Genomic DNA, 115,343 nt, shown 5'->3' on the forward strand with positions numbered 1-115,343 from the left:
TTTTCTGACCATTGACTATATAAATTTAGGAACCCTGCTGTTTGATTTGGGCCATCAGACGGTCCACGTCTTCCAGCAATTTTTCGGCTTTTTCACGGGCATCGTTCACCACCCGCTGGCCTTCGGTTTTGGCCACGCTGGCGGGCAACTGATCGGTTTTTAAGATATCATCCAGCAGGGAGCGAAGTTGCTCGCGGTATTTCGACAGGCGGTAAGTCAGCCGGTCACGGGTGACGGCTCCTTTATCAGGTGCATACAATAGGCCCAGTGCGGCTCCGGTGATACAACCCGTCATGAAAGCAGTCAGTATTTGGCTTGTTCTGTTCATAATTGTACTTGATTGTCAGTGGTTTGTTGTGTAATTGACAGTCAGACCAGAGCGAATAGAAGCGTTTAAAGCGACGAGTCGTTTAGCTCTTCTCTTTGTTCTTTTGTCTTCCTCTATAAACGCAAAACCACCGGAAAGATAAACTTATTTATTATCCAGTAAACCCCGGCCACTCTTGCGGAGTTGGCCCGACGTTTTTAATTTCTCCGACAAACTATCCAGGATACCGTTGACAAATTTGCCACTTTTCGGCGTACTGTACACTTTTGCCAGTTCGATAAATTCATTAATCGTTACCTTAACCGGAATGTTTGGGAAATTCAGCAATTCGGCCAATGCCAGTTTCAGAATGATTTTATCCAGTTGCGCCACCCGTTCGACATCCCAGTTGGTCAGTTGATCGGCCAGCAAACTTTCATATTCGTCGTCGTTTTCCAGGGCTTTTTTGTACAGCGTTTCCAGAAAAAACCGGTCTTCTTCCCAATCGTCGGTCAAAGCCAGCAACTTCAAACCGTCCGCCGTCTGAACGGATTTCAGCGTTTTTATGGCCATGCTCCGCACCACTTCGCCGTTTTCGGACCAGCTCAGGTCCCACTCCTCAAAATAGCTTTTGGCGGGCTCCTGTTTCAGCAATACGTTGCGCAGTATGTGCTGAACCAGTTGCTGGTCCTCGTCAGCGGTGTGTTGGGTGGTTTCACAATACGCGCGGTACGTGTCGTCTTCTTTCAGGATGTCGTTGTAGATTGTCCGCACCATCTGAAAATCTTCCCCCCACTCGACTTTTCGCCGAATCTGCTCCACTTCCAGCGGTTTGAACTCCCGGAGGGCTTTGATCATCCGGTTTTTATCCAGACCCGATTCCTTCGCAATCGGGCGGGCGTCCACGTCTTCGTACAGCCGTTCACGGTCAATCTGGGCCACGTGGGCCAATTCGAGGAGCAAGGTCAGCAGCCGGATGTAAGAGTTGTCCAGTGTCCGAACATCGTCGATCAAAGCCTGCAATACCCGCTGACGTTCTTTCGTGGTGCTATTTCGGTATTCGACCAGGGCCTGATTGGCGGCAACGAGCACTTTCCGTGGAATGTCCTCCTCTTCCGACGGTTTGCCTGCTTTCAATCCTTCTTCAAACAAAACCGTTGCCAGTCGGCGGTAGCCTTCCAACTGCTGAAGGTTCTGCACCTCCATCGAATTCAGGTCACGCTGAAAAGTTTCGGTAATGGCGTCGACAGCCAACTGCCGACTTGATAATTCGGATTGGCGCAGCGCGTAAAAAGCCTGCATCACTTTAATCCGCAATAAACGTCTGTTTAGCATTCTGGTCCGGCAAGAAACAAAGAACTCGGTTCGATATTTCGAAGATTGGTAATTGGGTACAAAAGTACGGAAAATGTCTGAAATTGTCTTGAACTCGGATTACACAGATTAAAGGATTAAGAGTCTTGAACTGGGATTCCGCAGATTAAAGGATTAACTAGGATTGTCATTGGTGTTTTTTAGCCGGAGGCTATCCTCTTAATCCCTTAATCTGTGCAATCCGGGTTCAAGACAACAAACTATTCCCACCGGTTTTCTGTTACCGACCCAGCAGCTCTTTTTGTTCCATTGAAAGCCGTCGCCTGAAGTGAAAGCACTTTCCCACCTCAACAAATACTTACTCAAATACAAATGGTACCTGATCTGGGGAACCGCTTTTACCATTATTTCCAACCTGTTTGGGATCATTCCGGCGCAGTTGGTGCGGTATTCGCTCGATCTGGTGAAGGAGACGCTCGATATTTATTTTCTCTACAATGGCAGTCGGCTGCAAAGTAACTTATACGATGTCTTTGCGTTCAGTATCCTGTTTTATGGATTGCTGATTCTGGCAATGGCCCTGTTAAAAGGCTTCTTTCTCTTTCTGGTCCGGCAAACGTTGATCGTAATGTCGCGGCACATCGAATACGATCTGAAAAACGAGATTTACATTCACTACCAAACCCTTCCGCTGAGTTTTTTCCGCCAGCACAATACCGGCGACCTGATGGCCCGGATCTCGGAGGACGTCAGCAAGGTGCGGATGTATATCGGCCCGTCGATCATGTACGGTTTGAACCTCATTACCTTATTTGTGCTGGTAATCAGCTACATGGTTTCGATCAACGTTCGGCTGAGTCTGTACGTGCTGCTGCCCTTGCCGGTTCTTTCGGTCGCGATTTATGTTGTCAATACCATTATCATTAAACGTTCGGAAGAAATTCAACGGAGCCTTTCGCGGCTTTCTACGTTTGTGCAGGAAGCATTTTCGGGGATTCGGGTGTTGAAAGCGTTTGTACGTGAAGACAATTCGGCGGCCAATTTTACGACTGAAAGCGATGTTTACAAGCAAAAATCATTGCAGCTGACCCGCGTCGATTCGCTGTTTTTTCCGCTGATTATGTTACTAGTCGGTTTTAGCAATGTACTTGTTGTTTACGTGGGCGGGCAGGAAATTCTGACCGGGCGACTGACACCGGGCAACATCATGGAGTTTATTCTGTACGTCAATATGCTGACCTGGCCGGTAATGGCGCTCGGCTGGACGACCAGCCAGACGCAACGGGCTGCGGCTTCCCAGCAACGGATCAACGAGTTTTTGAACGCCAAAACCGACATTGTTTCGGAAAAATCGCTGGAACGCGAGGTTGTGGGGGAAGTTGAATTTCGGAATGTGCGGTTTGTTTACCCGGATTCGGGAATCGTCGCCATCAAGGATTTTAACCTGAACGTCAAAGCGGGCGAAACCGTGGCGATTTTGGGCACAACCGGTTCGGGGAAGAGCACACTGGCGAACCTGCTCACGCGCATGTACGACCCCACCGAAGGCCAGATACTGATCGATGGGATTCCGCTGAAGGATTACAGCCTGACGAGCATTCGCCGGCAGATGGGGTATGTGCCGCAGGAAGTGTTTCTGTTTTCCGAAACGATCAGCAACAACGTCAAATTCGGGATGCCGGACATGCCGCAGGAAAAAGCCGAACAGGCCATTAAAGACGCTGATTTATACCAGAACATCATTGATTTTCCGGAGAAGTTCGACACCCGGATCGGCGAGCGGGGTGTTACGTTATCGGGTGGTCAGAAGCAACGGCTTTCCATTGCCCGCGCGATTGCCCGCGATCCCAAAATCCTGATTCTGGACGATTGCCTGTCGGCGGTCGATACCAATACGGAGAATATTATCCTGAACAACCTCCACCGGATTATGGAAAACCGCACCTCCGTGGTGATTTCCCACCGGGTTTCGTCGGCCAAACTGGCGGATAAAATCATCGTGCTCGACGAGGGCGAAGTGGTCGAACACGGTTCGCATGAGGAACTGCTGGCGGCCAACGGCGTCTACCGCGAACTGTATGAAAAGCAGTTGCAGACCGAGGAAGCTTGAGAATTTCCGGTTAATTCAACGCGTTCCAATTAGGTGAAAACCAAACGAAAGTCCTGAAACAGACCGAGTTTATTAAACGTTTGAGACGTTTTCAGAGTAAAGATCGACGCGACAAAGCCAGAAAATTACAGGTCCGGGCACTTGATGACCTCTTCGAAGAGCTTGATGCTGAAATGCCTGGTGTTGAAATGTCAACAGAAGAAATTCAAGCGGAAATTAATGCTCGTCGGGGTGAAAAAAGGCAAAAGACTCAAAGTCATTCAGTTCACAAAAATCAGGTATTCGTTCCGGTGATTCATAGGCAACAGCTGCCGCATAGCCTTCCGTCATCGCAAAGCTACTGATGATCCAGCGGTTCGAATTTCCAATTCGTTGACTTTCTACTTCGTATGAGCCGTCCTGTGTCGGAATCTGCTGGAAATGCTCGTCGATGCCCTGGCCGGTCGCTTTCACGAGGGCTTCTTTCCGGGTCCATAACTGGTAAAACCGGGTGCGTGGATCGGGACTTTTTTCAATGAAAGCCTGTTCTTGTGGGCTGAAACTTTCGGGAAGTATATCCTGGTACCGGAAATCCCGGTCTATTTTTTCAATGTCAACTCCGACGGCGGTTTTGCTCAGGGCGATCAATGCCCAGTCGCCGGAATGGGATACATTATACTGCCAGTTGCTCCCCCGAACCGACGGTTTTTTGTGACTAGTTTGGACAAATTGAATGGCACCCGGTTTTTGACCGGTGTAATGACCCAGCAGACTGCGTAACAAACCCCGCGTAATGATGAACCGATGCCGGTCTTTTTCGTGGAAATACCGCTGGGCCCGCACTTCCTCATCCGGTGATAACAAAGCAAAAAGCTGCGAAATCAATGCCGAAAACCGTGCCAGCTCGATTCGAATAACAAGCAGTTCGGAAACCGGAAACGGCTCGGCCAGCGGTGACCATTTTACGGCCGGAAGTGTGTTGTAAACCAGAAAAGCGGAACGCATCGCCAAAGATAACAGCCGCTTAGCTGTTGTCCAGCACTTTTTGTAATACACGGGCAAATCCCTTGTTATGGGGCGGATACAACATCGTTTTATGATCGCCCTGAACATCGTGCGCCCGAACGCCCTTCAACGCAAACCGGCTCCAGCCCAGAAACTTGAAATCGTCGATGTAATACGGTCGTTCCGTAGCCCGGAATAAATGGATGACGCCATCGTACGGTTCCATGATGTATTTTTGAAAAACGGCTTCATTTTTGTCAATAATCGCCATGATCGCATCCGAAAGCCCTTCCGGTTTGGGCCGCTCGGCCAGGCCCAGCGCAACCAATACGGTGGTCAGCTGGCGTTTTACGTAGCCTTTCTGGTAGCGCAAAGTAGCCCCCGGTTTTTGCAGCAGTGATTTGGTGAACCACACTAATTTGGGAATCTGCCGGTGCAGCTTCTTGCCCAATTTGTAGAGGGCCGATTTGTGCGCCATGACCTGATGCGCCGAGTATTCGTCGGCATTGGTATCAAAAACTCCTACCAGTTTTACTTCTTTGCCCATTGCCTGTAATTGCCGGGCCATTTCAACGGCAATGTAACCGCCTGACGAATAGCCCGCTATGGCGTAAGGGCCGACCGGATTTTGCTCTATAATCTCACTGATGTAGAACGTCGCCGTGTCTTCGAGCGTTTCCATTGGCTGCGCATTGCCGTCGACTCCCAGCGCCTGTAGGCCATAAATAGGCTGTTCTTCGTCCATGTGTTCAACCAGATTCTTGAAATAGAGCAGATTCAGGTCGTAGCCGTGGATGATGTAAATCGGCATTTTTGAACCCGTTGGCTTAATCGGTACCAGTGATTTCCAGATGGTTGATTTTCGCGATTTCTGAAGCAGGGCGGCCAGTTTCTGGATCGTCGGATATTCAAACAGCGTGGCCAGCGGCAAGCGCTTGCCGGTTTCTTTTTCGAGCTGCGTCATGACCTGAATGGCGATCAGCGAATGGCCTCCCAGCGCAAAAAAATCGTCGGTGATGCTGAGGTGATCAATCCCCAGCAGACTTTGCCAGATGTGTCGGATTAGTTCTTCCTCGGCCGATACCATCTCGGAAATTTCCTGCTTCTGATGAGCCGAAGTCAAGGGCTTGGGCAGTGCCTTCCGGTCAATTTTTCCGTTTGGAGTGAGCGGCAGCGATGGCAACACCACAAACTCCGCCGGAACCATATACGGGGGTAATTCCACCGCAATGGCCTGTTTCCATTGTTGAATCTGATCGGCAGAAACGGCCAAAGTCGGTGTGTAGGCATGACTGGCAAATGCTTCGATGGGCTGGTTGAGCCGAATCTGGCCCGGTTTTTCGGGAATGGTATTTTTGAGGAAATTCGGGATGAAAATCACCTCAAAAGTTCCGTCCGATCCGTTCGTAGTCCAGCGGATGTGGGGTTGGAAACCCAAGCGGGGCCCCAGCTCAAAAAATAGTTCCGGGTCCGACCCTTTCGGAGCCGCATCCAGTTCCGGTTTCAGGTCTTTCAGGAAAGAAGTTGGTGCTGCGTCCGCAAGAATTTTTAGGAATGTATGATCGCTGGTAGTGCGGTTATTAACAATAGCGGATAACCGAACGACTTTGTGCGGGTGGGTGAGCAAATCTTTTTCCAACTGCTCAGCCGTATAAGCTGCGGTCCATTGAATCTGTTTGGCAGCCGTAACGGTTTGGGGAGGAGTCCCGACGTACAACCAGACATCGTAGTGGTATTTGGTGGTTTCGTTCCGGAAAGTACCCCGCCGGAGCTGAATGTCAACCGCCGAAACACCGGGAATTAGGGACGGAAGCAAATAGAAAAAAGCCGGGTCTGCGGTAAAATTATCTTCCAGTCGAACCCGCCGATCAACGATTTTAGTGAATTCGGCAACCGTAATTTCGGACGTCGATCGTTGAAACTGATCATAGGCATGATGCATGCGCAGCGTATCCTTGCCGTGAACATCCCCAATGAAAATGCAACCGCCCGATTGAACCGCTTTGGACGCCTGTCCGATGACCGTGATCAGGTAATTAGTGTCTGGCAAATACTGAGTAACACTGTGGATCAAAACCAGATCGAGCGATGAATCTTCAATCTGCGAGAAATCGTCGGCCATCGCACTTTTTACCGAAACGTGCCGCCATTTTTCGGGTTGAAGGGCCAGTTTCCTGTTCAGTATAGTCAGAGCGGTTTCGGCGTAATCCGTTGCAATATACGATTGCGTATCCGGTGCAATTTCGAAAACCAGTTGGCCCGCTCCGCACCCGATTTCCAGCACCTTTTTCGGTTTCAGGGCTTTAATCCGTCGAATGGATTGCTGCAGCCACTCATCGACTTCCGGCCGGATGTCTTTTCGGGAACTGATCAACTCCACAATGGCAACGTCCAGATTCTGATCCGATAGGTGCATGTCGCTTTCGTGCAAAATACCCTGATCGTAAATGACCCGCCATTTTTCTCGCCAGTCGGGGCTGGTACGCCGGTTTTTTTCCTGTTTCGTAACCACGTACGCAACCAGACGCTGATCACCAGGGCGGTCTTCGCGGGCTACTACGACGGCTTCCTGAATCGTATCGAGTTTCGTCAGCGTGTGTTCGACTTCGCCCAGTTCAATGCGATGTCCACGGATTTTGACCTGTTGGTCGATGCGCCCCAAACAGACAATTTCACCGTCGGATGTAAATTGACCGAGATCGCCCGTTCGGTATAAAACCGCTTCTTCGCTCGGATCAAACGGGTTTTGAATGAATTTCTCGGCGGTTAATTCGGGGCGGTTCAGGTAACCAGGTGCCACGCCATCGCCACCAATGTAAATTTCTCCCGGAAAACCCACGGGCAGCGGATTCCGTTTTTCGTCCAGAATATAAACCACCGTGTTGGCAATGGGCCGACCAATAGAAATAAGTTCACCGGTCTCGTTGTGGATTTTTTTCAGCGTCGACCAGATGGTGGTTTCGGTTGGCCCGTACATATTCCACAACTCGTTACCGGCAGCGTTCAGTTGAGTCGCCAGATCTTTCGGCAGCGCTTCTCCTCCGCAGAGAACTTTCAACGGAGGCACGTCGTTCCAGCCCACCGCCAGCATCATGCGCCAGGTCGATGGTGTGGCCTGCATCATTGTAATCTGTTCCGACCGGATCAGATCGAGTAAAACCCGGCCATCCTTGCTGGATTCCGCATCCGTCAACACCAGTTCGGCCCCACTCATCAGCGGCAGATACAGTTCCAGTCCCGAAATGTCGAACGAAATCGTGGTTACGCCCAGCAGTTTGTCTTCAGATCGAATGCCGGGAGCGGTTTGCATGCTGAGCAGGAAATTGACCAGATTCCGGTGCGTAATCTGAACACCCTTGGGCTTCCCGGTCGAACCGGAGGTATACAAAATGTACACCCGATCCGTCGCCAAAACCGTCACCTTCGGTTCAACCGTGGAAAAAGTTGCCGATTCCGCCAATGCCTGTTCAATCGAAAGTTCGGTGGCCGTTGTCGGAAACCGGTTCCGGTATTTGTCGGAAACGATGAGCATTTTGGCCGCCGAGTCGGTCAGCATAAAAGCGATCCGCTCAGCCGGGTACTCCGGATCGGTCGGCACATAAACCGCTCCGGCTTTCATGACTGCGAGCAAGGTAATGAGCATTTCCGGGGATCGATCGACGGCAACACCGATGATATCGCCGACCCGAATTCCCTTCCCGATCAAATAATGCGCCAGCCGGTTTACGGCGGTATTTAACGCTTCATACGTTCGTTTCTGATTTTGAAAAGTCAGGGCGGTTTTGTCGGAAAACCGGTGAGCAGCCTCCGCAATCAGGTGATGAAGCGGGGTGTTGCGCGGATAATCTACCCCGGTTGCATTCCACCGCTTAAGCTGCTCAAGTAAATGGTTGGGATTTGAAAACTGGATGGCATCCAGCCGAATCGTTGGTTCGGCCACCACGGCTTTGATCAACGACTCGAATTCGGCCATCATCCGGTCGATCGTTTCGGCTTTGAACAACTGCGTGTTGTATGACCATTCCAGCGTCAGGGTTTTGTTGGAGTCGCTGACATTCAGGAAGATCTCAAAACTTTCGAACGCTCGCGGGTTGTTGAAAAGCCGGTAGGTCAGCCCCTGAAAATGGACACCTTCGGTCATTCCCATGTCGATGTTGAACACCACCGGCACCATCGGAATCCGGGACGGATCGCGCGGTATTTTTAGCTTTTTCAGCAAACTGCCAAACGTCAACTGCTGATGATCAAAAGCATCCAGAACGGCTTTTCGGCGCTGTTTCAGGAAATCCAGAAACGACAGTTCGCCTTTCGGAAAACTCCGCAACGGCAATAGATTAACGCAATGGCCCATCAGCCGGTTGTAATCCAGCAGCGTTTGCCCGGCTGCGGGCAGTCCAATGGCAATATCTTCCTGTCCGGTAACCCGGCTGAGGAACACTTCAAACGTGGCCATCAGCGTAGTTACAAAACTGCAGCCGGCCTGTAAGCCCCGTTTTTTCAGAGCCGAAACCAGGTTGGAATCGAGCGTGTAATCCTGCCGGTTACTTTTGAACGTTCGCGCAACGGGCCGGGGAAAATCCGTCGGTAAATTCAATACCGGAACGTCCTCCTGGTATTGATCGATCCAGAATTGCTCGATTTGGCGGTATTCTGTGCTTTTTGTAAATGCAAACTGCTCGTGGGCATACTGACTGAACTTCGGCGATCGGGGCAGATCGGGTTGCGTATTCAGCACGTAGGCCGAATAGATTTTTCCCAGATCCTGCAACATCGTGCCGGTCGACCAGCCATCGCAAATGATGTGGTGAGCCGTGATGACGAAGTGGTGTTCGTTGTCGGTTAATTTGATCAGGCTGGCTTTCAGGAGTGGGCCATTCAACAGGTCGAATACGTAAAGAACTTCCTGTTTCAGGTAATTACGAATCCACTGCTCCCGCTCCGTAACTGACTTCGTCGAACAATCCTCGTAAAAAAGAGTAATCGGAAAATCCCGGAAAACCAGAATCTGGCGACCATCGGCACTGAACGCCAGCCGCAACGCTTCGTGACGCCGGATTAACGTCCCTAAGGCTTCTTCCAACGCATTTCGGTCGAGATGACCCTGAAACCGCAGCGAACTTGATTCGTTATAAGCCCGGTTGGCATCGTCACCGCCCAGTAAGCAGGCCGACCAGATTTCTACCTGCGGTTCGGTTGCAGGAGCCAGCCGAATGAGCTCCGGACCCGCAAACGGATCGAAATCGACAGGGGTGAGGTGTGGAGAAATAGCGTGATCAACCATGCAAAATCATTTTAACTCAATGCTCATGTACTTTCCAGGTTGGTCTGGATTTTCAATGAACCAGCCGGGGTTCCCATTGCGATCTCTTCCTAATTTTGCACCGGGAACGGGGAATATATCAGACGAAAGGTGAGCGGAATTATCTTCGTTTTCTTCAGTATCTAACGATTTTTTTACAAAAAAACCGGCTTCAATTAGTTCATTGACACTTTCGAGACAAGCCTTGATGATCAGGTCAATTTCTTTATCAGAATGTGCAGCGGTAATAAAACACGGAAAACCGTCCCAGATGTGAATGCCTTTTTCCCGCATCAGGGTAAAGAGCAGCTCGCTGTACGGGATTTCTTCGTTGAATTTCAGCTTCCAGAGTGAGCCAAATTGCGCCACGAAAAAGGGGAGTTGCTGCCGCCGAAAATCGGCATTCAATGTTTCGGCAATCCGTTCGGCTTTGCGGGTTAATCCTCTTTGCAAATCCGGCCCCAGCTCTTTCATGCGGGTGAGCGAGGCTTTGGCGGCTGCCAGCGCCAGCGGGTGTCGGACAAAGGTTCCGGCAAAGTATGTAACGCCAATTTCCGGAAAAGACGCATCGCCGTATTGCCAGAAACCGCCATCGAGGGCATCCATGAACGCCTTTTTGCCGGCAATGACGCCGATGGGTAAGCCGCCACCCACCACTTTTCCGTAGGACGCCAGGTCGGCTTTGATGCCAAACAGGGCCTGGGCACCGCCCGGATGCATGCGAAAACCGCTGATGACTTCGTCAAAAATCAAGGCCGTTCCCGATGCAGCCGTAATGGCCCGAACTTCTTTTAAAAAGGCAACCGGTTGAAATTCAGGACGGCGGCTTTGCACCGGCTCGACCAGTACGGCCGCCAGTTCGTGCGCACGTTCCCGAATGATGTTCAGCGATTCGTCGGTGCCATAGTCCAGAATCAGCATGTTCTGCACCGCTTCCGGCATGATGCCCGAAGCCGCCGGAAACGACTTCAGTTTTCGTGTTCCGCGCACGATCACCTCGTCCACAATACCGTGGTAGGAGCCCGTAAAAGCAACAATCAGTGAGCGACCCGTAACCGTTCGGGCAATGCGCATCGTTCCTAAAACCGCTTCGGAACCGGTGCTGCACAAGGCGATCCGATCCATGCCCGTAAACTCGGCAATCAGATCACAGACCTCTCCGGCCAGCTCGTGCTGCGGCCCGATTTCGAAGCCCAGTTCAATCTGTTCGTGGAGCGTTTCTTTGATTGCATCGGGTTGATAACCAAAGAGATTGGAGCCAAAACCGTTTAGGGCATCGATGTATTCATTGCCGTCGATGTCCCACAACCGGCTGCCTTTTGACTTGTTGACCACCAGCGGATAAACGATTTCCTTGGTCAGTGGCTTAAAACCCGAAACCACCCGTGGATCGGCCATCGCAGCCCGGTGTTTTTGCGAGTAGGCTTTACTACCACCGGTTTTCTGGTTGTACCGGGCCGTCAACTCCTGTAAAAACCGCTGTTGGCGCGGAGTCAGTTCGGTCACCTGACGGTCGATACGGGCTGTTGCGCCGAACGGTTTTTTGATCTCGATCGCTTCTTCGGGTGTCAGATCCGCCAGTTTGGTCGAAGCTGGTTTTCCGTTGGAAGAAACCGAAACCGGGGCAGCGGACGGAACCGCTGGCAATGTCGATTGGCTTCCTTCAAGCAACGCAACCTGCTTCGCCAGAATCTGTAACTGCTGGGCAATCAAGCCAATGGCTGAATCGTTGGCTGTTAAAACCGGTGATGCTCCGTTTTGGGCGACGGTCATTGGAACTTGAAACTCGGGTTGAGTCGGCGCAGGCTGGTAAGCATCGGCGGGCAACTGCTGGTCCAGATAGGTCGCTAACTGATCGAGGTTCGTGAATTCATCGTTCAGTTGCCGAAATGTGATGGGCAACCCAAACTCTTTTTTCAGAATGATCGCAACCTGCGTGAGCAGGAGAGAGTCCAGGCCAATCTCCAGAAAACTTTGGTCGGGCGAAACCTCCCCCATTTCGATCCCCGAAGCTTCCTCCAGCAGTTCTTTTACCTTTTCAATGAAGGTTGTTTTTCTCATGATTGGATGTGGTACGGAGGAATTATCCGGACGGGTAACCAGCTCGGTTTGAGCCGGACGAGTTGATGCTGGTTGAATCGTTTTCGGCGGATCAAGCCAGCAATGTTTTCGGTCAAAAGCATACGTCGGCAAGGGCAGTCTGACCCGATGCTGTTGAGCATAAAAAGCGTTCCAGTTTGGTTGTAAACCGTTGAGCCAGAGTTGCCCCAGCGCCTGGAGCAGGGTCTGGCTTTCGATTTCTACGCCTTTGCAGTTTCCCAGACTTGTCACCACCGGATGCTTGCCGACTGCCGGATGTTGTCGCGCCAGTGTCGCCGTGACATTGCCCGGTCCGACTTCCAGACAAAGCGGATTGTCCAGTTCCGAAACCACCTGCAGGGCGTCGGCGAAGCGGACGGTTTGTCGCAAATGATTGGCCCAATAGGTTGGGTCGGCGGCCTGTTCGTCGGTCAGCCAGGTGCCGCTCACGGTCGAAATAAGCGGTTTTCGGGGACGATTCAGCGAAATTGTCGCGACGCCCTCCCGGAACGTACCGACAATCGGATCCATCATGGCCGAGTGAAATGCGTGACTCGTCACCAGTAACCGGTTTGGAATTTCTTGTTGGTCCAGCAGATTAATAAAGTCGGCGATGTTCGGCTGAGGGCCAGCTACGACACAATGTTTCGGGCTGTTGATGGCGGCAATGGACAAGGTTTTCGGTAAAATTGCCCGCAACGCGTCGGCTTCGAGACGCACGGAGAGCATATCGCCGGTCGGGAGTTCACTCACAAGCTGCCCGCGCATCGCGATGAGTTTCAGAGCGTCGGCCAGCGTGAAAATACCGGCCAGATGAGCGCCCACAAATTCGCCGATGCTGTGACCGCAGAAAATACTGGGTTCAATGCCCCAACTCATCCACAACCGGGCCAATGCATATTCGGTAACGAAAAGTGCGGGCTGCGTATAACGGGTATCTCGCAGCCGTTCATTGGCTTTAGAATCAGGGATTTGGGCGTAAATAATGGCGCGGATGTCGATTTGCAGGTGAGGCTGCAACAGCTCCGCACAGCTATCGACAGCTTGCCGAAACACGGTTTCGGTTTCGTACAACTGGCGACCCATATTGAGGTACTGCGCGCCCTGTCCCGGAAATAGAAAAACGACCTCCCCCGGTTTTTGGGTAACATTTTTTTGGTTCGACAAATCCGGACGAATCAGCAACCGGTTTTCGGTTATTGGGCCATCTTTGGGTAAAACCAGAAACCGCCGATGGCTGAAATCGGGCCGGGTCGTTTGGAGGGTAAAAGCCACGTCGGCCAGATTCGTAGTGCGGTTTTTCTCAAGATAGTCGAACAATCGAGTGCCATACGCTTCCCGGCTGGCGGGTGTTTTCGCCGACCAGGTAAGTAATTGGAAATCACGGCCTGGTGAAGAAAGTTGCGGCCTGTTTTCAAATTCTTCGAGCACTACGTGGACATTCGTGCCCCCTACGCCAAATGAACTGACGCCCGCCCGACGCGGACCGTCCGACTCCCATTCACGGAGTGCGGTATTGACAAAAAAGGGACTATCCGCAAAGTTGATGTGCGGATTTGGTCTCGAAAAACCGAGGGACGCCGGAATCTGGCGGTGATGGAGCGCGAGGGCGGTTTTGATAAAACCAGCTACTCCGGCGGCCGCCGTTAAGTGTCCCATGTTACTCTTGATGGACCCAATGGCACACGACTGAAGAGGAACTGACGGCCCGAAGGCCAGTTTAAGTCCCTCCATTTCAATGGGGTCACCCAGCGGAGTCGCAGTTCCGTGGGCTTCCACGTACTGAATTGTGGCGGGGTCGATGCGGGCGTCGGCCATGGCCGTGGCGATGGCTCCGGCCTGTCCTTCGGTGTTGGGGGCGGTAAAACTACCCTTTCCGGCGCCGTCGTTGTTGACTCCCACGCCTTTTATGACGGCATAAATCAAATCACCGTCCTGTCGGGCGGCTTCCAGGTTTTTGAGGAGAACAACGCCCGCGCCATCGCTGAAAACCGTACCACTGGCGTTGGCATCGAACGACCGGCAGTGGCCGTCCCGACTCAGCATTGCCCCTTCTTCGTACAGATGACCGCTGTTGATGGGTGCGGTAATGCTGGCACCACCGGCCAGGGCCAGCTCGCATTGACCGTTTCGGATGCTTTCGACAGCCAGCGAAATGGCCAGCAGTGAGGTGGAACAGGCCGAATAAACACTGACGGCAGGTCCTTTCAGGTTAAGCTGGTAAGCCGTCCGGGAAGCGATGTAATCTTTTTCATTAACCGTCATGGCCTGAAAACCACCGATTTGAGTCATTACCTGCTGGTTGCCGTGCACATTGTTCAGGTAATATGTGTTGTTACCGCATCCGGCAAATACGCCAATTAAATCCGCAAATTTGGAGGGGAGATAACCGGTTTGTTCGAGAACCTCCCAGGCGATTTCCAGGAAAATGCGCTGCTGCGGGTCCATTACTTCGGCCAGTCGGGGGCTCAGTCCAAAAAACGCCGGATCAAATTGATCGGCATCAGAGAGGACTCCCCGCGCTTTTACGTAATTGGGTGCGTTTTTGAGGGCATCCGGAATGGAGGCATCCAGCTCAGCTTCAGAAAAAAACCGGGTGGTTTCTTTTCCCTGTTTCAGCAGTTCCCAAAGTTCCGGAATGGTGTTGGCTCCCGGAAAACGGCCCGACATGCCAATAACGGCCACATCCTCCCGATTCTGTCTGGTAACCCCTTTGTTTTTAGTCGCTTTTGGTAAATTGATGGGTTCACCGTCGATGAAAAGACTCAGTGCCCGAACGGTCGGATATTGGTATACTTTGGTTACGGATACGTCGCGCTCAAATTGCTGTTTTAGAAGGCTAATGCATTTAACGCTCAGGATAGAAGTGCCGCCCAGCTCGAAGAAATTGTCTTCCAGACCTACTTTATCCAACTGTAGGAGAGAAGCCCAGAGCGTGGCAATTTTCTTTTCAGTTGGTGAAACGGGTGCTACGTATAGAGCATTTAATTCGGATCGTTTTGTTTCCGGTTTTGGTAATAACTTTCGGTCTACTTTACCGTTGGGTGAAAGCGGTATTGAATCGATTTTTATCAATAACGCCGGAATCATAAATTCCGGTAAGCGGTTTTTTAAAAAAGCAAAAACCGCACTTTTTTCGAGCTTATCTTCGTTGCTGACGTAATAGGCAACCAATCGTTTTTCGCCCAAACTTCCCTCAACTGCGTGAGCAACACACCGGATAATTCCGGGATATAGCATCAAGGCATTTTCAACTTCGCCGAGCTCAATACGGAATCCCTGAATTTTAACCTGCTCATCGATTCGGCCCAGATATTCGATATTTCCATCGGGATGCCAGCGGCCTAAATCACCGGATTTATACATCCGCGCCTTCGGCTCATTCGAGAAGGGATCAGTCCGGAATTTTTCGTTGGTTAATGCCACATTATTCAGATAACCGCGGGCTACCTGCACACCGCCGATATAAATTTCACCCTCCGTTCCGACCGGGACAGGTTGCAGCGATTCGTCCAGCAAATAAATGGACACATTGGGCATCGGCTTGCCAATCAACAGCCCATTCTGAAAAACCGGAACACGATTCTGAACAGAAAATCGGTACGAAATGCAGCCCACGGTGGCTTCTGTAGGGCCGTATTCGTTGATGATTTCGGCGTTGATGCGGTTGTTAATGAGGAATTGAAAATGGCGCTGGTGCAAGGCTTCTCCGCCGACTACGTAGGTTCTGGTGCTCTGTTTTGCCCGATCGTCCGTTGCGCTTTCCAGCAACAGAAACTGCGCGGGTGTCAGTTTCAGAAAGTCGAACGGGGCCTGACGGATCAGTGAATCATCGTTGAAAACATTCAGCGGAGCTGCCGAACTGACAACGATGGTTTTTCCCGTTAGTAAGGGAACGAACAGCGCCGTTAACGATGCATCGAACGTCAAAGGGAGGTGAAAATAACTACCGGAATTGGAAGGGTTGGGAGACGAATAGTGCTGAATACTGCTTTGAATATAATTAGAAATTGACCGATGTTCAATCAAAACCCCTTTGGGTTTACCGGTCGAACCCGATGTATAAATGACGTAGGCTAAATCCGTGGGGGATACTAAAACCGGGTTGGCATTGTCGGAATTTATATAAGCGGTTTCGTTCGAATAATCAATTTCCAGAAGCGTAGTAGTTGAGTTGCTGATTAATGAAGCAGGCAATTCCGGGTGCGACTTCCGGCTGCATAAAATCAGCGGCATTTCCGTATCCGTAACGATATAATTAATGCGTTCGGCAGGATATGCGGGATCAATCGGTACGAATGCACAACCCGCCTTTAGAATAGCCAGTACCGCCGTGATCATCTCAGCGGAGCGATCCAAATAAATACCAATGAACTGTTCTTTTTGTACGCCTTTTAAACGAAGGAAATGAGCTAATTGAGACGATCGGTTATTGAGTTCGGCAAATGAAATAGCACTGGAAGAATCCAGGATGGCAATGGATTCCGGTGTTTTTGTCGCCTGTTGTTCAACCAACTGATGAAGTAGCAAAGCCGCATTTTTAGCCTGAAATGCGTTGATATCATCCGTTGAGTGCATTCTTTTATTGGTTAGGAGAAAACAATAAAAGAATGCAAATTCTATACCAACCTTTGAGGAAGTAAAGCTGCTTAAAGCGGGAATAAGTTACCGAATCGTGTAATTTTCCAGCGACTCAAGAAATAGGGCATCGATTTCGGCCCCGATTCCCCAATTGTCTGATAACCTAACTGCATATCCGTCATAAACAACACCGTCAACCACCGGATCGGCCGCGTGCTCGAAAGGAGCATCCAGATCGAAAAACGTAATATTTCGGCGGGCAGAGGCAAAATGGGCCTTCGCGGTAATCGCCAGCCGGGATTCGGACATACAGCCGATCATGCACGGAATACCGGCGGCTTCGGCAATCGTATTTATTTTCAGAGCGTTGAAGATACCGCCACTTTTAGATAATTTGATGTTAAAGTAATCGACCGCAGCTTCCTGCGCCAGCCGCAGCGCATCACGATGATGAAACAGTGATTCGTCGGCCATGAGGGGAACGGTGGTTTTTTGACGAAGTTGTTTCAGATCGGCTATATTCCAGGCTTTGACCGGTTGTTCGCAGTACTCAATATTCCAGTCCTGAATGGTTCTCAGCACATTCACCGCCGTCACATAGTCCCAGCCCTGATTGGCATCCGTTCGAATCGGAATCCCCCCGCCAACGGCTTCCCGAATTACTTCCACGCGCCGGATGTCGTCGCGCTGGTTGGTACCGAGCTTGACTTTGATGGCTACACCGCCTTTTTCCTTGATTCGAATGGCGTCCTGGGCCATGCGCTCCGGCGAATTGAGGTAAATCGTTTCGTCGGTCACCAGCGTCCGTTTGGTTCCGCCCAGAAAAGCATACAATGGCATTCTGGCGGCTTTCGCGGCCAGGTCGTACAGCGCCATATCGAAGGCACTTTTTAGGGTTGGATGATTCGGCAGGTAAGCGTCGAGCCGGTTCAGGTTTCCTTCGATATCCAGTGCGTTTTGCCCAATCAGCAGTCTGGCAAAATCACGCGCAGCAGCATACCCGGTTTCCTGGGTTTCGCCCACAATCATCCAGAACGGCGAACCTTCGCCCCAACCGATCAAGCCATCGGCGTGAATCCGGACAAGCAGATTCCGGGCGCTTTCGATGGTTCCCAACGAAATAGCGATCGGGGCTTTGAGCGGAATATTGAACTTGAAAACGTCGATGTGGCTGATTTTCATGCTCGTACCCACGGACTTTAGTCCGTGTAATCTAATCACGGGAGTTGATATGCGCTGCTGAAATGTAATAATCTCACGGACTAAAGTCCGTGGGTACGTTAGTTCGGGAACTGGGATTTGTCCAAACCCGGAATGATCCGCAGGGCGTTTTTGTAATACACTTTTTTCAGCACCTCGTCCGGCAACGCCATGCCGTACATCCGCCAGAACGCGTGGTATTTTTTGTGGTACGGGAAATACTCGTCATCGGTTTCCAGCACGCGGAAATAAGTTGCGTATTCCGACGGAACCCAACTGTCTTTGCCGAACAAAATCCGGTCCTGATACTTTTCAAAGAACTTGCGGGAGGCCCGCGGTTGCCGGCCGAGTTCGGCAATCACCGCCCCGATTTCGACGAGCATATTCGGGAACACCTTCATCAGGCTGTCCAGTTTGACCAGATCGTTCGGGTACCAGCCCATGTGGGCGTTGATGAAAGTGGTTTTCGGGTGTTTCCTGAATACATTGTGCTGTTCCGCAATGAGCTGCTGCCAGGGCACCGGATTGTCGGATGAGCGTTTCCGACCCGGATTGAGCTTCAATTCAAGCCAGCGTTCGTTGAAGCGGTCCATCGGGTCCCAGAACGGTTTGGGATCGGCGGTATGAATCAAAACCGGTACGCCCAACTGACCGCACTTGGCCCAGATCGGATCCAGGCGCGGATCATCCACCCGAACCCGTTTGCCGTCGACATCTTTTACATTGAAACCCAGACTCTTGTAGATTTTTAACCCTTTAGCGCCTTTTTTGATGTCGTCTTCCAACTGCTTGACGGCTTTCTCCGTCCAGCCTGGTTCGCCCACGTTGACGAAGTTGATGTTAGTAAAAACCGCCAGCCGTTTCGGGTAGCTTTTCTGCACATTCGCCAGGGCATTCTCCAGAAACGTGGTGCTTTCGGCGGTGTTCGACGTAAAACCGCGTCCGCTCAGGTTGACCATGATGCCCATATTCAGGCTGTCCATCTGAGTGACCAGCTTCCGCAAATCGGCCCGGTCCATCTCATACTGGTGGTTGTGAACGTCGATAAAGGGGTATTTGGCGCGGGTCAGTTTGTGTTCCGGTGTCTTGAGCGTCGAAACCGGTTCGTATTCCTCAAAATCGATCGGTCCGCTGGGGGTCGAAACTTTGGGTTGCGCGTAAGCCGTACCGAGCAGGAGGGACAGCGCTGAAAGAGCGGAGAAAAAGCGCAGGGATAGCGTCATATTTTATCAGGTAAATCAGTGGAATACAATCGTTTGCCGACAGACTCAGGCATAAATCAACGCAACGCAAAAAGCCGCAATGCCTTCTTTCCGGCCCACAAAACCGAGGTGTTCGGAGGTTGTGGCTTTAATCGAAATGTCATCTTCCGGGATTTGCATGACCCCCGACAGGCAGGTTTTCATCGCCGGAATGTGCGGATTCAGTTTCGGTTCCTGCAACACAACGGTTACGTCAATGTTCGAAACTTCATAGCCTTTTTCGCGAATCATTTTAAGCACTTCGGCCAGCAGCAATTTGCTGTCGACGCCTTTCCAGCGCGGATCTTTGTCCGAAAAATGGTAGCCGATGTTCCGCAGGTTTGCCGCGCCCAGCAACGCATCACAGATCACGTGACAAACCACATCGGCGTCGGAATGCCCCAGCGCGCCATGCGTGTGCGGAATCAGGATACCACCCAGCCAGAACGCCCGGTTTTCGGTCAGTTGATGCACATCGTATCCTTGTCCGACGCGGATTTTCATATTGGTTCAATTTATTCAGCCCGACCTACGCGGCCCGACCTACGCGGCCCGATAAAACAAGGTTGAGCGGTTTTCTTTTCGGAGTATCTGGCTGGCCGTCCGTTGAATATCGTCCGGTGTAATGGCCTGGATCCGTTCCGTTTCCTGATTGACCCAATCTGCATTACCGGCATTGGCTGCATACGCCAGGTTCATGGCCCGGTTGAGCAGTTCAACTTCCGAAAATGCCAGCGAGGCTTCCGCCTGATTCTTCACTTTCGCCAGTTCGTCTTCCGACATGGTTTGGCCAATGATCTCATTCAGAACCGATTCAATGGCCGCGTCTGCTTCCTCCAAAGAGACGCCCTGGTTCAGCGAACCGCTGATAACGAGTAAACCGGGATCGAGTGAACCGCTGGTGTGGGCCGAAATACCGGTAAACAGGGCCTGCTCTTTCAGCAATTTCTGGTATAACCGCGACGATTTTCCCCGACCTAACACATCGCTTAGCAAATCGGCGCTGTAGTAGCCTTCGGAGAAACGACCCGGCATGTGGTACACTTTATAAAGCGCATTTAAAGGGACTTCGGCAACGGTTTCCAGAAACCGGGCTTCGGTTTGTATGGGCTCCTGGGGCAGACTGCGAGCGTATACGTTGCCCGCCGGAATGGGTTCAAACCATTTCTTACACAACTGCTTGACCTGCTCGACGGTAACATTGCCGCCCACCACCAGATTGGCGTTGTTGGGGAGATAATGCGTATAAAAAAACTGTTTTACATCATCAAGCGTGGCGTTTTCGATGTGGCTGATGTCTTTCCCGATCGTGGCCCACCGATATGGATGCACCTTATACGCCAGCGGACGCAGTTTCAGCCAGATATCGCCGTATGGTTGGTTGAGATATCGTTGCTTGAATTCTTCGATCACCACTTTTTGCTGCACATCCAGAACTGCCGGGTCGAATGAAAGACTCAACATGCGGTCGGATTCCAGCCAGAAGGCGGTTTCCAGGTTGGCGGAGGGGAGCGTGATGTAGTAATTCGTGATATCGGGTGAGGTAAAGGCGTTGTTTTCGCCCCCGACTTTTTGCAGCGGTTCGTCGTAACTCGGAATGTTTCGGGAGCCTCCAAACATCAGGTGTTCGAACAAATGGGCAAAGCCGGTTTTTCCCGCATCCTCATCCCGCGACCCGACATTGTACAAAATATTAACCGTAGCCATCGGGCTCGTTGGGTCTTCATGAACGTAGACCTGCAAGCCGTTATCTAACACAAAATGCTCGAATCGAATCATGGCAAACTTTTTCGGTGGGGGTATCGTTAGGCGTTTTGAGAATAAACAAAAGTAAGGGTCAAATCGTATTCTTCAAAAAAGAACATTCCCGTAACTTGCCAACACGCCATCTCATGAAAAAATTCTGCTTTATTCTTTTCTTATTCGCCCCGTTTTTGGCTGTGGGTCAGTTGCTTGACGACGCCGGAGTGCAGCAGCTTCTTCTAAAAGCTTCGGATAAAATTTACAATTACGAATTTGACGAAGCCGACGATTACATTCGTCAGGTGAAAGCCAAATATCCACAGCATCCGGTGGTTCCGCTGCTGAAAGCCGTTGAAATGTACTGGCAATATTTACCCATCAAAGACAACAAATCGGCAACGGCGCAGTACACGAACTACCTCAACCAGAGCGTTGCGCTGTCCAAAAAAATGCTGGACCGGAATGAAGAGGACCCCGAAGGTGCCTTTTTTTCGCTCGCTTCCCACGGCTATCTGGCCATGAAATACCACTACGACAACGAGATGATGAAAGCCGTCGGAGAAGCTCAGAAAGCCTATAGTTACCTGAAAAAGGGTTTTAAATTAATGGAGAAAAACCCGGAATTCTATTTTTCAACCGGGCTTTACAATTACTACATCGAGCGGTATCCAATGGATCATCCGGTCTCAAAACCGCTGCTTCTTTTTTTTCAGAGTGGCGATATGGCGCTGGGTATGAAGCAGATGGAAACCGCCATCCGACGGGGCGTTTTTACCCGCACCGAAACGGCACTTTACCTGGGTCAGATTTACATGCAGCACGAAAGTCAATCCGCCCGGGCGGCTGCCTGCCTGAAACCGCTGGCGGATAAATACCCGCAGAACCCCATTTTTACGCTACGTTGTGCCGAAGCGCTGGCGCAATCAGGCCGGTATCGCGAGGTCCAACCGTATCTGGAGCGACTGCGGACGCTCCCGCAGAAATTTCTGGCCATGCCGATCAAAGTATTGGACGGGATAATCGAGGAAAAACTGAATGGCAATCCTAAATTGGCGGTTGAAAGCTACCAGGCTGCCCTTAAACTACCCGTCGACGATGTGTTTACGAAAGAGTTTGCGGCCCATGCCTACAGCGGTTTGGCCCGGATTTCGGCTCAGACGGGCGACCGAAACCGGGCGAAGTCGATGTACAAAAAAGTATTGAGCCTGGCCGAATACAAGTCTTCGATTCAGGAAGCGAAGAATTATCTGAAATCATAAGCACGCGCCAGGCAGGATGAAACGCCGGACATTTCTGAAAACGTCAATGGCCGCCGGGCTTTGGCCGGTTTTCCGAACAAAACCGGTCCTCCAGACCGTAACGGGTCCCGTCCGGGCGTCGGAACTGGGCCTGACGCTGATTCACGAACACATTCTGGTCGATTTTATTGGTGCCGACAAAATCAGTCCGGAGCGGTGGAAACGCCCGGACGTGGTGGCCCGAATGCTGCCTTACCTGCAAAAGCTGCACAAGCTGGGCGTTCGGACGCTGATCGAATGTACACCCGCCTACCTGGGCCGTGATCCGTTGTTACTGAAAGAGTTATCGGAACAGTCGGGTGTCCGGATGCTGACCAATACGGGGTATTACGGCGCGTCGAACGACAAATTTTTGCCCGCCCACGCCTTTACGGAAACCGCTGATCAGCTCGCCGACCGCTGGGTGGCCGAATTTGAAAACGGGATTGACGGAACCGGTATCCGACCGGCTTTCCTGAAAATTGGCGTCAATCCCGGACCCTTGTCCGACCAACACCGCAAACTGATTACCGCAGCCGCCCGGACTCACAAACGCACCGGTTTGACCATTTGCTCGCATACCGGGCCGTTCGTTCCGGCGTTCGAGCAGATTGAAGTTTTGAAAACGGAAGGGGTTGATCCGTCGGCTTTCGTATGGGTTCATGCGCAGGGGAACAATATGGTGCATTACGCCCGCGCCGTTCGTGAAGGAGCCTGGGTCAGTCTGGACGGTTTGGATGCGACGAATGTGAATCAGTACGTCGATACCTTGTTGCTGATGAAAGAAAACCGGTTTTTGCATCGAACCTTGCTTTCGCACGACGCGGGCTGGTACGATCCGGCGCAACCCAACGGCGGTTCCATCGGTCGGGATTATACGGTTTTATTCACCAAACTGATGCCCGAACTCAACCGGAAAGGATTTACCAAAAAAGACTGGAAGCAGATTCTGGTCGAAAATCCGAAGGAAGCGTTTTTAATTAAGGGTTAAGAATTAGCCGCCCTCTAGTTGGCTGAAAATTCTTACTATGCCTACATTTTGATGAGTCAAAGATGAAAAAGGTTTTCATTTTTAGCGGTTTAGGAGCGGACGAGCGGGTATTTAAATACGTAACGTTTTCGGAATTTGACGTAACATTTATTCATTGGATTTGCCCCGAAGAGAATGAAACCATCGAGCATTATGCGGGAAGGCTGATTGAGCAAATTCATGTCAACAGACCCATATTGGTTGGACTTTCATTTGGCGGGATAATGGCAACGGAGGTAGCAAAACTCATTGATACTGAAAAAATAATTTTAATTGCTTCTGCAAAGAACCGCCAGGAAGTCCCATTCTATTACCGATTTGCAGGCTATTTTAACTTTCATAAGTTTTTGCCAACAAGACTTTTGAAAAGACCCACTCGGATCAGCGATTGGTTTTTCGGGGTACAGACCCGTGAAGATCGAAGAATGCTGGCGGCAATCCTGCGCGATACCGATGATGTATTTTTGAAATGGGCAATAGATAAAATTGTAAACTGGAGGAATACCATACTGCATCAAAACCTAAAACACATTCATGGTACAGCAGACCGAATACTACCGATTCGATTTATTCATTGCGATTTGAAAGTTACTGGCGGAGGTCATTTTATGACAGTTAACAAATCCATTGAGCTTACTGAGAAAATAGCGGCTTTACTGCATGAATCACTATAGTAGATAGAAATTATACGCGCCTGTCAATTCATCGTTCATCCTTTTAATAATCAACGTCCAGCCCCAGTGTCCGCTTTAATTCCAGGAGCGCCGGATTTTTTTCTGCCAGGTAATTGAATTTATCCTGGGGTGTGTAAATCATTTTTCGGATTTCCTGCGCGGCAATATCGTGAACCAGCTGAATCTGGCTGTTCTGGAGTTCCTGCCGCAGATAGGTCAGCAAATCCTGCCGCAGATCGGTCAGCAGATCGACTTGCAGGGAATTGTCGAGGGCAATGTGAATCGTGGTTTCCTCCAGCCGGATGTCCCGGTTGAGAATCACCTGCTCGGTTTGTGAACCGCCCTGTTGATCACGGATGCGGGCGAAGGTTTGCCAGGCGGCTTTCAACTGTTCAAAAATGAACGGTTTATCCACTTTGGGCTGCTCGGAAGCTTTCACCAAAATGGTTTCGGCCACCTCGGCAATCACCGAAACCGGTCGTTCGACGCTCACCAGATTGGCCGTTGTACGTAGCTTACTGCTGACTGGTTTTGGAATTTCGGTACTGACGGGGCCGCGTTCCGGCAGCGGTTTTACGGTGCCGTTTCCGTTCGGCCGCGGATGATACCCATTCGTGGGTTCACTCGTGAGCGACGGAATTGCTGTGGGCTCCGGCGTTAGAACTGGAGCACTAGACTCGATTAAGCTGTCCTTTTTTTTTTCGGCCCGATCGATTTCGTGCGGTATTTTCTGAGCAGAATCGGCGGATAAAACCGGTATGGAGGAAAGATCGAGCACGTTCGGCAGGTTCGCCAGTTTCATCAGGCCGACTTCGACGTGTAACCGCTGGTTTTTAGCCGCTTTGTAATTCAGATCGCACTGCGCACCGACGCTCAGGGCCGACAGTAGAAAGCTCAAAGGCGCTTCGGCGGCCTGTTGCAGGTACTTTTGCTGAATGCTTTCACCGACCTGCAGCAACTGAACCGTGGCCGCATCCTTGCAAACCAGCAGATTCCGGAAATGCTCGCTCAGCCCTACGATAAACTGGTGACCATCAAAGCCTTTGCGCAGGATTTCGTCGAACAGCAGCATGCTTTGCGGGAGGTTGGCCGCCAGCAGCAGATCCGTTAACCGGAAATAATAATCGTAATCGAGAATGTGGAGATTTTCGAGCACTTCCTTGTAACGCAGCACCCGGTCTTCCGAAAACGTAATGTTCAGGTCGAACATCGAAAGGGCATCGCGCAAACCGCCATCGGCTTTCTGGGCAATGAGTTCGAGGGCTTCGTATTCGGTTTCGTACCCTTCTTTTCGCGCAATGCTGGCCAGGTGGTCGCTGATGTCGCGCGGCTGAATCCGGTTGAAATCAAAGAGCTGGCAACGCGACAGGATCGTTGGCAGAATTTTATGTTTTTCCGTGGTCGCCAGAATAAAAATGGCGTAGGAGGGCGGTTCTTCCAGCGTTTTCAGGAAGGCGTTAAACGCAGCCTGCGACAGCATGTGAACCTCATCGATGATGTAAATTTTGTACTTACCCGACTGGGGCGGATAGCGGACCTGATCGATCAGATTCCGGATATCTTCCACCGAGTTGTTGGAAGCGGCATCTAACTCATGGATATTGAACGACGCATTTTGATTAAAACTGACGCACGATTCGCAGTGATCGCAGGGTTCGACGGCATCGCTTTTGCCGAGGTTCTGGCAGTTGATAGTTTTGGCCAGAATCCGGGCACAGGTGGTTTTCCCAACCCCCCGCGGCCCGCAAAACAGGAATGCCTGGGCCAGGTGATTGGTGAGAATCGCGTTCTTGAGAGTGGTCGTAATATGTGCCTGTCCGACGACGGTATCGAAGGTAGCCGGACGGTATTTCCGGGCCGAGACAACGAAGTTATCCATGTCGGCAAGTTAGCCAAAAAAAACGGTCCGGCGTAGTGGTTGGCGCCCCGCAGCTTAAATTTACTTTCCACCCGACCGGTTTCTCCACGGCCGGTTTTGTACCGCTTTCCCGAAGCAAAGCAGTGATAATGAGAGGGTATAGTGATAAAAATCAATCGGATGAATGGGAATGTTTTGGTGCCAGCCTGCGCGGGTGGCCAAAGCGATAATCATGACGGCCAGCACAATCCATGACGCACGCGGGTCCCGACGAACCACTCCCAGAAAGGCAATCAGCAACACGATCACCATGCCCAATGACGGCACGACGGGCTGGAACGTTCCCACCAACGGAACCATCAACAACAGCAGAAATAGTAGCACTCCCACCGAAACCGTCAGGATAAAACCGGTTCTCGAAATAGTTTGCTTCTGGATCAATCCCCACACGCCGACAATCACGCTCACCACCCCCAAACTGGCCGCCAGGGTTTCCAGCGATTCATGCAGTGGAATAACGCGCTGAATGCCCGCAAACCGCAGAATTCCGACCAGCGCTGTCATTGAAATTGTAATCAGAAAGAGGCCCCACAACACCCGATTATACCAGCTCATTTCCCGAAAAAACCGCCAGAAAACCCAGACACCCGTAAAGCAAAGCACGGCGTCGGACACCATATTTGATAGGTTCATGCTGGAAGTAACAATTTTTCGGGGAAAAAGACAAAAGGCGGGAATGACGAATGGTGGATGATGAACGAGGAATGAAGGTGTCAACCATGCATCCTGCATCATTCATAACTCATAACTTTGTTCTTTAGCCATTTCGCTCTACTTTTGCGCCGGTTCCAAAGGCTTATACCTTCACACGCATAGCACAGCTTTTCATTCATCATGAGCGTATTAGTTAACAAGAATTCCAAAGTTATCGTACAGGGCTTTACGGGCTCTGAAGGTTCATTTCATGCGCAGCAGATGATCGAGTATGGTACCAACCTCGTTGGCGGAGTAACGCCGGGCAAGGGCGGACAAACCCATCTCGACCGCCCTGTTTTCAATACCGTGAAGGAGGCTGTTGAAAAGGCCGGGGCTGATGTCTCGATTATCTTTGTACCACCGGCTTTTGCCGCTGATGCCATCATGGAAGCCGCAGACGCCGGTATTAAGGTGATTATCTGTATCACGGAGGGAATTCCGACGAAGGATATGATGGTTGCGAAAGAATATCTGACCGGTAAAGACGTTCGGCTGATCGGACCCAACTGCCCCGGTGTGATGACCGCCGAAGAATGTAAAGTCGGGATCATGCCCGGTTTTATCTTCAAGAAAGGCACCATCGGCATCGTTTCCAAATCCGGTACGCTGACCTACGAAGCCGTCGATCAGCTTTCCAAAGTCGGACTGGGACAGACCACCGCCATCGGTATTGGCGGGGACCCGATCATTGGCACAACGACCAAAGAAGCCGTTGAGTTGCTGATGAATGACCCCGAAACCGAAGGCATTGTCATGATTGGCGAAATCGGTGGGGGCATGGAAGCCGAAGCCGCCCGCTGGATTAAAGCCGACGGCAATAAAAAACCGGTTGTTGGATTCATCGCCGGTCAAACCGCTCCCAAAGGACGCCGGATGGGCCATGCCGGAGCCATCATCGGTGGCGCGGACGATACGGCAGCCGCCAAAATGCGCATCATGGCCGAATGCGGCATTCACGTCGTCGAATCACCCGCTCTCATTGGTGAAACGATGTTGAAAGCTTTAGGAAAGAATTGATAGTTAAGAGTTAAGAGTTAAGAATTAAGAGTTAATGCGTCGTCAGCCAAACTCTTACCTCTTACCTCTTAACTCATAATTCCTAACTCGTGCGGATTCGTTTTATTTTGTCCACATTGGCATTGGCACTGTGGGTGGTCGGAGGTTTTGCGCAGGGCGTTGGGCCGAATCAACAGTTTTTTCCCGTCCACGATTTCCGCAACGACTGGCTGGTTTATGACCAGGCTTACAAATCCTACGTGCCTTTTATCGACGAGCAGCACGAGCTGGTCCCTTCCGTTAGTTTTTTCCTGGATATTGAAAGCAATCGGCGGTATTCGCTCCTGATTTCGACCCGGCAGGACGGGTTTCTCTTTATAGATGCGGCCCTGATGCGCAAACTGACCGCAAACGAGTGGCTGGTGCTGAATCTGGACAGTTTATACCGTGCGTACCGCAAACCCGAGTTATTCCTGACGCTCCACGGAAGTCCCGGTGTCGATGACAAAATGGTATTCATCGGCCACCGGAAATCAACAACCCAGAAAAACGTGATTGTAACCGACACCCGGCTGAGTATTCTGCCGCGTCGCCTGTCGGTTTACACCGATTTCTTCACCCTGTGTTTGCTGTTTATCGTTGCCATCAACGCCTATTTATTCAACTTTCATCACCGCGCCTTTCTCCGGTTTTTCAACCTGGCCGATCTGTTATCAGTAACGGTTCGGGACGAATTATTCCTGGTAAACCGCCCCCTGAGCCGAACGAATCTGCTTTTTTTAATGAACCAGAGCTTCATTACGGCTTATTTATACCTGATTATTCAGAGTAAAAATATCGATCTTTTTCTGTCGAGGGCGCTGTTGTTGCGGGGGCAGGGGTTGCTGGATCTGACCCTTACGTTTTTCGAACTGAGTGGGCTGGCGTTTTCGCTGCTCCTGGCAAAATATCTTTTTATCGTGACGATTGGCGGCCTATACCGGCTGGAGGAGATTGTTAATTTGCACTACTTCAAGGCCATGCAGTCGTCGCTGTTCTTCTTTACGGTGGGTGCCATCTGCGTAGCGGCCATTGCCGCCAATACGCCAACCACCAGCACCTGGCCCAGTATGTGGCTCATTGTTCCCTTTGTGGGTTTCTACGTGATCCGGCTGGCGCTGTTATATGTTGTCATTGCCAACAAAGCCATTGTCAAAAATCTGTATTTATTTTCGTACCTTTGCATCGTTGAATTGATACCGCTAACCATTGGGGTACGGTTCGCCCTATAACCTTTGGGCACGCTCTAAACACAAAACGCGAGTTATTCGATGAGTGAGATTTCTGCTAAGTACGACCAGGAACGACTGACCAAAGTGGCTAGCATCTTAGTTACTCAAGCCCGCCCTGCCGACAACAATTCACCTTATTTTCAGATTGCCAGTAAGTACAATCTGAAAATTGATTTCCGGCCCTTTATTGAGATTCAGGGTGTTTCGTATAAAGACTTTCGGAAGCAGAAAATAAACATTCTGGAGCATACGGCTATTATTTTCACCAGCCGTAACGCGGTCGACCACTTTTTCCGGATCTGTCAGGAAGCCAAAATGGAGATGCCGGCCGATATGAAATATTTCTGCGTGACGGAGCAAACCGCCAACTACCTGCAGAAATACATCGTCATTCGGAAACGGAAAATCTTCACGGGAAACAAAACCGCTGCCGATTTGTTCGATCTGATCCGGAAGCATAAGAGTGAGAAGTTTCTGTTTCCATGCTCCAACATCCGGGGGAACGACATTCCGGATTTTATGGATACCAGCGGTTTGCACCTGTCCGAAGCCGTGATGTACGAAACCGTTCCATCGGATTTATCCGATCTGGACGTCCAGTCGTTCGATATAATCGCCTTTTTCAGCCCGTCCGGTGTCAATTCTCTGTTGCATAATTTCCCGGAATTTACGCAAAACGAAATCCGGATGGCGGCTTTTGGCCCCACCACGGCGCGGGCGGTTACCGAAGCCGGATTTCTGCTCGACATCGAAGCTCCTTTGCCCAATGCTCCCTCGATGGCGGGTGCACTGGAACTCTATATAAAGAAGGCCAATAGCTGATTTTTTTGCGTGCCGATTGCGCTGATTGAATGAGTAAAGACCCTGATTTCGCAGGAAACCGGTCGATCGTTCAACCAGCGCAATCGTTGTTTGAGCCCATCGCTTTTTTTATACCAATATTTTTGGAAAATCTCCGTTTAATAGGTAACATGCCGCTTAAGCAGGTTTGCCGGTCGAACGATAAGGTCGACGGGCGCTCGGAAATTGATCTGGTGATTGCTCTTTTAGTATTAGTATATGAATCGTAAGTTCTACGCTGTCCTGCTTGTATTTGCCTGTACACTACCGGCTTCCGGCGTTTTGGCACAGGATCAGGATCCGCAATTCAGCCTGTATATGTTCAATCCGGTTTACTACAATCCGGCCGCGGTCGGTTCGGAAGGCGTAACCCGGTTTCAGTTGGTTCACCGGACGCAATACATGGGCTACCAGGGCACATTTGACGAAGGTGGATCGCCCAGTACCCAGTTGTTTTCGTTCAATATGCCGTTGAATAAAATCCGGGGGGGAGTTGGGTTATACGCAGCCAACGAAACATTTGGTCCCCAGGGTTTTCAAAAGGTTCAGGCGGCTTACGCCTTTCGGTTACCACTGAAAAAAGGAACTCTTTCGTTTGGGGTGGAAGGCGGTATCCACAATCGATCGATTAACTATGACCGGTTGCGGCCCAATGATCCCGGTGATCCGCTGATTCAGAACGGACGGGTTAACCAAACCCAGCCGGATATTGGCGCCGGCGTGTATTATAATGCCGATACGTATTATTTCGGTGCCAGTATGAAACACCTGACGCAACCTGATTTTAAATTGGGAAACGACACGGGTTTGAATCCACTTTATCGCACGGCTTATCTGACGGCCGGTTATCGATATGCGTGGAATGAACTGATCGATTTTATGCCTTCGGCTATTTATAAATTCAATACAAATGCTACCTATTCGTCGGTGGAAGTAAGTGTACTGGCGATGTATGACAAGCGGTATTGGGCCGGAGTCGGCTACCGGCAGGGCGACGCTTTCACCGCCACGGCGGGGATCAGTTTACTGCGGAACAACGCCTTGCGGTTTGGGTATGCCTTTGATTTTGTGGTCAGTAACCGTGATGCTAAAAGCCCGACTTCGCACGAAATATTGCTTTCCTATTCCCTTCCTGAACTCCGTTCGGGCACAAAACCGATCATCCGAACTCCCCGATTCCGCTATTGAAAGAACAATTACGTAAACTGACGTCGTTTCACCAACCGCTTGCCTTTACTAATATTGGCGTAATTATTGTTAGGCTGTTTAAAGTCAAAGTGATAATTTTGAGAAAATTAGTAGGCTAAGTGATAGAACTGATCGCATGTTAGTTTGTACTTTTTTTGAATAATAGATGCATTTAATCAATTCAAATGTACGTATACAATAAAATGCTTTATTTTCGTTCTAAGACTGGTTTGCACGCGAAACAGATTTTAACGTATCCTACAACTATGAGTAACAAGTGGTTTACCGGCAACGCAGCCCGAGGGGTGATGGTGGTGGCAACGATTCTGCTGATGCAGGGTTGCGGGTTTATCAAATCAAAATTTGGTGGTGGAAAAGGCAAAGGCCAGGATGTCGGGGTGGTCAATGGTGAAATTACCGCCAATGGCCGGAAAGGCTGGAAACAGACCACGCCGTATGGGATGGTGTTGATTCCATCGGGCTCTTTCATGATGGGGCAGGCCGACGAAGACCTGGCAGCTACCCAGGCGAACATGAACCGCCGGGTAACCATCAGTTCGTTCTACATGGATGATACCGAAATTACCAACCACGAATACCGGCAGTTCGTCAACGCCCTGCTGACCGACTCGGTTTCGGTGCTGGGCGAAGAAGAGATCATGACCAAGTTCTACCCGGATACGACGGTTTGGAAAAACGATTTTACGTACCACAACGGCGATCCGATGCTGGAGTATTACTTCTCTCATCCGGCGTTTGACACGTATCCGGTGGTGGGCGTAAGCTGGCAGGCAGCCCAGTATTTCTGCACCTGGCGGACGAACCTTTACAACGACTACCGCACGAAAGAAGGTCAGTTTGTTTCGCCCCGCTACCGGCTCCCGTCGGAAGCCGAATGGGAATGGGCAGCCCGGGGTGGACGTAATTCCGCTAAATATCCGTGGGGAGGTCCTTATGTCGCTAACGGAAAAGGCTGTTACCTGGCTAACTTCAAACCACAACGGGGTAATTTCGACGCCGACGGTTATCCGTACACGGCTCCCGCCAATGCCTATAATCCGAACGAATACGGCCTGTATAACATGGCTGGTAACGTAGCGGAGTGGACCCGTGATGCTTACGCCGAAAATGCGTCCGCCATTGTTTGGGATATGAACCCCGACAATCAGAATGCCGACGAGCCCCGGAAGGTGGTGCGCGGTGGTTCGTGGAAAGACATCTCCTATTACCTGGAGACGGGAACCCGCTCTTACGAATACGAAAACAACAAGCGCTCGTATATCGGTTTCCGCTGTGTCATGGATAACCTGCAGGGACGGACTGCGTCAAAAGGTGCCCGTGCGTCACGCATGTAATCCATCCGGTTTTCAATCGTTTATTTGTAACTCTTCCTTAAACAAAGTACCAGGCTTATTTTCTCTAACATCATGGCTAAAGGTAACGGCTCAAGTGTTTTTTTCGACAAGGTTCTTCCAACAATATATAGCGCCGGGGCGGCAGTCGTCGTTCTTGGAGCGTTAGGTAAAATTCAGCATTACGATTGGGGTGGCCCGATGCTCACCATTGGTCTGTCGGTGGAAGCTGCCATTTTTGCTCTTTTCGCATTACAAACGTTTTTTCAACCGAGCCAGACCGAACCGGACTGGACGCGGGTTTATCCGGAACTGGCGGATGATTACAAGGGTGAGCTGCCAAAGCGCAGTGCGGTTTTGCAAAGCAATGGCCTGACTGCCAACATGGATAAAATGCTGGCCGATGCGAAGGTGTCTCCGGAGATTTTTGAAAAATTAGGAACGGGACTGCGCAGTTTTACGGATACCGTCGGCAAGATGCGCGATGTTTCGGATGCGACGATCGCAACGAACGAGTATACGCAGAATGTACGGCAGGCAGCCGGTTCCATCAACGAAATGAACAAATCGTATGGGGTGGCCGTAACGTCGATGAACGCCATGGCGGATGCCACGCAGGATGCCAAAGAATACCGTACGCAATTCCAGAAAATTACCCAGAGTATGGGCGCGTTGAATGCCGTGTATGAACTGGAACTCCAGGATACCAATAAGCACCTGAAAGCGATGAATGCTTTCTATAGCAACCTGACGAGCGCTATGGAAAACATGTCGGAAGCCAGCCGCGATACCCAGCAGTTCAAAACCGAACTGTCGAAACTGACCAACAACCTGTCGTCATTGAATAATGTTTACGGCAGCATGTTGACGGCAATGCGTGGAAATGGCGCTAAATAACTCCCACTTTACTAATCGCTACACTACCATACACTAATGGCAGGAGGAAAAGAAACACCCCGGCAGAAGATGATCGGGATGATGTATCTGGTATTGACCGCTATGCTGGCTTTACAGGTCAGCTCGGCATTACTGGAAAAGTTTATTCTGTTGAACAATAGCCTTGAGACATCCACCGGTTCAGCTAATCGAATTAATCAGTCTACCCTTGATAATATCAGATCTACGGTTGAAAAATCAGGTAATCGGGCAGCTGATTTAGCGGTGGTCAAACAGGCTCAGGAAGTTCGGGAAATTACATCTGGAATTGTTACCGAATTAGATGCCCTGAAAGATCAGATCGTTACCGAAGCCGGTGGTGGTCGCGATGAAGAAGGAAATATCAAAACCCCGAATGAGGAAACCAAAGTGGGCGCCATCATGGTCGGGAATAACAAAAACGGTAAAGCATACGCCTTGCAGACGAAGCTGAATCAGTATGTACAACAGCTTCAGAAATACAATCCGAACGCGAAATTTACCCCCCTGGCGGTTGATGCCAAAGATGATCCGATTGCCAGTCGTTCGAAAGAGCAAAAGAATAAGGATTTTGCCGAACTCAACTTCGAGCAGACGCCGGTTCCGGCGGCTTTGGCCGTGTTAAGTCAGCGCCAGTCGGATATCCGGCGGATGGAAGGTGAAGTCCTGGATTATCTGGCCAGCAAGGTAGGGGCGCAGGACATCAAATTTGACAAAATTCTGGCTATGATCAGTATGGAGTCGAAGGTGGTTGTGGCCGGTACCAAGTTTAAGGGTGAAATGTTCCTGGCAGCCTCATCAAGCGGGATCACCCCCCGAATGAGCCTCAACGGCGGTGCTGTGCGGGTTGATGGCGGAGTCGGTAAAATCGAGTTCACGGCTCAGGGTGGTACCTACGACAAAAACGGGTTAGCCAAACGGGCACTGGTGGGCTCCATTAGTTATCAGGCTCCCGACGGGATGAAAACCGTTAATTTCAATCAGGAATATTTTGTGGCAAAACCGTCGTATGAAATCGAAACGGCTTCGATGCCGCCTTTGTACCTCGGTTGTGCGAATAAACTGAGCATTCAGAGTCCGCAATTGGGTGCCTTGTGGAATCCAACGTTTACGGCCAACGGCGCAGCGGTATTGACCAGCGGAGAACGGGGTAAAATTACGGTTATTCCCAATTCCGCACAAGTTAGCCTGAACGTGAATAACGGCGGTAGCTTGCTGGGTACAAATGAGTTTAAAGTAAACCGGGTTCCCCGTCCGACCTTGCGGCTTTTGGTTGGCGGTGCGGAATACGACGATCGCCGGGGTGTCTCGATTTCGAGTGCGCGCACGATTCAGGTTCAGGCCATTCCGGATGAAAGCTTCAAGAACTTTATGCCGGATGATGCAAAATTCCGCGTGACGGGTATTCAGGTATCGCTGGCGCAAGGGAGTCGCCGGGTGGCCGGACCAATCACCTTAGGACCCGGTGGGGGTAGTGTCGGCAATCTGGCGTCGGAAGCACAACCCGGTATGCGGTATGTCGTCGAAGTACAGGGCGTACAGCGTCAGAATTTCCGCGGGGAAGTCAGTGATGTTCCGGTTGCTCAAAAATATTTTCCAATTAACCTGAATTAACCGTACGAGAACTGATCCTCAATTCGTTATTGTGAAAAATAAAAGCAAAAAGCACAAGGTCATGAAACAGGCGGGAAGCGTAGCAGTAGCTGCTGTATTGGCAGTAATGGCAGGTGGGGTGGCACAGGCGCAGGAAAGGGACAATACGAAGACCAATCCGTTATCCGTTCGGGAAATCAATGAAAACGACATCATGATGAAGAAAACATTGTGGCGTCGGGTCGATCTGAACGAAAAACAGAATCAGGCCATGTTTTCCAAGAACAATCAGATTACCAAATACCTGATTGATGCGGTGAAAGCAGGTGTCCTTGTTGCTTATCCCAATGATTCGGTCAATACGCCTATTCAAATTGAAAAATTTGCGGAAAAGCTGGCGGTGCCTGAACAAACGACTACCTTAACCGCGGAAGAAAAGGCCGCCGGTTTCGGTAATGAAAATAAGGTTGATGACGGCTGGGGCGATACAAAAGACAAGAAAGCTGCCGCTAAAAAACCGGCTGACGATGGCTGGGGAACACCGGCTCCGCAAACCGCAAAGGCCAAACCGGTTGATGATGGCTGGGGAACACCGGCTCCCAAGAAAAAAGCAACGGCTAAGAATACCAAAGGCAAGAAGGGTGTCAAACCGGCTCCGGTTGTACCCGAAGTGCCGAAAGTTGATTCATCTGCCATGGCAAAGGCCAATCCTTTCACCGGCGTTGAACGTCTGAACGATGAATTCAGCGTTCTGGATATCAAGGAAGACTGGGTTTTCGATCGGAAACGGTCGCGTCTCTATTACGATATTCAGACGATTGGGATTGTGATTCCGGCGGATAAAAACCCCTCGGGTCTGGAGCAACCGGTTGCGTATTTTAAATACAAAGACCTGGATAAATTATTCCGCAGCGACCCGAAGAAATTCATCTGGTATAACTCGCAAAATCAGGCTCAGCACAAAAACCTGGCCGATGCCTTCGATCTGCGGTTATTCTACGGTCGTATTTACAAAGTATCCAATCCAAAAGATCGTGATCTGATCGGTCAGTATGGCAGCGAACGGGAAGGCTTGATGAAGTCCTACCAACTCGAGCAGCAATTGATGGAGCAGGAACACGGTTTGTGGGAATACTAAGCCGAAAGGCATTATAAAAAAGGGGAAGCGTCGCTTCCCCTTTTTTATTGGCTTGTCTTTGCTCCCTTGCCTCTATCACTGCTGATCAATCGTTTCGAAATACTGCTTGATTTTCTGCGCTTTATCACTCCCAACCACGGTTACGACATCTTCGATGGGTGCCTCCCTGATTTTTTTGACGCCTTTAAAATACTTCAGCAGTTTGGCTGCGGTTTTTTTGCCAATTCCCTCAATGTTTTCCAACTCGCTGATCAGGCTGTTCCGACTGCGTTTGTCGCGGTGGTAGGTAATGGCAAACCGGTGCGCTTCGTCGCGGATCCGTTGAATCAGTTTCAGCGATTCGGATTTTTTGTCGATGTACAAAGGCAGGCTGTCTTCCGGGAAATAGATTTCTTCCAGCCGTTTGGCGATACCGATGATAGGCACCTGGCCATATAAATTCAGTTCTTTCAACGCTTCACAAGCCGCGCTCAACTGACCTTTGCCACCATCAATGACAATCAGGTCCGGTAAACCGGTTTGCTCGTCCAGAACGCGGATATAACGTCGGCTGACGACTTCGTGCATCGACGCAAAATCGTTGGCGCCGACGACGGTTTTAATGGAAAAATGGCGGTAATTTTTGGGCGACGGTTTTCCGTCGATGAAGCAAACCATGGCCGAAACCGGGTTGGTACCCTGGATATTGGAGTTATCGAAACATTCGATTCGGTTGGGAAGTGTTTTCAGTTGCAAATCCTGTTTGAGACGAATCAACACCCGGTCTTTTTTGCTGGCATTGCCAGTTGCTTCGGCGGCTGCGCGTTCGGCCCGTTCGCGTCGGAAATACAGCACATTCTTCAACGACATATCGAGCAGCTTCTTCTTGTCACCAATCTGCGGAACCGTGATTTCGGCTTTCAGATCGGTTTCCAACGCAATGTTGGTAATGATCTCTTTAGCTTCGCTGCCGTACTGCGTCCGAAATTCGACAATCAGCATCGTCAGAATATCGTGGTCAGATTCGTCCAGTTTCTTCTTGACTTCAACGGTATTTGTCTGGGTGATGGTACCGTTGACTACTTTCATGAAGTTGATGTAAGCCGCCGACTCATCCGACGCAATCGTAAATACGTCTGCATCCGAGATTTTGGGATTGACGACCGTCGATTTGCTTTGGAAATTCTGTAATACATTCAGTTTCTCCTTGAATTGCTGCGCCTGTTCAAACGCCAACTGGCTGGCGGATTCAAGCATGCGTTCCTTGAAGTAATTCTGCGCGGGCGAAACATTTCCCTTTAAAATATAATGCACCTGATCGACATCTTTCAAGTAATCGGCTTCGTCGACCAGCCCTTCGCATGGGCCCTTGCAGTTGCCAATGTGGTATTCCAGACAAACCTTGAATTTTTTGGCTTCGATATTTTCCGGCGTCAGATTGAGGTTACACGTCCGCATGGTAAACAGCTGGCTGAACATCTCCAGCAAGGTATACATGGGCCGCAACTGCGCGTAAGGGCCATAAAACGTACCCATTTTACGGTCGATGCGCCGGGTGGTCAGAATACGCGGGAAATGCTCATTGGTCACGCAAATGAACGGATACGTTTTGTCATCGCGCAGCAAAATGTTGTAACGGGGCTGAAACCGCTTGATCAGCTGATTTTCCAGCAAAAGCGCATCGAATTCCGTATGAACAATCGTAAACTCGATCTTCCGGATTTGGCTCACCAGCCGTTGCGTTTTGCGGTCGTGCTGATTGGATTTGACAAAGTAACTGCTGACCCGGTTTTTCAGATCTTTGGCTTTTCCCACATAAATCACCTCGCCCGATAAATCGAAATACCGGTAGACACCCGGTTCGTGCGGAACCTTCGCCAATTCACTCTTATAATCAAACTCGGCCATTTTTTTGGATGGGAACGCGGATGTAAGGGATTTAACGGATTTTTACGGATAAAATCAGTTTTAATCTGTTCAATCCGTGTTCCTGTTTAACAACCGAAGGACATTAAAAGTTGTCTGACGGACTGCTTCGTATGCATTGGACAGGGCTTCGTCGAGCGACTGGGGATGAGTCAGGACAGAAAACGCAGCCGTTAAGCCAATGGCGGTAATATCGTGCGGTTTTGCGTCTAATGTTCCGCAGAGCGCAACTGTCGGTACGCCGGATTTTTTGGCTTCCAGCGCAATACCGTTAATGAGTTTACCCTGCAACGTCTGATTGTCAATTTTTCCCTCGCCAGTCAGAACCAGATCCGCATCGTACAGATGATCTGCAAATTGGGTTTGCTCCATGACCATCTTGACGCCTTCTTTCAATGTTGCGTTCAGGAAAAACAAGGCCCCGGCCCCCAGCCCCCCCGCAGCTCCGGCACCCGGCACATCGGCCAGATCGACGCCAAACTGACTCTGAATGAGTTGGGCCAGATGACGAAGCCCCTGATCCAGCTTTTCGATGTTTTCGGCAGAAGCCCCTTTCTGTGGTCCGTAAACAAAAGCCGCCCCATTGGCACCAAAAAGCGGATTGGTCACATCACAGGCAACGTCAACGGTTAAACGCAGGGGCGAAGTGGGTGGAATAATCCGACGGATTTGGGAGAGATTTTCACCAGTAGCATCCACTGGCTCATCCTGATCATTCAGAAATTGCCAGCCCAACGCGGCTGCCATCCCGATTCCGGCGTCGTTAGTCGCACTGCCGCCAATCCCGAGAACAAGGTTACTAACGTTCCGACTCAGCGCATCCTGAATCAGCTGACCGGTTCCGAACGTGCTTGCTTTCAGGGGATCGTATTCATGCCGGTGTAATAACCGCAATCCCGACGCCTGGGACATTTCGATAAAAGCCGTCTGCTTATTGGCCGAAATACCGTACGAAGCCTGAACAGGGCGTCCCAGTGGGTCGAGGACGGGAATGGTTACCCATTCGCCACCGGTAGCCAGTGTCAGAACTTCCGCTGTTCCTTCACCGCCGTCCGCCATTGGCAATGCCACAATTTCGGCGTCGGGATGCGCCAGCCGGATGCCTTCCGACATGGCGTCGCAAACCTGTCGGGCTGTCAGGGAACCTTTGAATTTATCGGGAGCCAGCAGAATTTTCATGCGATAGAGTAAAGATGTGAGACAAGAGACGTGAGACAAAAGAATTGAAAAACTGAATAACCCGCGCGTCTCACCTCTCTTGTCTCACATCTAACGTCTCATTCATCAATTCAAAATTTCTTCTTCTTCCGATTCAACGACCTTCGGCGGAATGTAGCGCTGGCTGGAGTCGATGGCATACCCGCCACAATCCAGCGAGAGGTTAAAACCGTCGGGTTTTCGGAAAGGAACTTTCGGATGGGAGCGTCTCAGTGTCGGATCGGCGTAGACCTTCTGCATGTACATCCCCCAGGCGGGCATCGCTACCCTGGCGCCCTGGCCTAACGAGATATCACGAAAGTGGATGCTTCGGTCGTCGCCACCAACCCATAAACCGGATACCAGATTTTGGGTCATGCCCATAAACCAGCCGTCGGAGTAGCTGGAGGTCGTACCGGTTTTGGCCGCAATTTCGTTCCCACCTTCCAGCAATTTATATTGCGTCCGAAGTCGCTGGGAGGTACCGTCGGGATCTTCTACCGCGCCCCGCATTAAATACAACATCTGGTAAGCAGCGTTGGCATTGATTACCAGCTTATTTTCCGCGAAGAAACTGGTCAGCAGGTTGCCATTTTTATCTTCAATTCGCAAAACCGTGAGCGGTTTTACCCGGTAACCGGCGTTGGCAAAGGTGCAATAAGCGGCCACCATTTCGTATACTGAAACATCACTCGTGCCCAGACATAAGGTCGGATTTTCGGTGAGCGTACTTTCAATGCCCAGTTTGTGGGCATATTCCACAACGGAAGCCGATTTCGCCTGCTTGATCAAATAGGCGCTAACCGAATTGATTGAACGTCCCAGCGCCTGACGTAAGGACAGCTGCTGGTAACTCCATTTGCCATTCGAATTGTTTGGAACCCAGGCGCGCGGGCCGTTGTGATCCTCATACGGTTCGAACCGTACCGGCTGGTCGGTGATTCGGTCGCAGGGCGTCAGGAAATTTTTATCGATCGCGGCCAGGTACAGGAACGGTTTAAAGGTCGATCCTGGCTGACGTTTGGCCTGTTTAACGTGGTCGAACTTAAAGTATTTAAAGTTAATCCCGCCCACCCACGCTTTCACGTGACCGTTGCGCGGGTCCATCGACATAAAACCAACATTCAAAAACCGCTTGTAATACTTGATGGAATCGAGCGGACTCATCACGGTATCTTTTTCATTCCGACGACCACCGTAGACGAATACCTTCATCTTTACCGGCTTGCGCATTTCGGCCCAGATGGCTTTTTCATCGTCGCCGTATTCGCGTTTCAGCGCAATGTAGCGCGGGGTTCGTTTGGCCACCTGCTCGATGAAACCCGGTATTTCACGGTAAGCGCCGTTGATTTTCTGGGTCCAGGGGTTGCGACCGCGCCAGTGTTCGTAGAATTTCCGCTGCTGTTCCCGCATATGCTCATAGACGGCTTCTTCCGCAGCTTTCTGGAGTCGGGAATCAATGGTAGTATATATTTTCAACCCACTGGTTTCCAGGTCTTTTTCATCATCCGGATGCGCTTCATTGTATTCGTCCAGCCATTTCTGAAGATCGCTCTTGATGACCGAACGAAAATAGGCGGCCGGACCGGTATTCTGGTTCTCGATGTTGAAATCAAGCTTGATTGGTTTCTGTTTGTACAGCGCAAACTGGTCATCGGTCAGAAAACCGTATTTCCGCATCTGAAACAGCACCACATTCCGGCGCAGCAACGAGCGATCTTCGTACAAACGCGGATTGAACCGCGATGGATTCTGGAGCATGCCCACCAGCATAGCGGCTTCCTCCACGTTCACCTGCCAGGGTTCTTTATTGAAATAAGTCTTGGCCGCCGTTTTAATCCCAAACGTATTATTCCCGAACGAAACCGTGTTCAGGTACATCATCATGATTTCCTGTTTGGTATAATTGCGCTCCAGCCGGACGGCCAGAATCCATTCCTTGGTTTTATCGATGATGACGCGGACGTAGGGAATGCTACCCAGAACGCCCCGAAATTTTTCGGTTCGGGTTTCAAACAGGTTTTTGGCCACCTGTTGCGTCAGCGTACTTCCTCCACCCGAACTGCTGCTGCCCGTCAAAATCCCGTTGATGGCCCGAAAAATACTGCGGGCGTCGATACCGGAGTGTTTCACAAAGCGAGCGTCTTCGGTCGCCATCAGGGCTGAAATGACATTCGGAGAAACCTGGGAAATCTCGATCGGCGTCCGGTTTTCGACGTAATATTTACTCAGCAGAACGCCGTCTTCCGTATAAATTTCGGATGCCAGATTGCTCTGCGGGTTCTCGAGGGCTTTCAGGCTGGGCATACCGCCAAACAGCCACAGAAAATTGAAGCTTACTGAAACGATATACAGAACCAGCAGGAGAATACCCGCCAGGGTCAGTTTCCAGAGTCTTGCAATCAGGCGTCGATACAAACCCGGTTGTAACTCAAACATAGGGGAATCGGGGATTAAACTTGAGATTATAAAACGTTTCCGCTTTTGTCAAAAGTACACATTTTAACCAAAAACGCTACTTTCGTTTGGCCGTTGGCTGCTCGGCGGCCACCTGCATTTCCCGAACTTTCGGAAGTAGGGAACTGGCCGGATAATCGCGGATGAATTCGGTGAGCGCCTGGCGATACGGTTCAACGCCCCGGACTTTGCCGATAAGGATCACCCGTAAAACCGCCATTTTATCTTCAATCAGGCTACCGGTCAACGTGCTCATGGCGGTTTCGGCCCGGCTGAGCGCTTCACTCAGGTTATTGGCTTTATATAAATCGTAGATTTCGGTATAGACTCGTTGCGCTTCAGCTTCGCCCGACGCGGTATGCGCCCCGGCGGTACCGGTTTTTCCGACCTGGCGGGCATACGATGAGGTCGGAAATTCCGCCAGCAGTTTCTCTTTCCAGGTCGAGGTCCGGTTCAACTGATCGTTCGAAACCATCAGCAAATAATACACTTCCGGTTTTACGGCGGTGTTGGGATAGCGCGTCAGCAGGGTTTCAAACGTCGGAATGGCTTTATCCGGCTGATTGAACTGGAATTTGTACAATTTACCCAATCGATAATAAGCGTCCTCCAGCTTCTGATTGGATTGTTTCAGGGCTTCGGGGGTAAACGGAATGGTCGCGTATAAGGCCTCTTTTTGCAATTTTCGTTCCGAAGCCGACAACTCCGCCGGTGCCGCGCCCAGCGCTCCGTTCGCGTTCGTAACCGGAGCGCTCACATCGGTACTGGCGAGTTGTGCCGACGATTCTTTCTGGCTCCTTCGCCAGTTGTCTTCCAGTTGGCGCGTGCCCCATTTTTGCAGAAACTCGGTTTTTCCCTGGGTAATCATAACGGGATTATAGAGCAGCCACCGCTGTTCCGCCGGAATATCCGATGACGTTGCGGGGCGGTTTGCGGCCTGAGCGGCAATTTCCTGGGCTTTGGCCAGCAAAGCCTGCTGTTGTTTCTGTTTGCGGTCGATGGCTTCGTCCAGGTGCCGGTCGAGCGCGGCCGGATTCATCTGCGCCAGTTTCTGCAAACTGTCTTCGGTCTGAATGATTTGCTGCTGCTGCACAAATTCATCCAGAAAAACTTTCCGGTTGGCAAGGGCTTTGTAGTCGGCCGATTGCTGGGGTAACAACGCCAGGGCACTGTCGTAATACGCCTTGGCGGTCGGGAAATCCTGCAATTTTTCGAAATACAACTTTCCCATTTCCTGATACGTATACGGAATCTGGAGCGTGTTCGTGGTCGTTTCCTTAATGGATTTTTTCCAGTATTCGATCGCTTTCGGGTAGCGTTCGTTCCGGGCTTCCAGCAACCCCATCGTATAATAGATCTTATCTTTTAAGTCGATATTTTTCCGGTCATTGAGCATACGGCTAAATCGCTCATTGCTGGTACGTCCGCCCTGAATCGAATAAATAGTGGCATAAAACGACTGTTCGTACGAAGGGCGGTTTTTTAAAACCTGACGGTAATGCGCAATGGCCTGATCCGATTTTCCAATCAGGTCAAACATTTGACCGGCAATCAGGTGCAAACGGGCTTTGGTTTCGCCTTTTTTCAGAAACGGAAAGGTCGCATCCAGCAAAGCCGCCGAAACCGCATACTCCATCTTTTTCTGGTGTAAATACGCTTTCGTCAAATAATAATCCCGGGTGTTGGCGTTGTTGAGCGGCTGGGCGCGAAGGTATTCGGCCACGTTCAACCCATTCGTATAATCACCGGTTTCGATATACGTCCGCATGAGGCCAATCAGGGCTTCGTGCTTTTCGTCCTCGCCTTCGCCCTTCGTATTGACGTACTTGAACACTTCCATCGCGTTGGCGTAATCCTGACGATACATGCGGGCGGTTCCCAGCAAAATGTAGCTGTTATCCAGCCATTTGCTGTTTTGATGGCGTTCGGCTACCAGCGACGCTTTCTTGATGGCGTCGTCCAGTTGCGCCCGTACGGGTTCCAGTTTGGTCGAATCGAGCGGCAACAGAATTGGGAGCGGCTGGTTGTAGTTTTCCTGATAGGTCTTCAGCTTGTACCGCTCCACTTCGCGCAGTCGGTCGCGGGCGATGAGGTAAGCATTGTAGCGGGCATTCAGGTTGTGGTAGGCAACCGGCAGTTTTTTCTGGCTGTATTGCGAACAACCACTGAGCCAGACTGTTATAATGGCCCACAGGAGGTAGGGCCGGAACCGGTCAGTTACAGAATGACACAAAGAATATCGGTTGAGGAACCCGCCTTGCATGGAAAATAGTAAGATTCTTGGTAACCGACGGAAGGCTTTCTACCTTCGCAGGCCCAACTCTGTAGTAACGTCGCCGGCACAAAAACCGTATCGAAAAGTGTGCCATGCAGACAAAAATACGAAAATCCTGACACCAAACCCGAAGTATTGACGTATGGAACCCGATAAATCCAATTCCGACGACCCGGAAAAACCGCTCGGGAAAGCGACCCGCCGGACCAGTTCATTCGTTCAGTATTCCGCCATCGGTTTTCAGATGCTGGCCACCATTGGGCTGGGCGTTTGGGGCGGTATCAAACTCGACGAGTGGCAGGGTAACCAGAAACCGATCTGGACGCTGGTGCTGTCGCTGTTTGCCATCGGTTCATCGCTGTACCTATTTATCCGCAGTTTACCCAAACAACCCTGATATGCTCCCCAGTATTGGGTTCACCGCCCTGTTAGCAATTGTATTTTTTGTAGCCGAACAGTATGGAGCCACCAACTGGTTACATCCATACTGGAAGTTTATGCTGATTTTCTTTCTGAGCGTTTCGTTCCTGATTCACCGGTTGATGGACGTTGGTTTTCAGAATAATCGCGAAAAATTCGTGCCGTTTTACATGGCAACGCTCGTGGCCCGGCTGATCCTGTGTCTCGTCTTTGTCGGCTTCTTTCTCTGGCGGGGCGTCGGTGGTGTCAAACTGTTTATTCTGAACTTTCTTGCACTATATATATTTTATACAGCCTTTGAAATCTACATTTTGAGTCGTAACTTGCGACGCGGTTTGTGATACATACCATTTACTTCATATGTTTCGTCTCCTGATTCGTAAGGCTTTTTTAAGTATTGTATTGTCTCTGAGCACGTTGGTTGCGGTGAACGCTCAACATGAAGATCATCATGACCACGAGGCAGCAGAAGGAAAGAAAAAATTCAATGTGGGCGACATGATCATGCACCACATTAAAGACGACCACGGCTGGGAGTTTGCTCACGGTCTGACGCTGCCGTTGCCCGTCATTTTGTATACCGAAGAGCGCGGTTTGGACGTGTTTTCATCCTCGCATTTTGCCCACGAAGCCAATTACGAAGGTTACGTCAAAGAACACAACAAAATTTACCGCGCCGGTGCCGATGGCAAACCCGACAAGACGATCAAAGTGCTTGATTTTTCCATCACGAAAAACGTCGCTTCCTTATTGTTGAGTGCGGTTTTACTGATCGTTGTATTTTTCTCCGTTCAGAAAGGCTACGAAAAAAACCGGGGTAAGGCACCCAAAGGTCTGCAGTCGTTTCTGGAACCGGTTATTCTGTTCGTTCGCGACGAAATTGCCAAACCGAATATTGGTCCGAAGTATATCAAGTACCTGCCGTTTCTGCTGACCTTGTTTTTCTTCATTCTGTTCAATAACCTGCTGGGACTGGTTCCGGGTGGTGCCAACCTGACCGGTAACATTGCCATCACGATGACGCTGGCCGTCATTACCTTCCTGATTGTCAACCTGAGCGGAAACAAACATTACTGGGCCCACCTTTTCAAGCCAACCGGCGTTCCGGTGGCGCTGCTGCCGATCATGATCCCGGTCGAGATCGTGGGTGTTTTCATGAAACCGTTCTCGCTGATGGTGCGGTTATTTGCCAACATCACGGCGGGTCACATCATCATTCTGAGTTTATTAGGTTTGATTTTTATTGCCAATGACCTGGGCGGTACCGGTATGGGTTGGGGTGTTAGCCCGCTGATCGTTGCGTTTTCCCTGTTCATGAACCTGATCGAGTTGCTGGTTGCGTTCCTGCAAGCGTTCATTTTTACCCTGCTCGCGTCGATGTACATCGGTAGTGCGATCGAAGACCACCACGAAGCCGATCACGGAATTGGCTACGAAGGTCCTGAAGCGCATTGAGTGGGTGTTTGCCGTTCATTCAAGTTTAGTTTTTGTTTAACCATAAATTGTTTCTCGAGCATGTTTGCAATGTTGCTCTCTATTCTTTTGGAAGCTACAGGTAGCTTCGCAGTAATGGGTGCCGCCATCGGTGCCGGTCTGGCCGCCATTGGTGCCGGTCTGGGTATTGGTCGTATTGGTGGTTCGGCGATGGAAGGTATCGCCCGCCAACCGGAAGCTGCTGGTCGGATTCAAACCGCGATGTTGATCATCGCAGCGTTGATCGAGGCCGTTGCGCTTTTCGCAGCCGTTATCTGTCTGCTGATTTCCCTGGGCTAACCAGCAATCCGCACAGGAGCCGCCAATTGCATTAGGCGTTGGCATACCGCTCCGCAAAACTGGAAAAAGCCCGTCGATCTGAATTAGTCAGCCGACGGGCTGCTTTCAACTAACTTTGAATTATCCTATTCATATATCCAAATTTCGTTAGACAATGGATCTGCTGATTCCTGACATTGGGTTGTTATTCTGGATGGTGCTCGTTTTCGGGCTGCTGTATTTCATCCTGTCAAAATTTGCCTGGAAACCAATTACGGAAAGTCTGAAAGAACGGGAAGACGATATCCAGAAAGCCCTGGATATGGCCGAAAAAACCCGGATCGAAATGGCCAAGCTGCAATCGGATAACCAGAAACTGCTGGCCGAAGCCCGCGCCGAACGCGATGCCATTTTGCGGGGCGCCAAAGAAACCGCCGATCGCGTTATTGCCGAAGCCCGCGATAAAGCGAGCGAAGAAGGTAATCGCATTATTGTGAAAGCCCGCGAAGAATTGCAGACCGAGCGTCAGGCTATGGTGGCCGAAGTAAAACGTGAAGTGATCGAATTGTCGCTCGACATTGCCGAAAAGGTACTGAAAAGAGAATTGAGCGATAAAAAATCACAGGAAGAATTGGTTAAAGGTCTGGTAGCAGAAGCACGATTAAATTAAGAATTAAGCGTTAAAAGTGGGCTGACGCATGTAACTCTTAACGCTTAATTCATCACTCAAGATGGCAGAATCTACAGTAGCATTCCGATACGCTAAATCCCTGATCGACCTGGCAAAGGAAAAAGATAAGGTCGAAGAAGTATACAAGGACATGACGTTTTTCAGGGAGGTGGTTCGCAATAATCGCGGCCTGATGCTGGCCCTGAAAAGCCCGATTCTGCGGCATGAAAAAAAACTGAACGTGTTGCGGGCGGTTTTTGAAACCCGCGTTGATCCCCTGTCGTTCTCGATCTTCAACATCATTTCGAAGAAAAACCGGGAAGGTATCATGGACAGCGTAGCCGACGAATACGTCCGGCAGTATAACGACCTGAAAGGAATCCAGAAAGTGCAGGTTGTGACGACGCAACCGCTGACGGAAGAACTTCGAAAACAATTTATCAGTGTGGTTGCCGACGCTACGGGCAAACAGATTGAGCTCGAAGAAATCATTGATCCGAAGCTAATCGGTGGCTACATCCTCCGCATTGGCGACCGCCAGGTTGATGCTTCCATCCGGAACAAACTGGCCGAACTGCGGTTGAGCTTCCTGAATTGATTTTTTCAGAAGACAAGAGAGGATAGACGAGAGACATCAGACTTGTCGAATGGAATGTCTTTCATCTCATGTCTCTTCTCTTTCTTCTTCAAAAAAACCGGACATCCGAGCGCTGCTCAGATGTCCGGTTTTTTGATTATTATGCAAGGCCAAATGGATCGCTGAATGGATTTATTGTCACTGGCTCGTACGATTGACATTGTCCGTGTAGTCACGGATCTGGGGTATGAACTGCACGAAAACCGCAAGATCGTGTGTCCGTTTCATGCTGAGAAAACGCCCTCACTCGTGATCTATCCGCAGAACAATACCTACCATTGCTTTGGCTGCGGCAAACACGGCGATGTGATCAACTTCTACGCCGGAGTTGCCGGTCTGGACTATACACCAGCCATGCATGAACTGGCGTTCAATTATTTGCCCGAATACCAGCCGGATTTGTACAAGCGAGGCCAACTGAAAAAAATACAGTCGGCATTTCCTGTTAAAACGGACAAAATGGTGCTTCCGTCGGATACCAGCGCGTACGTTTACAAACCGCTGCACAGCGTCATTTACGAGGATTTTCAACGGATTTGCGAAGCTCAACCCGCTAATGAGGTCAGAACAGAGGCCTGGGCGTATTTATTGGCGCGCGGTTTTACCGAGCCAACCTTACGAAAATTTCGCATCTTCACGGTCAATGACTACTCGGACGCGCAATCGCAATTGCGGAAAAAGTACAATTTACTGGATTTGCAGGAGTGCGGGTTATTCAACGAAAAAGGGAACCTGATTTTTTACCGCCATCCAATCATCATTCCGTATTACCGGAAAAACCGCATTGTGTTTTTGCAGGGGCGCGTCATCCGGAATGCAACCGAAACCGTGTCTCGTTACCAATTTTTAAGTGGTGTTCCCGTGGAGTTATTCAACGCCGATGTGATGGATCTCATCAAAACCGGTCAGACATTATATGTAACCGAAGGAGCTTTCGATTGCATGACGCTGATGCAGGAAGGCATGCCCGCCGTGAGTCTGGGCAGCGCCACGATGTTCAAACGGGAATGGATGAAACTCTTCCGGCGGTTTGAAGTTTGTTTTTACTTCGACAACGATGCCGCTGGTCAAAAAGCCGCTCAGGAATATAGCGACTTATTCAGTCAATACCGCATTTCGACCCGCTCGAAAACCGTGAAGGAGGGCTACAAGGATGTAAATGATTACTTCTCGAAACGGGAGTAAAGGCTACTGAAACTCCTTCACAAATTTGAAATGCGACGGGCGGAAAGTGAGCTGCTGGTAAAACCGGTGTGTATGGGTCCGCTTCTGATTCGCCGTTACTTCGAGGTTTACAAAACCGTGTTCCGCAGCCAGTTCTTCGAGAGCCGCTACGAGTTGCCGACCAATCTGCTGGTTGCGGTATTCCGGCATGACGTACAGTTCCTGAATTTCGCCCACTTTCCCGGTATGATGAAGCAGGTATTGAACGTGACAGCTGATAAAACCCACTACTTCACCGGCAACTTCGGCCACCAGATAATGCACCCGCCGGTCGGTGAGGTTCCGCTGAAAAACCGCCCGGAATGCCGATGCATTGAGATCGGATTCTTCCAGTTCGCAAATAAAACGATAAAGCGTTCCAACATCCTGATAATCAGCCGGACGAATGTAGGCAGCGAAGTTCATGATTGGAGAAAGATTAAGACGGTTTTCGGGATGTGAAAAAGATGTGGTTAAATTTCGGGAAATTCTGACGAATCCTAAGCCAAATTATGAAAAAAATGAGTTTTTGGGTGATCTTGCCCCTGCTGATTGGTGCAGTAGCCTGCCAATCGACCTCCTCTACTGACGATAAAACTTCTCAAACCGACACAACCCAAATGAATCCATTTGCCGCCGATGCCGCTTTTCTCCAAAAACACCACACCGATTTAGTAACGTTGCAGGACGGCGAAGCGCAGGTTTTGATCTGCCCCGCGTATCAGGGGCGCATTATGACCAGCACCGCCGATGGACAGACGAGCTACGGCTGGATCAACCGCGAACTGATTGAATCCGGAAAATTTGGCCCACACATGAACGCGTTCGGCGGAGAAGACCGCTTCTGGCTCGGTCCTGAGGGCGGTCAGTTTGCGATTTATTTCAAACCGGGTGTGGAATTCAACGGCGATAACTGGCAAACGCCCGCACCCATCGATTCCGAACCGTTTGCGCTGGTGTCGAAGGATGACCGCTCCGCCCGGTTTTCGAAAGACTTCGAGTTGACGAATTATTCCGGAACGAAGTTCAGCGTGGGCGTCGAGCGGGAAATTCATTTGTTACGTCCGGAACAGATCCGCATGGTTTTGGGGGCCGACGGCGTGCCCATGAGCGATTCGCTGAAAGTCGTCGGAATTGAATCAGTCAATACACTGATTAACAAAGGAAAAAATCCGTGGACGAAAGAGAAAGGCTTGCTTTCAATCTGGATTCTGGGCATGTACAACGCTTCGCCGGAAGCCACCATTGTGGTGCCGTTTCAGCCCGGTAAGGGGCAAGCAGTCAACGATAGCTATTTTGGGAAGGTACCGGCGTCGCGGCTGATTCAGAAAGACAGCGTGGCTTTCTTTAAAGCAGATGCCAACCAGCGGGGCAAAATTGGCGTGCCACCCGCCCGCGCCAAAAACTGGCTCGGTAGTTACGATCCTGGTTCCCAGACCCTGACGCTCGTGACCTTTACCTTCGATCCGAAAAACCGGGAGTACGTCAATTCGGCCTGGGAGATCCAGAAAGAACCGTACGCGGGCGATGTCGCCAATTCGTACAACGACGGACCGATGAAACCGGGCCAGCCACAAATGGGGAAATTTTACGAACTGGAAAGCTCCTCACCCGCAGCCGCGTTGCAACCCCAGGGCCGTCTGACACACACCCACACCACCCTGCACATTCAGGGCGATGAAACCCAGCTGGACAAAATTGCCCGCCACTGGTTGGGGGTTTCGCTGGAAGAAATTGTAAATGCGTTCTAGCTTTCCCACTCCAGAAAAGCCGTCGCGTAGGGTATTAATTCCAGTTGCAGGTGTCCTGTCTCATCCGGCAACCGGTTTTGTTCAATTTCGTCCCAGAAAGAAGCGGGAGCCACGTTGGCTTTGGGCCAGGAAATCTCGTCCAGTATCCACTGCGAAACCGGTTGATGGATCGGTACGGAAACCGTCTGAACTTCATCGGTCTGATTGGCCAGAATCAACACCTTACTCTGGTCGTTTTGCAGCAGCAGGGCCTCCACTTTCAACGGATGACTGCTGGTGGTTGAAATGATTTTGCCACCCCGAAAACCGTTCAGGATCTGGAAAACCCAATATACGGGAAATAGGGTACCGGCTTCCGAAATAAACTGGTCGGGATAAGCCGACGGCCGATCACCCTGCACAATGCCCTGCTCACCCACGGTTTCATAATACGTGAGCGAACGGGCTCCGGCCTGCATCAGATTCTTCAGGCTGGCCACCGTCCAGGCGGCACAGAACAACGCCATTTGCCGTGGATCGGTCGAAAAGGGCATTTGATGCGGTACTGAATCGGGATCGTCGCCCTTTGCATCGGGATTGAAACGTGGACGCAGGGTCACGGGGGAAATGTGGACGTTCTGCGTCCAGTGCCGGGCATCCCGAACGGTATCCGCCTGAGCCGCCGTATTTTCCATCATTGTCAGATTATCAATGGCATGAGCCTGCGGGCTGATGGCATAACTGACGAAATCGACGGTTTGAAGCGGTGGTGTTTCCCGGTTGACGGCGACGAAAAAAGCATTCGTCCCGGCACCCACCAGCGCCGTCGGAAATGCCTGACGGAGTGGCGGAACCACTTGTTCGATGAGGGAAACGGGTGTCGATTTGGAAAAATTACTGAGAACAGTAACGGAATAAACCAGGGCCGGATCGATGGTTTGTTTGAGAAAAGTATACAGTTCGAAATTAGCTAACTGGTTGAAAATTAGAGCTATTTCGAGTTTTAGTTGCAATTGAGTGGCGTCGTCAACGGCTTTGCGGAACACCTCGATCCAATCCGGTTTCTGAAAGTTGACCTCAACGCGGAGGTGATGAAAACCGGCATCTTTGAGCATATCAACCACTGAATCGGTTAGCGTCTCCGAATTACTGCCGATGCCAATAGCGGGCATTGGCTGGGTCGACGAGCCAAACGAAAGGACGGTTTCAGCAGGCTTTGACTGGAAATGCAATGGGCTGGAAACCGCTCCAACCAGTCGGAGTTCAACCGACTGTTCGATTTTGTCGCCGGGTTTCAACAGCACCGGAAACGGTTTTGCCAACGGGGTACAATAGGTTTTGTAGGACGCATCCGTCCAGTTGCGCTGGTCTTCGGTTTCAAAAACATCGCCCACAAACCACAAAACCGCAGCTCCACCATTTGAAATGGGCCATTGCATTTCCCGAATGTTGAAAAACGGCTGGTGGGGGCTGATCGCCATCGGAAACGTAGCAACCGACTGACTGCCGTCGGGATGCGTCAGCGTGCAGGCTTGTCCGGTACATTCCGGAATGGGATGGAGGACGCAAAAACCGGCGCGGTTTCGTTGAAATTCGGAAAGCGCTTCTCCATTGATGGTAAACTGAAGGGTTCCTTGCGGATCGCCGGTAATTTCGCACTGCCAGCGCAGGTGAATCGTTTCGTTCCGGCACACATACTGGTACCGAATGCGGAACGAATCGTCCTGTTGCTCAATGACTTCGTCTTGAATTTCGCCGATGGCCGTTGCCCAGTTGTGGTCGCGGACGGCGTGGTAAATCATGCGTAGAACTTCGTGATCGCCCAGGCGGATATACCGGAGAAAACCGCGATCATACAACATAGTAAGCGGACCGGCGCAAAGCATACGCGGCTCTGCCAGGGGCGCAGTAAGGCCGTAGCGGATCAAAGAGGCAGTTTGCATAAATTAAAAATTCTGAAGCTGATCCGACTCAAAAATATGCGTTCCGGTCAGTCCAAGCTGGGCTTTCTGACTCATGGCATTGGCGACGCTATCGACCTGAACACCCTTGTATCTGGCCGGTATCAGCGGATTGAATAGTTTCATCAGGCTTTCCCCGATGCGTTCGCCCAGGCGAAACTCTTTGCGATCGCCCAGCAGGAGCGAAGGCCGAAAAATCAGAAGCGCCGGGTAGTTTAAGGCCATCAGATCGCGTTCCAGTTCGCCCTTGACCCGGTTGTAGAAAAAAGAAGAATTTGGATTGGCTCCCATGGAGGATACCAATAAAAATTGTTTTGCCCGGTTGACCAAAGCCCGTTTTGCAACGTCTAAGGGATATTGGTAGTCAACTTTTTGAAAAGCTTCTTTGGAGCCGGCTTTTTTCATCGTCGTCCCGAGGCAGCAATAAATGTCATCGGCCTGAATCAGCAAACCATTCGGGTGATTGAAGTCGTATTGAATTTCCTGTAAATGAGGGTGTTGCCAGCCCAGCGAATGACGAACCAGGACTTTCACTTTTTCATAAGCCGACGAATCGACAAGGCGATGAGTCAGCAGGTTACCGATCAGGCCGGTTGCTCCAACGACAAGTGCAGTTTTACGGGTTGGTTTGGTCATTTTTTGGGGGACTAGCCAATCAGGTTGCTAATTTATAGGCGAGTATTTGTTTTATTACCATATTATTTTGAAATACTACTCAATGAATCTACGAATTGTTTCATTTCGGCGTTTGGGCGGAATGGTCATTATTCCGGTTTTACTGGCGTTCGGTTTTGCTGCGGATGATTTTCCGACCCGTTTAATCGATCGGTTTCGGGCGTACCACACCGCTTATCCGAACGAAAAAGTATACGTTCAGACCGACAAACCGTATTATACCGTTGGCGAAACGATCTGGATGAAAGGCTACCTTTTTGACGGTCCCGAGCACCTGGCCGATTCGATCAGTAAGGTATTATACGTTGATTTACTGCAAATCGAGAGCCGGAAAGTCGTGGTTCATCGCATTCTGCGGGCGGAAAACGGTTACGCTGCTGGCGATATTGCCCTGGGCGATTCGCTGGCGGCTGGCGGTTACGTGTTGCGGGCGTATACGGGTTGGATGCGGAATTTTTCGGAAGATTATTTCTTCACGAAACCGCTCACGATTTTGCACACGGATACGGAACCGGCGCAGGCCGGCAGCAACCAACCCCCGAACGTTCGACCCGGCGTGCAGTTTTTTCCGGAAGGCGGCCAACTGGTGAACGGCATCGAAGGGCGAATTGCGTTCAAAACCGTGAGTCCGTCGGGAAAAGGGTTGATGACCTCCGGTTTTGTAATGAGTTCGGCGGGCGACACCGTCTCCGGGTTTTCGACCAAACACCTGGGCATGGGTTTTTTTTCCATAACGCCGGAAACGGGGCAGCATTACACGGCATACGTGAAACTGGACGATGGCAGCATCCACCCATTTCCGATTCCCGACGCCCGGCCGGAGGGCTACGTTTTGCTGGTCGATAACATTACCAACCGGGATAACGTGCGGGTATATATTCGGAACAACAAACCGGCGAGCGTTCAGGGAAAGTTTACGCTAATTACGCAGTCGCGTGGTGTAAACATTCAGGTTGCGCAGGGCGACGTGAGCAAAAAATCGGTAGTGCTTCAAATTCCCCGAAACCTGTTTCCGGAAGGTATTGCTCAGATTACCCTGTTCGACGAAACCAACCAGCCGGTGGGCGAGCGACTGGTTTTTGCCGAACGAAATAACCGCCTGACCGTTCATCTGAAACCGTCGAAACCGGTTTTTAGCCCGCGCGAAAAGATTCAGATGGATATTGCCGTAACGGATGCGTCCGGAAAACCGGTTCGGACCAATCTCTCACTGGCGGCAACTGATGCCGGACAGGTGCTGGAAAAGGAACTGTACGCGGCCAATCTGGTTTCGTATCTCCTGCTGAGTTCCGATCTGAAAGGCATTATCGAGCAGCCCGGTTACTATTTCGATCCCGCCAACACAGAACGGCTAACGGATCTGGATGTGCTGATGATGACGCAGGGCTGGCGACGATTTGTCTGGAAAGACGTGTTGCAGGACACGTATGCACCGCCGAAGCACCTGGTCGAACAGGGACTGGTTTTGGCGGGGAAAGTGGTACGGCCTAACCAGAAAACACCCGGCGTTGTGGCACTGACCTTTATGATGATGCGTCGGGACAGCACGCAGAACGTGTTAACGGGTGAGTCGGACGAGAATGGGCAATTTAGTGTCTATGGGCTGGATTTTGGCGATTCGACCCAGATTATGATTCAGGCCGTGCTGGGCAAGAATAATCGAAATCTGGAAATCTCACTCGAAAACCTTACCAGTCCGACGGTTACATGGACCCAAATACCCTACAATCCGATTGTTTTTCAGCGCGATGAATTAGCTGATTACCTGAAACGAGCCAAAGAATACCTGGACATTGAACGCCAGATTCGCCGAAACCGGGAGATCACGTTGAAAGAAGTCACGGTACGTAAGAAAAGAGAAGCACCGACGGATTCCCGGAAAATTTACGGACAAGCCAGCAATACGTTGAAGTTAGACCAAACCATGACGGGCGGTGCGCAATCGGTGCTTCAGATTCTCCAGGGCCGGATTCCGGGTGTCAATGTATCGGGTAATCCCATGAGTCCAACCGTTCAGATTCGCGGATCGGCCAATTTCTCGGGCGTTATCGAACCGCTGTTTACGATCGATGGCGTACCGGTTTCCAAAGATGCGGTTTTGGGTCTTTCGGTCTATGATGTGGATTACATTGATGTACTGAAAGGTGCCGCAGCCACGATTTTTGGGAGCCGGGCGAGTGGTGGCGTCATTGCTGTGTATACGAAACGCGGAACGACGGATTACGATTACAGCAAAGACAAAGCGCCGGGCACGCTGGTAGCGACGCTGCCCGGTTTTCAAACTGTCCGCGAGTTTTACGCTCCGAAATACGATGAACCTAAACCGGAGCACGTTCGCCCGGATTACCGCCCGACGCTGCACTGGGCGCCCATGATTCAAACCGATGAAACCGGCAAAGCACAGGTTACGTTCTTTGCAACTGATGCCCGCACCACGGTCCACGTCGTTGCCGAAGGTGCAACGCCCGGTGGCTCGCCGGGCGTTGGCCGGGCGGTCTTGGAGGTGAAGTAATGAGGGAGAGTAGAGAAGTTAGACATGAGATGAAAGAACAAGCGGCTGACTATTCGGCGGACTTCGTTATTCTCTTGTCTAACCTCTCTCGTCTTATTCATAATTTCGTATTTTGCCCATCAAATCCTAACGCCTTACCGAATTTCATGAAAAAAAGTATTTTGTCGATCCTGTTGATGGCGGGCACTTGCCTGGCAGTGGCCCAAACGCCGTATCCATCCATTGGTTTTATCGAACGACTGGACCCGAAGCTGGATGCATTATTGCCCAAAGACGCCAAACTGGAGGTCCTCGCAACCGGTTTCGACTGGTCCGAAGGGCCGGTTTGGATCAAAAAATCGGGCAATGCCGAAGGATATCTGCTGTTCTCGGATGTGCCCCAGAATACGGTTTTCAAGTGGACGGAGAAGGAGGGAAGCAAGGCCTTTATGAAACCGTCGGGCTATACGGGAGTCGCCGATTACGGCGGTGAACCGGGAAGCAACGGCTTGGCGCTCGACGGAAAAGGTCGGCTGATTTCGGCGGAACACGGCGACCGGCGGATTTCGGCACTGGGGCTGGACGGCGTATCGGGTGGCAAGAAAACGTTGGCCGACAATTACAACGGTAAACGCTTCAACAGTCCCAACGATGTGGCTCCGCATTCGAACGGCAGCGTTTATTTTACCGATCCACCGTATGGATTGCCGGGCCGGGAAAAAGACACTAAAACCCGGGAACTGGACATTCACGGCGTCTACCGGGTGACCCCCGACGGCAAGGTGACGCTGATCATCCCGGATCTGACCCGACCCAACGGCATTGCATTCTCGCCCGATGAAAAAACACTCTATATCGCCCAGTCTGATCCGGAAAAACCGTATGTCATGGCGTATCCCGTGCAGGCCGACGGAACGGTTGGCAAAGGCCGGATTTTTTACGATGCCACCGAGGGCGTCAGGCAAAACTGGCCGGGCCTGCCCGATGGCTTGAAGGTTGATAAAAACGGAACGGTCTGGACGAGCGGTCCGGGCGGAATTCTGGTCATCGCGCCCGACCGGGCCGATGGGCCCGGCAAATTACTGGGCCGGATCCGTACGGGTGTTGCCACGGCCAACTGTGCGTTCGGCGACGACGGTTCGACGCTCTACATCACGGCCGATATGTACCTGATCCGGGTGAAAACGCTCGCCAGAGGATTTTAATAAGTTTGATAATAGCCAACAGCCGACACCGTAACTTTTAATTCTTAACTCCTAATTCTTAACTCGTAATCTCGTTATATTTGTATCTAAGTTGGTATGGTGTGTAGCGGGATTTCCGGGTTATGTTTTTATGATTGAGAACAGAAAATACATTGTTATCGGCGTTTTCTGTCTGGTTGGACTGGTCTATCTGTTGCGGTTGTTTTATCTGCAAATTCTGGATGACAGTTATTCCCTTGAATCGTCGAGTAATTCCATCAAGCGGATCATCGAAATTCCCTATCGCGGCCAGATTTATGACCGGAGCGGGAAGTTTATTGTCTACAATACACCGGTTTATGATCTGTACGTGACGCCCAAAAAGGTGCAGATTGCCGATACAGCTGCTTTTTGCCGGTTAATGGAACTGGAGCGTTCGGAATTTGACAGCATCATGAACAATGCGAAATCGTATTCCTACGTAAAACCGTCGTTGTTTCTGCGGCAATTATCCAAAGAAGATTTTGCCCGGATTCAGGATGCGTTGGTCGATTACCGCGGTTTCGAGCACGTAACGAGTTCGATGCGGACCTATCCGGCCCATACCTTGGCAAATGCGCTGGGTTACGTCAGCGAAATCAGTAAAAAGCAACTGGACGAACAGGAAACGCCCTACTACCGGCAGGGCGACTACATTGGCCGAAGCGGTTTGGAGCAGCAGTATGAGTCGGTTTTGCGCGGCCAGCGGGGGGTTAAATTCGTGATGCAGAATGTGCATCAGGTTGTCAAGGGCTCCTGGAAAAACGGCGCTTTTGATTCGCTGGCGGTTGCGGGCAAAAACCTGTATACGGGCATTGATGTCGAGATTCAGCAATATGCCGATACGTTGATGCAAAACAAAGTCGGCAGCGTGGTGGCCATCGAGCCATCGACCGGTCAGATTCTGGCAATGGTTTCGGCACCGACCTACGATCCGAATTCTTTATCGAGCCGGTTTTTCTCCAAAAGCTACGCGAAACTGGCTAAAAATCCGTATAAACCGCTGATCAACCGTCCGGTGATGGCGAGTTACCGGCCCGGTTCGACATTTAAGTTGATCCAGGCGATGGTGGCGTTGCAGGATGGCGCAGTGGCACCCAGTTCGATATTTAGTCACGCGGGTTCGCCGATGAAATGCCACTGCAATCGCTCGGGTCGTTTAAACCTGGCCGGAGCGGTTCAATATTCCTGCAATCCCTATTTCTACCATGTTTTTCGGCGATTGCTCTACAATAACAACGAACGGAATACCTTTAAAGCGTCGGCGATGGGGCTGCACCACTGGCACGATATGGTATCTAAATTCGGAATTGGGCAGAAACTGGGCGTCGATTTGCCGGGTGAGTTGAAGGGTAGTTTGCCGGATGCGGATTATTACAACCGGATGTATGGCGAAAACCACTGGAAATTTTCGACAGTTTATTCCCTCAGCATTGGCGAAGGTGAATTGCTGATCAATCCCTTGAAAATGGCGAATGTGGCCGCCATCGTTGCCAACCGGGGCTGGTTTTATACTCCGCATATTGTGAGCGGTATTGGCAAACCGGGCGAAGGCATTGATCCCAAATACCTTGAAAAACACGAAGTCGGTATCGATCCGCGTCATTTCGAGATCCTTGCCGAGGGAATGCAGGGGGCCGTTGAACACGGAACAACCACGATGGCTGCCAACATTCCGGGCATTACCATCTGCGGAAAAACCGGTACGTCGCAAAACAAAAAAGGAAAGGATCACTCCATTTTTGTCGCCTTCGCTCCACGCGAAAATCCCAAAATTGCCATTGCGGTTTTTGTCGAAAACGCAGGTTGGGGCGGTATTGCTGCCGCTTCCGTGGCTTCACTGGTGATCGAAAAATACATCAAACGGCGGGTCGACAATCACGCGCTCGACAAGAAAGTGAAGGAGTCCAATTACCTGCCCGCTGTGACCTTACCCAAGAAACCCGCTCCTAAAAAGTATGAAATGCCGAAGGATAGTGCGGCAAAACCGCTGATCGTCAAAACGATACCACAGCAGCCGACGCCTGTCCCGGTGGAACCGAAATCACTGGCATCACGGCCCGTGACCACCAACGGAAATTAATTCATCATTCACCATTCATAATTTAGTATTCCATTGGTTTCCCGAGAACCGCAGATTACGCAAAACATCGATTGGGTAACACTCATGCTATACATTGCCTGCGTGCTGATGGGCTGGCTGAATGTGTACGCAGCGGTGTATAGTCCTGAAATCCAGACGAATCTGTTCGACATGTCGACCAACGCCGGTAAACAGTTGATGTGGATCGGTACGACGGTTTTGCTCATTATTGCCATTCTGGTGATCAATTACCGGTTTTGGGACACCTTCGCTTTTGTCATTTACGGAGCCACGATTCTGTCTCTGTTACTGGTACTGGTGGCGGGTTCGAACATCAACGGTTCGCGGTCCTGGTTTAAATTTGGCGGTTTTTCCATTCAGCCCGCCGAGTTTGCCAAGCTGGCGACGGCCCTGGCACTGGCCCGATACATCGACTATCCGAACGTCAACCTGACCAAACTCAAAGACCAGCTCTGGTGCGCTGGAATCATCGCGCTGCCGGCCGTGCTCATCATTGCATCGAACGAAACCGGCTCGATGCTGGTTTTCGCATCGTTCATTATCATGCTGTATCGCGAAGGCTTGCCGGGCGTTTATCCACTGATTGCGATTGTGATCGTCACATTGTTTATCCTGACGCTGATCGTGCCCAAACTCTTTCTCTTTGGCGGTATTTTAGCACTGGGAATACTCGTTTTCTTCCTGACTCCACGCTACCAGCGTTCGTTCCAGAATGTGATGGTGATTGGCATTACGGCGGTGGCAATGATCGCCATTGTAGCCGGTGTTGATTTTTTTGTGAACAGCGTTTTGCAAAAACACCAGCAAAACCGCATCAAGGTGTTGATCAACCCGGCCGCCGACCCGCTGGGCGCGGGCTGGAACGTGACGCAGGCTAAAATTGCCATTGGTTCCGGACGGTTGCAGGGCAAGGGTTTTCTGGAAGGGACGCAAACCAAACTCGATTTCGTTCCTGAACAAAGCACCGACTTTATTTTCTGCACGATTGGCGAGGAACACGGTTTTATCGGGAGTCTGATTGTGGTATGCCTGTTCGTTTTTCTGCTGTGCCGCATCGTGTTGCTGGCCGAAAAACAACGGACGCGGTTTGCTCGGGTCTACGGGTATTCAGTGGCCGGAATCATCTTTTTCCACCTCATGATCAATGTTGGTATGACCATTGGCCTGATGCCCGTCATCGGTATTCCCTTGCCGTTTTTCAGTTACGGCGGCTCGTCGCTGTGGTCGTTTTCAATTCTCTTGTTTATTTTCCTGAAACTGGACTCCCGCCGGGTAGGGATGTTTACCCGGTAGTCATTGGTTCGGATTTGAACGCGTATGACGCTTTTTTAACGCGTGAGCAAACATTCGAATCTGGATAAACTAGCCGCAGCCGGTTTGCTGGTGGCGGTCGGAATCGTTTTTGGCGACATCAGGACCTCCCATTATACACTTACCGCGCCATTATTGAAGATCGGGTTATTACTGAGGATCTGACCCTGGGCGGGGCGTCGGCCATTTTCTGGACGCTGACCTTCCAGACAACACTCAAATACGTGCTGATAACCCTCCGCTGCTGTTTCGGAAAGTGGTCGAAGAACTGGTTCGTAATGAAGAACTGGTTCGTAATCAGGAAGTTCAGTTAAATCCGAAATACCGTCCGCTCGACACCCATCCGAACTTTATCGGCGATTTCCGGTTCATCATCATCAACCGGTTTTTGTCGTACGAAAATGAACTAAGTCTTATTGACAAGCTGACCATGAATGGGTATTTTGGCCTGAAGCGCCTTAGTCTGGCCGAAGAACGAGCCTACGGTATTGATAAACAGAACGTTACGGCGGAGCAGGTGCCTTTGATTGTGCGCCGGGCCGAAAGGGTACGGCTTCGGCGGATACACCCAACGGGCAGCCACCGAAACCATCCCGCCCAATAAGGCTTAAACGACCTTGACCGCAATCCGGTGGCAGGCATTGTTGCAATAGCCTTCCGGATTCCACTGGGGCATCACCATCGGTTGCGAAACACCGGCATCGTCGACGGCCCGCGCCCAGATTTCGTAATACCCTTTTTGCGGAAGTTTCAGCTCAATCGACCACTGTTGCCAGGCCAGGCGGTTTTTCGGATTTTGTACTTTGCAGCTCTGCCACGTACTGCCGAAATCAAACGAAATCTGAACGGTTTTTACCGTTCGGTCGCCCGCCCAGGCATGTCCGCGCAACGCAATGGACTGGCCCAAATCCACCGTCGCACCGGTTTTGGGAAACGTGATGAGCGATTTGACCGGCATGGATTCAATGATCCTGAACTGATCTTCCGGCGGATCGACCCCGGGCTGAACGGGGTTGATCGGAACTTTGTAACTTTTTCCGGTCATTTTTGCGCCGTCGTGGACTTTGTTACGCACCGAAATGGTGTGCAGCCATTTACCCGAAACCGACGCGGGCCAGCCGCCTACCACCAACCGCAGCGGGTGGCCGTGCGTCAGGGGAATATCTTTGCCGTTCATGGCCCAGGCCACCAGGGTTTCGTCTTCCAGCGCTTTTTTGATGGGAACGCCCCGCGAAATAACCGGTTTAGTCGGGTCCTGACTGACGTGAAGATCTTTGCCCAAATACCCGATGTAAACCGCATCGTCTTTCAGGCCGACATCGGCCAGGATATCTTTCAGCCGCACGCCCGTCCATTCGGCGCAGCTTACCGCTCCGTCAGTCCATTGATTGCCAGCGGTTTGGGGCGTATAGCCCGCCCGGCCATTTCCGGCACATTCGAGTACCAACTGGTAGGTATACGTCTTGAAACGCTTCTTTAAATCGTTTAGCGTGTAGGTTTTGGGCGCTTTTACCGATTCGCCGTTGATCGTGAGTTCCCACTTGGCAAGGTCGATGCTGTCGGGAATCAGACCGTTGTTGCGGATGAACATTTTATCAGCGGGTGTAACCGCATCGTCGAGCAGGGAAGCCGGTGCTTCGACGTTCCAGGGTTTGTCATTCAGCACAACCATGTCTTTGTGCTTGATTACCATGGGATTGGGTTCCGCAAAAACCAGCGGAATATAGCCGGTCGGCATCCGGTCAGCAAAGGCAATTCGGGTTCCTACCAGCCCGGCCATCGTGGTCAGCACTCCTTTTTTAAGAAAACCCCGACGATCGAAAAGTGAAGAATGGTCCATTGAAGTTGGGTTTAAGATTCCAAAAGTAACAAAAAAAGACCTGCCAAAGGTTACATCCCAGCAGGTCTATGAAATTTGTATGGTGAACCGATGCCTGGTTAAACGACGGCTTCGCGGTGAATGATCGCTTCCCGATCCGGGCCGGTGGAGATAAAGCTGATGGGCAGACCCAGCTCGGCCTCCAGGAAGTCGATATAAGCCGTTAATTCGGCCGGAACTTCTTCGTAGGTGTGGAAATCCGTCAGGGCGGTTTTCCAGCCTTTGAATTCTTTGTAAACCGGTTTTACGGCCGTATCGCAAAGGTCGTAAGGCAATTGCTCCGAAACCGTACCGTCCGGCAATTCATAATGCGTGCAAATGTTGATCGTATCGAAAATATTCAGCACATCGACCTTCATCATGATCAGTTGCGTCACGCCGTTGATCATGATGGTGTATTTCAACGCGGGCAAATCGAGCCAGCCGCACCGGCGCGGACGACCCGTAGTCGCCCCAAACTCACGACCTTCGGCGCGCATCCGCTCCCCGGTTTCGTCCGACAGTTCGGTCGGGAAAGGGCCGCTGCCGACGCGTGTGCAGTAGGCTTTGAAAATACCGAACACTTCTCCGATTTGCCGGGGCGCAATCCCCAGACCGGTGCAGGCACCCGCCGTCATTGTGTTCGAACTGGTTACGAACGGATACGAACCAAAATCAATATCAAGCAGTGAGCCCTGTGCGCCTTCCGCCAGAATTTTGTGACCGGCATTCAGGTCGCGGTTGACTTCGTATTCGCTTTCGACGAGCTGGAATTGCTTCATGAACTCCACGGCTTCAAAAAAATCCACTTCAGCCTGTGGTAAAACTGACTGATAATCAAACTGATGATGGTCCAGCGTGACCTTGTGCAGATCGACCAGCTTGGTGTATTTCGCCTGAAAGTTCGGCGACAGCACATCCCCCACGCGCAGACCCTGCCGGGCTACCTTGTCCTGGTACGTGGGGCCGATTCCCCGCAGGGTCGAACCAATTTTCGATTCGCCTTTGGCTTGTTCATAAGCCGCATCCAGCAGCCGGTGAGTCGGCAGAATGATCGACGCCTTTTTGGAAATAAAGAGGTTTTTGGTCAGATCAAGATTGTATTTGGCTAAACCGTCGATCTCTTTCCGGAACACAATCGGGTCGAGGACGACGCCGTTTCCGATAATATTTTTAATATCGGCCCGGAAAATTCCCGATGGAATCTGGTGTAAAACGTGCTTAAAACCGTCAAATTCCAGCGTATGGCCAGCGTTTGGCCCACCCTGAAACCGGGCAACCACTTCGTACTGCGGGGCCAGTACATCCACAATTTTCCCCTTACCTTCGTCGCCCCATTGCAGGCCGAGTAATACATCTACCATAAAAAAAAATTAAAAAATGACTGCGTTCATCGAGTTAACCTTTAGTCGTTGAAACGAAGTGTTTGAGCGGTTTTGCCTTTTAATATCCTATAAAATGGAAAGCCAAAACCATGAAATTATGCAACTTTTCTTGTTTTCGCCATGCGGATGATAGGCTCAAGTTCCAGGAAGTGATTCAACTCTTTCCTGTCTTCTTCCGACGCAAGTCCGGCTTTCTCTTTGGAAAGTGAATCGTAAAACCGGCTGCGCATTTCATCCAACGCTTTGAAAGCCGGAATTTGTTCCGGTGTCACACCGGCAGAAACGAAGTCCGTAAATGCTGCGTAGCATTCATTAGTTCAGACGATTTACGAAACCAGTGGTTGACCGCCGTGTTCCTGCAAATCCTTTTCTTCCTCGTTTTTTGAGCGGTTTTCGCAATGATCGCGCTGACAGCTTCCGTAGAAAATCAGCGAATGGTGCATCACGTTGAATTTCAGCATGTCGCCCACCAGCGACTGAATGTTCTGGACGCGGGGGTCGCAGAATTCCATCACGTGGTGGCAATCCGTACAAATAATGTGGTCGTGCTGTTTGTAACCGTACGATTTTTCGTACTGAGCCAGGTTTTTCCCGAACTGATGTTTGGTCACCAGGTCACAATCCACCAGTACATCGAGCGTGTTGTACACCGTGGCCCGACTCACCTGATATTTTTTATTTTTCATCGAGATATAGAGTTCATCTACATCAAAATGATCTTCACGGTTATAGATTTCGTCAAGAATGGCGAAGCGTTCCGGCGTCTTCCGGAGTGCTTTGCTTTCGAGATATGCCGTAAAAATTTTCTTTGCGGCATCCAGGTTGGCTTGTTTCGCTAGTGGCATAACTTCACGGGTATGGGTTCAGGGCTTGGGGCGAAGGGTTTTGAAATGAGATAATGAATGAAATTCCAATACGCGAGCCACCGCTGTCAACCCTAAACTTGCTAGTTAAAAACAAAATTAATCAAATCGGGCTACTTTCACGACTCCGTCGACTTTTTCGAGTTTTTTCATCAGCTCTTCGAGGTGGCGGGTGTTGTGAACGTATAACTTCAGGGTTCCTTCAAAAATTCCGTCTTTCGAATCGATCGTGATCGAACGGATGTTGATGTGCAGTTCGTTGCTGATGATTTTTGTGACGTCATTGACCAGCCCGACGCGGTCGGTGCCCGTGATCCGCAAACCGGCCAGAAACGCCAGATCGCGCTGCGAGGTCCATTTGGCCTTGATGATGCGGTTGCCGTGGTTCGACATCAGCTCGACGGCATTCGGGCAGGTGGTCCGGTGAATTTTGATTCCCTCGTTCACGGTTACAAACCCAAAAACGTCGTCGCCCGAAATCGGATTGCAGCACTTGGCCAGCGTGTAATCGATCCGGTCCATGTCTTCCCCAATGAGCAGCATGTCGGCATCGGCGCGTTCGCCGTGGAGCTTTTTCAGTTCTTTTTCGAACTGCTTACCGTCCTGCAGCGTATCGGTATTGAGTTTGTTCTGGCGGTTTTCTTTCGACTCCTTGTCGGACTTGAATTTTTTAAGTTCCTGAACGTCAATGTGCCCCTTCCCAACCCGGTAGAAGAAATCATTGGACGTTTTAGAGCCGAAATAAGCCCGGAGCTGGTTCAGGATTTCGTTCGTGAGTTCCAGACGCAGCGTTTTCAGTTTCTTCGCAACCGCTTCGCGCCCGTCCGTAATATGCTGTTTGTTTTCCTCCTTAATGAGGTCCTTGATCTTGGTTTTGGCCTTCGACGTCACCACAAACCGCAGCCAGTCCTCATTCGGTTTTTGCTTGTTGGAGGTAATAATTTCAACCTGATCGCCATTGTTCAGCACGTGACTGAGCGGCACCAGCGTCGTGTTGACCTTGGCCGCCATACACCGCGCCCCGATCTGGGTGTGAATATCAAAGGCGAAATCCAGGGCCGTAGCTCCGCGCTGAAGTACTTTCAAATCACCTTTGGGGGTGAAAACGAAAACCTCTTCGCTGTATAAATTGCTCCGGAAATCGTCCAGAAACTCAATGGCACCGGTTTTCTCGTTGCTGGCCGATTCAAGCATTTCGCGAACCTGGCTGATCCAGGTGTCGATGCCCCGCCCGGTCTGGGTTTCGTTGCCTTTGTATTTCCAGTGGGCTGCGTATCCCTTTTCGGCAATTTCGTTCATCCGGGCGGTCCGGATCTGCACTTCCACCCACTGCCCGGCTTTGCTCATCACCGTTGTGTGCAGTGATTCATATCCGTTGGCGCGGGGGGTGCTGATCCAGTCTTTCAGCCGGTCCGGATTGGGTTTATAGTGATCCGTAACAATCGAATAAGCCTGCCAGCAACCCGCCTTTTCGCTTTCGGGCGGAACGTTCAGAATGATCCGGATGGCAAACAGGTCGAAGATTTCCTCGAACGGTTTTTTCTGTTTGCTCAGCTTGTTATAAATGGAGTAAATGGATTTTGGGCGGCCTTTGACCACAAAGTCATACCCCATTTCCCGCAAATCGTCCTCGATTGGTTCAATAAACCGGGCAATAAAACGATCCCGCGATGTTTTGGTTTCCCGCAGTTTTCGGGCAATGTCTTTGTAGGCTTCCGGCTCGGCGTATTTCAGATACAAATCTTCCAGCTCCGACTTGATTGCGTTCAGACCCAGGCGGTGGGCCAGCGGGGCATAGATGAAAATGGTTTCGGAGGCAATTTTGAGCTGCTTGTCGCGGGGCATCGAGTCGAGTGTCCGCATGTTGTGCAGCCGATCGGCCAGCTTGATCAGGATTACCCGCACATCATCCGACAACGTCAGCAGCATTTTGCGGAAATTCTCGGCCTGTTGCGAGGAGCCGTACTCAAACTTTCCCGAAATCTTGGTCAAACCGTCGATGATCCGGGCCACTTTCGGCCCAAAAAGCCGGTCGATGTCGGCAATCGTCATTTCGGTATCCTCAACCACATCGTGCAACAGGGCAGCCACGATGGAAGTCGTTCCTAATCCGATTTCTTCGACGGCAATCTGGGCAACGGCCAGCGGGTGATAAATATAAGGTTCGCCCGACCGACGGCGCATGTTCTGGTGGGCTTCCAGCGAAGTATTAAACGCCTTTTTGATCAATTTGGCGTCATGATCCTTCAACATTGGCTTGGCTTCCCGCAGTAATCGCCGGTAGCACTTTAAAATTTCTTTCCGTTCCTGGTCAAGGTCAATGACCGGTTCAGCAGTTACGCTCATAAGGGTGTGTCCTTCTTCTTCTGTTACACTCTGCATCGCATTCAGGTACAGGATACACAATAATATTAAAAAACTGGCTCAGCAATTCAAAGGAATCGTTAGAAAAAATAATCCTCTTTCCGGAAGTGGTTGTTCGATACAGAAATCATTTGTACTTTTGCAGGCCAAAAAATAGTTTTGGGGCTGGACGTTCAGGGATTTGGTATCCGTTGAATCCATAACGTCGGGGTCTGAAACTAATTTTATTCGCGGGCGTGGCGAAATTGGTAGACGTGCCAGACTTAGGATCTGGTGCCGCAAGGCATGGGGGTTCGAGTCCCTCCGCCCGTACAGTTTAATTGCGAATGAGTGAATGAGTGAATGAGTGAATGGATCGTTAGCGGTTTTTTCACATTCTCACATTCACTCATTCTTACATTCAAAATTAGTGTATCGTGGAAATTGCATTAGAGAAATCGACGGAAACCAATGCTTCGCTGAAAATCAAGTTGTCAAAAAGCGATTATCAGCCGGAAGTCGATAAGAAATTGAAAGATTACGGTCGTCGGGCCAGTATCAAAGGCTTTCGTCCGGGTAAAGTACCGTCTTCGTTGATTCAGAAAATGTACGGCAAAAGTGTGCTGGTGGAAGAAATCAACGAGTTGCTGAAAAATACCGTCAGTAATTACATTCGCGATAACAAACTTCAGGTTGTTGGTGATCCGCTGCCGGACCGTGAACAGGCCGATGCCATCGACTGGGATAGCCAAAACGAGTTCGAGTTCAATTATAACCTGGGTCTGGCTTCCGATTTCGAAGTCGATTTCGATGCCATTCCGGCCGTTACCGCGTATGAGATCGAAGCGGGTGAAACCGAACTGAATTCGACCATCGACGAGCTGAAAACCCGGTTTAGCGGTCAGGCCAACGTGGACGAGTCGGCAGAAGGCGACATGATTTACGGCGAACTGAAACAACCGGCGAAAGAAGAGGGGGGTGAACCGTTTGCAACAAAAACCGCCTTCCCAACCAAGCAGATTGCGGCTGACGAACTGCCGAAGTTTGTGGGTTTGAAAAAAGGCGATACGGTTACGTTCGATATTCAGAAAACGTTTCCGGATGAAAAATCACGCGGTTTGGCAACGGGGTTGAAGAAGGAAGAAGCGGCTGAACTGGCCGGTGAATTTACCTTTACCGTCGATGATGTGACCCGCCCGGAACAGGCCGAAATCGGTCAGGAGTTTTTCGATAAAGTATTGGGCCCAAATGTCGTGGATAGCGAAGAGCAGTTTCGTGAGAAAGTGCTGGAAGTGATCAAAGGCAACTACGGTCGGGAATCCGATACGCTGCAACGGCTCGATATCGAGCAGGCGTTGCTGGACAACATCGCCATTTCGCTGCCGGACGACTTCCTGAAACAATGGCTTTTGACGACCAATGAAGGAAATGTGTCGGAGCAGGAAGTGGAGGAACAATACGATGCGTTCGCCCGGTCGGTGAAATTGCAGTTGATCAAGAATAAAATCGCCAGCGAAAACGAAATCAACGTGTCTTACGAAGATGTGTTGAACGTAACGCGCGGCATGGTGCGGGAGCAGTTCGGTTTTTACGGTGATGACGAACAGATGGGGCAAACGATCGACAAAATTGCCCAGCAGTATCTGATGGACGAAAAAGGGGAGAATTACATGAAAATGTACAACCGCCTGTCCGACGATAAGGTCATCGACGTCATCAAGAGCAAACTGACGCTGGCACCCCGGACCGTTACCGTGGATGAATTTAAAGAACTTGTTGCCGCTCGTCAACCACAAGCTTAACCCTGTTTAGCGGTCGTCAGACCCTGACAGTGGTTAAGTAGATTAAGCGGTTTATAAATTGCAAATAGTAGATTCGGGTTTTAGTTGTCACCGCCGTCAGGGTCTTCGACCGCTGACGGGGTGGGAATTAAAACCCGATTCGGTTTCGGTTCGTGGGTGGAACAAAATGGCGGACCACTTCGACCAGCGCCAGATCTTCGGCTTTCCGCTTCCAGTAGGCCACTTCCATCCGGAGCTTTTCAATTTCGAGGTCTTTTCGTTCCTGTTCCGATTTCAGGGTTTCCGCCTGATGAACGACTTCGGCCGGGTACAGTTCCGGTTGCGGAGGCAGTTCGCCCGAAAGCAGCTGGGGAGCGGTGGTGCCGAGTGCCGTCGCAATTTGTTGTAAACGCGAAATCGTTAAATCGGTTTTTCCCCGCTCAATGTCACCGTAAGCGGTCGTTGACAGGCCCAGCATATCGGCCATGTTTTCCTGCGAATAGCCCTTCTTCTGGCGCAGTAAACGAATTTGAGCATTTGTATCCATGATGTCTCAAGAAATTCTGACAATATAATAAGTCAAACCGACTATCAAAACCGGGTTTGATGCCCATTTTTGTATCACAACACCGGCGAAGGGGCAGTTGGTTTCAACGCGTTGGCGGTCTTTAAAACCCGCCGTCGGTAAAAAAAGACCGATGCCACTAAGCGGGAACCAGAGAGTAGGTTATGTTTGTATTTTCGTTGCGCTAAACAGAAAGCAGATCAGTATGAATCAAGGAAATGAATTCCGCAAATTTGCCGTTCACCACATGGGACTGAACGGTCTGACGGTCGATGGTTATATGAACCATACGGTTGAAAACATGACCCGCTCGGTAATCGAGGAACGTCCGATGAACTTCCGGGAAGTGGACGTATTTTCCCGTCTGATGGCCGATCGGATCATCTTCATGGGCATGGGCGTCGATGACAACATTGCGAATATTATTGTGGCCCAGTTATTATTCCTCGAATCGGCCGATCCGAAGAAGGACATCCTGATGTACATCAACAGTCCGGGTGGTTCGGTGTATGCCGGTTTGGGAATTTATGATACCATGCAGTATGTCCGGCCCGATGTCGCCACGGTTTGTACGAGCCTGGCTGCTTCGATGGGGGCGGTTTTGCTGTGTGGTGGAGCCGCAGGCAAACGGTCGGCACTGCCACACGCCCGGGTGATGATTCACCAGCCGTCGGGTGGCGCCCAGGGCCAGTCGGTCGATATTGAAATCACCGCCCGCGAAATCGTTAAACTTCGGGACGAACTGTACGAAATTATTGCCAGCCATTCCGGAAAAACGAAGGAGCAAATCGAAAAAGATTCCGATCGTGATAAGTGGTTCCGGGCCGATGAAGCCAAAGAATACGGCCTGATCGATGAAGTACTGCGTCGGGAACGCTAAGAAGGGGTTCATCGATCAGCGAAAACGGAAACTGTCCACGACGGTTTCCGTTTTTTTGTAATCGGAAAGTTTCTATTTTTAAGCGGAGTTAATTTGGAAGACCATTGACCACCGACCATTGACGATTGACAAGGGTCGGTGGTCAATGGTCTATCGTCAACGTAAAACCCTTCCTCCAATGATGAAAAAGGTACTCATCGGTATTGCCGTATTGCTCATCGGTATTCAGTTCATTCGTCCCGACAAAAACGAGGGCAGCGCCGATTCGCCCCAGGACATTACCCATGCCGTTCAAGTGCCCGAACCGGTTATGCAAACCTTGAAAGTGGCGTGTTATGACTGCCATTCCAACCACACCAAATACCCCTGGTATGCCAACATCAGTCCGGTGAGTTTGTGGCTGGCCAATCACGTCAATGAGGGCAAATCAGAGCTTAATTTCTCTAGCTTTGCCGCGTACGACAAAAAACGGATGGATCATAAACTGGAAGAAATCGGCGAAGAGGTGGAGGAAGGGCACATGCCTTTGCCGGCTTACACGATGCTGCACCACGATGCCGAATTGAGTGAGTCGCAGAAGCAGCTTTTGGTCGAGTGGGCCAAAACCGAGCGGACGCGACTGGGTTACGTCCCCGAAAAATAAAAAGTTGACGATCAACGGGACATTTTATCACGGGTAGTTCGTTCTTTTTTGCGGCATATTATCCATTCAGTATGAATTGGTAGGGTAGAACCGGATCAGAATACTTTAGCAGACATTTAAACTGCACAAACCGCACAACCAAAATTTCTAGTATATTTGTTCTGGTTCGCTCCAATTCCTCTGGCCGGTCTGACCTTTTACCCGTTTAATCGGAAACCGGCTGCATAAATCCAACGTTAAAGCGAGAAGCTACCTATTTAGTTAAGATACATTTCTATGCCACAAGTGAGCTGTTCGTTCTGCGGACGACGCAAAAATGAGGTGACCCTCCTGCTATCGGGCATCGATGCCCATATTTGTAATTTCTGCATCGAGCAAGGCCATCAGGTAGTGCTGGAGGAAACCAAACCCAAGCGCTCGAACCCCGAAGATCGCCCCAACTTCAACCTCATCAAACCGATGGAGATGAAGAGCTTCCTCGACCAATACATTATCGGGCAGGACGAAGCGAAAAAAGTGATGACCGTGGCGGTTTATAACCACTACAAACGGTTGATGCAACCACCGTCGGACGACGAAATCCAGATTGAAAAATCCAATATTGTGATGGTGGGCGATACAGGAACCGGTAAGACCTACCTGGCCCGGAGCATCGCCAAAATATTGCAGGTGCCTTTCTGCATTGCCGATGCCACGGTGATTACCGAAGCCGGTTATGTGGGCGAAGATGTGGAAACGATCCTGACGCGTTTGTTACAAGCCGCCGATTACAATGTTGAAAACGCCGAGCGGGGCATCGTCTACATCGATGAGATCGATAAAATTGCCCGGAAATCCGATAATCCGTCCATTACGCGCGATGTAAGTGGCGAAGGCGTTCAGCAGGCCATGCTGAAACTGCTCGAAGGCTCCATTGTCAACGTACCACCCCAGGGCGGCCGCAAACATCCCGACCAGCGGATGATTGCCCTCAATACCGAAAACATCCTGTTCATCTGCGGAGGAGCGTTCGACGGCATCGACCGGCACATTGGCAAGCGCGTCAACGCCCGGCCGATCGGTTTTTCGGGCGACCGTCGCCTGAACGATTCGCTGGAACGCGCGAATCTGATGCGCCATGTTTCGGCCCAGGATTTGAAATCATTCGGTTTGATTCCCGAACTAATTGGCCGTCTACCGGTTTTGACCTACCTCGAACCCCTGAGTTCCGAAGCGCTGCGCCGGATTCTGACCGAACCCAAAAACGCCATCACGAAGCAGTACGCCAAGTTGTTTCAGATGGAAGATATCAAACTGTACTGGGACGACCTCGCCCTCGACTACGTAGTCGATCAGGCGATGGTCTACAACCTGGGTGCGCGCGGTCTGCGTTCGATCTGCGAATCGATCATTACGGACGCCATGTATGAGCTTCCGTCGACGAAAGAAATAAAAGAGTTGACAATCACGGTTGATTATGCCCGGGAGAAGTTTGGCAAGTCATCGCTGCACGTGCTGCGCTCTGCCGCCTGACAAACGGAATCAACCTGAACTGACTGAATTGAACCAAAACGTATAGGGGGTTCAACTCAGTCAGTTTTTTTTTAGGGAAACAGAACAAATACGGTTTTGGGAAGTTTTGGATACGAAGCAACCATCATGCTTTGTCATAACCTCAAATTATCCCGTATGAAAACCTCTTCCCGAAACGTGTTTTACGCGTTGATCGCCACGGTTCTGTTCAGCGCCTGCAGCCGTCCCTATGCCACCTACCAGAAAATGCCCGTCGAGCATTTTGCCAGTCAGAAACCCAAAACCGCCCCGGTTTTTTCTACTGAAGCAGCCCTTCCGGTAATGGAGCAAACGGTAGCAGCCATTCCTTCCGAATCCCAGCCGGTTTCGGCTGTTCCACCATCCAGCGCACTGAATCAGGTTCAGAAGGCGATGGATCAGGTAACGGCCAGCAGCGACAACAAAGTGGTCAATAACAAGCTGCAAAAGCGGATGGCCCGGATTCAGTCGATGCTGACGACTACTTCCAACCAATCAAATCTTGCTTCGACGCAAAACAAGGTGGCCAAAAAGCCGAATCTGGCCGAGCGTCTGATGTTGAAAAACGTCGATAAAAAAATCAAGCGGGCGCTGGCACCGAATCACCCCAATGCTCCCAAAGCCGTGAACGTCATTGTAACGGTGGGAGCCATTGTGGCCCTGGTCGGCTTAATCTTATTCCTGGCAACTACCTCAAATGCCATCGGCGTCACCCTGCTGATCGTTGGTCTCGTTCTGCTGCTGGTCGGATTGATTGTCTGACGGCCTACCCGATGACGGGCCCGGTGGCTTAAACCGGGCCCGTCCGTATTCATTTTGGCGTAAAATGACGCTTTTTGAATGCGGTAAATAAATAAAAGCCATTGTCTATCGACTTTTTTACAAAAAAAGAGGCCAAGTTTTGCAGGGATGATAATCATTCTGCTTTTTTGTCCGGAATACACATTATTAATCATATCTCCTTTTCAAATTTCATGAGAACACTTTCCAAACTAGCAGTGTATTCACTGCTGACTTCAGCCTTGTTCAGTGCTTGTAGCCGTCCGTATGCAACCTACCAGAAAATGCCCGTCGAGCGCTTTGGCAGTCGGCAGGAAGTTCCGGCGGTTTCGACTCCTCAGACGCCGGCCGAAGACGTTGCTGTTGCATCGGTAGAATCCCCGGCTGTTGCTCCCGCCGAGACAGCCACCCCGTTGACAACCGCTGCAGCCCTGAAAAATGTTGAACAGAAATTACAGGAAACCGTAGCTCGCAGCGATAACAAACTGGCCGGTACCAAAAAGCTTGAAAAACGGATGGCCCGGGTGCAGAGTTTACTGGCCGAAGCCAGCGTGAAAGCCACGACGACAGCCGAAAATAAAACCGCTTCGGCATTGACCACAACGCACAAAATGAATTTGGCGGAGCGGATGATGATGAAGAAAATTGATAAAAAAATTAAAAACTCGCTGGCGCCGGACGAAGCCCAAGCCATGAGCCGGACGCTGCGGGCGGGGATCATCATCGCCATTATCGGTTTGATTCTGTCGCTGCTGGGCGGGGTTTTATCCCTGATCGGGGTGCTGATGTTAATCGCCGGTCTGGTATTGATTCTGGTCGATGTGCTTTCGCAGGCTTAGTCTTTCAATAAATAATTAATAATGAACAATGAAAAATTAACAATGTAAAAGCGCTTCAAATCGGGCACATTTGCATTATTAATTTTTCATTTATTTTTTGGCGTAGTTACGGCCTTCGGGTTAGTGGCTACGCCAAACTGTTTTCGGACTTTCTGGTTAGTAGAATAGACACACCTTCAATTCAATCATCCGATGAATGCGAAACCAACTCTTGTACTGATTCACGGTCACGGCGTCGATGCTTCCATCTGGAATCAGGTTTATGACGATCTGGCTTCGGACTATAGCGTTGTAAAACCCGACCTCTCCACCCAGTCCAGCCACGAAACCATTGAAGCCTACGCCGAAGATTTGTTTAGTCTCCTGCAATCGGCTCAGCTCCAGTCCTGTGTGCTGATTGGGCATTCGATGGGCGGTTACATTGTGCTGGCCATTGCCGAACAACATCCCGACCTTGTGAGCGGTTTGGTGTTGCTCAACTCCACGGCTTTTGCGGATGATGAGGCTAAGAAACAGTCCCGGCAAAAAGCGGTCGAATCTTTGGAGGAACAAGGGGCAGGGCCGTTTATTGGGCAAACCGTGCCCAAGATGTTTGGCGAAGACTTTAGTAAAAACCATTCCCAGGAAGTAGCGCAATATGTCGAGCGGTTTTCGCATTTGCCCGCCAAGGCGCTCAGTGCCGGAATGAAGGCAATGGCGTCGCGTCCGGATCGTACGCACGTGCTGAAAGATGCTTCTTTTCCGGTTTTGATCATTGCCGGGCAGCAGGATCAGCTGGTGCCGTTTGCCAAAAGTCAGGAATTGGCTGCCGCCGTTCCTAATGCGCAAACCGTGGTGCTCGAAAAAGCCGGTCATCTGGGCGTGATCGAACAGCCGGATACCGTGCTGAAAGCAATTCGGAATTTTATCGCGGAGCTGTAAAACCGCCAACCGGTTAGTAAATCGTTTCGTTGGTTTTGGGTAATCCGGTTACATTCCCGGCCAGAGACCAGCGGCTGGGCGGCCAACTTTGAACTTCTGGGGTTTTTCCATTGTATAAAAAGCAGGTAGTAAGCCTGCTTTTTACATTTTTAGCAAAAATTTACCGCCAGAATGCGTAAAATTGCAGGCCAAAAGCCATTCATCTGAAATTAATTAATTCGTTTAATCCCGGTTCAAAATGCTTTTCAACGTCTATCCGCTCTACGACATCGAACCCGTTCGGGCGCAGGGCAGTTACTTATGGGACACCAAGGGTGACCGTTATCTTGATTTGTACGGTGGTCACGCCGTTATTTCGGTTGGTCACACACATCCCAGGTATGTCAGGGCGCTGACGGAGCAGTTGAATCGGATTTCGTTTTATTCCAATTCCGTGCGGATTCGGCAGCAGGAAGAATTGTCGGAAAAACTGGGTGCGATGTCCGGTTATCCGGATTACGCCCTGTTTTTATGCAATTCCGGGGCCGAAGCCAACGAAAACGCCTTGAAACTGGCTTCGTTTCATACGGGCCGCAAAAAAGTAATCGCGTTTAAAAAGTCGTTCCACGGCCGCACGGCGGGTGCCGTAGCCGCCACGGACAATCCGTCGATTGTCGCCCCGATCAATTCGAACGACCATGTTACTTTTTTGCCTTTCAACGACATAGCCGCAGCTGAGGCTGCCATTACCGATGAAATTTGTGCCGTAATCATCGAGGGCATTCAGGGCGTGGGCGGTATTCAGGTCGCTACCAGCGAGTTTCTGCAGGCGCTTCGTCAGAAGTGTGACGAAACCGGTGCGATTTTGATTCTGGACGGGGTTCAGTGCGGCTACGGGCGTTCGGGTAAATTCTTTTCGCACCAGTTCAGCGGTATTACGCCCGATCTGATCACGATGGCGAAAGGAATGGGCAACGGTTTTCCAATTGGCGGGGTGTTGATTTCTCCGAAGTTCAAGGCTACCTACGGTTTGCTGGGAACGACGTTCGGCGGTAACCACCTGGCCTGTACGGCGGGGATTGCGGTGCTGGACATCATGCAGGAAGAAAATCTGATCGAAAATGCGGCTGAAATCGGCGATTACATCATGGACGGTGTCCGTCAGATTGGCGGTTATAAAGACCTGCGGGGCCGGGGCCTGATGATCGGAATTGAGTATGATTTTCCGGTCGAATCCCTGCGGAATACCCTGCTGTTCGACCACCGAATTTTTACCGGCGTCGCAGGAAAAAACACCATTCGATTGCTGCCTTCACTGGCGTTGGGTCGTGACGAAGTAGACGTATTTCTGGAGGCTCTGAGCAAAGAAGTGCGCGTAGTTTCTTAACCGCTTTAACCTGACTTTGCGACCTGAAATGACCAATTTTTTAGCGTACGACGACGTAACTGATTTGAATGCCCTCATTCAGGAGGGATTGAATGCCAAACAGAATCCATTTGCCGATCAGTCGCTGGGCCATAACAAAACCATTGGCCTGATTTTCTTCAATTCCAGTTTGCGCACCCGGATGAGTACCCAGAAAGCCGCTCAGAACCTCGGAATGAACGTCATCATGATGAACGTCGGGCAGGATAGCTGGGGGTTGGAGATGGAAGAAGGCACGGTGATGAACGGCGACAAGGCCGAACACGTCAAGGAAGCGGCCGCTGTGGTCGGAAAATACTGCGATATTGTGGCAGTTCGGGCGTTTGCCGGGTTGCAGGATCGCGAACAGGATTATCGGGAAGTGGTTTTGAACCAGTTCAGGAAATACGCCGGTGTGCCCCTCATCAACCTCGAATCGGCGACGCGCCACCCGCTGCAATCGCTGGCCGACTGCATCACCATCGAAGAATTCAAAGTCCGGAAACGGCCGAAAATCGTGCTGACCTGGCTACCGCATTTCAAACCACTGCCGCAGGCCGTGGCCAATTCGTTCAGCGAGTGGATGAACCATATGGATGCGGAATTTGTGATTGCCAATCCGGAAGGCTACGACCTGGCACCTGAATTTGTCGGTAACGCCCGTGTGATGCACAACCAGAACGAAGCGTTTGAAGGGGCGGATTTTATTTACGGTAAAAACTGGTCTTCCTACCAACAGTACGGCCAGGTGCTGACCCAGGACCCATCGTGGATGGTGACAATGGACAAAATGCGCCTGACCGACAACGGAAAATTCATGCACTGCCTGCCGGTTCGGCGCAATATGAAAGTGACCGATGAAGTGCTGGACAGCCCGCAGTCAATTGTAATTGAACAGGCGGCTAATCGCGAATGGTCGGCGCAGGCGGTTTTGAAAGGTGTTTTGCAAGGTTTATGAACAGTCTGATTATCATTAAAATAGGCGGTAACGTCATCGACAATCCCGACGCACTAAAACAGTTTCTGGCTTCTTTTCGCGGGATTTCCGGTCATAAAATTCTCATCCACGGGGGTGGTAAAATCGCCACCCAGGTCGCCGAAAAGCTGGGCATTTCAACCACGATGGTGGAAGGCCGCCGGATCACGGATCAGCCCATGCTCGACGTCGTTACAATGGTTTATGGCGGTCTGGTTAACAAGCAGATTGTGGCTCAGTTACAGGCCATTGGGGTCGATGCCATCGGGTTGACGGGGGCGGATGCCAATACCGTTCTGTCGAAAAGGCGGGCGGTGGGCACCATCGACTACGGTTTTGTGGGCGATATCGAAGAAGTCAATTCGGGCCAGATCCAGTATTTCATCCGCCAGAATCTGGTACCGGTTTTTGCACCCTTGACCTACGACAAGACGGGAAGTCTGCTCAATACCAATGCGGACACGATGGCGTCGGCGATTGCGGTCGATACGGCGGTTCGCAACGAGGTGACGCTGGTGTATTGCTTCGAAAAGAAAGGAGTGCTGTCGGACCCGGAAAACGACGACAGCGTCATTGCGGAACTTACGCCCGAAAGTTATGCCGACTACAAAAACCGGGGCGTCATTAACAAAGGCATGATTCCCAAGCTCGACAATGCGTTCAAGGCGCTCGGGAAAGGCGTTAAAAAAGTGATCATCTGCCACGCCAATCAGGTGGCCGAAGCGGTGAGCGGGAACGGAGTCGGAACGGTTTTGCGCCCGAAAACTCAGGAGTGAACCACCCGACGGATGCCGACGTAACGCCGTTGGTAGTAGCTTGCGTGGAGCCAGTCGTAGCGCACTCCGCCATTCCAGGCCGAATGGATGAACTTGATGCGGTCGCCCACAATTTCGACAATCATGCCAACGTGGCCGATGCTGCTGCTCCGTGAACTGTGGCCTTTAAAGAAAATCAGGTCGCCGGGTTTGGCCACTTCCTGCTCAATTTCAACCCCCACATTACTCTGGGCCGCACTCGAATGGGGCAAGGTAATGCCAAATTTACTGAAGCAAAACCGGGTAAAACCGGAACAATCGAAACCACTGGGTGAAGATCCACCGGAGCGATACCGCGAAGAAAGGTATTTTTTGGCGTAACCGAGAATGTCGTGAACCAGCGGAATCCGCTCGTAAAATGCAGCTTCGGTTTGGGTCGTATCGGTTATAACCGGACGTTTAACCGAGTGTTTTTTAACGATTCGTTTGAAAGGCCGGTGGGCTTGAGCAATGCCAAACGAGACAACGCAGAGCGCCGTCAGGAGCACTTTTCTAATCATAAATTAGTAGGTCAAGTCAAGTTTCGATTTCTAAAAATAGAACCGTTTGGTAAAAAATCCAAACAATTTACTGCTTTTGGTATAGTAGTAACAAATAAATAATGGAAGCGCTTTTGAATGGCCTTACTATAAGTGTAGCCGTAATTTATTGAACGTTAGTAAGTTTCAGGACTCATTAGCCGTAGAAGACGAAAGAAAAACTTTACCCGTGGCTATTACCGTTTGATCAATTCAGTTAATCTGTAATTCCAGCAGAATAATTTGCGTCCACTGGTTTTTGCTGGCATTGTCGTCGGTCATCACAACCAGTATTTTTTTGCCGTCGAGGTCTTCGCCCCAGGTCATGGCTTCGACATTATCGGGATGAAAACTGTTGCGTCCATTAAAATCGAAAGCCGGTTTTTCCTTTTGTTTAATCAGTTGGTGCGTAGCCTCGTCGATCCGGGCTTCGTATAGTTTTGCCGTAACGGTTTTGGTCGAGTTCTCATAACATCGTTCCAGAACCAGTAACCGGGTTTCGTCACCGGGAATGGCAATGATTTCCGAAATACCGCCCAATGCTTCACTCGGACAAACATTCCGGTCGATCTGATAACTGAACTCCGCGTCGAACACCACCGATCCGTTGACTTTCTTGTACCGGTAAAAATGAATCAGTGAATTGTCGACGCGGGCTTCTTCGAGGGATCCGGCTTCGGGAGCGACCCAAAGGTAATGGGTCGTTAAAGCCAGAGCCTCAACACCTTTGTTCTTTTTAACCGGCAGGGAATGGGGCAGTGGCAATCGCTCAAACGACTCACCGGTTTGGGGTATGGCGTGTTTCCGATAGCCAACAAACGATTCGTTGTTGTTTTCAACGGTAAAAAAATAGGTATCCGAAGCGGCATCGTAACGAACCGCTTCGAGATAGAGGCCGGTTTGGAAACTGGAATCCGGCCGACAAGCCCAATCGGTCAGTTGGTGGATGTTCCGAAACAGGAAATACTGCCCCCGATCGCCCGCCAGCTGCCATTCCTGCCGCTGCGGAATGTATTCCAGACCCGAAATAGTATGCAGATTTCGACTGTGCGGAAGCGTGAGGTAATCGTTAAAAGCGAAGGAGACGGTTTGGCTCTGGCCCGAAAGAAAGGAAAATAAGCAGAGAAATGCCGATAACAGTAATTTCATTCCGGTTAGCAATAGTCTCGTTCTGAGCGGTTTTTGGCAGTGCAAGATAAAGAATAAAGTTTATCTTTTCGGACGGGATTCCTGCTCCAGTTCCTGATAGACGGTTGCAAATGATTCGCCTTCCTGAACGGCACCCATCAGCTTTCCCAAACCGCTCCGCCCAACGATCGACAGCCAGCGCGAAACCTCCTGACCGGCGGTCATATACGCCAGCATCACCCGGTTGGCATCACCCGAAAAAAAATCGGGCAGGGATTCCAGTTCGTCCAGTTTCAGGACCATCTGCTCCCCATGCGACTGTTCGAGCCAGTGATCGTGAAATTCGTCGTAGCGACGCAGGCTGTCGGTTGTGGTTGTAAACCGCTGGTCGATCATGAGTGCCAGACCTTCGTTAAACCATTGTGGAATCTGCCGCTGGGTTTTCAGCCAGCCCAGACGGGTAAACAATTCGTCGTGGCACAGTTCGTGTGCCAGTACGTCGGGATTGCGGCCGTATGGATTGACGATGACCCAGGAATCACCCCAGGGAGTGCCCAGGCTGCATCCGGCGCCCTCGCCGTCCTGGCAATATTGTTCATATTGTTCGGGTTTCTGGCAAAAAATGATGGTCGCCCGGCTTTGGGGGACACTTTTCCAAAGATTTTGCAGCCGCTTCCGCGCTTCGTGGATTTCGAAAAGTAAGTAAACCCGCTGGTGTTTCGGCGTATCTTTATCCACCCAAACCGCTTCGGCAATTTGTTGAAAATCAGAGGTATAATGAATGAGCTGGCAGCGAAAAATCTGCGGAAAAGCGGCAAAATAAGCCAGCGGCAGAATCAGCAGAAAAACCAGGAAACGGACTAACCAACGCATTAAAATGAGGTTTACGGTATTCGGTTTACGGTTTTCGGCGGCCCAACGAAAACCGTAAACCAAATACCACAAAATTGTTAAGCAACGGCTTCATTCGCTCGAATCAACTCAGCTACTTTTCGACCGGTTTGCATGGCGGCATTGAGTGATGGATAGGCCGTCTGGTCACCGCATTGGTAGAGATTTGCGGAACGCTGTAGCGGGGCGTGTGAAGTTCCCGGGTAATAAATCGGCAGCGATTCGGGAATGTGGTACGTTTTCAGCCAGCGCCACTGGTCAACTTCAGGCCCAAACCAGCCCGCTAATTCTTTCTGAATCCGTTCGGCCAGCGCTTTTTCGTTGACCACTTCCAGCCCCTGCGTACTGACCGAAATGAGCGATTGGCCGTTGGGGGCGTAGGAGGGAGCTACCTCGTTCAGGATCGCAACGTTATGGACGGCCGATTGCCGGTTCGCATTCAGCAGCAGCAGTTTCTCGGGGCGATTCTGTATCCGTTTAGGCGATTGACCGGCCGTAAAATAGGTATTCGTGGTCGCGTTAAATAACCGCTTCGGGGTTTCGATGCCCAGCAGGCGATTGGCCGCTGCGGCATCAACGGCCAGTACGATGTGATCGGCCGAAACGGTTTCACCGGTTTTGAGAATGAGCGTCGAACCCTGAATTTTCTCCACTGGCGAATTCAGCCGGATTTGAGCCGGATCAAGTCGCCCGGCCAGTTGTCGGGGAATAGCTTCCATGCCGGCTGCCGGAACCGCTGCGTCACCGGCGTAGAAATTCCGGAAACAGAACTGGAAAAAATTACTCGAGGTAGCCAGCGCATCCTCCAGAAAAATACCGCCAAAAAAGGGGCGGAAAAACCGGTTGATGATTTGCTCCGAAAAACCGAACGCTTCCAGAAACGATTCGGTATCCGTGGCTTCCTGATTGAAAAAATCGTCGGTCTGCAGGCCGGAAACCTGCCGCATCAGTTCGACAATCCGCAGTTTATCACTGAACGTTCCTGCGTCGGACGACAGCGTCTGGAACAAGGCTGAAGGTTCGCGCAAGGGGTTGATGAACGAAAGCCAGGCGCCTGTACTTCGGGCGGTCTGGACGTGAATCAGGGCGCCGGGTCGAAATGATTGCAGGTTCAGGGCGTCGTAGTTCAACAATCGGCGCGCTTCAGGATAGGCCGTGAGCAGGATTTGAAAACCGCGGTCGAGCCGAAACCCGTCGATAACGTCCGTACGGATGCGGCCGCCGACTCCATCGGAAGCTTCCAGAATAGTAGCATCAATACCCGCTTGGCGGAGGTAAACGGCGCAGGTCAGGCCGGCCATGCCTGCACCTACAATGACAACGGATGGATTGGACTGCATCGGAATTTCGGTTCTAATTTTTACAAAAATACAGGTTACCGGTTAGGATGATTACTTTTGCATTTTTAGTTTACGTTTCCGATGAATTTACTTGTTCTGGACAATATCGATTCGTTCACCTACATGCTCGTTGATTATTTGAAGCAGGCAGGGGCAACTTGTCGGGTGGTCCGGAATACGGCATCAATGGACGAGATTACGGCGGAATCGTACGACGGCATCGTCCTGTCGCCCGGACCGGGAACACCCCGGCAGGCCGGTTGTCTGTTAAAGGTCATCGATCGGTATTATCAGCAACTGCCGATTCTGGGTGTTTGTTTAGGTCATCAGGCGCTGGGTGAGTACTTTGGAGCCCGATTGGTGCAGGCCATCAAACCGATGCACGGCAAGTTATCGGTGGTTCGGAAAAGAGCCGACAGCGATTTATTGAGAAACCTTCCCAACGAATTTACGGTTACCCGGTATCACTCGTTGGTACTGGTTGACCTGCCCGCCGGTCTAAGCGCGCTGGCAGATACGGTTGAGGGTGAAAATATGGCTTTTCGGCATCGCAAATGGCCCCTTTGGGGAATCCAGTTTCACCCCGAAGCCGCATTGACCCAATACGGATTAGAAATATTAAGAAATTGGATTACCTTTGTGAAAACAAGTAAATAGTGACCATTTCGTTGTACTTTTCTAATTTTTTTACGACAAAACAAAGACCGCTATGAACTATCGTGTTCGGAAAGAAGGGAACTTCCGTTACATTGATGAAGGACAAGGCGAAGTATTGCTTTTACTTCATGGATTATTCGGCGCATTGAGCAACTGGGAAGGTGTGATCAATACCTTTGGCGGCCGGTATCGGGTCGTCATTCCCATGATGCCCATTTATGAAATGCCGATTCGGGAAGCCGGGTTGGAAGGATTGGTTAAATTTATTGAAGAGTTTTTGGCTTATAAAGACCTGGACAACCTGACGCTGCTGGGCAACTCGCTGGGCGGTCACGTTGGCTTGTTGTATACGCTGAAACACCCCGATAGGGTGAAGCGGCTGGTACTGACGGGTAGCTCCGGTTTATTTGAAAACTCGATGGGCGGTTCGTACCCGAAACGGGGCAGCTACGATTACATTGCCGAGCGGGTTGCATACACCTTCTACGATCCGAAAGTTGCTACCAAAGAACTGATCGACGAGGTATTTGACATTACGAACAGCATTCCGAAATGCCTGCGAATTGTCGCCATCGCCAAGTCGGCGCAACGGAACAACGTGGCGAAGGACATCCAGAACATCACCATCCCGACTTTGTTGATCTGGGGCCTGAACGATACAATTACCCCACCGGAAGTTGCCCACGAATTCAATCGGCTGATTCCAAACTCGGAATTGCACTTTGTTGATAAATGTTGTCATGCTCCAATGATGGAACACCCGGACCGGTTTAACACCTTGTTGACCGAGTGGTTGGAAAAACAGCCGCTGAGTGCCACCAGTCGGCAGAGTGACCTGAGTATTGCCTGAGGTGATTAAGAAATTTCCGAAAAGATTTTGAAACTCTAACGGAAATTTCTTAGTTTTCAGCTATACTGCTCTGTCCGCTTGACACCGTGCTCCCGCTGATGTGATTGGACAAAAACAGCAAACCGATTGTAAACAACCGACACCATGCTGGCCGCCGAACTAATAGACCCGATGATACCGGCCCTGAAGCCGACGGATACCGTTGGGCAGGCCCTCGACTGGATGCAGGAACACCGCGTCGGGCAATTGGCGATCGTTGATCAGGGGCAATACAAAGGGTTGGTCAATGAAGACCTGCTGCTGGATGTTCCCGACGATACGCAGCAGCTGAGTGACGTCATGCGGCTTTTCGAACACCTGTACGTTAACGAAACGCAGCATCTTTACGAACTTCTGAGCCTGATTACCGAACACCGTCTTCAGGTGCTTGCGGTAGTGAATGAGGATCTGGAGTTTATGGGGACGGTTTCTGTTACCGAATTGCTGAAACAATTTGCGCAATTACTGGGTATTCAGGAAGCCGGAGCGATTCTGATTCTTTCCATTAACGAACGGGATTATTCGATGGCCGAAATCAGCCGCCTGGTTGAATCAAACAATGTTCGGATCATCAGTAGTTATTTCGCCGGAGCGGCTTACGGCATGCCCGACAAATCCCGGTTGACGCTCAAACTCAACCGCAAAGACATTACGTCGGTAGTTGCCACGCTCGAACGGTTTGGCTACACCATTGAAGCGGCTTTTGCCAATACACCCATCGAAACCATCGATCAGGGCCGGCTCGATATGTTACTCCGGTACCTCGATTCCTGATTCAGGACGCAATCCGTCGGCCGTTCTTAGCAGAATATTGGACTTTTCTCTCATCTTTGCAAATCTGACTGACGAACCGACTGACGTTTCTTATGAAGATTGCTATTCATGGACGCAATTTTGTTGATTTGGCTACACCGTTCATCCAATCGATGTTCGATGAACTGGCCCGGCGGCAAATCGAAGTGCAACTATCTGAAATCTACCGTTCGTTTCTCGATTCTGCGGGTATTGCCCATCATTCTACCTCCACCTACACCTCGTATCTCGACATTTTTGATGCCAACTTCGCGTTCAGTCTCGGGGGCGATGGAACCCTGCTGGAAGTATTGACGCATGCCGGTCCCCGTGGTATTCCCATTGTTGGAATCAACATCGGTCGACTTGGTTTTCTGACGACAATTTCACCCGAAAACCCGGAGTCCATACCGAGGTTGCTTCAGGCGCTGTCGATCGGTGATTTTCGGCTCGACGAACGGACGCTGGTAAACCTCCAGTCCGATGAAGACCTGTTCGACGGCGTTCCGTTCGGCCTGAACGACGTAACGATTACCAAAACCGAGACCTCGTCGATGATCACCGTGCATACGTACCTCAATGGCGAATTTCTAAACTCGTATTGGGCCGACGGATTGATTATTTCTACCGCCACCGGCTCAACCGGTTATTCACTGAGTTGCGGAGGGCCTTTGCTGTTGCCGCACGACCGCAATTTTATCGTTACACCGATTAGCCCGCACAACCTGAACGTCCGACCGATGGTGGTGCCGGATTCGGCGCAGTTGTCGTTTGAAGTAGAAAGCCGCAGCAATACCTTTCTGGTTTCGGTCGATTCCCGGTTTCGCACCGTTACCATCGGCACCCGTCTGAGCGTCCGGAAAGAGAATTTTGTTGCCAAACTTGTTAAAATGAGCGACGATAGTTTTTTAAATACGCTTCGCAACAAGCTCAGCTGGGGCTGGGATATTCGAAATTAGCGGATAAATAAGTTGCGAAAAAAGGGCTTCCCTATACGATAGGTACGGATTTTGCGCATTATCCACAACAGTTTTATCGCCCGACCCAATAAAATACCAAAACCGGGCGTTTCAGAGGAGAAGCTTGACGAATGCGGTCAGGTTTCAACCCGATGAATCAGAGGCTCCGGGTTTCCGGTGCGGTAGTAAGCAAAGAAACATGAAGAATAACCTACTGATTACCAGTTTGATGGCGGTTGCTGGTTTGGCATTGCAACCGGCCGATGGACAAGCCCAGAGCCGACGAACTCCTTTTGTACCTTATTCTGAGGTGGGTTTGGGACTGGGAACATCCAGCTATTACGGCGAACTTGCCGGTTACCGTAAACCCATTAAATCGACATTTTTGATGATGCGCTGGAGTGCGGCAGCGATGTACACCCGGCATTTTACACCCCGTCTGGCCGCTCGGGCTTCGTTTACCTGGGCGCGGATTGCGGGGGATGATTATACGTATAACCGCAAAGATCTGAATTCAGGCATCGTTCAATACGTCCGAAACCTGCATTTTCGTAATGATTTGAAAGAATTTGCGCTGAGCGGTATTTACCAGTTTGTACCGGATGGACGTAACCCGAATTACCGCGCCAAACTGACTCCGTACATCACTGTTGGAATTGCGGCCGTAGCCCACAGTCCGGAAGCACGCACGCCGGTTGGGTTTGGAACGTCGCCCGAAGATACCCAGCAGCGTTGGGTGAAACTACAGTCGCTGGGCACGGAAGGGCAGGGGCAGAACGGCGTTAAACCGTATTCCCTGATGACGTTGGCCATTCCGGTCGGTTTCGGAGTTCGCTACCGGCTAAATGACCGGTTTGGGTTCGCGGGTGAGATTTCATACCGCTTTACATCAACGGATTACCTGGACGATGTGGGTGGAGCTTATCCGGACCCGACTATTTTGAAGGATGACCTGGCCCGGGCCATGTCCGATCGTCGTCTGGAACCAACGGCGGCCCGCAAAGGGGGAGACCGCGTGGCGGATCTGCAAAAATACTTCAACACGAGCGATCCGCTATCAACAATCACCAGTGATCCCAACTTCACCACGCGGGGAGCCGACGGGGTGTTCAACGATGGCTACATGACCATCAATTTTCAGGTACATTACGTTCTGACGCCACGAATTAAATGCCCGCCGATCAGATAAATTACCAGTTGTCAGCTTGCTCCGGTCAGCGGTTTTTCCAGCCAAACCGTCAATCTCTTATCCGGTTTTCTGCGGTTTTGGGATTGATCGCAGGTTTGTCTATTCTGGGTTGTCCGGCAGTTCAGGCCCAGTCGACCTGGGAAGTGGGTGGTGGTTTAGGCGGCATGGTTTACAAGGGAGATCTGGCGCCGAGCATTGTGCCCGGAAACCTCCGTCCGGCGGGTAATCTGCTGGTGCGCTACAACGTCAGTCAGCCCTTTACTGTGCGGATTAATGCCGGTTTAGGGCAGATTGCGGGCCGGGACACCCGGTTTAACGATCCGTTTCAACAGGCCCGTAATCTGGCTTTCAAAACCTCCATTCGGGAGGTAAATGCGCTGCTGGAGTATAATTTCCTGAATTATTCCAGCCTTCGCCGGGTGAAGAACTGGACACCCTATGTGTTTGGTGGACTGGGTTTGTTTACGTTTAAAACCAATCCTCAAAATCCGGGATACCAGCGGAAATCAGTCTTTCATTTTCCGCTCGGGGTTGGGATCAAATACGAATTTAAACGGCCCTGGAGTTTGGGGCTGGAATACGGTACCCGGTTTTCCGGTAGCGATTATCTGGATAATTTCGGACCGAACACCTTCGGCGGAACCAACAAGCTGCAGAATGGAAACCCGGATTCCAAAGATACGTATACCTATATTGGCGTCCTGCTGACCTACCGGTTTTACCGGATTGTATGCCCTGAGTGACCATTTTTCGGGAGTTTTCCGTATTTTCGGCCGCAGGATTGAATACAGCTCGTCAACGTGAAATCAGGATATTGGAAAGTTATGCGGTGGGTCGGCATCCTAAGTGCTTTATGGATTGGATTGTCAAATTCGGCTTCGTCGCAAACCGTTACCTGGACCGGCACCGGCATTCCCCGCATCGACTCGATGTGCCAGCAGTTCCAGCAATTGTATACCCGGATTCGGGAAGAAAGCGTTTTGCCGGATTCGGCCCGGAAACAATTTAGCGACATCATGTTTGGGTTGCGGGGTAAATTCCAAACCGCCGAACCCTTCCGGCTCGACAGTGCCCGCCGTGACAGCCTGCTGCGCTCGGCCTACTTCTCATTTCCACTGCGTAATTACACCCCGGATGCCATTGGCGGCACGCACGGCGAAGGCTACCGCGCCAAAGGCTTCGATTTGTTTGACTACAACGTCCGGGGAAGTCATCCCGCCCAGGATATTTTCATTACCGACCGAAATCAGGACTGCATCGATGATCATACCGACCGCCCCGCCGATGTGCTGGCGATGACCAGCGGCATCGTATTAGCCATCGAAACCGCCTGGACTCCGGGGCAGGAGTACCGGGGCGGCAACTGGATTTGGGTGTATGATCCCATTCTCGATGGGTTGTGGTATTACGCCCATAACAACGCCATTTTAGTTCGGCCGGGCGATTGGGTGCAATCCGGTCAGAAAATCAGTGAAGTTGGACGGACCGGTTACAATGCCTATCCCGCCCGGTCGCCAACGCATCTGCACCTCATGTACCTGCAACTCCAACCCGACGGACTTCCCCTGCCCCAAAATCCATATGAGTGGCTCCTGACCGCCCGAAACTTGAACTAGAATGATGAATAAGGGAACGCAATAATTCATAATCCATCATCTTTTCCTGCCCGCCCCGTCCCGTTTACCGTTAAATAATACATCGTTTCTCTCCCCATTTTCATCGGCTGTAGGTAGTCATTCGTCCGGCGCGAAAGCCGGAATCCGTTGTTGTGCGGTGCTGTGATTAATTTTGAATCAACAATCACAAACAACAACATACTTACGCTCATGAAAAAAATAGTTTTAGTGCTTGTAACCTTTCTTGCCGTTGTTAGCTGTAAAAATAACAACGAAGTGAAGCCTGAAGATTTGGGTAATTATTTGATCTACACCAGTTTAACAGCATCGAAGTTTGATAAGGTCGAGGTGAAGCTGGATGGCAAAACCGTCGGGGTGCTGACAAAACCGTTCGTGCCGTCAACGATCATCAGTGTGCCGCCCTGTGGTTCCGAAACCGAAGGAATCGTGCTCAACCTCAGCCGACCCCTTGGAAGTTATTCGCTCGATGCGGTTGCGACGCTGAACGGAAAGCAGGTCACCAAGTGGTCGAGTTCACTCCGGTTTGAAACGGGCAGCTGCAAAAGAACCCGGTTGACGTCCGATCTGTAAGCGCCACTGAATTGGGTAATAGCCACACCACATGATCCGAGAAAGCCGTACCTCACCGTACGGCTTTCTTGTTACGGGGACCGGAAAGATAGGAACCAGGGGGGAAATTAGAGCTCCCCAAAAGCCCTTTTCGTCGGTTCAGTTTCCCGGCCATTGTGATACCGCGGCATCCTTCGTACATTAACTGTTATCATTTTTGCTCCAGAATGTCTAGCCAATTCTTCCCGTCACGAAACCGCTGCCTCAACCGGGTCCTGCTCGGATTGATCAGTTGCTGCTGGACTGTCGTGGGGGCGGCACAGCAATTCTCCGACCGGACGTTTGGGGTCTACGACGGTTTGTCCTACGTCTACGTGTCGGGCTTGTACCAGGATCGGGTGGGCCGAATCTGGATCGGAACCTATTTTGGGCTGAACTTTTTCAACGGCGTTGCGCCGATTATCAACCAGCGGCAAATTCCGGCCTTACCGGACGGGGGTGATAATCTGACTGATTCGCCCGACGGGACGGTTTGGGCCTGTGCGGGCAACCGGCTGTTTCGGATGAATGATATTACCAATACAAGCCTGAAAATCAAAGAGTTTTCGGTTAATTACGGACGCAATAAACCGGAACAGCAAGTGGTGTTTATGACCGCCGACCACCAAAACCGACTCTGGTTTGCGGCCCGAATGGAAGACGAAACCGTGGGGCAGCGGCTGTATTGCTGGGAGAAGGACCGGATGACGGATGTAACGAAGCGGTTTTTTGCCAATCCTGAACAGCGGTTTCGCGGCATTCTGACCGATTGGCCGAATCGCCGGATGTTGCTGCTGACGGCCGAGGGGCAGTTGTGGGAAATGAAAAACGATCGTCTGACCTTGATTGTCGACAAACTTCCGCTGAACCAGTTACTGGCCGATCCGGCAGGGCGTTTTTATGCCCGGGCAGGTTCGGTGGTTTACCGAATTGAAGGACAGGTCGTTAGCAAACTTTATGAGATCCCCGTACCGGTTTCGGAGTTGAAACTGTGCGCAATGGGATTGAACGGTGAGCTGGCTTTTCAGAAAACCGGGAACGATCGGGAAATCTGTTGGTACGATGGTAAAAACGTGATCAATTCGCACGTCCGTTCATCGCAGGCCAACCGGCTGCTGTTTGACCGGCGCGGTGATCTCTGGGTCGGGACCGCACATCACGGACTGATCAATATCAAAATGAGCGGCTGGCAATATTTCAATCAGTCGGAAGGCTGGCTTGAAGAAACCAACAGTATTGTCGAGGATCGGAAAGGTATTATCTGGTTTGGTTCGTGGGGAAAAGGGCTGAGCCGACTCACTGAAAAAGGGATTGTTCCCGACCAAAGCTTTCGCAACGTAATGCCCGCCGATCATTTCCAGCCCGCGAGCCGAATGGATGCCAACGGAAACCTGATTCTGGTTGCCGAACCACATAAGGGTGTTTTTCAGTATGATGGCGAAACGTTTCATCCGTTACCGGGTTCCGATACGATTACGCTGGCAATGGGTTTTTACGATGATGTTCAGCGGAACCGGTACCTGATTGTTTCGCCCCAGAACCTGTATATCTACAATCGCCGGACGCTGGCCCTCATGGACAGAATCCCGATACCGCCCGACCATTATGACAACATTGAAGCTGACAAATTCGGACGATTCTGGATAAGCGGTTTAACGAAATCCCTGTTGTGGGACGGTTCAAGTCGTCAATTCCGGCAACTCACCAAGGCGAATAGAGGCTTGCCGACCCGGACACTGGCTGAAATCCGGCGTGACAAACGCGGAAATTTGTGGCTGACATCCGGAGAAGGACTCTGGTTTTACGACTACAAAAAATACCGGCAGATTGCTCCCGGTTTTATTCAGCGAACCATCACGTATGCCCGGCCTTTGGGCCGTTACCTGCTGGTGGGTACGCTCGAAGGGTTGTTCGTGTTTGATAGGGAACGGTTTTACGAAACCGGGGAAGAATGGCTGGCTTATTTTGACCAGGAAAACGGGTTTGGGGGAAGCCAGTGCATTTTCAACGGTATCCTGCTCGACTCGCGCAACCGGTTGTGGGTGGCAACCCGTGACCGCATGATGATGATCTCGGAAAAGCGGCTTTTTCAATTGTTAAAGCCGGTGCCAACCCGGATTCAGGCGTTTCGGGACATGCGCTCCGGGCGGGTGGTGAAACCGCTCATCGGCGAACTCTGGTTCAAATCCAGCGAAAATGACCTGGAAGTGCAGCTGCGGGTCAATAGTGAGCGGAATTTGCTGACGAATACCACCTACCAATACCGCCTGGAACGGCTTGACGGGAATCCGACGGCGACCGAGTGGTCGAAGCCCATTCGCGAAAACTCGTTTACGTTGCAAAACCTGACCGACGGTTCGTACCGTCTGACGATTCAGGTGCTGCGGGCCGAAGGACTCTGGAACACCCGGCCCATTGTTCAGGATTTTCGAATTGCCCCGCCCTGGTACGCAACCTGGTGGTTCCGAACGTTGGTAATTATCCTGATTGTGGGTGGATTGTTTTACGGGCGATTGCGGCAGGTGCGGGTGCTGGCAAAGCGTCGTCTGAAACAGCTCCAGTTACAGCGCCGGATGTCGCAGCTGGAAATTGAAGCCGCCAATCGGGAGAAACACGAAGCCGAAATCCGGCGTGAACTGGCCGAAGCGAGTCGAAAACGGGCGTTATTGGAAGTGAAAGCGATTACCAATCAGATCGATCCCCATTTTGTCGCTAACTTCCTGACGGCCATTCAGTCGATCACGTACGAAGCCGACCCGGATCGGGTAGTAGGCTATCTGGCCAAGTTTGGCTCTATTTTCCGGAACCAGCTGATGACCCGGAGCCGGGTTTTCTGGACGTTGCATGAAGAACTGGCGTTTGTCCAGAATTACCTGGACCTGGAACGCTTGCGGTTTGGCGACCGGATTACCTTTACAATTAGCGTGGAAGAAAACATTCCGGTCGATACCCAGCTCCCGAAGATGATCATTCAGGGCTACGTTTCCAATTCCATCAAACACGGTTTGGAGAACAAGCCGGAAGGCGGTTTTGTCGACGTATTCGTTTGTGAATCAGATGGCTGTCTGTTGATCAAGGTAGAGGATAACGGTGTTGGACTGGAAAAAGCGAGGTTGTACCGGCGCCGGAGCACGGGACGCGGGCTTAATATCATTCAGGCGGTTTTTGACCAGCTGAATCAATACAATGAATTGAAGAGTTCGCAGCAGGTGATCGATCTGACCAACCCGGAAACCGGTATTTCAGGTGTTCGACTGGAAGCGATTGTGCCTTTGCACCCGGTTTTACCGCCCGAAGAAGGCGCGGCCGATGCCGAATAATGTTTCTGAGTTTCGATACTATTTCATTTACTATGAACCCATTACTTGTACGGGCGGTCATTATCGACGACGAACTTCCGGTGCGCCGGACGTTGCGCAACATGCTCTCCTCGGTCGCTGAAGTGAGTGTGGTGGGCGAAGCCGGAAATGTGACAGAAGGACTCGACCTGATTGCGGAGCAAAAACCGGATCTGATTTTTCTGGATATAAAAATGCCCATTCGCAGCGGTTTTGAACTGCTGGATGAACTCACGCAGCAGCAACGTTTCTACGGCGTCATTTTCGTTTCCGGTTATCCCGATGATGCGCTGACGGCGGTTCAGAAAGCGGCCCCGCATTTGCACTCGGATTTTGTGGTCAAACCCATCGATCCGCTCCTGTTGAAGGAGAAAGTCCGGTTGTTTTACCACAAATGGAAGGCGGACAAAGAGCACGAGCTGGAGGTAACGACCCAGTTGGAAAAAGCCTTCAGCCATAATCCGGACCTGGGCGCTCCGACTGGCCCCCGGTTTTTGACCTTCCAGAACTCGGTTGTGCTGCACCGGATCGAGGTGGCCGACATTATGTATTGTGAATCGGCTAACAAGCAGATCAACGTGTATTGCTCCAAACAGGAACACCTGAATGTGCCCAATCTGACGCTCGATACGCTTGAAAAACTCCTGCCGCCGGATCATTTTATCCGCATCGGCAAAAGCCACATTCTAAACCGGGAAGCCATTAGTTACCTCGAAAAAGGTGCCCGTCCAAAGTGTCGGCTCGTCCTCGGAAACCGCGTCCGCGAACTGCTCATCTACGCCAGCAACGTCTGGAAAGTGGAGGAGAGTTATCTTTGATTGACGATTGACCATTGACGATGGTCAATCGTCAATGGTCATTTCCCCTTTCACTGCCCCAAAAACATCTTACTCGTCACCTCCTGATCGATGGTGATGTAGCCGGGATAGTCAACTTTTTTGTTGCCCAGCGCCAGGGTCGGTTTGATTTTGATCGTCAGTTTCGATGATTTGGAGTTGTTCGATCCGCTCATGTTCCGAACCAGATCCGTGAACGCATCCCGCGTTTTATCGTCCGTCATCAGTTTATACGCATTGGCATTCAGCTTGACCGGAACGCGTGAGGCTCCCCCCGGAGCCACTTCGATGCGCTGGTTGACAAAACCGTTGAACAACTCCTGTTCGGCCAGTAAAATCTTGTATTCCAGCTGGTCGATGGCGGCCGTTTTATTGGTGGGGTTTGTGATGTCGATGTTGAGCCGGGCACTGATGGGAATGCTTTTCGTCATGAAACCCGTTGCCAGTTGCGGATATTTCATGGGATTCAGATCTTCCAGATTTTTCAATTTCCGGACGTCGATCCCGGACAGATAGACGCTGTCGGCCGACGTGATGTGGAATTTACAGTCACCGAGGGCCTTTGCCTGTGTGATCTGACGATTGACGCTGCATTGGCTGAAGATCAGTGTGAAAGCGAAAATGGCTACAAAGAACAATAATTTTCTCATGGAATTGGTATTCTTTAGGGATGTTGACCTTAGATAGACGAAAACCGGGTTGGTTTAGTTTAGAAATTGTTTAGACTGGAAAAAAGAAGCTTCCTAACCGCATCGCTGCCGGGTCCCGAACCGCGCTAACCGGTGCCGTTTAGCTTCTGATAAACGGCAACAAAAAGAATCTGAGTGAGTTATACAATCGGGCTGTAAAGGTAAGCGGGTTGGCTGGTTCAAATGGAATTTCCAGGTGATAAATTGGGTAAAAATGCCGGTTATTGTTCATTTTCGCTGTTTTTAGTAAACGCAAAATTTTGCTGTCCATTGTTTTGTAGGTATATTTATACGTTAAGCTGAATCGGGTTAGGAAATGACCCGGAAAATTTGTATTTTTACTATCTGAAAACGCCTATTTAACCGCATTTCTTATAACAATTCCGTAAATCGGAACTATACTGATTGCATTCTATGACAAACGAATTGATTGAAGCCGACATCGCACCAGAAGAACGCTCGAAAGGTAATTACGACGCCGACAATATTCAGGTATTGGAAGGTCTCGAAGCCGTTCGGAAAAGACCGGCCATGTACATCGGCGATGTGGGCATCAAAGGATTACACCATCTCATCTGGGAAGTCGTCGATAACTCGATTGACGAAGCGCTGGCCGGTTATTGTGATACGATTCAGGTCATCATAAATGAAGATAATTCCATAACGGTTAAGGATAATGGCCGGGGCATTCCGACCGGGATGCATGCAAAATTAGGGAAGTCTGCCCTTGAAGTGGTCATGACCGTGCTGCATGCCGGAGGTAAATTTGACAAAGATACCTACAAAGTATCCGGCGGTTTGCACGGTGTGGGGGTGTCCTGTGTGAATGCACTCTCGACGATGCTGCACGTTGAAGTACACCGGGAAGGGAAAGTTTTTGAGCAGGAATACCACATTGGAGCGCCGGTTTACCCGGTGCGTGAAATCGGTACGGCCGAAGATACCGGAACAACGGTGCGCTTCAAACCCGATGATACCATTTTTACCGAAACCGTTTACAAATACGATACCGTAGCCGGTCGTTTACGCGAGTTGGCGTTTTTGAACAAAGGAATCCGCATTACGCTGACCGACCTCCGCGACATCAACGAGCAAGGTGAACCACTGCAATCGGAATTTTATTCACAGGGTGGTTTGACCGAATTTGTCAAATACGTCGATGAAAACCGCCCTTCGCTGGAAGGGATGGAACCGATTTACATGGAGCGGGAAACCGGTTCGACGCCGGTACAGGTGGCGATGGTGTACAACCTCGAAGCAGGTGAAAACATTTCGTCATACGTCAATAACATCAACACCATTGAAGGCGGAACGCACGTTCAGGGTTTCCGAACCGCGCTGACGCGGATTCTGAAGAATTACGCCGAACGCAACGCGCATTTGCTGGGGAAAAACTCGGGCAAAGTGACCTTCGACGGCAGCGATTTCCGGAAGGGCCTCACCGCCGTTATTTCAGTAAAAGTGGCTGAACCTCAGTTTGAAGGACAGACCAAAACGAAGCTGGGAAACAGTGACGTAGTGGGAGCGGTAAGCTCGACGGTCGCCGAAATGCTCGAAATGTGGCTGGAAGAACACCCGAAAGAAGCCGCGTCGATTGTCCGGAAAGTGTTGATTTCGGCCCAGGCCCGGATTGCCGCCGATCTGGCCTACAAACGCATCATGACCGACCGCAAGGACTTCATGAGCGGCATGGGCTTACCGGGTAAGCTGGCTGATTGTTCGGATACCAACCCCGAAAATTGCGAAATCTACCTGGTTGAGGGTGACTCGGCGGGTGGTTCGGCCAAGCAGGGTCGGAATCGGGCTTTCCAGGCCATTCTGCCGTTGCGGGGTAAAATTCTGAACGTGGAGAAAGCGCTCGAACACAAAATTTACGAAAACGAAGAAATCAAGAACATCATCACAGCGCTCGGGATTCGCTACGAACGCGTCAACGGGGAAACCGTGATGAATCTGGAGAAATTGCGCTACCACCGCGTCATCATCATGACCGATGCCGACGTCGATGGCAGCCACATCCGGACGCTGATTCTGACTTTGTTTTTCCGGCACATGCGGTCGCTGATCGAGAACGGTTTTCTCTACATCGCCCAGCCGCCGTTCTATCTCGTGAAGAAAGGGAAAGAAGAACGGTATTGCTGGACGGAACAGCAACGCGAAGCTGCCGTTCGCGAGCTGGCCGGATCGGGTCGGGAAGAAAACGTGAACGTGCAGCGCTACAAAGGTCTGGGGGAAATGAACCCCGAGCAGTTGTGGAGCACGACGATGGACCCCTCTAAACGAAGCCTGAAACGCGTGACGATCGAGTCGGCCGCCGAATCGGACCATGTCTTTTCGACCCTCATGGGCGATGAGGTGGCCCCGCGCCGGGAGTTCATTGAACGAAACGCCAAGTACGCAAAAGTTGATGTGTAAGACAAAGCGGGCGAATAGCCCGCTTTTTTTTTAGTGTCTTTTTGTATATACTACTAATCTGGTACAAAATCTGATTGTAAAAATCGGTAAACGGGGCCAATAACTAAAAAGCCCGTACGAAGTTGTTAGAAAGTACGTTACTTATTGACAAGTAGTCCACCCTACCTATGAACGGCAAAAATTCTTCACAAAAAGATAATATAGAAAGAAAGGGTTCTTTCGGAGGGCTTTTCTCGTTTTTCTCAGGTCGTAAAGTAACTTTACCGTTGGAATCGGAAGACGGTAAGGCCATGAAAATAAATGAAAAGCTGGCGAACGTAATCGACCAGAGCAATTACATCAGCCGTGACCTGAGCTGGCTGAAATTCAATGCGCGGGTGCTCGACCAGGCTCGTAATCCCGAACGTCATTTGCTCGACCGACTCAAGTTTCTGGCCATAACGGCCTCAAACCTGGACGAGTTTTTCACCATTCGCATCGGCAGCCTCTACAACTACCTCGACTACGGAAAAGAGCGCGTCGATTATTCCGGTTTGCGGGAAATCCCGTTCCGGAAAGCCCTGATGACGGCGGCTCAGCAGTTCAGTAAAGACCAATTGGCGGTTTTCGGCGAACTGAAAACCTCGTTCAAAGACATTGATTTTCGGTTTATCGGACTCAATGACCTGACCGAAGAAGAACGGGCGAAGGCGGTTGATTATTTCGACCGGACCATCTACCCGATGCTGACGCCGATGGTGTACGACTACACGCATACGTTTCCGATCTTGCTGGCGAAGGTCCTGATTTTTAGCGTTGTTACGCAGGACCCGAACCGCCCGGTCAAAGCCGGGGATGACGATGAAAACCAGCGCTTATCCTTCGTTCAGATTCCAGCCAACCTGCCACGTTTCATGCCGTTTGAACGAACTGACGAAACGTGTTTTCTGCCCATCGAAGAAATTATCCGGCAGGAAATCAAGAAGTTATACCGGAACGTAGAAATCGATTCGGTCAATCTGATGCGGATTACCCGAAACGGTGATTTTACCCTGGAAGAAAGTGATGATATCGAAACTGACTTCATCGACGAAATCAAGCAGAAAATCAAAAACCGCCGGCTCGGTCGGGTCGTTCGGGTTGAAATTGAACCCAATGCGTCGGACTGGATGATCAATTTGCTTAAAAAGCGTTGGGAAATCGATGATTACAACTTTTTTGAAAATGCCGAGCTGATCGATTACACGAGCCTCTGGCAGGTTATCAGACATCCGGAATTCCGTGACGAGCTGCCGGCACCTCCTGCACCGGTTCCGGCCCTGGGCATGCGCCGGGAGAAAAATACAGACATTTTCGAGTTGATGAAGGAGCGCGATATCCTGCTGCATCACCCTTACAACAACTTTGAACCCGTAATTTCGTTACTAGAACAAGCCGCCGAAGATCCGAACGTTCTGGCGATCAAGTTGACAATCTATCGGTTAGCCAAGCGATCGCGCGTAACGGAAGCCTTGCTGAAAGCTGCCGAAAATGGCAAACACGTTTCCGTTTTGTTCGAAGTAAAAGCCCGGTTTGACGAAGAAAATAACATTCGGGAGGCCCAACGGCTGCAAAAAGCCGGGTGTTTTGTGATTTACGGAATCAGTAGTTATAAGACACATACAAAACTGCTGTTGATCGTTCGCAACGAAGGGCAACGGGTGGTTCGGTACGCGCATTTGTCGAGTGGAAACTATAACGAAGAGACATCGAAGCTGTATACCGACATTGGTCTGTTGACGACCGACGAGGTTTATACGCACGATATTTCGGAGTTTTTCAATGTCATTACCGGACATTCTCTGCCCAACGATTACCAATATTTGATTACGGCACCACGCGACATGCGAAAGAGGCTCGTCAAGCTCATCCGGGCCGAAGCCGAGAATGCCAGTCAGGGTTTGCCGAGCGGTATTTGCATTAAAATCAATTCACTGGAGGACCAGGAAGTCATTGACGAACTGTATAAAGCGTCGCAGGCGGGTGTCCCCATCCGACTCATCGTACGTGGCATTTGTTGTTTACGGCCACACCGTCAGGGATTGAGCGAAAACATTACCGTTCGATCGATTGTCGGTGACTTTCTGGAACACACGCGACTGTTTTATTTCCACAATAATGACGATCCGAAGATTTACGGGGGAAGTGCCGACGTGATGGTTCGTAGCTTCGACCGTCGCATCGAATCCTTGTTTTTGCTGGTCGACAAACGGGTGAAACAACAGGCCATTCACCTGTTAGATTACAATCTGCGCGATAATGTCAACGCGTACGAACTCCACGAGGATGGCGAATACGTGAAGTGTTGCGTGGAAGAAGAAACCGAACAACCCTTCAATATTCAGAAAAGATTCTTCGAAGTCACGCAGAAGGAAGTCATGCAGGCCAAGTTATTCGTCAACGAAAAACCGCTCGAACCGGAACCAGCGGTGGAGCAGCCGGAAGCGGCCGAAGAGGTGCATGAGTAATCGTTATCGTTTACGGTATTCAGTTTTCGGTAGCTGACGCAAGCTTTAATAAGAACGCGTAAGCCACCGTAAACTGAATACTGTAAATCGATCACCGATAGCTTATTTACAAAATTCCGGCGATGCAATTTCAAATGCCAGACGGTTATTGTCCGGTACAAAATGCGTTTGTTCCAGTGGCCAGGTCGCTCCGCCGTCGGTACTAACCCGAATAGCATACGGTTTTTTTAGCTGCAGTTTATAAGACATCGCATTAGGATTTTTCCGTTCCAGCGTAACCAGGTCATGCCATTCCCGTTTGCCTTCCACACTATATTGTAACCTGATTCTGGCTGGTAATAACGACTCATTGAGTTTGGTGGGAGGGGGGCAAACGAAATCAAAACTTACGGTAATGGCCGGCGGAACCGCCAATTTTTGCAAATCCAATGTCTGCGGAGTTGGGTTGCAGCTTACTAAAGGGGCGGTTTCGAACAGCGGTTGACCCGGATCACCGGTGCTGTAGGCATCATTATAATTGTAAATCCGCAATTGTACTTTTTGATTCTGACGCAGGTGCGTCAACGTGATGCGTTCGCCGTTATTTAAAAAGGTATAAAAAGAACTTAATTCCTGTTTCGTGTCGGCATCCACGACTTTGCATAAATACCGGATATCGACCTGATTGAATTTGCTGCTTACCCTAAAAACCGGTCCTTCGTCACAAACCGCCTGCGTCCAGCCAGCTACCCATAATTCAGGATGAGCGATGCTGATTTTACACTCCAATTGATTTGTGGATGCATTCCGGGTTACAGCAACCGGATTTTCCTGGTGCCAACGACCCGTAAACCGGTTATACCGCCAGAATGGAATCGCATCACTCGCTTGAATGGAACGACCTACTGTCGGATTGATCAGTTCCGGATTGAGCGTCATCGTGCATAAAACCGGTCTTGAGACCTCTTGCGCCATTCGGAACTGATCATCATACAATTCCAGTGAAAAAACACCCGCAATCTGACTGAATTGCTGCGAGCCCAGGTCTTTTCCGTCTAAACCCGCAACGGCAGCCATGACCGAACCTGTAGGCAAGAAACTGGCGGGTGAATTGCTCCGGTTTTCGATATGGGTAAGGGCTGCGGTGAAAGGTCCGGCCAACGCTGTTCCAGTAGCGTCCGTGAGTTCGGAGCCGGGAGCGATTACCGCCGTCATATTGTCTTTTTTCTGGTTAATCACCGGAGTTACGGCGATTAAACCGGCGGCTGGTTTAACCCCGGTAAGCTGCGTTGCCGATACATGGAATGGCGGATCCGTCAACTTGAGCCAGGCTGGCGATACCGTATGTCGGCTCGTATCAGTCAATTGAACAGGTTGAATAATGTCCAGATAGTCAGGCGCTTGTGCAACAATGAAGAAGTTGAGCGGATTTGTATTCGAATAATCGGATTCGGGCGAAGCCGCCAGAATCAGTACGCCGTCTTCATTTATTTTAAAATGAGTCGTGTTTAGCGTGGTCACAACCGCGTCGGCATCGGGCCCCGCCAGTGTCAATTTAACGGATTTTGGAATTGTTCCTTTCAAACTCCGGAACCGCACCTCCACAATTCCTTTTTCGATCGGATCTTTAAAACCAATCGACACATTTTCCAGCGGATTCTGACAGCAGTTGGTCAATAGTAGGAAAACCGTTACCGTCAATGAAGTCAGAATGTTTTTCATATTTGTCTATTAAACAGGGGTAGGAATTGTTTAATATGTTAATAGTCAACATAAATATTATAACAAATGATACTGTTTTTTGTCTGTTAATTTTTTCAGTAAAATGAATCTGATTGGTACCGAATAAACACGTTTGGATGAGTAGAATAAAATTGGAAATAAAGCTTACAGGCAAGAAAAAGCGGATTATTCGCATTCGAGACCAGGCATTCCTTCTTATCTTCACAAGTTTTTTGTAAACTACCGTACACGTAAACTAATCGACTTATTGAATGAGCCGTTTTACCGGACTGATCGGCATCGCACTGATTTTGGGCATTTCGTATGCCATGTCAAACAACCGCAAAGCAATCAATTACCGAACGGTAGGCGTTGGCCTGCTACTTCAATTTGGACTGGCGGTTTTTATTCTGAAAACAGACATTGGACAACAGATTTTTCAGACACTGGGGCAATTTGTTGACCGGCTTCTTCAGAAATCCGTTCGGGGTGCCGAGTTTGTTTTTTCTCCCCTCGTAAACCGCGAACTGCTCAGCAAAGCATTTGGTCCCGAAAACGGCTTTATTTTCTTCTTTCAGGTTATTCCAACCATCATTTTCGTGGCGGTTCTGGTCAATATTTTCTATCACCTTGGCATCATGCAGCGGGTTGTAGCGGTTTTGGCGCGGGTCATGAAATGGCTGATGGGCGTGAGCGGAGCGGAGGCTTTATCGAACGTGTCGAGTACCTTTGTCGGACAGGTCGAAGCGCAGATCATGATTAAACCGTACCTGAAAACCATGACGAATTCGGAACTGCTGGCATCCATGACTGGTAGTTTTGCCTGTATTGCCGGGGGCGTTCTGGCGGTTTATATTTCACTGGGTGTTCCGGCTCCTTACCTGCTGGCAGCTAGTTTGATGGCTGCACCCGGGGCGCTGGTGATCAGTAAAATTGTTTTTCCCGAAACGGAAGTCTCAGAAACCGAGGGTATTGTAAAATTGGAGATCAAGAAAAGCCACGCCAATTTGCTCGATGCGATTGCTTCCGGTGCCAGCGAAGGACTTAAAGTCGGTTTTAACGTTATTGCCATGTTGATCGGTTTTATTGCCCTAATGGCGCTGATCGACAGTATTTTGTTCCGAATCGGTTACTACATTTTCGGCTTTCCGAACCTGAGTCTCAACTATTTGCTAGGCAATATTTTCTCCATTTTTGCCTGGGCAATGGGCGTTCCTGCAAAGGACGTTCAGGCGGCAGGCTCGCTGATGGGGACCAAAATGGTCGTGAATGAGTTTGTGGCTTACCTCGATTTGGTGAAAATCAAAAGCACTCTCGATCCCAAAACCATCGCCATTACCAGTTTTGCGCTCTGCGGTTTTGCCAACTTTTCATCCATTGCCATTCAGGTCGGCGGGATTGGCGAACTGGCTCCCTCGCGCCGGAGTGATCTGGCTAAACTGGGTTTCAAGGCATTGATCTGCGGAACGCTGGCGTCGTATATGTCGGCTACGCTGGCGGGACTTCTTCTGTAAAATTAAAATCGGCCGGGCGAAAGGAATTGTCTAAAATAATATAATTTTAGCAAGATAATCTTGGCTAAATTTAGCTCTGTTTTCTTTTTTGGGCTATTCCTAAAACCTTTCGAATGACTACTACGAAACTGATTCCGCGAACCGCTTCGTCTCAGGAGCAACCGCTTTTGGTAAAAACACTATTGGCTCAATCGCTTAAGTATGAGCCACATCGGGAGATTTTATACCGCGATCTATTCCGGATGAATTACGTGGAATTCAACCAACGCGTTCGACGGTTGGCCAATTTACTGACTGACGAAGGCGTAAAACCGGGCGATACGGTGGCGGTTTTTGATTGGGATAGCCACCGGTATCTGGAATGCTTTTTTGCCATTCCGTGCATGGGCGCCATTCTGCATACGATCAACGTGCGATTGTCTCCGGCCCAGATTCTGTATTGCATGAACCACGCGGAAGACAAAGTGGTGATTATTCACGAGGATTTCCTACCACTGCTGAATGCGATTAAAAGTCAGTTGACGACCGTCGAAAAAATTATTCTGATTAGCGATAACGTTTATCAAAATCAGGAAGTTACCGTGCCGGACGGTTTTGTCGGTGAATACGAAAGCCTGCTAAAAACCGCTTCGGATCACTACGATTTTCCGGATTTCGACGAAAACACCTGGGCAACTACATTCTACACGACCGGCACAACGGGCAACCCGAAAGGGGTGTATTTTTCGCACCGTCAGTTGTTTATGCACACGATGGGGCTGGTTACCTATATCTGTGGTTACGAAGCCGTTCCGTTTCATCCCAACAATGACGTGTACATGCCGATTACACCCCTGTTTCACGTCCACGCCTGGGGTTTTCCGCTTTTGGCAACGATGCTTTCGGCCAAACAGGTTTATCCGGGGCGGTATGAACCCGATCTGATACTAAAATTATTAACGGAAGAAAAAGTGACGCTTTCGCATTGTGTGCCCACTATTCTGACAATGGTCATCAACTGTCCCGGCATCAAACAGGTGGATTTGAGCCGCTGGAAGGTAATCATCGGCGGATCGGCGCTCACGAAGGGGCTGGCAAAAGCCGCGCTGGAATTGGGTATTCAGGTGTATGCGGGCTACGGTTTGTCCGAAACCGCTCCCATACTTTCGTTGACGTACCTGAACGATGCCGAGCGGGATTTGCCATTCGATGAACAGGTTGAATTCCGGACGCGGGCGGGCCGGATTGCGCCTTTTGTTGACATTCAATTGCAAAATGACGAAGGGGAAGCGGTTCCGCACGACGGGCATTCCCTGGGAGAGTTAACCGTCCGCGGTTCCTGGATGACGCAGGGCTATTACAAGGAGACCGAGCGGGGCGAAGAACTCTGGCGAAGTGGCTGGATGCACACCGGCGACGTGGCTGCCATCACGCCCGACAACTGGATAATTATTGCTGACCGGACCAAAGACGTGATCAAATCCGGGGGCGAGTGGGTTTCGTCGCTGGCCATCGAAAACTGGCTGTCGCAGGTGGAGGGAGTCGCCGAGTCGGCGGTGGTGGGTTTCCCGGACGAGAAATGGGGAGAACGTCCGAATGCGTTGGTCGTTTTAAAACCGGATTTTGTGGGGAACGTTACGGCTGAAACCATAAAAACCGCTTTACAAGTCCACGTTGCAAATGGTGAAATCAATAAATGGTACGTGCCGGATCGGATCGTTATTGTGACAGAAATTCCCAAAACCAGCGTCGGGAAACTTGATAAAAAGAAAATTCGATCTGAAATGAAATCGTTGATTTTATCCTGAAAATTCAGGATAAAATCAACGTAAAAAACAATTTAATCAGCCGTTTCTTTAAGGTTATATTTCTCATGACTGACCGATTTATTTCCTTAAGAACCACATCATTCCAATTCCCGGATTCTCAGGCCGGCTGATAATGCAGGACAACAATTCCGCAGCTAAAAGGCGATGCTTTGACCAGTTTTAGATTGAGTTTCTGATCGATTTCTTTAAAAATGGACATCCCGCTACCAATGGCCGCCGGATTGATAAAAAGGTGATAGTCATCAATTAACCCGTGCTTGATCAGGTCGGAAACAAAACGACCGCCCCCGTAGGCAATCAGGTCCTGGCCCGGCTGGTTTTTCAACTTCGTAACTTCTTCCACCAGGTCGCCGGTTGCCAGTGTAACCTTTTCCCACGGACTGGTTTCCAGGGATTTCGAAAAAACAACTTTGGGCGTTTCGTTCATTTTTTTCGAACCCGGTTCGGCTGTTTCGGGATTGGCAGCCCGTTCGGCCCAGGCCGGAATAAAGCCTTCTGCCAGCACACGGCCCAGCAAAATGCAGTCTACGGGTTCTGTGAGCGCTTTTACGTAGTTCATTAGCTCCTCATCCCAGTTCCACACCAACCAGTCCATTTCGCCGTTTGGCCCGCAGATGAAGCTGTCGAGCGATAATTGGGTTTGCAGTTTTAGCTTTCTCATGTTTTCTTTTTTTACGTACTCACAGCTTTTCGTCCGGGTTTTCCAACCATTCGGTGGGTTAAAAACACCGACTAATGTCCGTGGGTACAATACAAAAATACGGTTGGAAAATGGATTGGAACGGGTGTGAAAACGACAATTTACGGTGGAAATCCGACACGTTTTTTGCAGAACATTTCAGGAATTCAGGCGCTCCTTTGCCGTCGATTCCACCATTTTATACAACTCATTGACCGTTCGCCAGTTGCGTGTTGTGGCGGTTACTTTGAGCTTATTTTCAAAAAATGTATTGCTCAGTTTCGTATTTCCATAACCGCCGGGGCAATACACATAAACGTCTTTTCCGACGATGATAAACCGGTCGGAGCCGAACGTGACATTTTTTAGTTTATCGCGGTTTGATTCGCTCGGTATATCCGCCAAAAACGTTACGTGAAGCTTGTCAATTTCAATGTCTTTCTCCTTCAAAAACGGATTGTTTTGCGCAATCTCCGCTAGTTCGGGCTGCGACCGAATGAGTACCGGCACCTGAAAACTGTAGGCATCAACGATCTTTTTTTCGATCTGCCGGATTTGTTCTTCCTGGTTGCCCACTTCCTGATTAAACACAATATTCCCGCTTTGAATATAAGTCTTGACCTGCGTGCAGTTCAGATCCTCAAACAGACTTTTTAACCCGGCCATCGGTATTTTTTTTTGACCGTTTACATTGATACCGCGCAGGATGGCCAGATAGGTTTTCATGATTTTTTGGAAGGTTCGTATTTCAAATTCTCAGCTAAGATCAGCACTTTTTCTGATTTTGATCCCACCAGTCTGCGAACTCTTTTGCGTGATCGGTGTTTACTTTTAAATGGCTGTAATTAAATGCGTTACTACGCAGAATGTTCATCAATCGAAAAAACCGGTTGCCGAACCTGCGGGGTTGGCGCAAGGTTGCTGCAAAGGTCCGGACAGCACCTAAATTGTAATGATCGGAGAAAAAGCAGTAACTATTTGCCATATTTGGCCTTTTGTTGAAATAATAGTTGCATATTTCCGATATAAGTGTTTAAATTGATAGTGTATTCTTTATAAGAAGAAATGAGTAAACGGCGAAAAAACTTCTTTCTGCACCGGTTATTCTGTTGGTTAATGGCGTTGCACATCATCAACATTAGCGTTGACGTGCCCGAACATTATTCCCACCGATTGATTCATGGTGCCCAAAAAGAAGATTTATCCGTTAACCGAATTGAAAGTATCGGAGAATTGGTTCTGGAAAACTGGCTGGGTATCATCGACGCCGTTCCGGAACAGGACGATACTAAAGAAGAATCCGATGTCGCCAACATCGAGCATGATTACTTCTTTGCACCACTCTTTGCCTTTGAACTGAAACCGGTTTTCTGGCATCTCATTTCCCGACCCGTTCGGCTACTGTCGATCCGCGTGTTTTCGCACGTTCAGGAGATCACGTCCCCGCCACCTCAGCACTGATTTCGATCCGCATTGGCGGCAATTCGTGCACTAGCGTACTACAAAACCAGGTTACTTCCGATTAACAGGCCGGACGGGCATCCCTCACGGATGAACCACGTCGTGGCTTATCGTTACGCTTAACTTGAAAACATACCCCTTATGAAAGCATACATTCTTGTAAGCTCGCTGCTAGTCAGTGTTTTACTGAGCAGTTGTGGCAATCAGACCGAAGAAAAAGCCGAGGTTGAGAAACCGGCGCTACCCATATTTGAAATCACCCGGCAATCGACCACCCTGCAACGGGAATATGCCGGCAACGTTGAAGCCGTTCGAAACGTCGAGGTTCGCGCCCGGGTCAGCGGTTTTCTGGATAAAATTCTCGTGGACGAAGGCCGTCAGGTGAAGAAAGGCCAATTGCTGTTTCAGATCAATCAGGCTGAATATCAGGCGGAGCTGGCCAAAGCCCGCGCCAATCTGAAAAGCGCGACGGCCGAGGCCAAAACCGCCGAAGTCGAACTGGGCCGGGTTCGGTTGCTGGTCGATAAAAAGGTGATTTCGGCCTCCGAACTCGAATTGTCTAAATCCAAGCTGGATGCGGCTAAAGCGGCCATTGAAGAGGCTCAGTCGGCTCAGGACAACGCGTCGCTGCGGTTGGCGCACGCCAGCATCCGGGCACCGTTCGATGGCGTGATCAACCGGATTCCGTTCAAAATGGGGAGTCTGATCGAAGAAGGCACGCTGCTGACCACGGTTTCGGACATTCAGGAAGTCTACGCGTACTTCCACGTTTCGGAAAAAGAATACCTGGAATACATTAAAAAAGGCAAAAACAGCCGGAATGGGCAGGAAGTTACCCTGTTGCTGGCCGACGATTCGCCGTATAAACAGCCGGGAAAAATTGAAACCATGGAAAGCGTCTTCGACGACGGCTCCGGGACGATTGCGTTCCGCGCCCGGTTTCCAAACCCGGACAAAGTATTGAAACACGGTGCGACGGGCAAAATCCGCCTGAGAAACGAAGTTGATAACGCCGTTTTGGTACCGCAAAAGGCGGTTTTTGAAATTCAGGATAAAAACTACGTCTACGTGGTCGATGCATCCAACAAAGTGAAGATGCGAAGCTTCGTACCCCAAAACCGGGTGGCCCAGTTCTACCTCGTGAAATCCGGCCTGGAACCGGGCGAGAAAGTGGTTTACGAGGGCATTCAGAATATCCGCGACGGCATGCAAATTGTTCCGCAGGCCCTGTCTGCCGAAAGTCTGCTGACCTTAAACCCCGCTAAATCCGAAACGCAGGTGGTTGCCAATTAACCGGCTGAGCTTTCCGATCGCTACATCCATCTCTACACCTCCAAGCAGCCTTGTGTCGTACCCGCGGTCACAGGGTGGCCGCATTGTAGATTTCACTATCGCTTACTTATGTTTAACACCTTCATAAAAAGGCCTTTACTCTCCGCCGTGATCTCGGTTTTGATTACGTTGCTGGGCGTATTGTCGCTGATGAATTTACCCGTTACCCAATTTCCGGACATTGTGCCGCCTTCGGTGGTCGTAACCGCCAATTATACCGGGGCCAATGCCGAAGTGAGTACCAAAGCCGTAGCCATGCCACTGGAGCGGGCAATTAACGGCGTCCCGAATATGACGTACATGACCGCCATTTCGGGAAATGATGGCTCCACCCTGATTCAGGTTTTCTTCAAAGTCGGGACCGATCCGGATCTGGCTGCGGTCAACGTTCAAAACCGGGTGACAACGGTGTTGGATGAACTTCCCGAAGAGGTAATCAAAGCCGGGGTTACGACCGAAAAAGAAGTTAATAGTATGCTGCTGTACCTTAATTTGATCAGCAGCGATTCCACCGCTGACGAAAAATTCATTTACAACTTTGCCGATATCAATATCTTGGCCGAACTCAAGCGCATCGATGGCGTTGGTTTTGTCGATATTCTGGGCGCGCGGGAATACTCGATGCGGGTTTGGCTCAAACCGGATCGCATGACGGCGTACGAGGTTTCGGCTGATGATGTCGTGGCGGCAATCCGCGAACAAAACGTGGAGGCCGCACCGGGAAAAGCCGGTGAAAGTGCCGACCGCGACGCGCAGGTTTTGCAGTACGTGTTGCGCTACACGGGCAAATTTATTGAACCGACGCAGTACGAAAATATCGTGATCCGGACGCAGGATGATGGATCGATTTTGCGCCTGAAAGACGTGGCCGAAGTGGAATTTGGCTCGCTGGATTACGGAATTCTGTCCAAGAACGACGGGCGGCCCTCGGCGGCTATCATGCTCAAACAGCGCCCCGGTTCCAATGCGCAGGAAGTTATCCAAAATGTGAAAAACCGCCTGGCGGAGTTGAAAGAAACGACTTTTCCGCCGGGTATGACCTATAATTTTGCTTACGATGTTTCGCGCTTTCTGGACGCTTCGATTCACGAAGTGGTCCGGACGTTGTTCGAAGCGTTCATTCTGGTATTTATCGTCGTTTTTTTATTCCTGCAGGACTGGCGCTCGACGCTGATCTGTGCGCTGGCGGTTCCGGTGGCGCTGGTCGGTACGTTTGCGTTTATGGATGTGATCGGTTTTTCGGTTAACCTCCTTACTCTCTTTGCGTTAGTATTGGCGATCGGGATTGTGGTCGATAATGCGATTGTGGTGGTGGAAGCCGTTCACGCCAAAATGACCGAAGAGCACCTGACTCCGCGCGCGGCCACGTTTGCAGCCATGAAAGAAATCAGCGGGGCCATTGTTGCCATCACGCTGGTAATGTCGGCAGTTTTTATTCCGGTCGCCTTTCTGTCGGGGCCGGTGGGTATTTTTTACCGGCAATTCTCACTGACGCTGGCCATCTCGATTGTCATTTCGGGGATCAATGCCGTGACGCTGACCCCCGCTTTGTGCGCTTTGTTACTGCGTCCGGTCCACGGTGAACAAAAAGGATTGTTAGGGCGGTTTTTTGCCGGATTTAATCGCGGGTACGAATCGCTGGCCGGCAAATACCGGCGCGGTCTGCGCCCGTTTGTAACGCGGGGCGTTGTAACCTGGGGCGTTCTGCTGCTGTTTTTTGTGGCAACCTGGGGGATCAATACCATTCTTCCCGCCGGTTTTATTCCCACAGAAGATCAGGGGATGATTTACGTAAACGTGACGACACCCGTTGGAGCGACCGTTGAGCGGACGGAGGAAGTAATGGATTTGGTTCAGCAGGCGGCTTCCAAACTGGAGTCTGTCGAAAACGTTTCCACATTGGCGGGTCTGAGTCTGATGACCGACGGTGCGGGGGCGTCCTATGGGATGGGCATGATCAACCTCAAAAGCTGGGACGAACGGAAAGAATCGGTTGACGATGTGATTGCGATTCTGGCCGAAAAAACCAAAAACATCAACGACGCCAGCATCCAGTTCTTTTCTCCGCCCACGGTACCCGGTTTCGGTAATTCGAGCGGTTTCGAAATCCGGCTGCAGGACCGGACCCGGAGCGATAATTTGCAAAAGACAAAACAGGTAACCGATCAGTTTATCGCGGAACTGGAAAAGAGGCCGGAAATCAGCCGGGTTTTCACCAGTTTCGACCCCAGTTTTCCCCAATATGTGCTGCATGTGGATCAGGATAAAGCTGCTCAGAAAGGCGTTTCCATCGACAATGCCATGAGTACACTCCAGACGCTGATGGGGAGTTTTTACGCGTCGAACTTCATCCGGTTCAATCAGATGTATAAGGTGATGGTTCAGGCTGCGCCCAAATACCGGGCCAAACCCGAAGATGTGCTGAACTTGCGGGTGAAGAACAAACAGGGCGAAATGGTGCCGTATTCCAATTTTATCACGATGGAACGCGTCTACGGGCCGGAGCAGCTGACCCGCTATAACATGTTTACTTCGGCCATGATCAACGGTGAATCGGCACCCGGTTACAGCAGTGGGGACGCCATCAAAGCCATTCAGGAAGTGGCGAAGGAAAAACTGCCGCGCGGTTTTGCGTTCGACTGGTCGGGTATGACGCGCGAGGAAGTGCTGTCGGGCGATCAGGCGATCTGGATTTTTGTCATCTGTCTGGTGTTTGTGTACCTTCTGCTGGTCGCGCAGTACGAAAGCCTGTTTTTGCCGTTAGCGGTTTTGCTGTCGCTGCCCGCCGGAATATTCGGGTCATTTCTGTGTCTGCAGCTGGCCGGTTTGCAAAACAACATTTACGCACAGGTTTCGCTGGTCATGCTTATCGGGTTGCTGGGTAAAAACGCGATTCTGATTGTTGAATTTGCGCATCAGAAGCAGCAGGAAGGGTTGTCGATTCTGAAGGCTGCGATGGAAGGGGCGCTGTCGCGTTTGCGTCCAATTCTGATGACTTCCTTTGCGTTCATTGCCGGACTGATTCCGCTCTGTATTGCTTCGGGGGCGGGCGCGCTCGGAAACCGCTCCATTGGTACGGCGGCTGCGGGCGGGATGTTCATCGGTACGGTTTTCGGGCTTTTCCTCATCCCCGGACTGTACGTGGCTTTTGCCAAACTCGCCAAACTGCTCCAGTCAAAATCGCCCCGGGACGACGACTCGGATCGGGCTCCGGTATTCACTCAAACTCACGAAAATGGCACAACCATTCATTCATAAATCGAGTATTCAACGACTTATCTTTTTCATTGCCCCGGTTTTCGTGCTGAACAGTTGCCGGGTTGCCGAACCACTGCGATTACCCAACGCGAGACCGTTGCCGACTTCTTTTTCCGGAAATACGGATTCAACGACCATCGGCAGTCTGGACTGGAAAGCATTTTTTTCGGATTCGGATCTGGAAAGCCTGATTGACACGGCGCTGGCCCGGAATCCGGATTTGCAGATGGCCACCCAGCGCATTGAAATGGCCCGGGCCAATTTTGAGTACACCCGGGGTGCGTTGGTTCCCTCCGTCAACGCGGTTGCCGCCGTTGGCGTCGATCGGTTTGGGCAATATACGCTGAACGGCGTTGGCAATTTCGATACCAATCTGTCGCCCAACATCAAGGGTGATAAGCGGATTCCCACCGTAACGCCCGATTACTTTCTGGGTTTTCGGAGCAATTGGGAGATTGATCTGTGGGGTAAACTCCGAAACCGCAAACGAGCCGCTTACGTCCGCTTTCTGGCAACGGAAAAAGGGCGTCATCTGATCACTACTTCGCTCATTTCCGAAGTCGCCCGGCTGTATTACAGCCTTCTGGCGCTGGACAGTGAGCTGGAAATTATCCGCGAAAATGAAGCTTTGCAACGGCGGGCTTCCGAACTGGTCGTGGTGCAGAAAGCCGCCGGTCGGGTGACCGAACTGGCGGTGCAGCAATTCAACGCCCAGTTGCTCAATACCCGGGGGCTGGAAGCGCAGGTGCAGCAGCAGATTGTAGAAGCTGAAAACCAGTTGAATCAATTGCTGGGGCGGTTTCCGCAGCGGATTCCGCGCAGCAAAACCATCAGCTACCAGGAGCTTCCAGCCCGGGTCTCGGCGGGCATTCCGAGTCAGATGTTACGCCGTCGACCGGATATTCAACAGGCTGAACTCGCGATGGAAGCCGCTAACATCGACGTGGAAGTGGCCCGCGCCGAATTTCTGCCTTCGCTGAACCTGACGCCATACGTCGGTCTGAATGCGTTCCGGGCGTCGGTTTTGCTGGACCCTGCTTCGCTGGCCTTCGGGTTGGTGGGTGGCCTGGCAGCTCCGGTTTTCAACCGACGTTATCTGAAATCGAATTACTCGTTGAGCGTCGCGCAAAGTCGGGAAGCTTTTTATGGGTACCAGAAAACCGTATTGACCGGTTTTAGTGAAGTGATGACCAGTCTGCGGGGCATTGAAAATTACCGGAAAGTGGCCGATTTGCAGGATCAGGAAGTGAAGGTGTTGGGGCAGGCCGCGACAATTTCTGACGAATTATTTGCCACCGGTTACGCGTCTTATCTGGAAGTAATCACGGCGCAGCGGAGTGTACTGGCGGCCGAACTGTCGTTGATCAATACGAAACGGGCGCAGTTTCTGTCAGTCATTGATTTGTACCGGGCGTTGGGTGGGGGTTGGAAGTAATCTTATGTTATTTCACAGGGTTAATCAGGGAAAATCAGAGGTTATCAGGGAGTCTCTGATTAACTTTGATTTTCTCCGATAACCCCTGTGTAACTTGATCCGAATCGGCCTGCTTTCCGACACCCACGGTTTTTTGGACCCGCAAATCTTCACCCACTTCGCGCAGTGCGACGAAATCTGGCACGCGGGGGATGTGGGCTCCGTCAAAATCATCGACGAATTAAAGGCTTTCAAACCGTTTCGGGGCGTTTACGGAAACATCGACGACAAAGCTGTGGCCTACGAATGTCCCGAGAACCAGCGGTTTGAGCTGGAAGGCTTATCCATCTGGATGACCCATATCGGGGGTACTCCACCCCGGTATAATCCTATTGTTCGGCCCAATCTGCTGATGCATCCGCCAGATGTATTTATCTGTGGGCATTCCCATATTTTGAAAGTTACCCGCGATCCGAAAATCAATAACCTGTTGTTTATCAACCCCGGAGCAGCCGGGAAACACGGTTTTCATTCGGTGCGAACGTGCCTTCGATTTACGCTTGATGTGGGTCGTGTAACGGACATGGAAGTGATAGAATTGGGTACGCGGTAAATAAAGTTGCCAAAAAAAGATACTATATTGGCATCTGTTTTACCTGAATTGGCGGTCATTGATGAAAATTGCAGTTTGGCATAACCTGCGGAGTGGGGGAGGAAGTCGGGCTTTACACCAGCACATTAAGGGACTGGCACAGCGCGGGCATACGATTGAAGTCTGGACGTCGTCGGAAGGCGACAGCAAATTTCTGGATGTTGATCAATACGTGACCAAAACCCATGTATTGCCCCTCTCAATGGAAACGCGCATTCGCGATGGCTATTGGGACAAGTGGTGGGCCATGCAGTTTGAGCCTGAAACGCGCATTCGGCGGATGCTTGATTTTTGCCGCCGATGTGCCGATGAAATCAACGCGGGCGATTTTGACGTTCTGTTTGCCAATGCCTGCATTTTTTTCTCCATGCCCTACATTGGCCGGTTTATCAACATTCCCAAGGCGTTGTACCTTGGCGAACCCAACCGGTTTTTGTTCGAATCGTCGCCGAATCTGATCTGGGAAGGGCTGCCACCCGCCAGCGGCAATTGGAAAAAAGCCGATTACCGCGACAAATATTGGGAAGATATTTTCAAAATCCGTCAGGCGCGGGTGCGGGTGCGGGAAGAAATCTACAACTACCATAGCTACGATAAAGTACTGGTCAACTCGTATTTCAGTAACGAAAACCTGTTGCGGGCTTATGGCGGAGCCGGTGAAGTTTGTTACCTGGGCATTGACGCCAGCCTTTTCCCCTTTCAGAATCTGCCCCGCGAACCGTTTGTGATGGGCCTGGGTGCCTTTTTTCAGCACAAACGCCCGGACCTGGCCATTGAGTCGCTGGCCCTGATTCCCGAAAAAACGCGCCCCCGATTGGTCTGGGTGGGCGATATGGGCGATACGGTTTACGTCAATAAGCTGAAAGAGTTAAGTCAGCAGCGGAACGTGCAGTTTGAACCCCGCGAAAAAATACCGCACGAAGAGCTCATTCGGCTGCTCAATACGGCTTCGTGTTTACTCTACACCTCGACGCTTGAGCCGTTCGGCCTGGCTCCGCTGGAGGCCAATGCCTGCGGGTTGCCGGTGGTGGCCGTGGCCGAAGGAGGAGTTCGGGAAACCGTTATCGATAATTACAACGGCTTGTTAGTCAATCGGAAACCGGAAGAAATGGCGCGGGCCGTTGAGCGGGTTTTGACCAACAGTGGCGAATTCGAGCGGCTCTCGCGCAACGCCCGGCGGTTGGTGCAGGAACAATGGACCTTCGAAAAAGCCATCGACCGGATCGAAGACGCACTATTCCATACGATCGGGAAGGAGCGGGGCGTGGTGGTGAAGTAAAATATGTAAAAATTGAGCACGAATTATGGATTCGTTTCTAATCAAGTTAGCGAACGCTTTGGAGTAGGCTTTACACTATCCGTTTTTCGAATTGCTTTTTTACCGGTTTTTCGGGTTTTTAGAAAATTACTGAATGATTGTTTTTCTGCTTCAGTCCACGGTTGGTCGAGGAAAATAAAATCTTGCTCGTCCATTTGCTTAAAATTTGCCATTCTCGAAGTCTTTAAAATATTGTTTAACTAAAGCCAGAGACTCGCGAGTATCAATGAACATTCGGTTCCCTGCAAACGGTTTTGCTCCCAGCGTTTTCTGATAATGGGCAATCAATTGCGTTTTTGAAACGAAAGAGACGATTCCATCAAAGCCTAGTTGAAATGCAGTTTTGCAAGCAAAGGCCACCAGATTGCCTGCTACACCCTTGTATAATTTTTTGTTACCCTTATTAAAATTGGCATTCTCGATAAGGTGCATGAATACGTGGTCGTGCGCGTTGCTAATACTAAGCAAACCTTGAATAATCGTCGGATTGCTAACGGTAGTCAGCTTATAGGTTTCTTTTTGCTGATCTTTCAATTCCTGTTTCCAGTTAAACACCCAATCTTTCTTTTTGATTTGTTTTCGTTCAGAACCGTCAATCGGGTAATTTCCGTATCGAATACTTCCCCACTGACGGTGTTTTCAATGGAGTTTGTTAATTTATCAATCTCAATATTAAAGGCGGTGGACAGGTAATCAGGCATACTTAAAGATACAAAAAAGCCCGGTTATTGACAAACCGGGCTGCTTTGCTATCCAACAGAATTGCCTTTTATCACACCGGAATCTGCTCAAAAACCACCGCCGGTTTTTCCGAATCCTTGAATGCTTTACGCGGACGAATGTTCAGCGTCTGGAACAACTGGCGATCCTGATCCTCTTCCGGATTGGGCGTAGTCAGCAGTTTGTCACCGGCGAAAATGGAATTGGCACCGGCCAGGAAACAGAGCGCCTGCTCCTCGACGCTCATCCGCACCCGGCCCGCCGATAACCGCACCATTGCTTTGGGCATGATGATCCGCGCCGTGGCAATCATCCGAACCATTTCCCAAACCGACACCCGTGGCTGGTCTTCCAACGGCGTTCCTTCCACCGGAACGAGCGCGTTGACGGGTACGGATTCAGGGTGTTCGGGTAAGTTAGCCAATGTCAGCAGCATACCGATGCGGTCCTGGTGGCTTTCGCCCATACCAATGATACCACCTGAACAAACCGAGATACCGGCCTGGCGAACGTGGCCGAGCGTATCCAGCCGGTCGTCGTAGGTGCGGGTCGAAATAATGTCGCCGTAATATTCTTCGCTGGTGTCGAGGTTGTGGTTATAGGCGTATAAACCAGCGTTTTTTAGCTTTTCGGCCTGGCTTTCGGTGAGCATTCCGAGCGTGCAGCACACTTCCATCCCCATCCGGTTAACGCCCTGCACCATTTCCAGCACTTTGTCGAAATCCCGGTTGTCGCGCACTTCCCGCCAGGCGGCTCCCATGCAAAACCGCGTGCTGCCCGATTCTTTGGCCCGGTGAGCAGCCGTCAGCACTTCGTCGACCTCCATCAGCTTGTGAACCTTCACATTCGTGTGGTACCGGGCCGCCTGCGGGCAATACGAACAGTCTTCGGGACAACCACCGGTTTTTACCGACAACAACGTGCAAACCTGTACTTCCTGCGGATCATGATGCTGGCGGTGAACGGTCGCGGCACGGTAAATCAGATCGAGAACGGGGGAGTTATAAATATCGGCGATTTCGTCGCGGGACCAGTTAGTGCGAACTTCAGTCATATCGATTGATTGCGTAAGTAAATTCAAATATAGGTGGTGAAGGAGTTTGGCGCAAACGAAAACCGCATTCAATCGGCCTGACAACGATGGTTTATGACCAGATGGGCCGGAAAGGCTCGGATGAACGAACCCTTATCTCGTCTACAGGAAACCGCTGATCATTAGGATTGAGCCGCAAACGATGGCTTTGTCGCCCGATCCAGCGTTTTTACATGCGTGTAAACCTTCCTGACCAGTACGATCAGCAAAATGACTTCCACAACCTGAATAAGGTAATCGGTGGTACAGGCCGCCGTCGAAAAAACAGTTTTCCAGTCATCGTAATTCTGCATTCCCCCGTAAACAACCCAGACGATGGGTTGGATCACCAGCAGGACATTGAGCAGGATGAGTTGAAACGCAAGGGCTTTGTCCTCCATTTTCAAGACCTCGAACGCTACCACAATCAGGTAAATGTAGAGGTAAAAACCGGGTGCGCTGGGTTGAGCCAGCATGAAAATCGCAAAAGTGAGAATAAAAAGTGACGGGAAGAGCTTCTGGTAGCCGAGGTGCTTATACCGAATTGCAACCCAGGAAGCCAGACTCATGGTGATCAGCAGGCTGATGGTATTTAGGCGGGTCAGGCTGATCTGGTTGTATAAACCGCTCAAAACCGGGCGGGTGACGCTGACAATGTTGGGGGTCATGTGGTAGCCGGAATGTTGCAGCGGCATCAGAAACGCATCGCCCATCAGCAGGTATAAAATAACGACGGACGGAA

Annotated in this window: 91 protein-coding genes and 1 tRNA gene (1 of these 92 running past the window's edge); 57 read left to right on the forward strand and 35 right to left on the reverse strand. The window is 50.6% G+C overall.

Translation table 11 applies throughout. From position 1 onward, the window contains the following. Window positions 1-25: 25 nt before the first annotated feature. A complete protein-coding gene (locus EHT25_RS17400; RefSeq protein ID WP_124876416.1) occupies window positions 26-328 on the reverse strand; it encodes a YtxH domain-containing protein in 303 nt (100 codons plus the stop codon). 144 nt (window positions 329-472) lie between these two features. Continuing rightward, complete coding sequence (gene nusB / locus EHT25_RS17405; RefSeq protein WP_229311598.1) at window positions 473-1,642, reverse strand: transcription antitermination factor NusB; 1,170 nt, start codon at window positions 1,640-1,642, stop codon at window positions 473-475. A gap of 307 nt (window positions 1,643-1,949) precedes the next feature. Here nusB and EHT25_RS17410 point away from each other — a divergent pair, with 307 nt between their 5' ends. Further along, on the forward strand, window positions 1,950-3,731 hold the full coding sequence (locus EHT25_RS17410; RefSeq protein WP_124876417.1) for an ABC transporter ATP-binding protein: 1,782 nt from the start codon (window positions 1,950-1,952) through the stop codon (window positions 3,729-3,731). A gap of 216 nt (window positions 3,732-3,947) precedes the next feature. Here the strand turns inward: EHT25_RS17410 and EHT25_RS17415 are convergent, their stop codons facing one another. The 7 genes from EHT25_RS17415 to EHT25_RS17445 form a co-directional block, all read right to left on the reverse strand. Further along, window positions 3,948-4,715 (reverse strand): 4'-phosphopantetheinyl transferase family protein, encoded by a 768-nt coding sequence (locus EHT25_RS17415; protein ID WP_185731403.1) that lies wholly within the window; start codon window positions 4,713-4,715, stop codon window positions 3,948-3,950. 19 nt (window positions 4,716-4,734) lie between these two features. Beyond that, window positions 4,735-9,996 carry a non-ribosomal peptide synthetase gene (locus EHT25_RS17420; RefSeq protein ID WP_124876419.1) on the reverse strand — a complete coding sequence of 1,754 codons (5,262 nt, stop codon included), beginning with the start codon at window positions 9,994-9,996 and terminating at the stop codon, window positions 4,735-4,737. Window positions 9,997-10,002: 6 nt separating this feature from the next. After that, window positions 10,003-16,671, reverse strand: coding sequence for a polyketide synthase (locus EHT25_RS17425; protein ID WP_124876420.1), 6,669 nt, complete (start codon window positions 16,669-16,671; stop codon window positions 10,003-10,005). Window positions 16,672-16,758: 87 nt separating this feature from the next. Next, window positions 16,759-17,856, reverse strand: a complete 1,098-nt coding sequence (locus tag EHT25_RS17430) for a dipeptide epimerase (protein ID WP_124876421.1) — start codon at window positions 17,854-17,856, stop codon at window positions 16,759-16,761. Window positions 17,857-17,954: 98 nt separating this feature from the next. Next, entirely contained in the window at window positions 17,955-19,097 is a 1,143-nt protein-coding gene (locus tag EHT25_RS17435) for an amidohydrolase family protein (protein ID WP_124876422.1), read from the reverse strand. A gap of 45 nt (window positions 19,098-19,142) precedes the next feature. Then, the gene (ispF, locus tag EHT25_RS17440; protein ID WP_124876423.1) at window positions 19,143-19,619 is read right to left on the reverse strand and encodes a 2-C-methyl-D-erythritol 2,4-cyclodiphosphate synthase; all 477 of its coding nucleotides are present in this window, start codon (window positions 19,617-19,619) and stop codon (window positions 19,143-19,145) included. A gap of 39 nt (window positions 19,620-19,658) precedes the next feature. After that, a complete protein-coding gene (locus EHT25_RS17445) occupies window positions 19,659-20,894 on the reverse strand; it encodes a M16 family metallopeptidase (RefSeq protein ID WP_124876424.1) in 1,236 nt (411 codons plus the stop codon). 113 nt (window positions 20,895-21,007) lie between these two features. Here EHT25_RS17445 and EHT25_RS17450 point away from each other — a divergent pair, with 113 nt between their 5' ends. The 3 genes from EHT25_RS17450 (at window position 21,008) to EHT25_RS17460 (ending at window position 23,839) form a co-directional block, all read left to right on the forward strand. After that, on the forward strand, window positions 21,008-22,117 hold the full coding sequence (locus tag EHT25_RS17450; protein ID WP_124876425.1) for a tetratricopeptide repeat protein: 1,110 nt from the start codon (window positions 21,008-21,010) through the stop codon (window positions 22,115-22,117). Between the two features lie 16 nt (window positions 22,118-22,133). After that, complete coding sequence (locus EHT25_RS17455) at window positions 22,134-23,126, forward strand: phosphotriesterase family protein (RefSeq protein WP_124876426.1); 993 nt, start codon at window positions 22,134-22,136, stop codon at window positions 23,124-23,126. Window positions 23,127-23,188: 62 nt separating this feature from the next. After that, window positions 23,189-23,839 (forward strand): alpha/beta hydrolase, encoded by a 651-nt coding sequence (locus EHT25_RS17460; RefSeq protein ID WP_124876427.1) that lies wholly within the window; start codon window positions 23,189-23,191, stop codon window positions 23,837-23,839. A gap of 43 nt (window positions 23,840-23,882) precedes the next feature. On the opposite strand, the gene EHT25_RS17465 is transcribed toward EHT25_RS17460, so the two are convergent. Together EHT25_RS17465 and EHT25_RS17470 are read right to left on the reverse strand one after the other, a co-directional pair. Then, the gene (locus tag EHT25_RS17465) at window positions 23,883-25,718 is read right to left on the reverse strand and encodes a DNA polymerase III subunit gamma/tau (RefSeq protein ID WP_124876428.1); all 1,836 of its coding nucleotides are present in this window, start codon (window positions 25,716-25,718) and stop codon (window positions 23,883-23,885) included. A 60-nt stretch (window positions 25,719-25,778) separates the two neighbouring features. After that, entirely contained in the window at window positions 25,779-26,390 is a 612-nt protein-coding gene (locus tag EHT25_RS17470; RefSeq protein WP_124876429.1) for a DUF6962 family protein, read from the reverse strand. A 201-nt stretch (window positions 26,391-26,591) separates the two neighbouring features. Here EHT25_RS17470 and sucD point away from each other — a divergent pair, with 201 nt between their 5' ends. The 8 genes from sucD (at window position 26,592) to porN (ending at window position 35,746) form a co-directional block, all read left to right on the forward strand. Beyond that, window positions 26,592-27,470 carry a succinate--CoA ligase subunit alpha gene (sucD, locus tag EHT25_RS17475; protein WP_124876430.1) on the forward strand — a complete coding sequence of 293 codons (879 nt, stop codon included), beginning with the start codon at window positions 26,592-26,594 and terminating at the stop codon, window positions 27,468-27,470. Window positions 27,471-27,559: 89 nt separating this feature from the next. Next, on the forward strand, window positions 27,560-28,720 hold the full coding sequence (locus EHT25_RS17480) for a DUF4271 domain-containing protein (RefSeq protein WP_229311600.1): 1,161 nt from the start codon (window positions 27,560-27,562) through the stop codon (window positions 28,718-28,720). A 39-nt stretch (window positions 28,721-28,759) separates the two neighbouring features. Continuing rightward, a complete protein-coding gene (locus tag EHT25_RS17485) occupies window positions 28,760-29,542 on the forward strand; it encodes a uroporphyrinogen-III synthase (protein ID WP_124876431.1) in 783 nt (260 codons plus the stop codon). Between the two features lie 237 nt (window positions 29,543-29,779). Then, window positions 29,780-30,748 (forward strand): PorP/SprF family type IX secretion system membrane protein, encoded by a 969-nt coding sequence (locus EHT25_RS17490; RefSeq protein WP_124876432.1) that lies wholly within the window; start codon window positions 29,780-29,782, stop codon window positions 30,746-30,748. Between the two features lie 308 nt (window positions 30,749-31,056). Further along, window positions 31,057-32,103 carry a T9SS ring complex lipoprotein PorK/GldK gene (gene porK / locus EHT25_RS17495; RefSeq protein WP_374756167.1) on the forward strand — a complete coding sequence of 349 codons (1,047 nt, stop codon included), beginning with the start codon at window positions 31,057-31,059 and terminating at the stop codon, window positions 32,101-32,103. Window positions 32,104-32,175: 72 nt separating this feature from the next. Then, window positions 32,176-32,997: a type IX secretion system motor protein PorL/GldL gene (porL, locus tag EHT25_RS17500; protein WP_124876434.1), complete on the forward strand. Its 822-nt coding sequence runs from the start codon at window positions 32,176-32,178 to the stop codon at window positions 32,995-32,997. A gap of 36 nt (window positions 32,998-33,033) precedes the next feature. Next, window positions 33,034-34,629, forward strand: a complete 1,596-nt coding sequence (gene porM, locus EHT25_RS17505; RefSeq protein ID WP_124876435.1) for a type IX secretion system motor protein PorM/GldM — start codon at window positions 33,034-33,036, stop codon at window positions 34,627-34,629. Between the two features lie 61 nt (window positions 34,630-34,690). Beyond that, entirely contained in the window at window positions 34,691-35,746 is a 1,056-nt protein-coding gene (gene porN, locus EHT25_RS17510; RefSeq protein WP_124877083.1) for a type IX secretion system ring subunit PorN/GldN, read from the forward strand. A 75-nt stretch (window positions 35,747-35,821) separates the two neighbouring features. On the opposite strand, the gene uvrC is transcribed toward porN, so the two are convergent. From uvrC to porW, 4 genes are all read right to left on the reverse strand, one after another. Next, window positions 35,822-37,633, reverse strand: a complete 1,812-nt coding sequence (uvrC, locus tag EHT25_RS17515) for an excinuclease ABC subunit UvrC (protein ID WP_124876436.1) — start codon at window positions 37,631-37,633, stop codon at window positions 35,822-35,824. 69 nt (window positions 37,634-37,702) lie between these two features. Beyond that, window positions 37,703-38,830, reverse strand: a complete 1,128-nt coding sequence (locus EHT25_RS17520; protein ID WP_124876437.1) for a glycerate kinase — start codon at window positions 38,828-38,830, stop codon at window positions 37,703-37,705. Window positions 38,831-38,935: 105 nt separating this feature from the next. Continuing rightward, a complete protein-coding gene (locus EHT25_RS17525; RefSeq protein WP_124876438.1) occupies window positions 38,936-41,287 on the reverse strand; it encodes a penicillin-binding protein 1A in 2,352 nt (783 codons plus the stop codon). A 76-nt stretch (window positions 41,288-41,363) separates the two neighbouring features. After that, window positions 41,364-43,538 carry a type IX secretion system periplasmic lipoprotein PorW/SprE gene (gene porW, locus EHT25_RS17530; RefSeq protein ID WP_229311601.1) on the reverse strand — a complete coding sequence of 725 codons (2,175 nt, stop codon included), beginning with the start codon at window positions 43,536-43,538 and terminating at the stop codon, window positions 41,364-41,366. Between the two features lie 184 nt (window positions 43,539-43,722). On the opposite strand from porW, the gene EHT25_RS17535 reads away from it, so the two are divergent. From EHT25_RS17535 to EHT25_RS17565, 7 genes are all read left to right on the forward strand, one after another. Continuing rightward, complete coding sequence (locus EHT25_RS17535; protein WP_124876440.1) at window positions 43,723-43,977, forward strand: AtpZ/AtpI family protein; 255 nt, start codon at window positions 43,723-43,725, stop codon at window positions 43,975-43,977. 1 nt (window position 43,978) lies between these two features. After that, on the forward strand, window positions 43,979-44,341 hold the full coding sequence (locus tag EHT25_RS17540) for a hypothetical protein (protein ID WP_124876441.1): 363 nt from the start codon (window positions 43,979-43,981) through the stop codon (window positions 44,339-44,341). A 19-nt stretch (window positions 44,342-44,360) separates the two neighbouring features. Beyond that, entirely contained in the window at window positions 44,361-45,455 is a 1,095-nt protein-coding gene (atpB, locus tag EHT25_RS17545) for a F0F1 ATP synthase subunit A (protein ID WP_124876442.1), read from the forward strand. A 60-nt stretch (window positions 45,456-45,515) separates the two neighbouring features. Then, the gene (gene atpE, locus EHT25_RS17550; protein ID WP_114404108.1) at window positions 45,516-45,773 is read left to right on the forward strand and encodes an ATP synthase F0 subunit C; all 258 of its coding nucleotides are present in this window, start codon (window positions 45,516-45,518) and stop codon (window positions 45,771-45,773) included. 154 nt (window positions 45,774-45,927) lie between these two features. Beyond that, window positions 45,928-46,422, forward strand: coding sequence for a F0F1 ATP synthase subunit B (atpF, locus tag EHT25_RS17555; protein ID WP_124876443.1), 495 nt, complete (start codon window positions 45,928-45,930; stop codon window positions 46,420-46,422). A 61-nt stretch (window positions 46,423-46,483) separates the two neighbouring features. After that, on the forward strand, window positions 46,484-47,020 hold the full coding sequence (gene atpH, locus EHT25_RS17560) for an ATP synthase F1 subunit delta (RefSeq protein ID WP_124876444.1): 537 nt from the start codon (window positions 46,484-46,486) through the stop codon (window positions 47,018-47,020). A gap of 165 nt (window positions 47,021-47,185) precedes the next feature. Next, complete coding sequence (locus EHT25_RS17565; protein ID WP_124876445.1) at window positions 47,186-48,244, forward strand: CHC2 zinc finger domain-containing protein; 1,059 nt, start codon at window positions 47,186-47,188, stop codon at window positions 48,242-48,244. Between the two features lie 3 nt (window positions 48,245-48,247). Here the strand turns inward: EHT25_RS17565 and EHT25_RS17570 are convergent, their stop codons facing one another. Continuing rightward, complete coding sequence (locus EHT25_RS17570) at window positions 48,248-48,688, reverse strand: GNAT family N-acetyltransferase (RefSeq protein WP_124876446.1); 441 nt, start codon at window positions 48,686-48,688, stop codon at window positions 48,248-48,250. A gap of 86 nt (window positions 48,689-48,774) precedes the next feature. Here EHT25_RS17570 and EHT25_RS17575 point away from each other — a divergent pair, with 86 nt between their 5' ends. After that, window positions 48,775-50,013, forward strand: coding sequence for a DUF6786 family protein (locus tag EHT25_RS17575; RefSeq protein WP_221622299.1), 1,239 nt, complete (start codon window positions 48,775-48,777; stop codon window positions 50,011-50,013). On the opposite strand, the gene EHT25_RS17580 is transcribed toward EHT25_RS17575, so the two are convergent. Both EHT25_RS17580 and EHT25_RS17585 read right to left on the reverse strand, forming a co-directional pair. Continuing rightward, window positions 50,010-51,935, reverse strand: a complete 1,926-nt coding sequence (locus tag EHT25_RS17580; protein WP_124876447.1) for a D-apionate lactonase family protein — start codon at window positions 51,933-51,935, stop codon at window positions 50,010-50,012. The genes EHT25_RS17575 and EHT25_RS17580 overlap by 4 nt on opposite strands. A 3-nt stretch (window positions 51,936-51,938) precedes the next feature. Then, window positions 51,939-52,589, reverse strand: a complete 651-nt coding sequence (locus EHT25_RS17585) for an oxidoreductase (RefSeq protein WP_124876448.1) — start codon at window positions 52,587-52,589, stop codon at window positions 51,939-51,941. A gap of 82 nt (window positions 52,590-52,671) precedes the next feature. Between EHT25_RS17585 and EHT25_RS17590 the strand changes: the two genes are divergently transcribed. The 6 genes from EHT25_RS17590 to EHT25_RS17615 all read left to right on the forward strand — a co-directional run bounded on the left by EHT25_RS17590 (window position 52,672) and on the right by EHT25_RS17615 (window position 60,361). Beyond that, window positions 52,672-55,140 carry a TonB-dependent receptor plug domain-containing protein gene (locus EHT25_RS17590; protein ID WP_124876449.1) on the forward strand — a complete coding sequence of 823 codons (2,469 nt, stop codon included), beginning with the start codon at window positions 52,672-52,674 and terminating at the stop codon, window positions 55,138-55,140. Window positions 55,141-55,286: 146 nt separating this feature from the next. Further along, on the forward strand, window positions 55,287-56,324 hold the full coding sequence (locus EHT25_RS17595; protein ID WP_124876450.1) for an SMP-30/gluconolactonase/LRE family protein: 1,038 nt from the start codon (window positions 55,287-55,289) through the stop codon (window positions 56,322-56,324). Window positions 56,325-56,454: 130 nt separating this feature from the next. Then, the gene (gene mrdA, locus EHT25_RS17600) at window positions 56,455-58,425 is read left to right on the forward strand and encodes a penicillin-binding protein 2 (RefSeq protein ID WP_124876451.1); all 1,971 of its coding nucleotides are present in this window, start codon (window positions 56,455-56,457) and stop codon (window positions 58,423-58,425) included. Between the two features lie 84 nt (window positions 58,426-58,509). Next, window positions 58,510-59,739, forward strand: a complete 1,230-nt coding sequence (gene rodA, locus EHT25_RS17605) for a rod shape-determining protein RodA (RefSeq protein ID WP_124877085.1) — start codon at window positions 58,510-58,512, stop codon at window positions 59,737-59,739. Between the two features lie 185 nt (window positions 59,740-59,924). After that, the gene (locus tag EHT25_RS33480; protein WP_374756168.1) at window positions 59,925-60,071 is read left to right on the forward strand and encodes a hypothetical protein; all 147 of its coding nucleotides are present in this window, start codon (window positions 59,925-59,927) and stop codon (window positions 60,069-60,071) included. After that, complete coding sequence (locus EHT25_RS17615) at window positions 60,014-60,361, forward strand: hypothetical protein (RefSeq protein ID WP_124876452.1); 348 nt, start codon at window positions 60,014-60,016, stop codon at window positions 60,359-60,361. Before EHT25_RS33480 ends, EHT25_RS17615 begins: the two co-directional genes overlap by 58 nt. Window positions 60,362-60,364: 3 nt before the next feature. Here the strand turns inward: EHT25_RS17615 and EHT25_RS17620 are convergent, their stop codons facing one another. The 5 genes from EHT25_RS17620 to EHT25_RS17635 form a co-directional block, all read right to left on the reverse strand. Next, on the reverse strand, window positions 60,365-61,597 hold the full coding sequence (locus EHT25_RS17620; RefSeq protein WP_124876453.1) for a sulfite oxidase: 1,233 nt from the start codon (window positions 61,595-61,597) through the stop codon (window positions 60,365-60,367). A 98-nt stretch (window positions 61,598-61,695) separates the two neighbouring features. After that, entirely contained in the window at window positions 61,696-62,979 is a 1,284-nt protein-coding gene (locus tag EHT25_RS17625; RefSeq protein ID WP_124876454.1) for an adenylosuccinate synthase, read from the reverse strand. A 116-nt stretch (window positions 62,980-63,095) separates the two neighbouring features. Beyond that, the gene (locus EHT25_RS33000; protein ID WP_221622300.1) at window positions 63,096-63,272 is read right to left on the reverse strand and encodes a hypothetical protein; all 177 of its coding nucleotides are present in this window, start codon (window positions 63,270-63,272) and stop codon (window positions 63,096-63,098) included. A gap of 54 nt (window positions 63,273-63,326) precedes the next feature. Next, window positions 63,327-63,845 (reverse strand): Fur family transcriptional regulator, encoded by a 519-nt coding sequence (locus tag EHT25_RS17630; RefSeq protein ID WP_124876455.1) that lies wholly within the window; start codon window positions 63,843-63,845, stop codon window positions 63,327-63,329. Window positions 63,846-63,962: 117 nt separating this feature from the next. Next, entirely contained in the window at window positions 63,963-66,245 is a 2,283-nt protein-coding gene (locus EHT25_RS17635; protein WP_374756166.1) for a RelA/SpoT family protein, read from the reverse strand. 212 nt (window positions 66,246-66,457) lie between these two features. Between EHT25_RS17635 and EHT25_RS17640 the strand changes: the two genes are divergently transcribed. Beyond that, window positions 66,458-66,539: transfer RNA gene (locus tag EHT25_RS17640), tRNA-Leu, on the forward strand. Between the two features lie 104 nt (window positions 66,540-66,643). Continuing rightward, window positions 66,644-68,008, forward strand: coding sequence for a trigger factor (gene tig, locus EHT25_RS17645; protein WP_124876456.1), 1,365 nt, complete (start codon window positions 66,644-66,646; stop codon window positions 68,006-68,008). 127 nt (window positions 68,009-68,135) lie between these two features. Here tig and EHT25_RS17650 read toward each other — a convergent pair whose 3' ends face one another. Beyond that, window positions 68,136-68,534 carry a helix-turn-helix domain-containing protein gene (locus tag EHT25_RS17650; RefSeq protein WP_124876457.1) on the reverse strand — a complete coding sequence of 133 codons (399 nt, stop codon included), beginning with the start codon at window positions 68,532-68,534 and terminating at the stop codon, window positions 68,136-68,138. Between the two features lie 223 nt (window positions 68,535-68,757). Between EHT25_RS17650 and EHT25_RS17655 the strand changes: the two genes are divergently transcribed. The 9 genes from EHT25_RS17655 (at window position 68,758) to argB (ending at window position 77,281) form a co-directional block, all read left to right on the forward strand. Beyond that, on the forward strand, window positions 68,758-69,432 hold the full coding sequence (locus EHT25_RS17655; protein ID WP_124876458.1) for a ClpP family protease: 675 nt from the start codon (window positions 68,758-68,760) through the stop codon (window positions 69,430-69,432). 178 nt (window positions 69,433-69,610) lie between these two features. Then, the gene (locus EHT25_RS17660) at window positions 69,611-70,075 is read left to right on the forward strand and encodes a heme-binding domain-containing protein (protein WP_124876459.1); all 465 of its coding nucleotides are present in this window, start codon (window positions 69,611-69,613) and stop codon (window positions 70,073-70,075) included. A gap of 276 nt (window positions 70,076-70,351) precedes the next feature. Further along, a complete protein-coding gene (gene clpX / locus EHT25_RS17665; protein WP_124876460.1) occupies window positions 70,352-71,587 on the forward strand; it encodes an ATP-dependent Clp protease ATP-binding subunit ClpX in 1,236 nt (411 codons plus the stop codon). A 156-nt stretch (window positions 71,588-71,743) separates the two neighbouring features. After that, window positions 71,744-72,367, forward strand: a complete 624-nt coding sequence (locus EHT25_RS17670) for a hypothetical protein (protein WP_124876461.1) — start codon at window positions 71,744-71,746, stop codon at window positions 72,365-72,367. Between the two features lie 212 nt (window positions 72,368-72,579). Then, on the forward strand, window positions 72,580-73,224 hold the full coding sequence (locus tag EHT25_RS17675; RefSeq protein WP_124876462.1) for a hypothetical protein: 645 nt from the start codon (window positions 72,580-72,582) through the stop codon (window positions 73,222-73,224). Window positions 73,225-73,416: 192 nt separating this feature from the next. Then, window positions 73,417-74,145: an alpha/beta fold hydrolase gene (locus tag EHT25_RS17680; protein WP_124876463.1), complete on the forward strand. Its 729-nt coding sequence runs from the start codon at window positions 73,417-73,419 to the stop codon at window positions 74,143-74,145. 238 nt (window positions 74,146-74,383) lie between these two features. After that, window positions 74,384-75,511 (forward strand): aspartate aminotransferase family protein, encoded by a 1,128-nt coding sequence (locus EHT25_RS17685; protein WP_124876464.1) that lies wholly within the window; start codon window positions 74,384-74,386, stop codon window positions 75,509-75,511. Window positions 75,512-75,539: 28 nt separating this feature from the next. Further along, window positions 75,540-76,487, forward strand: a complete 948-nt coding sequence (locus EHT25_RS17690; RefSeq protein WP_124876465.1) for an N-acetylornithine carbamoyltransferase — start codon at window positions 75,540-75,542, stop codon at window positions 76,485-76,487. Further along, entirely contained in the window at window positions 76,484-77,281 is a 798-nt protein-coding gene (gene argB / locus EHT25_RS17695; RefSeq protein ID WP_124876466.1) for an acetylglutamate kinase, read from the forward strand. The genes EHT25_RS17690 and argB overlap by 4 nt, the downstream gene beginning before the upstream one ends. Here the strand turns inward: argB and EHT25_RS17700 are convergent. The 4 genes from EHT25_RS17700 to EHT25_RS17715 all read right to left on the reverse strand — a co-directional run bounded on the left by EHT25_RS17700 (window position 77,272) and on the right by EHT25_RS17715 (window position 81,197). Then, complete coding sequence (locus EHT25_RS17700) at window positions 77,272-77,820, reverse strand: C40 family peptidase (RefSeq protein WP_124876467.1); 549 nt, start codon at window positions 77,818-77,820, stop codon at window positions 77,272-77,274. The two genes, argB and EHT25_RS17700, sit on opposite strands and share 10 nt — an antisense overlap. Window positions 77,821-78,051: 231 nt before the next feature. After that, window positions 78,052-78,987, reverse strand: coding sequence for an esterase-like activity of phytase family protein (locus EHT25_RS17705; RefSeq protein ID WP_124876468.1), 936 nt, complete (start codon window positions 78,985-78,987; stop codon window positions 78,052-78,054). Window positions 78,988-79,047: 60 nt separating this feature from the next. After that, window positions 79,048-79,839: a hypothetical protein gene (locus tag EHT25_RS17710; RefSeq protein ID WP_124876469.1), complete on the reverse strand. Its 792-nt coding sequence runs from the start codon at window positions 79,837-79,839 to the stop codon at window positions 79,048-79,050. A 77-nt stretch (window positions 79,840-79,916) separates the two neighbouring features. Beyond that, a complete protein-coding gene (locus EHT25_RS17715; protein ID WP_124876470.1) occupies window positions 79,917-81,197 on the reverse strand; it encodes an NAD(P)/FAD-dependent oxidoreductase in 1,281 nt (426 codons plus the stop codon). 81 nt (window positions 81,198-81,278) lie between these two features. Between EHT25_RS17715 and EHT25_RS17720 the strand changes: the two genes are divergently transcribed. From EHT25_RS17720 to EHT25_RS17765, 10 genes are all read left to right on the forward strand, one after another. After that, window positions 81,279-81,854, forward strand: a complete 576-nt coding sequence (locus EHT25_RS17720; protein WP_124876471.1) for an anthranilate synthase component II — start codon at window positions 81,279-81,281, stop codon at window positions 81,852-81,854. 52 nt (window positions 81,855-81,906) lie between these two features. Further along, complete coding sequence (locus tag EHT25_RS17725) at window positions 81,907-82,704, forward strand: alpha/beta fold hydrolase (RefSeq protein ID WP_124876472.1); 798 nt, start codon at window positions 81,907-81,909, stop codon at window positions 82,702-82,704. Between the two features lie 144 nt (window positions 82,705-82,848). Then, the gene (locus EHT25_RS17730; RefSeq protein ID WP_124876473.1) at window positions 82,849-83,517 is read left to right on the forward strand and encodes a CBS domain-containing protein; all 669 of its coding nucleotides are present in this window, start codon (window positions 82,849-82,851) and stop codon (window positions 83,515-83,517) included. Between the two features lie 92 nt (window positions 83,518-83,609). Further along, complete coding sequence (locus EHT25_RS17735) at window positions 83,610-84,494, forward strand: NAD kinase (RefSeq protein WP_124876474.1); 885 nt, start codon at window positions 83,610-83,612, stop codon at window positions 84,492-84,494. 199 nt (window positions 84,495-84,693) lie between these two features. Next, on the forward strand, window positions 84,694-85,683 hold the full coding sequence (locus EHT25_RS17740) for a DUF6089 family protein (protein WP_185731404.1): 990 nt from the start codon (window positions 84,694-84,696) through the stop codon (window positions 85,681-85,683). After that, window positions 85,665-86,426: a type IX secretion system protein PorG gene (gene porG / locus EHT25_RS17745; RefSeq protein ID WP_229311608.1), complete on the forward strand. Its 762-nt coding sequence runs from the start codon at window positions 85,665-85,667 to the stop codon at window positions 86,424-86,426. Before EHT25_RS17740 ends, porG begins: the two co-directional genes overlap by 19 nt. 81 nt (window positions 86,427-86,507) lie before the next feature. Then, window positions 86,508-87,299, forward strand: a complete 792-nt coding sequence (locus EHT25_RS17750; RefSeq protein ID WP_124877089.1) for a M23 family metallopeptidase — start codon at window positions 86,508-86,510, stop codon at window positions 87,297-87,299. Between the two features lie 210 nt (window positions 87,300-87,509). Continuing rightward, on the forward strand, window positions 87,510-87,890 hold the full coding sequence (locus EHT25_RS17755) for a hypothetical protein (RefSeq protein WP_124876475.1): 381 nt from the start codon (window positions 87,510-87,512) through the stop codon (window positions 87,888-87,890). A gap of 206 nt (window positions 87,891-88,096) precedes the next feature. After that, window positions 88,097-91,228: a sensor histidine kinase gene (locus EHT25_RS17760; protein ID WP_124876476.1), complete on the forward strand. Its 3,132-nt coding sequence runs from the start codon at window positions 88,097-88,099 to the stop codon at window positions 91,226-91,228. 32 nt (window positions 91,229-91,260) lie between these two features. After that, window positions 91,261-92,064, forward strand: coding sequence for a LytR/AlgR family response regulator transcription factor (locus EHT25_RS17765; protein WP_185731405.1), 804 nt, complete (start codon window positions 91,261-91,263; stop codon window positions 92,062-92,064). Between the two features lie 50 nt (window positions 92,065-92,114). On the opposite strand, the gene EHT25_RS17770 is transcribed toward EHT25_RS17765, so the two are convergent. Further along, complete coding sequence (locus EHT25_RS17770; protein WP_124876478.1) at window positions 92,115-92,732, reverse strand: hypothetical protein; 618 nt, start codon at window positions 92,730-92,732, stop codon at window positions 92,115-92,117. A 453-nt stretch (window positions 92,733-93,185) separates the two neighbouring features. On the opposite strand from EHT25_RS17770, the gene gyrB reads away from it, so the two are divergent. Beyond that, window positions 93,186-95,186, forward strand: coding sequence for a DNA topoisomerase (ATP-hydrolyzing) subunit B (gene gyrB, locus EHT25_RS17775; protein ID WP_124876479.1), 2,001 nt, complete (start codon window positions 93,186-93,188; stop codon window positions 95,184-95,186). Between the two features lie 290 nt (window positions 95,187-95,476). Then, window positions 95,477-97,672 carry a polyphosphate kinase 1 gene (gene ppk1, locus EHT25_RS17780; protein WP_124876480.1) on the forward strand — a complete coding sequence of 732 codons (2,196 nt, stop codon included), beginning with the start codon at window positions 95,477-95,479 and terminating at the stop codon, window positions 97,670-97,672. 102 nt (window positions 97,673-97,774) lie between these two features. On the opposite strand, the gene EHT25_RS17785 is transcribed toward ppk1, so the two are convergent. Continuing rightward, the gene (locus tag EHT25_RS17785; RefSeq protein WP_124876481.1) at window positions 97,775-99,373 is read right to left on the reverse strand and encodes a hypothetical protein; all 1,599 of its coding nucleotides are present in this window, start codon (window positions 99,371-99,373) and stop codon (window positions 97,775-97,777) included. Between the two features lie 272 nt (window positions 99,374-99,645). On the opposite strand from EHT25_RS17785, the gene EHT25_RS17790 reads away from it, so the two are divergent. Next, a complete protein-coding gene (locus tag EHT25_RS17790) occupies window positions 99,646-100,887 on the forward strand; it encodes a NupC/NupG family nucleoside CNT transporter (RefSeq protein ID WP_124876482.1) in 1,242 nt (413 codons plus the stop codon). Window positions 100,888-101,000: 113 nt separating this feature from the next. Next, window positions 101,001-102,674 (forward strand): fatty acid--CoA ligase, encoded by a 1,674-nt coding sequence (locus tag EHT25_RS17795; RefSeq protein ID WP_124876483.1) that lies wholly within the window; start codon window positions 101,001-101,003, stop codon window positions 102,672-102,674. 118 nt (window positions 102,675-102,792) lie between these two features. On the opposite strand, the gene EHT25_RS17800 is transcribed toward EHT25_RS17795, so the two are convergent. Both EHT25_RS17800 and EHT25_RS17805 read right to left on the reverse strand, forming a co-directional pair. Then, the gene (locus tag EHT25_RS17800) at window positions 102,793-103,356 is read right to left on the reverse strand and encodes a dihydrofolate reductase family protein (RefSeq protein WP_124876484.1); all 564 of its coding nucleotides are present in this window, start codon (window positions 103,354-103,356) and stop codon (window positions 102,793-102,795) included. A gap of 177 nt (window positions 103,357-103,533) precedes the next feature. Continuing rightward, entirely contained in the window at window positions 103,534-104,100 is a 567-nt protein-coding gene (locus EHT25_RS17805) for a DUF1697 domain-containing protein (protein WP_124876485.1), read from the reverse strand. 339 nt (window positions 104,101-104,439) lie between these two features. Here EHT25_RS17805 and EHT25_RS17810 point away from each other — a divergent pair, with 339 nt between their 5' ends. The 6 genes from EHT25_RS17810 to EHT25_RS17835 all read left to right on the forward strand — a co-directional run bounded on the left by EHT25_RS17810 (window position 104,440) and on the right by EHT25_RS17835 (window position 112,770). After that, window positions 104,440-104,835, forward strand: coding sequence for a hypothetical protein (locus EHT25_RS17810; RefSeq protein ID WP_124876486.1), 396 nt, complete (start codon window positions 104,440-104,442; stop codon window positions 104,833-104,835). Window positions 104,836-104,976: 141 nt separating this feature from the next. Next, on the forward strand, window positions 104,977-106,128 hold the full coding sequence (locus EHT25_RS17815) for an efflux RND transporter periplasmic adaptor subunit (protein ID WP_124876487.1): 1,152 nt from the start codon (window positions 104,977-104,979) through the stop codon (window positions 106,126-106,128). A gap of 108 nt (window positions 106,129-106,236) precedes the next feature. Beyond that, window positions 106,237-109,425 (forward strand): efflux RND transporter permease subunit, encoded by a 3,189-nt coding sequence (locus tag EHT25_RS17820; protein ID WP_124876488.1) that lies wholly within the window; start codon window positions 106,237-106,239, stop codon window positions 109,423-109,425. Continuing rightward, complete coding sequence (locus EHT25_RS17825) at window positions 109,403-110,860, forward strand: TolC family protein (protein ID WP_124876489.1); 1,458 nt, start codon at window positions 109,403-109,405, stop codon at window positions 110,858-110,860. The genes EHT25_RS17820 and EHT25_RS17825 overlap by 23 nt, the downstream gene beginning before the upstream one ends. 94 nt (window positions 110,861-110,954) lie before the next feature. Next, window positions 110,955-111,452 carry a metallophosphoesterase family protein gene (locus EHT25_RS17830; RefSeq protein ID WP_124876490.1) on the forward strand — a complete coding sequence of 166 codons (498 nt, stop codon included), beginning with the start codon at window positions 110,955-110,957 and terminating at the stop codon, window positions 111,450-111,452. A 61-nt stretch (window positions 111,453-111,513) separates the two neighbouring features. Next, the gene (locus tag EHT25_RS17835; RefSeq protein ID WP_124876491.1) at window positions 111,514-112,770 is read left to right on the forward strand and encodes a glycosyltransferase family 4 protein; all 1,257 of its coding nucleotides are present in this window, start codon (window positions 111,514-111,516) and stop codon (window positions 112,768-112,770) included. A gap of 198 nt (window positions 112,771-112,968) precedes the next feature. On the opposite strand, the gene EHT25_RS17840 is transcribed toward EHT25_RS17835, so the two are convergent. The 3 genes from EHT25_RS17840 to EHT25_RS17850 form a co-directional block, all read right to left on the reverse strand. Further along, on the reverse strand, window positions 112,969-113,343 hold the full coding sequence (locus EHT25_RS17840; protein ID WP_229311610.1) for a hypothetical protein: 375 nt from the start codon (window positions 113,341-113,343) through the stop codon (window positions 112,969-112,971). Window positions 113,344-113,581: 238 nt separating this feature from the next. Continuing rightward, the gene (bioB, locus tag EHT25_RS17845; protein ID WP_124876492.1) at window positions 113,582-114,583 is read right to left on the reverse strand and encodes a biotin synthase BioB; all 1,002 of its coding nucleotides are present in this window, start codon (window positions 114,581-114,583) and stop codon (window positions 113,582-113,584) included. 161 nt (window positions 114,584-114,744) lie between these two features. Further along, window positions 114,745-115,343, reverse strand: the final stretch of a protein-coding gene (locus EHT25_RS17850; protein ID WP_124876493.1) for a hypothetical protein. Its footprint extends 691 nt past the window's final position; only the last 599 of its 1,290 coding nucleotides appear in the window; the start codon falls outside the window, past its right edge; the stop codon is at window positions 114,745-114,747.

This window comes from Larkinella rosea (genome assembly GCF_003858635.1).
GTDB classification, from domain to species: domain Bacteria; phylum Bacteroidota; class Bacteroidia; order Cytophagales; family Spirosomataceae; genus Larkinella; species Larkinella rosea.

Coding starts and splice junctions, on each gene's coding strand:
- EHT25_RS17580 (WP_124876447.1), bottom strand. CDS start 51,935: ATGCAAACTGCCTCTTTGATCCGCTACGGCCTTACTGCGCCCCTGGCA.
- EHT25_RS17485 (WP_124876431.1), top strand. CDS start 28,760: ATGAGTGAGATTTCTGCTAAGTACGACCAGGAACGACTGACCAAAGTG.
- EHT25_RS17455 (WP_124876426.1), top strand. CDS start 22,134: ATGAAACGCCGGACATTTCTGAAAACGTCAATGGCCGCCGGGCTTTGG.
- EHT25_RS17420 (WP_124876419.1), bottom strand. CDS start 9,996: ATGGTTGATCACGCTATTTCTCCACACCTCACCCCTGTCGATTTCGAT.
- EHT25_RS17790 (WP_124876482.1), top strand. CDS start 99,646: ATGAGCCGTTTTACCGGACTGATCGGCATCGCACTGATTTTGGGCATT.
- EHT25_RS17770 (WP_124876478.1), bottom strand. CDS start 92,732: ATGAGAAAATTATTGTTCTTTGTAGCCATTTTCGCTTTCACACTGATC.
- EHT25_RS17565 (WP_124876445.1), top strand. CDS start 47,186: ATGGATTTATTGTCACTGGCTCGTACGATTGACATTGTCCGTGTAGTC.
- EHT25_RS17730 (WP_124876473.1), top strand. CDS start 82,849: ATGCTGGCCGCCGAACTAATAGACCCGATGATACCGGCCCTGAAGCCG.
- EHT25_RS17595 (WP_124876450.1), top strand. CDS start 55,287: ATGAAAAAAAGTATTTTGTCGATCCTGTTGATGGCGGGCACTTGCCTG.
- EHT25_RS17575 (WP_221622299.1), top strand. CDS start 48,775: ATGAAAAAAATGAGTTTTTGGGTGATCTTGCCCCTGCTGATTGGTGCA.
- gyrB (WP_124876479.1), top strand. CDS start 93,186: ATGACAAACGAATTGATTGAAGCCGACATCGCACCAGAAGAACGCTCG.
- EHT25_RS17450 (WP_124876425.1), top strand. CDS start 21,008: ATGAAAAAATTCTGCTTTATTCTTTTCTTATTCGCCCCGTTTTTGGCT.
- EHT25_RS17750 (WP_124877089.1), top strand. CDS start 86,508: ATGCGGTGGGTCGGCATCCTAAGTGCTTTATGGATTGGATTGTCAAAT.
- EHT25_RS17435 (WP_124876422.1), bottom strand. CDS start 19,097: ATGACGCTATCCCTGCGCTTTTTCTCCGCTCTTTCAGCGCTGTCCCTC.
- EHT25_RS17465 (WP_124876428.1), bottom strand. CDS start 25,718: ATGGATAACTTCGTTGTCTCGGCCCGGAAATACCGTCCGGCTACCTTC.
- EHT25_RS17710 (WP_124876469.1), bottom strand. CDS start 79,839: ATGCGTTGGTTAGTCCGTTTCCTGGTTTTTCTGCTGATTCTGCCGCTG.
- EHT25_RS17650 (WP_124876457.1), bottom strand. CDS start 68,534: ATGGATACAAATGCTCAAATTCGTTTACTGCGCCAGAAGAAGGGCTAT.
- EHT25_RS17675 (WP_124876462.1), top strand. CDS start 72,580: ATGAGAACACTTTCCAAACTAGCAGTGTATTCACTGCTGACTTCAGCC.
- EHT25_RS17660 (WP_124876459.1), top strand. CDS start 69,611: ATGATGAAAAAGGTACTCATCGGTATTGCCGTATTGCTCATCGGTATT.
- EHT25_RS17685 (WP_124876464.1), top strand. CDS start 74,384: ATGCTTTTCAACGTCTATCCGCTCTACGACATCGAACCCGTTCGGGCG.
- EHT25_RS17810 (WP_124876486.1), top strand. CDS start 104,440: ATGAGTAAACGGCGAAAAAACTTCTTTCTGCACCGGTTATTCTGTTGG.
- EHT25_RS17425 (WP_124876420.1), bottom strand. CDS start 16,671: ATGCACTCAACGGATGATATCAACGCATTTCAGGCTAAAAATGCGGCT.
- porL (WP_124876434.1), top strand. CDS start 32,176: ATGGCTAAAGGTAACGGCTCAAGTGTTTTTTTCGACAAGGTTCTTCCA.
- nusB (WP_229311598.1), bottom strand. CDS start 1,642: ATGCTAAACAGACGTTTATTGCGGATTAAAGTGATGCAGGCTTTTTAC.
- EHT25_RS17490 (WP_124876432.1), top strand. CDS start 29,780: ATGAATCGTAAGTTCTACGCTGTCCTGCTTGTATTTGCCTGTACACTA.
- EHT25_RS17525 (WP_124876438.1), bottom strand. CDS start 41,287: ATGTTTGAGTTACAACCGGGTTTGTATCGACGCCTGATTGCAAGACTC.
- porN (WP_124877083.1), top strand. CDS start 34,691: ATGAAACAGGCGGGAAGCGTAGCAGTAGCTGCTGTATTGGCAGTAATG.
- EHT25_RS17825 (WP_124876489.1), top strand. CDS start 109,403: ATGGCACAACCATTCATTCATAAATCGAGTATTCAACGACTTATCTTT.
- EHT25_RS17795 (WP_124876483.1), top strand. CDS start 101,001: ATGACTACTACGAAACTGATTCCGCGAACCGCTTCGTCTCAGGAGCAA.
- EHT25_RS17815 (WP_124876487.1), top strand. CDS start 104,977: ATGAAAGCATACATTCTTGTAAGCTCGCTGCTAGTCAGTGTTTTACTG.
- EHT25_RS17415 (WP_185731403.1), bottom strand. CDS start 4,715: ATGCGTTCCGCTTTTCTGGTTTACAACACACTTCCGGCCGTAAAATGG.
- uvrC (WP_124876436.1), bottom strand. CDS start 37,633: ATGGCCGAGTTTGATTATAAGAGTGAATTGGCGAAGGTTCCGCACGAA.
- ppk1 (WP_124876480.1), top strand. CDS start 95,477: ATGAAAATAAATGAAAAGCTGGCGAACGTAATCGACCAGAGCAATTAC.
- EHT25_RS17715 (WP_124876470.1), bottom strand. CDS start 81,197: ATGCAGTCCAATCCATCCGTTGTCATTGTAGGTGCAGGCATGGCCGGC.
- EHT25_RS17705 (WP_124876468.1), bottom strand. CDS start 78,987: ATGAAATTACTGTTATCGGCATTTCTCTGCTTATTTTCCTTTCTTTCG.
- ispF (WP_124876423.1), bottom strand. CDS start 19,619: ATGAAAATCCGCGTCGGACAAGGATACGATGTGCATCAACTGACCGAA.
- EHT25_RS17690 (WP_124876465.1), top strand. CDS start 75,540: ATGACCAATTTTTTAGCGTACGACGACGTAACTGATTTGAATGCCCTC.
- atpH (WP_124876444.1), top strand. CDS start 46,484: ATGGCAGAATCTACAGTAGCATTCCGATACGCTAAATCCCTGATCGAC.
- EHT25_RS17400 (WP_124876416.1), bottom strand. CDS start 328: ATGAACAGAACAAGCCAAATACTGACTGCTTTCATGACGGGTTGTATC.
- rodA (WP_124877085.1), top strand. CDS start 58,510: ATGCTATACATTGCCTGCGTGCTGATGGGCTGGCTGAATGTGTACGCA.
- EHT25_RS17635 (WP_374756166.1), bottom strand. CDS start 66,245: ATGCAGAGTGTAACAGAAGAAGAAGGACACACCCTTATGAGCGTAACT.
- bioB (WP_124876492.1), bottom strand. CDS start 114,583: ATGACTGAAGTTCGCACTAACTGGTCCCGCGACGAAATCGCCGATATT.
- EHT25_RS17720 (WP_124876471.1), top strand. CDS start 81,279: ATGAATTTACTTGTTCTGGACAATATCGATTCGTTCACCTACATGCTC.
- EHT25_RS17760 (WP_124876476.1), top strand. CDS start 88,097: ATGTCTAGCCAATTCTTCCCGTCACGAAACCGCTGCCTCAACCGGGTC.
- atpE (WP_114404108.1), top strand. CDS start 45,516: ATGTTTGCAATGTTGCTCTCTATTCTTTTGGAAGCTACAGGTAGCTTC.
- argB (WP_124876466.1), top strand. CDS start 76,484: ATGAACAGTCTGATTATCATTAAAATAGGCGGTAACGTCATCGACAAT.
- EHT25_RS17800 (WP_124876484.1), bottom strand. CDS start 103,356: ATGAGAAAGCTAAAACTGCAAACCCAATTATCGCTCGACAGCTTCATC.
- EHT25_RS17520 (WP_124876437.1), bottom strand. CDS start 38,830: ATGAAAATTCTGCTGGCTCCCGATAAATTCAAAGGTTCCCTGACAGCC.
- porG (WP_229311608.1), top strand. CDS start 85,665: ATGCCCGCCGATCAGATAAATTACCAGTTGTCAGCTTGCTCCGGTCAG.
- EHT25_RS17625 (WP_124876454.1), bottom strand. CDS start 62,979: ATGGTAGATGTATTACTCGGCCTGCAATGGGGCGACGAAGGTAAGGGG.
- mrdA (WP_124876451.1), top strand. CDS start 56,455: ATGATTGAGAACAGAAAATACATTGTTATCGGCGTTTTCTGTCTGGTT.
- clpX (WP_124876460.1), top strand. CDS start 70,352: ATGCCACAAGTGAGCTGTTCGTTCTGCGGACGACGCAAAAATGAGGTG.
- EHT25_RS17590 (WP_124876449.1), top strand. CDS start 52,672: ATGAATCTACGAATTGTTTCATTTCGGCGTTTGGGCGGAATGGTCATT.
- porK (WP_374756167.1), top strand. CDS start 31,057: ATGGTGGTGGCAACGATTCTGCTGATGCAGGGTTGCGGGTTTATCAAA.
- EHT25_RS17805 (WP_124876485.1), bottom strand. CDS start 104,100: ATGAAAACCTATCTGGCCATCCTGCGCGGTATCAATGTAAACGGTCAA.
- atpB (WP_124876442.1), top strand. CDS start 44,361: ATGTTTCGTCTCCTGATTCGTAAGGCTTTTTTAAGTATTGTATTGTCT.
- EHT25_RS17735 (WP_124876474.1), top strand. CDS start 83,610: ATGAAGATTGCTATTCATGGACGCAATTTTGTTGATTTGGCTACACCG.
- EHT25_RS17540 (WP_124876441.1), top strand. CDS start 43,979: ATGCTCCCCAGTATTGGGTTCACCGCCCTGTTAGCAATTGTATTTTTT.
- EHT25_RS17430 (WP_124876421.1), bottom strand. CDS start 17,856: ATGAAAATCAGCCACATCGACGTTTTCAAGTTCAATATTCCGCTCAAA.
- EHT25_RS17725 (WP_124876472.1), top strand. CDS start 81,907: ATGAACTATCGTGTTCGGAAAGAAGGGAACTTCCGTTACATTGATGAA.
- EHT25_RS17740 (WP_185731404.1), top strand. CDS start 84,694: ATGAAGAATAACCTACTGATTACCAGTTTGATGGCGGTTGCTGGTTTG.
- EHT25_RS17670 (WP_124876461.1), top strand. CDS start 71,744: ATGAAAACCTCTTCCCGAAACGTGTTTTACGCGTTGATCGCCACGGTT.
- EHT25_RS17785 (WP_124876481.1), bottom strand. CDS start 99,373: ATGAAAAACATTCTGACTTCATTGACGGTAACGGTTTTCCTACTATTG.
- porM (WP_124876435.1), top strand. CDS start 33,034: ATGGCAGGAGGAAAAGAAACACCCCGGCAGAAGATGATCGGGATGATG.
- EHT25_RS17585 (WP_124876448.1), bottom strand. CDS start 52,589: ATGACCAAACCAACCCGTAAAACTGCACTTGTCGTTGGAGCAACCGGC.
- EHT25_RS17820 (WP_124876488.1), top strand. CDS start 106,237: ATGTTTAACACCTTCATAAAAAGGCCTTTACTCTCCGCCGTGATCTCG.
- EHT25_RS17835 (WP_124876491.1), top strand. CDS start 111,514: ATGAAAATTGCAGTTTGGCATAACCTGCGGAGTGGGGGAGGAAGTCGG.
- EHT25_RS17570 (WP_124876446.1), bottom strand. CDS start 48,688: ATGAACTTCGCTGCCTACATTCGTCCGGCTGATTATCAGGATGTTGGA.
- EHT25_RS17700 (WP_124876467.1), bottom strand. CDS start 77,820: ATGATTAGAAAAGTGCTCCTGACGGCGCTCTGCGTTGTCTCGTTTGGC.
- EHT25_RS17470 (WP_124876429.1), bottom strand. CDS start 26,390: ATGAACCTATCAAATATGGTGTCCGACGCCGTGCTTTGCTTTACGGGT.
- EHT25_RS17755 (WP_124876475.1), top strand. CDS start 87,510: ATGAAAAAAATAGTTTTAGTGCTTGTAACCTTTCTTGCCGTTGTTAGC.
- EHT25_RS17460 (WP_124876427.1), top strand. CDS start 23,189: ATGAAAAAGGTTTTCATTTTTAGCGGTTTAGGAGCGGACGAGCGGGTA.
- EHT25_RS17655 (WP_124876458.1), top strand. CDS start 68,758: ATGAATCAAGGAAATGAATTCCGCAAATTTGCCGTTCACCACATGGGA.
- atpF (WP_124876443.1), top strand. CDS start 45,928: ATGGATCTGCTGATTCCTGACATTGGGTTGTTATTCTGGATGGTGCTC.
- sucD (WP_124876430.1), top strand. CDS start 26,592: ATGAGCGTATTAGTTAACAAGAATTCCAAAGTTATCGTACAGGGCTTT.
- EHT25_RS17630 (WP_124876455.1), bottom strand. CDS start 63,845: ATGCCACTAGCGAAACAAGCCAACCTGGATGCCGCAAAGAAAATTTTT.
- EHT25_RS17765 (WP_185731405.1), top strand. CDS start 91,261: ATGAACCCATTACTTGTACGGGCGGTCATTATCGACGACGAACTTCCG.
- EHT25_RS17445 (WP_124876424.1), bottom strand. CDS start 20,894: ATGATTCGATTCGAGCATTTTGTGTTAGATAACGGCTTGCAGGTCTAC.
- EHT25_RS17535 (WP_124876440.1), top strand. CDS start 43,723: ATGGAACCCGATAAATCCAATTCCGACGACCCGGAAAAACCGCTCGGG.
- EHT25_RS17680 (WP_124876463.1), top strand. CDS start 73,417: ATGAATGCGAAACCAACTCTTGTACTGATTCACGGTCACGGCGTCGAT.
- EHT25_RS17620 (WP_124876453.1), bottom strand. CDS start 61,597: ATGGACCATTCTTCACTTTTCGATCGTCGGGGTTTTCTTAAAAAAGGA.